Genomic DNA, 115343 nt, shown 5'->3' on the forward strand with positions numbered 1-115343 from the left:
ACCGTTTGCCGGACAGTCCCGGACGACGAGGCCAGACCGTTTGGTTGCTTCAAAAGCGGCGCTTGCCGCGGCGGAATCCTTCAGCTCAATGATGTGCACGCTGCCGGTCGGCGTCTGGTCGTCGCGAAACGTCGGTCCTCGCGCAATGAGCTGCGCAGCGAACCGGTCCATGTAGGACCAGTGCGCCTCGCTCAAGTTATCGCGCAGAACCGCGGAGCCGACCCGATCGCGGTGATAACAGAAGAACTGCATCTCGGCATGATCGCCTACTCGAGCAAGTGGGCTGGGCACCACGCTCCGGCGCGGCAGCCGTGGCACCGCTCGTGCCCTTCGCGATCTGCAATACGTGCCCCGCTAGCCGACCCCTTACCGGGCCGAACGCACACTGTTCGCATCATTGTCGTGCGCTTCGCGCCGACAGCGTCGGTCGGACGCTTGCGCGCCGACAGCGGCAAATGAGTGCATTTCAAGTCGAATCTGTCCGTCCCGATTGAGGATCGCTGACCGGTCGTCGTTCGACCTACGGCCCGTCCGCACATCCGGCCGGATTGACGCGCGCCGGCTAGGAGCTGGGAGCAGCGTCACCCTGACGCTGGTGCTCGGGACGAGGTCAGTCAGCTGAGAGCAATTCGGTCAATGCCAACAAATTCTCGGATGAGAGGTCGAAGCGATCGTCGTCCGATGGCCGATCCGCGCCTGGTCGGGCGATGTACGCGGTGCGGAATCCATGTTGCGCAGCGGCTCGCAGGTCCCATGGGTGGGCTGCGACGAAAAGCGTACTTGCCGGATTGATGCCGAGGGTGTCGATTGTGTACTGGTACGCAGCAGGGGCCGGTTTGAACGTCTGTGCAGACCCTGTGGACAACGCGATGTCCCAGCTGATCGAGTTGGCGTTTGCGAGCCACATAAGGGAGTCCAGGTCGCCGTTGCTCACGCCGGCGAGGAGTCGGTGGTGCCGAAGCATTGCAGTGCCGTCTGCCACGTCCGGCCACGCCGTGTAGGCACGATCCAAGAACGACACCAGGTTCGAGGCTTCCACCGACATGGTCCCGCCCAAGCTCGTGACCGCATCTCGCGCAGCACCGCTGACCAATTCGCTGTGCGGCTCCCAAGGGCTGGCGCCGTCGATGACAGCGTTCATGCGTTGCTCAAGAAATGTCACCCAGAGCTGGTGCAGGTCGTTCGGCATGTCCAGACCTGCCTGCGCCGCAACCTTTTCAGCGACGCTCGCCCATGCTGTGTCCTCGTCAACGAGGGTGCCAATCACGTCGAAAATGATCGCCTCGATCTGTTCTGGGACGAACGGAGCGTTCTGCATGGCTTCCATTTAGGCACACGTGCCGCAACGGCGCTACTCGTACGCGACGACGGCCCCGGATGCTTACGGCATGGCGCGAGCCGGTGGGGTGGATCGGACAAGCGTCTTCGCATCAATGCTCCCGCCATTGCCTGTGTATCTGGTGTCCGCGGACCCGTGGCGGGAGGTGACTTTGGTGGAGTTACGCCAAGGTCGGCCTCAACCTCCGCCAGGAAAGTACCGGAAGCAAAGTGGACGGAAGTGTTGGCGCAGTGCAGGGCTTCAGCACTCCAGTGCGATCACTTCAATCAACACGCTGGGCTCCCCCCGTCTCCGTGCGCGGATCGCGCCCTGGCACGCGTGCCAGGTGTTGCTCTATGGAGGACACTCTTGAGAAAGAGGGAAAGGTCGGTCATGAGTCGCAGCCAGTCGTCCGCCGTGCCCGGTGTCGAGCATCACACGACGAGCGTCGCCGGCACCGAACTGCACTACGTCACCGCCGGCACCGCCGGTGAGCCAGTCCTGCTCGTCCACGGCTTCCCGGAGACCTGGTGGACGTTCCACAAACTCATCCCCCTCCTGGCGCGCGACCACCGTGTCGTTGCAGTCGACCTGCCCGGTGTCGGCGACTCCGCCGCTGATGGCTCCGACTTCGGGAGCGTGCTAGCTGCCACTGCTCTACACGAACTCATCGAGCACCTCGGTTGGGGACCAGTCCACCTCACTGGACAAGACATCGCCGGCAACACCATCTTTCGGCTCGCCGCCACCTACCCTGACGACGTCCGCAGCCTGACCGCCATCGAGACAGGCCTGAGCGGTTTCGGTTGGGAGCGCTTCGCCGACGTCGCCCACGGCGGCGCCTGGCACGTCGGCGCGCTGGCCACTCCCGGCATAGCCGAGTTTGTCTTCACTGGCCGGGCCCGCGACTACTTCGCCCAGTACTGGTACCCCCACCTCACATGGGTGCCCGGTGCAGTCACCGATACGGACCTCGATGAGTTCGCGCGCACCTACGAGCGTCCCAACGGCTGGCGCGGCATGCACGGGCTCTATGCCGCCGCACTTGCCGAAGGCGATGACATCAAGGCATTGGCCGACGCCAAGACCCTTGCAGCCCCCGTCCTCGCGGTTGGCGCGATGAGCCATCCCTCCACCGCCGAGACCATGCGCCAAGTCGCAGCGAACGACGTGACCGTCGTTCACCTCGAGTCTGTCGGGCACCACCCCGCCCTCGAAGCCCCCGACCAGCTCGCCAACGCCCTCAGCGAGTTCATCGCCAGCATCAGGCCCTGATGAATACTCCACCCGATGTGCTCCCACCTGCCACTCCTCCAGGGCTGGGGTGCCAGCCAGGAAGCCGGCACAGGTAGATAGCGGATCGGGTTCGGTAAGGCAACGGTCACCGGTGGGCGACCCGGCTGCGGGCGCTTCCCAGGCCTGCGCCGCGGTCGCCTCTGCAGGTCCGCTGAGATGATCACGAGTGCCCGCATGGGATCGCTGATCGGGGCATTGGACATCTCTACCCCCAACGCCGTCGCAGTTGACCGGCAGTGGTCTGCCTAAGGTCGGGCCTGGTCGGGAATGGTCCCGGCGAGTGTCTGCACATCTGCAGATAAGGACACGCCATCGACGGGTCATCGGGCCCGGTGGCTAACGTCAACCGCATGGGCGACCAGCACGACGAGAAGCCAGATGAGGACGAGCCGGAGCGGGGTGGCTCCGATGAGGACGTCGACGCCTCGCCCGAAGAAGAAACTGACTCCCCGGTTTCCCCGGGCGAACTGGGGCTCGCACTTCCGCTGATCGACCCCGAAATATTCAGGATCGTCGCGACGCTTCCGCCCCTAATCGACCCCGCCATCTTCGGCGCCATCGATCAGCTGCGGTTTCAGTCCACCGAGATCGCCGCGGCCGTGGCACCTGTCACCGAGAGTCTGAACCTGCACCTTGCGGAGTCGATCACGCGGGCGTGGCCCAAGATCGATCTGACTCCCCTGCTTCCGGCCTTCGATGTCACGACGTTCTTGCCCAAGCTCGACCTCGCAGCCTTGATGCCGGACTTTCGGGCGCTGTTGGAGGACCTCCGACGTCACGAACCACCGAATTGGCCCCCGGGCGTCGACTTCGACCGGGTCGTCGAGGTAATCCGCGACGATGGCCTGCCGCTGGTCTGGGTGCCGCGGGCCGAACTCGTCAAGGAGGTAATCGACGCCGAGGACAGGGCGGCACGGGTCGCGGTGCTGCTAGCTCACGTCACCGAGCTTGTGCACGACTGCCGAACTGTCCTGCCGGGGGTTACCTACGCAGGGCTATCAGGCCAGCGAAAGCTCGCCGCACGCTGTGTGGAGGCCCTGGAACAGGGACATCACGAGGCCGCCCAGGCGCTGGCGGTAGCCGTCATCGAGACGGCTGTCTCCCGTACCTTGGGCGGCAACTATGCACAGGTGAAGCAGCAGGTGCTGTTTGACCCGGACCTTGTGCCATACACCGAACTGCGGCTGCGGGCGGCCCTCGCCCCGATCCATCGGTTCTACACCGACTGGAGCCCCAAGTCGCCGCATCCGGCACCCGAGGCGGTCAGCCGCCACGTCAGCGTCCACCACGCTGACCCCAGCCACTACACCGAGGCCAACTCCCTCATAGCCGTCCTGCTCGCCTGTTCGGTCCTTCGCGCTCTTCAAGAGTTGCAACAGCTGGTCGAAGCCTCAGGACCGGACCAAGAGACAGCCTGACGATGACCCGCGTGCCGACGTGTCGTCATCGGAAGCACAGCAGATCCATGTCCTCGTTTACCGGCGCCCTGGTGCTCCGGTAAACGACTTTGGAAGGCGACCCGCAGGTGATCGGCGCGCGGAGCGTGCCACAACCGGATGCCGTGCCGCGCTGCTCCATTACATCCCCCTGTCTGTCGTGGGCTTGGCGACATCGTCAACGCCATCAGAATTGTCATTGCGCCAGCACAACGCGGACACCAGATATGCCATGAACAGCAGCAGGAACACGGTGCCGAATATGCCTATCCAATCCGGCCCGCCGGTGATCACCAGTGCCCACTGCCCAGCTCCCACCAGCCCGTACAGCCCCCCGAATATCCAGGACTGCCTCCGCGTCCGGGTGAAGCCCCACCGTCCCCCAGGTCTACCCATTCGCAGATCTTGACACCGTCTTAGTCCACGTAGGACAAGTAGGGCCAAGCGACCGGCGCCCCGTTTGCCGAACCATCGCCGGCGACCAAACGAGCGCTGGGCCTGGCCGGAGGCGTCTGGATCCGACGCGTCCGGATCGGTGTCCTCTACGGGACACCCGTTGGCCGCCCGGCAGCCAATCGCCGACTGGTAACGGGCTCGTGAGGTTGGTTCAGCAAGTTCACAGCGTAGTCACCTAGACACAGCGGGTGATCTATTTCGAATCTCTGAAAAGTACCGGCGGCCACTCTGGCCCTATCCCAATCATCGCAACTGTGGGCATCATCATCATGGTCGTCATAATTGGATATAGAAAGTTCAAGTGACTTAACTGGTCAAACGCACGACTGCGGTCATAGATGCAGGATCACGATGATAGAACCGGAGCCAGCAGCAGTGCTCGAACCAGAGCACCGCAGATCTGCCCTGCCGCTCGCCCCACCGGCGATCACCAACGCCCGCTGCTCAGCTCCCACCAGCCCTGTAGCGCCCCCGAAGATCCAGGACTGCCTCCCGCGTACGAGTGATGCCCCACCGTCCCCCAGGTTTACCCATCCGCAGATCCCGACACCGTCCAAGATCACGTCCAACAACTATGGGCCGAGCGAGCGGCGTCCCGTTTGCCGAACGGGATACGGCGAAGGCGCAGGTCACCGCACTGGTCCCGGCGCAGTCGTCCCGCAGCACCCGTCCGCATGGACATTCCGGGAAAGGAACCCTCAACGACACCCCGCCCGATCTGCGAAGGGCATTACCTGACGTGCCGTTCTGCGACACGGGCAAGCCACGACTCCCGGGCTGAGCGCACGATCGCAGTGCGCTGCTGCCAGATCCCCGCTCAGATGTGGATCGCCGGGTCCGCCCATACGTCGTACGCATCGTCGCCCGTGTGCACGAACCGCACCTTGGCTGGGATGCCGGTCGCGACCGCCCGCGGCGGTACGTCCTTGACCACCACGGCGTTCGCGCCGATCTGCGCCTCGGGGCCGACCCGGATGGGTCCGAGCACCCGCGCGCCCGCGCCGATGGTGACGCGGTCGCCGACGGTCGGGTGACGCTTGACGCGATTGAGCGAGCGTCCGCCGAGAGTGACGCCGTGATAGAGCAGCACGTCGTCACCGACCTCGGCGGTCTCCCCGATCACCACACCCATCCCGTGATCGATGAAGAGGCGCTTGCCGATGGTGGCGCCGGGGTGGATCTCCACCCCGGTCGCCGCCCGCGCGGCCTGTGAGACCAATCGCGCCGGCAGACGCCAGCGTCCCCCTCTGGACCACATCCGGTGCGCCGCACGATGCATCCAGACCGCCTGCAGACCCGGGGACGTGAGCACCATCTCCACCCGTGAGGTGGCCGCCGGGTCCCGCGCGATCGCCGCGTCCACGTCCTGCAGGAACGCTGCGTACGTGCTGCGCAACCCGCGGGACAACTGGCCGTCGGTGAGGGTGGGCACGGTCAGTCGACCAAGCCCTCGAAGAGGATGGTCGACAGGTAGCGCTCGCCGAAGCTGGGGATGATGACCACGATGGTCTTGCCGGCGTTCTCAGGCCGTGCGGCCACCTGCGCGGCGGCGGCCAGCGCGGTGCCGGAGGACAGGCCGACGAGCAGCCCCTCCTCGCGGGCGGCCTTGCGGGCCCACTCCACCGAGGTCGCGGCGTTGATGTCGATGACCTCGTCGTAGATCTCGCGGTCGAGGATCTCGGGCACGAAGTTGGCGCCGAGTCCCTGGATCTTGTGCGGGCCGGGCTGTCCGCCGTTGAGGATCGGGGACTCCTCCGGCTCCACGGCGATCATCTGCACGCTGGGCTTGCGCTCCTTCAGCACCTGGCCGACGCCGGTGATGGTGCCGCCGGTGCCGATGCCGGCGACCACGATGTCGACCTTGCCGTCGGTGTCGCGCCAAATCTCCTCGGCCGTCGTACGACGGTGCACCTCGGGGTTGGCCTCGTTGGCGAACTGGCGGGCCAGGATGCCGCCTCGTTCGTGCGCGATCTCCTCGGAGCGGGCGACCGCGCCCTTCATGCCCTCGGAAGCGGGCGTGAGGACGAGCTCGGCGCCGAAGCCGCGCAGCAGTGCGCGCCGCTCCTTGCTCATGCTCTCGGGCATCGCCAGCACGACCTTGTACCCCTTGGCGGCACCGACCATCGCGAGGGCGATCCCGGTGTTGCCGGAGGTGGCCTCGACGATCGTGCCGCCCGGCTTCAGCTGCCCGCTGTCCTCGGCCGCCTTGATGATGGCCGCACCGATGCGGTCCTTCACCGACGCGCCGGGGTTGTTGAACTCCAGCTTCGCCGCGACGACGGTGCCGCTGTCGGCCGTGTCGATGATCCGGTTGATCCGGACCAGCGGCGTGTTGCCGATCGCCTGGGTGACGTCGTCGAGAATGGGCATGCGATCCGCCTTCGATTCGTGGCCCCATGACGGGGCATTCGGGCTTGCTGTTGCGGCAACCGCCGCGTGGTTATGCCTATTCCAACAGGCCGTTATCACCCTCGCAAGCTGGGGGCTCGCGCGACCCGCCCACTCACGCCTCGGCACGGGCGAGACCCGGCTACCGGCGTACCGCCGAGTAGAGCGTCAGTAGGATCGCGAGCATGTCAGCACTGCAGATCGTCGCCGGCGTGATCGTGATCGCCATCTCGCTGGTGGGGCTGGTGCTGCTGGTGCGCGCCGTACGCCGGATGCTCGGGACGTTCCGGGTCGGACGGCCCGCCGCGCGAGCCGACCGGCCGGGTGCGCGCACCGTGACGCTGCTGCGCGAGTTCCTCGGGCACACCCGGATGTCGCGGCTGCCCGTGGTCGCCGCGGCCCACTGGTTCACGATGATCTCCTTCGGCCTGCTCTTCTTCACGCTGCTCACGGCGTACGGCCAGATCTTCGACCCGACCTGGACGATCCCACTGCTTGGCCACTTCTTCCTCTACGAGTGGCTCGCCGAGTTCTTCTCCTGGGGCGGCCTGATCGGCATCAGCTACCTGATCTGGAACCGCCGCAAGCTGCACCCGGCGCGGGCCACCGGTCGCGACGGGCGTTGGTCGCGATTCTTCGGGTCGACGTTCTGGCAGGCCTACTACGTCGAACTGACCATCCTCGGCGTCGTGCTGTGCGTGCTGGCGCTGCGCGGGCTGGAGTACAAGGTCGATGCCGGCGCCAGCGCGTTCCACTACCCCCTGTCGTTCTTCATCGGCGACGCGTTCGGCGGCCTGCCGCACCACACGATCAAGGCGCTGATCGTCGTGATCGCCACCATCAAGATCGTCATCTCGATGGCCTGGATGATCACCATCTCGCTGAACACCACGATGGGTGTCGCGTGGCACCGCTTCCTGGCGTTCTTCAACATCTGGTTCAAGCGCGAAGCCACCGGCCGCACCGCGCTGGCCCAGCTGCAGCCGCTCACCGTCGACGGCGAGCCGGTCACCATGGAGTCCCTCGAGGAGCTCGACGAGGACGCCGTGCTCGGCGTCGGCAAGATCGAGGACTTCACCTGGAAGGGCCTGCTCGACTTCTCCACCTGCACCGAGTGCGGCCGCTGCCAGAGCCAGTGCCCCGCCTGGAACACCGAGAAGCCGCTGTCGCCCAAGCTGCTGATGATGACGCTGCGCGACCACTCGGCCGCGAAGGCGCCGTACCTGCTGGCCGCGGAGTCGGCGCGTGCCGACCTCCCCGAGGCGACCACCGCGCTCGCCGATCTGCCGCTCATCGGCGACACCGGGTACGACGTCGCGAACCCGCTCACGGCGTACAACCCGCACGGGCCCGACGCCGTCATCGACCAGGACGTGCTGTGGTCCTGCACCACCTGTGGTGCCTGCGTGGAGCAGTGCCCGGTCGACATCGAGCACGTCGATCACATCGTCGACATGCGCCGCAACCAGGTGCTGATCGAGTCGGCGTTCCCCAACGAGCTGTCGGGGTTGTTCAAGAACCTGGAGAACAAGGCCAACCCGTGGGGCATGTCGGCCCGGGCGCGGTTGGACTGGACCAAGGGCCTGCCCTTCGAGGTCAAGGTTTTCGGCCAGGACGTCGAGTCGCTCTCCGAGGTCGACTACCTCTTCTGGGTCGGATGCGCGGGCGCTTACGAGGATCGTGCGAAGAAGACGACCCGCGCGGTGGCGGAGCTGCTCGACACGGCGGGCGTCTCGTTCGCGGTCCTCGGTGACGGCGAGTCGTGCACCGGCGATCCGGCACGCCGCGCGGGCAACGAGATGCTCTTCCAGGCACTGGCCAGTCAGAACGTCGAGGTGCTGAACGAGGCGGGCGCGACCAAGATCGTGGTCACCTGTGCGCACTGCTTCAACACGCTGAAGAACGAGTACCCGCAGGTGGGGGGCGACTACGAGGTCGTGCACCACACCCAGCTGCTGAACCGGCTGGTGCGTGACAAACAGCTGGTGCCGGTGGCGCGCCCTGACCAAGCCGACACCTCCGGCGTGGCATCGACGGCGTCCACGGTCACCTACCACGACCCGTGCTACCTCGGCCGGCACAACAACGTGTACGCCGCGCCGCGAGAGCTGATCGGTGCGCTGCCCGGCGTCGAGCTCAAGGAGATGGAGCGCTCGGGCATGACGTCCTTCTGCTGCGGCGCCGGTGGCGCCCGCATGTGGATGGAGGAGAAGCTCGGCACCCGCATCAACCTCAACCGCACCAAGGAGGCCGTCGCGACCGGCGCCGACCGGATCGCCATCGGCTGCCCGTTCTGCCGGGTGATGATGACCGATGGCCTCACCGCCGAGCAGTCCAACGGCGACGCGCGCGAAGAGGTGGAGGTCGTCGACGTGGCGAACATGCTGCTGGCGGCGGTTCGTCGCGGCGACGATGGTCGCGAGGAGCGCCCGCAGCGCAGCGAGGACGCACCGCAGCCGGCCTGAGCGATGCCCGAGTGGCGTAGAAAACCGTCGAGTGGCGCACTTACAGGTGTGCCACTCGACGGTTTTTTATGCCACTCGGCGGAGCCGTCATGCACATCCCCCGCGTGGCAGATCGGTCGTCCACACCCGCGGCGTTCGTGACCGCGCGGACCGGCGGTCCGGGCGATGCTTCCGGCCATGTCATCGGATCCGGAGCAGATCAGGGCTGCCGCCCGCATCGTGAGCGGCCTGGCCGCGCGTGCCCGGACGGCGGCCGTCACGGTGACCGGCGCGGGCCGAGCACGGTGGGAGAGCTTGGGTGCCCAGCGCTTCCGGGCGCAACTGGAAAGGCAGCACGGCGCGTTCCAGCGGTGCGCGGGCGCACTCGAGGAGCTGAGCACACTCCTCCTCAGGCACGCCCGTCACGTCGAAGCGCACGAGGCCGCGCTCGCGAAAGCGGCTCTCGCCGTGGTCGATTCGGCCCACAATGTCGCCGACGACGCCCGTACGGCCGTGCACGACGTCGCCCGCGTCGGCAAGGACGTGTCCCACCTGTGGGATGACACGGGCGGCTCGGTGTCTGGCGTGAGGCCACCGTGGTGAGCGTCGACGCCGTCGAACTGACCGCGAGGGGTGAGGACGCCCCCCGGGTCATCGGGTTCCTCGCAGCCGGGGTCCCGCAGGTGCGGGTGGTGGCAGCGACGCAGACCCGGGTGGTGAGCATGAACGCGACGTACGACGGCGACGAATTCGTCATGGCGGGCGGCACCATCGGGGGCGACACGGTCACCGCGATGACCGGGCCGGCGTGGCAACTACCGCAGGAACTCGCCAGGTTGCTGGCGGTGCTCGGCGAGGCGAGCTCGGTGCCGGCGGTGCCCCGGTTCGCGACACGATCGGTGGCGGTGCCGGACGCCTTGGTGCTCGCCGAGGACATCCGCGCAGGAGGGATCGACGATCTGCTGACGGCGTTGCGGGTGGCGCACCTCGATCGTGTCCCCGCCTGGCTGAGCGACCTGGCACACGGAGTGTCCGCCGCCTTCCTGGTGCTGGTGAGCGACGAGCGCAGCACCCGCCTGGGCACCCACCTGGTCGGCCTGCCGAGCGGCTGGGGACACCTGCAGGGCACGGACGACGAGCTGTCGATGCGGCCGGTCGATCTGTCCGAGATCAGGGCCGAGCTCGCGGAGATCTGCCTGACAGCTGCCGCGCTCGTGAAGCCGGAGCGCTCATGACCACGTCCGAGGACGGGGCATACCGGTCCAGCGGCGGAGCGGCGTCCATGCAGGCCCACTACGACGACATGCTGACGAGCGCCCGACTGCTCGACGCCGCCGGCGACACCGCACGGTCCCTCTCGAGCGACCTGACCATGGCGATCGCCCGTCTGCCGGTCGCGGGAGCACTGCTGTCGCCGGGCACGGCTGTCGGGATCGGCGAACGGACGGTCGCGCTGACCATCGGATCGCAGGGGCTCTTCGTGCTCTGCGCCGATCTGGAGGTGATGGCCCGCGGTGTCCGGCTGGCCGTGCACTACTACCGGACGCGTGACATCGCTGTGGCCGATGCTCTCACCGCCTACCGCTTCGGAGTCGCCGTCCCGCACGTCATGTACGACGTCGGCGTCGCGGCCGGTGCCGCGACGGCACTGACCTACTGCGACTACTCCCTGGCGGTGCTGCGTGATCCCGCACACCCGCGCATCCACACGGTGACGGCGTACGAGCGGCACTTCACTGTCGCGATCTCACGGATCGTCTACGACGACCCCTCGCTGACCGACGACACGGTCCGGTCGGCCCGCATCGTGGCGTACTTGCTGCGCGACGGAGGCGGCGGATTCGACGGACAGGTCGCCGCCATCCTGGGAGTGGCCACCGCCCATGGATATCTGCTCGACACCAAGAAGCTGACGGTGACACCGGCGGGCACTCACACGATCACCGGCCCCAGGGCCAGGGGAGACATCTCCACCCTGCTGCGCGACGAGGCCCGGACCGAGCGAGCCGGAAACGCCCGGCGCTCGCGTCTCAGCGTGCACCGCCGGATCGACGCGGGGGGTCGCGGGCACTGGGTGGTCGACATCCCGGGCACCGAGGACTGGGGCGCGAAGATGCCGTCGAACCCGTCGGACGCCTCAGCGAACGTGCGGAGCATCGCCGGCGCCCCCAGCACGCTCTACCCGGCGATCAGCAGCGCCGTCGCAGCCGCGATGAAGGCGCAGGGCGTCCCGCCCGGCACCGAACCGGTCATGCTGGTCGGCCACAGTCAGGGCGGTATCGTGGCCGCCCGGCTCGCGCAGAACCCGCAGTTCCGCACCCGGTTCCGGGTCACGCACCTCTTGACCGTGGCGGCGCCGGAGTCGCGGATCGCCGTTCCGACGTCGGTGCAGGCACTGTCCATCGAGCACACGGCCGACGTCGTGCCCCGGTTGGACGCGGCCGGGGAACCGGACGCCGTCAACCGCACGCGGATCCGGATCGACCCGAGGTCGCTCATGCGCCCGGGGGACCACGACCCCCTCGATCAGCACTACACCGTTCTGTACGCCGCGAGCGCGCGCCGCTACCTCGGCCGCGACAGCGCCGACCCGTTGGTCAGGAGGTGGTACGCGGGCACCGAGGGGTTCATGGACGGCACGGACACCCGCTACGACTACGACCTGAGCCGCTGAGGCATGCCGCACCGTCACCAGGTCATACGCCGGCCGGCTGCCCCTCCTGCTCGACCGCCGCACCCTCGAACTGGGACATGTAGAGCCGGTAGTACGCGCCCCGCGCCTGCATCAGCTCGTCGTGACTGCCCTGCTCGACGATGCTTCCGTGCTCCATCACCAGGATGGTGTCCGCGTCGCGGATCGTCGAAAGACGATGCGCGATCACGAAACTCGTGCGGTCCGAACGCAGTGCGGCCATCGCCTGCTGCAGCAGCACCTCGGTGCGGGTGTCCACCGACGACGTCGCCTCGTCCAGGATCAGCAGCGCCGGGTCGGCGAGGAACGCGCGGGCGATGGTGATGAGCTGCCGCTCGCCGGAGGAGAGGTTCGAGGCCTCCTCGTCGATGACGGTGTCGTACCCGTCGGGCAGCGCCCGGGCGAAGCGGTCCACGAAAGTCGCCTGCGCGGCGGCGAGGATCTGCTCATCGGTCGCCCCGAGCCGCCCGTAGGCGATGTTCTCCCAGATCGTGCCGTGGAAGAGCCAGGTGTCCTGCAGCACCATGCCGATCCGGGAGCGCAGCTCCGCTCGTGGGACCGTTGCGATGTCGGCCCCGTCCAGCAGGATCCGTCCGGACGTCAGCTCGTAGAAACGCATGACGAGGTTGACCAGAGTGGTCTTTCCCGCGCCGGTCGGGCCGACGATCGCGACGGTGCTTCCCGGCTCGACCCGCAGGGACAGGTGCTCGATGAGGGGGCGTGCGGGCTCGTACCCGAACGACATGTCCTCGAACTCGACCCGGCCCTGGGTGATGCCCAGGGCAACCGACCCGTCGTCGGTCTCCTCCGGCGCGTCCAACACCTCGAACACCCGCTCCGCACTGGCGACCCCGGACTGCATCAGGTTGACCATCGAGGCCAGCTGCGTGAGCGGCTGGGTGAACTGGCGGGTGTACTGCACGAACGCGGTGACCTCGCCGAGCGTCATCGTGCCGGAGGCGACCCGCAACCCACCGAGCACGCACACCACGACGTACTGCAGGTTGCCGACGAACATCATGATCGGCATGACCAGGCTGCTGACGAACTGCGCGCGCTGGCTCACCCGCATGAGCTCGGCGTTCTTCTCCTCGAACCGCTCCCGCACCTGCGGGGTCCGGCCGAACACCTTCACCAGCTCGTGGCCGCTGTAGGTCTCCTCGATCTGCCCGTTGAGCTCGCCGGTGTTGCGCCACTGCGCCACGAAGAATCGTTGCGAGCGCTTCATCACCTGCCGGGTCACCAGCAGCACCAACGGGATGGCGATCATCGCGATGAGCGTGAGCCACCAGGAGATGGTCAGCATCATCACGATGACCCCGATGACCGTGAGTCCGTTCACGAGCAGCTGGCTCAGACTCTGCTGCATGGACTGACCGATGTTGTCGATGTCGTTGGTCACCCGCGACAGCAGCTCGCCGCGCGGCTGCCCGTCCAGATAGTGCAGCGGCACCCGTCCGACCTTGTCCTCGACGTCGCTGCGCAGGCGGTTCATCGTCACCTGGATGACCCGGTTCAGCAGGCGCGCTTGGATCAGCTGGGTCCCGGCCGAGACCAAGTAACAGCCGAGCACCACGAGCAGGATCCGCAGGACGTGTCCGAAGTCGATGCCGACGCCGGGGATCAGGTCGAGCCGCTGGATCATGTCCGCGTACGTCGTCTGGCCCCGAGCGCGCAGCCCTGCCACCACCGCCGCCTTGCTGGATCCCGCGGGCAGCCGGTGGGCGATGGCACCGGAGTTGATCGCGTCGACGGCCTGGCCGAGGATCCGCGGACCAATCACGCTGAGGAAGACGGTGCAGACGGTCAGGACCAGGACCACGGACATGCTGCGCCGCTGCGGTCGCAGCAACCCCAGCAGGCGGCGCCCCGACCCGGAGAAGTCCTGGGTCTTCTCGCCGGCGCCCACGCCCATCATGGGTCCCCCGGGTCGGCGCATCGGCGAACGTGCCGGTTGCCCGCTCATGCCGCCTGCCCCGCGTCGGCCCGCTGCGATTCGACGATCTCCTGGTAGGTCGGGCATGTCTCGGCGAGTTCCTCGTGGGTGCCGATGCCGACCACCTCCCCGGCGTCCAGCACGACGATCTGGTCGGCGCCTGCGATGGTCGAGATCCGCTGCGCCACGATGAAGACCGTGGCGTCCCGCACATGCGGCTCGAGAGCCGTCCGGAGCCGACGATCGGTCGCCAGGTCCAGGGCGGAGAACGCGTCGTCGAACAGGTAGATCCGCGGTTGCGCGACCAGGGCCCGCGCGATGCACACCCGTTGACGCTGTCCGCCGGACAGGTTCGTCCCGCCCTGGTTGACCGGCGCCTGCAGACCTCCGTCCAGGGCGGCTACGAAGTCGGTGCCCTGGGAGATGGCCAACGCGTCCCAGAGTTGTTCGTCCGTCGCATCGGGGTTGCCGTAGCGCAGATTCGAGGCCACCGTGCCGCTGAAGAGGTAGGGCCGCTGCGGCACGATGCCCAGGTGCCCCCACAGCAGGTCGGGGTCCATGTCGCGGACGTCGACACCGTCGATGCTGACCGTGCCGTGGGTGGCGTCGAAGAGCCGTGCGACCAGCGAGATCAGGGTCGACTTGCCCGACCCGGTCGACCCGATCACCGCCACGGTCTCACCGGGGTGCGCGACGAGGTCGACGCCCTGCAGCACCGGCTTGTCGGCCCCGGGGTACTGCATGGCCACGTCGTCGAAGCGCACCACCCCGCGCACCTGGTCGGGATTCACGACCGTCTCCGGCGGGCGCACCGATGGCTCGGTCTGCAGAACCTCCTCGATGCGCTCGGAAGCGACCGCGGCGCGCGGGACCATCATCACCATGAAGGTCGCCATCATCACCGACATGAGGATCTGGATCAGATAGGTCATGTACGCGGTCAGCGACCCGATCTGGATCGACCCCGACTCGATCTGGTGACCGCCGAACCACCACACCCCGACGGTGGACACGTTCATCACGAGGAAGACGGTCGGGAAGAGCGCCGACATCAGGCGGCCGACCTTGATCGAGGCCTGGGTGAGGTCGTCGTTCGCGGCGGCGAAACGCTGCCGCTCGTACGGCTCACGCACGAACGCGCGGATGACCCGCACTCCCGAGAGGTGCTCGCGCATCACCCGATTGACCGCGTCGACGCGCTTCTGCATCAGCCGGAAGCCGGGGATCATCCGCCGCACTATCAGCCCGACCGCGACACCGAGGACGAGCATGGCGACCACCATCAGGGGCGCCAGCGGTGCGTCCTCCCGCAGCGCCATGAAGATGCCGCCGACCATCATGATCGGGGCCGAGACCATCAGCGTGCATCCCATCAGCACCACCAGTTGCACCTGCTGCACGTCGTTGGTGTTGCGGGTGATGAGCGTGGGCGCCCCGAACTGGTTGACCTCGCGTGCGGAGAACCGCGAGACCTGGGCGAAGACCGCGCCTCGTACGTCGCGGCCGAAGGACATCGCGATCATCGACCCGAAGAACGCCGAGGTGACGGCGGCACCGACCTGGACGATGGTGACGAGCAGCATCCAACCCCCGAGATGCCAGATGTACGACGTGTCGCCGCGCGCGACGCCCTTGTCCAGGATGTCGGCGTTCAGGCCCGGCAGATAGAGCTGGCAGACCACGCTCGCCAGTTGCGCGGCGACGAGTGCGACGAGCAGCCCGAGCAGCGGTCGCAGATGACGGCGGACGAGGCGCAGCAGCATGTTCACTCCTTCGTTCGGGAGGCGACGTGCGGTCGGGAGGCGACGTGGTCGTGGTGCGCACCGCACTCGGCGCGATCGGTGCGCCGCAGCGCCCCGTAGAGCAGGACGTCGACGGTCTGTTCCGCGGTGAGCACCCGGCCGTGGGCGATGTCGCGGTGACTTCCCGCGAACGCGAGCAACCGCAGGATATGACCGAACTCCTCGACCGGCATGGCCAATTCCGCCTGGTGCGGATCCAGCAGGGCGCGTAACGCGTTCACCGTGTCGATGCGGATCTGGTGCGCCGAGGTGCCGACCACCTCGGCGGGCGGGCCACTCAGACCGAGCGCGTGCATGACGGTGAACGTGCTGGTGAGGCGTTCTTGCAGCACCTGGACGATCTCGATCAGGATCGGACGCAGCGGCTGGCGCGGATCGATCGCCGACAGCTTCCCGAAGAGCGCTGCGGGATCGAACGTGCGCTGCAGGACGGCGGCACGCAGTTCGTCCTTGGTGTCGAAAACCCGGAAGATCGTGCCTTCGGCGACCTGTGCCGCATGCGCGACCTGGCGGGTCGTCGGCATCGCTCCGTGCTCGTGGATCGCCGCGATCGTCGCGACGACGATGGCGTCACGGCGCGCGTCGGCGCTCATGGCGGGTGCCCGACGGGCACGGGGGGTCTCGGTCACCCGGCGACCGTAACATGAGTGAGCGCTCACTCAGTGAGGCGTCGTCACCGTTCTCGCCAGGGATTGCGTCAGGAAGGTCCCCGCCATCGAGTGGATCCGGCCCGCCCGCCACAGCAGCGGATGCGATCCGGCGACCGACTCGAATCGTGCGTCTCCGCCGAGACTGCGGATGCGGCGCACGAGATCCTCGGATGCATCGGCATCGGTCACCGTGTCGACCTTCCCGTGCACGACCAGCGTGGGTGTGCCGAGGAAGTCGTGGGCGTCGTACGCGTCGGACATCCACGGGGCGAGCGCGACCAGGCCGCGGACCTCCGGACGGTGCGCCAGCGCGTACGCCGTCCGCCCACCCAGAGAGTGCCCCAGCAGACCGATCGGCAGGCCCGGGTAGGTCGCCGCCACCCGGTCCAGCGCCCACTGGGCATCGAGCACGGGCGACTCTCCGGCGCCGTTCCATCCTCGAACGGCGTTGCGCAGCAACACCACAGCCAGCCGGCCGCGGCTGCGGGCGGTGATCGAGCGAGCGGCGAGCACCAGCCGCAGGTAGCCGGGATCGAACGACGGCGTGGCGACCGTGCTGCGCGGTGCGCCCCCGTGCAAGGCGAGCACCACGCCACGGGCTCGCCGTCCCGCGGGCAGGATCAGGTGCGGCTGCGCGCCGTCGTGCTCGGGTCCGACCTCGGTCCGTGCCACCTAGACCTGCGTGCGGTGGAAGTTGCTGAAGGAGCGGCTGGCGGTGGGGCCCCGCTGGCCCTGGTAGTGCGATCCGTACTTCGCACTGCCGTAAGGGTTCTCGGCCGGCGACGACAGCTGGAAGAAGCACAGCTGACCGATCTTCATACCCGGCCACAGCTTGATCGGCAGGGTGGCGACGTTCGACAGCTCCAGGGTCACGTGACCGTTGAAGCCGGGGTCGACGAAACCGGCCGTCGCGTGCGTCAGCAGGCCGAGCCGTCCGAGGCTCGACTTGCCCTCCACCCGGGCGGCGACGTCATCGGGCAGGGTGACCCGCTCGTAGGTCGACCCGAGCACGAACTCGCCGGGGTGCAGCACGAACGGCTCGCCGGCCTCGACCTCGACGAGCCGGGTCAGGTCCTCCTGGTCGGCGGCCGGATCGATGAACGGGTACTTGTGGTTGTCGAAGAGCCGGAAGAAGCGATCCATCCGGATGTCGATGCTGGACGGCTGGATCATCGCGGCGTCGTACGGGTCGAGCTGGACCCGTCCCGCGTCGATCTGGGCGCGGATGTCGCGGTCTGAAAGGAGCACGGGCTGAGGCTACCGGTGAGCGCCGCCCAGAGATCGCTACGCGGTCAGCGGGCCGTGGCCAGCGTCGCGAAGACCGCGACTCCCACCCGGTTACGGACCCCGAGCTTGAGCTGGGCGCTGGCGAGGTGACTCTTGACGGTTGCCTCGCTCAGGTACATCTCACGAGCGATCTCGGCGTTGCTGAGCTCGCGGGCGACGGCCCGAGCCACCTCGACCTCCCGCTCGGTCAGCAGGCCGAACGCGGTGTGGGCGACTTCGCGATCCCGCGCCGCCGGCGCCGACAGCTCACCGAACACCGCGCGGACGCTGGCGGCCGACAGCGCGCCTCTGCCGGCGTCGACGTCGCGCACGGCCGTGACGATCTGCGTCGGCGACGCGGTCTTCAGCAGGAACCCCGCCGCACCCGCACGCACCGAGCGCACCACCACGTCGTCCAGGTCGAAGGTGGTGAGCATGATGACGGACGGCGGCGACGGCAGCTGCTGGATCGCCCCGCAGGCGCTGATCCCGTCCAGGCGCGGCATCCGGACATCGAGCATGACCAGATCGGGCGAGGTCCGCGCGATGGCCGGTACGGCCTGGTCCCCGTCGTGCACCGCGCCGACGACGTCGATGTCGCCCGCCATCTCCAGGATCATCTGCAGGCCCTGGCAGACGAGCGGGTCGTCGTCGACGAGCAGCACGCGCACGTGCCGACCCGATGCCGTCGGCGGCGTGTACGCCGTATCCGGGCCCACCGGTGTCACGGTCGACGCTCCGGGTAGGGACCTGGTGCGATCGCAACTTCGGGGGACCGGTTGTCGGCCCAGGTCCACGGGAGCAGCAGCGCGACCCGGAACGCGCCCTGCGGATCGATGAACGCGCGGAACTGACCGCCGCACTGCTCGACCCGCTCGCGGATGCCGGTCAGTCCGTTGCCGACGACGAGAGCGCGCGGCGGGTGCTGCCGGCACCAGTTCGTGGTGACGACCTCGACGCCGATCTGGGGTCCACCGCGAACCTCCAGCCGGACGGGAGTGCCGGGGGCGTGCCGGCGAGCGTTGGTCAACAGTTCCTGCACGATGCGGTACGCGCTGTGGCTGATGCGCGGGTCGAGGGTCGCCGCCTGATCCACGAAGATCGAGGACAGCACCGGATTGCCGGCATCGAGCGACTCGGTCACCAGGGTCGGCAGATCCGCGACGGTGCGCACCTGTCGCGTGACATCGGGGGCGTCGGGTGTCCGCAGCACGGCGAGCAGCGAGCGCAGGTCGGCCATCGACTGCTGGGCACCGTCGCGCACGAGCGCCGCGCTCTGTGCCATCCGCGGATCGCCGCCGGCGGACACCTCGAGCGCACCGGCGTGCAGGGAGAGCAACGACAGCCGGTGGCCCAGCACGTCGTGCACCTCACGCGCGATCCGTTCGCGCTCGGCCTGGCGGGCGACCTCCGTGCCGAGGATGTCCAGCTTCAGCTGCGAGGCGTTGCCGGTCTCGGTGGCCGCGTCGAGTTGTCGACGTGCAGTGATGCCGACGGCGGTGGCGACCGAGGCGGCCACCAGCACCAACGCGATGAGAACCACGAGCCACCAGGGGATCTCGTGATCCGGACTATAGGTGAAGATGGTCCGCCAGAACGACTGGACCGGATACCGACCTCGCGTGTCGCGCGCGACCCAGACCACCACGGCTGCGCCCACCGCGAGCGCGGTGACCGGCACGCGCCAGTCGCGCACCAGCACGAGGACCGAGACCAGACCGACCAGCGGCAGGAAGCCGTCGAGCGGGAGCACGATCGTCGCTGCGCACGCGACGAGCGTCAGCGGGACCGGCCACCGGCGGCGCCATACGAACAACACCATCAGCGCCAGATCGACCAGGAACGCGATCGCCTCGACGTTGCTCATCGGGGGCGTGAGCCCCTGCTGGGTGATGCCGGTACGGCGCGCACCGGTCGCCGACACGGAGAGCACGCCGCTGATCAGTGCGGTGATCATCACCAGCGTGGTGCGCAGGGTGCTCCACCGCAGCCGGGCGCGCCACCACGACATGGTCCCCCCGGATGCGATCACCCGCTCAATGTAGAGCGCAGGACCGACACCCGGAGCCAGCCGATCGGACAGCTTCTCGGGCGGCCGGATCATCCGATCGGCCAGCGCAGACGGACCGGTCGGGCGATGTGTGCCGGCCCCCGCCGGCAGTGGACTGGCGTCATCCAGTCACCGACTCCACAGGGGAAACCACATGTCGCAGAACTACCCGCCGCCGCACGACGACCGTTCGGGCGCAGGCTCATCGGGCTACTCCGGCCAGGGAGGACAGGGAGGACAGGGCGGCCCTCCCGGAGGCTGGAACCCTCCCGCGCCGCCGCCGCCCCCGCCCGCGAAGCGCAACTGGTTCGTGCGGCACAAGGTGCTGACCGTCATCGGCGCGGTCGTCGTGGTCGGGGTCATCGCCACTGCTGCGAAGGGCGGCGGGTCGACCTCGGCATCGGGTCCCTCGGCGAGCGACACCGCCCCCGCGTCGGTCGGCACCTCGGCGCCCACCAGCGCCGGCTCGGCGTCGAGATCCAGCACGCCGACGGCGAAGAAGACCACGAAGAGCGCGACCAAGAAGTCACCGGGCCTGAACACCCCGGTCAAGGACGGCATGCTGCAGTTCGTGGTGACCAAGGTGCGCACCGGGGTCCCCAGCGTGGGCGACCAGTACCTGGGGCAGAAGGCGCAGGGCAAGTTCGTGCTGGTCTCCGTCACGATCACCAACCAGGGCAAGGACTCCCAGACCCTGTCCGACTCCGACCAGAAGGTGAAGGACTCCCAGGGCCGCACGTTCAGCGCCGACAGCACTGCCGACGCCTACATCACCGGCAACCAGGTGCTCTTCTCGGAGATCAACCCGGGCAACAGCACGCACGGGGTCTTCGCCTTCGACATGCCCGTGGGTGCCACGCCGGTGTCGATCGAGCTGCACGACACGTCGTTCTTCTCCGACGGCGCGACCGTCTCGCTGCGGTGAGGCGCGTGCAGAAGGTGCGAACGGGCCGCCGCGAGGCGGTCCAGGGGGTGTTCGCGGGAGGGCCCTGAACGGGCCGGTGGCCGCCGACGTGTATCGTCTGGGGCCGCGCGAGTGTAGTTCAATGGTAGAACATCAGCTTCCCAAGCTGAATACGCGAGTTCGATTCTCGTCACTCGCTCCATACGTCGAAAAGGCCCGCCCGAGAACGCATCTCGGGCGGGCCTTCGTCGTCCTCAGCTCTGGTGGGTGCCCATCACGATCGCGCGCGCGAGGGTCTTGAACGCCAGGTTGAACGACACGACAGCCGGGGACACCGAGTCGTCCACGCCGAGACTCTCCTCGCCCACGGCATGCACGACGAAGTAGTACCGGTGCGGCACATCCCCCTGGGGCGGGGCGGCGCCGGTGAAGGCCAGGGTCCCGCCGTCGTTGCGGACGTGGAACGACGCGCCGGGGGTCGACCCGCCCTCGGCGCCGGCACCGGCGTCCAGGGACGTCACGGACGCGGGGATGTCGACCAGCACCCAGTGCCAGAAACCGGACGGGGTGGGCGCATCCGGGTCGAAGCAGGTGACCACGAACGACTTGGTGCCCTCGGGCGCGCCGGACCAGGACAGCTGCGGCGAGCTGTCGCCGGCGGCCGCGACCTGATCGGACTTCAGCGACTGACCGTCGGTGACGTCGTCGCTGGTGACGGTGAACGACGCCACCGACGGGAGCAGTTCGTACGGGTTGGGGGACGCGGGACGTTCGAGACTCGGCATACCCGCGACAGTAGCGAGTCAGTGAGCGTGCGTCCTGCCCTCCTGCGGGTCACCGGTCTCCCGGCAGCTGGCGCACACCCCGAGCAGCGCGGCGTGATTCGGTGAGATCTCGAAACCCATTGCGCTGAGCGCCTTCTCACGCACCGGATCGAGCCAGGACGCCGGCATGTCGAAGAACCGCAGACACCTCGTGCACTGCAGATGGGCATGACCGTGTTGTCCGGGCTGCCCAGACCGGCCGTGCTCGCCCGTGCCGTGCATCGACGGCTCCAGATGGTAGATCGTCGGGCCGCCCGGCACGTGCGTGTGCGCGACGACCCCGAGCGTAACCAGCGACTGCAGCGACCGGTAGACCGTGGCACGGTGCACCCCCGGTTCACGGGCGTCGACGCGGGCCGCCACCGTCTCGGCATCGAGATGGTCCCGGCTCTCGTCGAGCACCTCGAGCACCGCGCGACGAGCGGGCGTGACGCGCTCCCCCGCCGTTCGCAGTTGCTCCAGAGCGCCTGCCACCGAAGCGGATTCGCGCATCACGTCGGCGCCCGGTCCATCAAGGTCCCCATGGCCGCACGCAGTTTGGAGGCGATGCTCGCCTGGTGCACCCCGCGCTCCTCCAGGTACGCCGTGACGTCGTCGAGGAAGTCGGTGCCGCCGTGCACGAGCTCGACCTCCATCTCGTGCCACTCCCGGTCCAGGCCTGCGTCGATGAGGTTGTGGGTCGTGACGTAGTCGTCGCAGGTCGTCGCGAGATGCACTCCGCCGGCTCGAAGGTCCCACTCGGTACGCCGGGTCTCGACCACGCACACCGGGTGCGCCGCGCGCTCCCCCAGCACATCGGTCAGGTGCGCCGCGAACGCGTCGGGCACCGTCTCCTCGCCCTCGGTGGCGTCCAGCGGCAGCCAGATCTCCTCGCGGGCATCCTCGCTGCGCGGCAGCTTCAGGTGCCACCCGGCATCGGTGCCGCCCACCCGGCGACGCATGGTGATCCCGCGCGATGCGAGCGCGACGTCGTCGGTGTCGAAATAGGTTGCGACGAGGTGGAACCGGCGTTCCCCGGCGACGACACTGACGCCTGGCCAGTCGGCGGGATCGGGCGGCAGGGTCGCGTTCGCCAGGGAGAACTTGCGCTCGATCTCCAGGTGCGTCGTGGGCCGGGCATCCACCGCGGTACGCAGCCAGTCGGCGTACTCCCGCTCGACGTGCTCCAGCGGCGTCGCGACGATCTCCGGTACGTCGTACGAGTGCAGCTCCCGCACCCGCGCCGCCAACGCGTCGAACGCGGCTGCGGTCGTCTTGATGACCAGCAGCACCTCGGTCGCATGTCGCACCTGCCCGTCCCAGCGAAAGGTCGAGCGCACCCCCGGCACCTGCTGCACGCAGGCGGCGAGACGTTCGCCCACCAGGGCGTCGGCGACGAGGGCGGCCTCGGCCTCGTCGGCGACCGCTGTCTGCACCTGCACGAACGGCGACGTCACCTCGTCATCCTCGCGCATCCTCCTGAGGTGCAGGGCAGTGCACGTCCCGATAGGACGGCATGTCCGCGACGGTGTCCGCGGCGAGCACGGCGTGGCCGACCGCCCGGGTCACGCAGTCGGCGGCCCCTTCGAGCAGCTGGTGGAGAGCCGATGCGTCCGGTGCAGCGCGCTCACCGGACGCGAGCGCGAAGATCGAGTCGCCGTCGAGCATCGTGTGCACCGGTCGCACTGCCCGCGCGAGGCCGTCGTGCCCGATGCCGGCGAGCTTCTGGCACTGGGCCTTGGTCAGCGTGACGTCGGTCGCGATCACGGCCAGGGTGGTCGCTCGGCCGGGCCGCACGTCGTCCGCCACGGGCCATCCGGGCGCGTCGTCGGACCCTGGGTCGCTCGGCGCCGGATGTGGTCGGAGACCGTCGAACTCACCGGGCAGGCCGAAGCGGGCGGCGTACAGCTCGCCCGTCGCCTGATCGACGGCGGAGCCGAACGCGTTGGCCACCACGAGCGCTGCCACGACACCTCCGCCGGGGAGCAGTTGACTGGCCGAGCCGATCCCGCCCTTGAGCCCGCCGACCCGGGCTCCGGTACCGGCCCCCATGCCCCCCGAGGTCGGGCCGTCCCGATCGGCCAGAGCGTCGGCGTACGCCGCCCGCCCGAACCCGGCGTCGGGACGCGCCCGGTAGTCACCGCCGCGCAGCAGGTCGAAGACCACGGCCGCCGGCACGATGGGCACCACCTGGCCGGGCTCGCCGATCCGGAAGCCGACACCGTCCTCGGCGAGCGCGTCCATCACCCCGGTGGCCGCCGCCAGCCCGAAGGCCGAGCCACCGGAGAACACGACGGCGTGCACCCGCTCGATCACGTTGCGGGGGTCGAGCAGGTCGGTCTCGCGCGTGCCGGGCGCGCCGCCGCGGACGTCGACGCCGCCGGTCGCCCCGCCCGGTGGGGCGAGGACGCACGTCGTCCCGGTCAGCCATCCGTCGCCCACCCGCTGGTGGTGGCCCACCCGGACCCCGCGCACGTCGCCGATCGAGTTCGTCGGGCCGGATGTGAGCGTCATCTCGGCATCGTCGCACGCGCCGTGGACACGGCCCTGACCTGCATCGATGTCAGGGAGCTTGCGCGGGCCTACTCGCGGGTAGCACAATATGTTACTGACGAGTAAACCCCCGAGCGCCACCATCCGAGGAGCCGGCCGATGAGCCACTACAAGAGCAACGTGCGAGACCTGGAGTTCAACCTCTTCGAGGTGTTCGGCCGGGGTGAGGTGCTCGGCTCGGGCCCCTACGAGGACGTCGACACCGATACCGCCAAGGCGATGCTGCAGGAGATGGCCACGCTCGCCGAGGGCGATCTCGCCGCGTCGCTGGTGGACAGCGACCGCAATCCGCCGGTGTTCGACCCCGAGACCAACACGGTGAAGATCCCCGAGAGCTTCAAGAGGAGCTACGCCGCCTACCAGGCGTCCGGGTTCTGGGGCGTCGACGTGCCGGCCGAGTTGGGCGGCACCGTCGTACCCCCGTCCCTCAAGTGGGCGCTCGGCGAGCTCGTCCTCGGCGCCAACCCGGCGGTCTTCATGTACGCCGCGGGCTACTCCTTCGCCAAGATCCTCTACCTGCTCGGCAACGAGGACCAGAAGAAGCTGGCCGAGCACCTCGTCGAAAAGCATTGGGGCGGCACCATGGTGCTGACCGAGCCGGACGCCGGCTCCGATGTAGGCGCCGGCCGCACCAAGGCGGTCCAGCAGCCCGACGGCACCTGGCACGTGACCGGCGTGAAGCGCTTCATCACCTCTGCCGAGCACGACATGTCCGAGAACATCGTGCACTTCGTGCTCGCCCGCCCCGAGGGCGCCGGCGCGGGCACCAAGGGCCTGTCGCTCTTCGTGGTGCCCAAGTACCACGTCGACCTCGCCACCGGTGAGCTCGGCGAGCGCAACGGCGCCTACGTGACCAACGTGGAGCACAAGATGGGCATCAAGGTCTCCACCACCTGCGAGGTCACCTTCGGCGACAAGGAGCCGGCCGTCGGCACCCTGCTCGGCGACGTGCACAACGGCATCGCGCAGATGTTCCGCGTCATCGAGCACGCGCGGATGCTGGTCGGCACCAAGGCGATCGCCACGCTGTCCACCGGATACCTGAACGCGCTGGAGTACGCCAAGGCGCGGGTCCAGGGCGCCGACATGACCGACGGTGGCAAGGACGCACCGCGCGTCACGATCACCCACCACCCCGACGTACGCCGCTCGCTGATGCTGCAGAAGTCCTACGCCGAGGGCCTGCGCGCCCTGGTCGTCTTCGCGGCGACCCAGCAGGACATCGTCGACCAGGAGATGCTGCGCACCGGCTCCGAGGAGTTCGACGAGAGCTCACCGGCCATCATGGCCAGCAAGCTCAACGACCTGCTGCTGCCGATCGTGAAGGGTGTCGGCTCCGAGCGCGCGTGGACATTGCTCGGCACCGAGTCGCTGCAGACGTTCGGCGGATCCGGCTTCCTGCAGGAGTACCCGATCGAGCAGTACGTGCGCGACGCGAAGATCGACACCCTCTACGAGGGCACCACCGCGATCCAGGGCTTGGACTTCTTCTTCCGCAAGATCGTGAAGGACCAGTTCGTCGCCCTCGGTGCGCTGGCCGAACAGATCCTGCAGACCGTCAAGGGCGGCGCCGGCGACGACACCCTGAGCCGCGAGCGGGAGTTGCTGGGCCAGGCCGTGGAGCACGTGCAGGCCATGGTCGAGAACATGGGCATGACCGCGATGAAGACGCTCGAGGGTGAGCCGGAGGCCGCGTACAAGGTCGGCCAGAACACCACCCGCCTGCTGCTCGCCGCGGGTGACCTGACGATCGCCTGGCTGCTCGTGCGGCAGGCCGAGGTCGCGCAGGCACGGCTGGACGCGGGTGACGCCGGCAGGGACGAGGCGTTCTACCAGGGCAAGGTCGCGGCGGCGCACTTCTTCACCACGACGGTGCTGCCCCGGCTCGCCTCCGACCGCGCCATCGTCGAGGCCACCGACAACGCGCTGATGGAGCTGCCCGAAGCCGCGTTCTGATCGACCCGTCGAGCGGAGGGGTCCGGCGTCGGGCGGAGGGGTCATGTCCCCTCCGTTCGGTGCCGGACCCCTCCGCTCGTTGACGGGAGGTACGTTCGGTGACGGGACCATCGGACTGTCACCAGGAGACTCCATGCGTATCGCGTTGTTCGCCACCTGCCTGGTGGACGGACTCTTCCCCGAGGTGGGCAAGGCGACGGTGAGCGTCCTGCGCAGGCTCGGGCATGAGGTGGTCCTCCCGCTCGAGCAGACGTGCTGCGGGCAGATGCACGTCAACACCGGCTACCCGCGCGAGGCGCTGCCGATGGTCCGTCGGTACGCCGACACCTTCGAGCCGTACGACGTGATCGTGACGCCGAGCGGCAGTTGCGCGGGCGCCATACGTCACCAGCACGTCCAGGTAGCAAGGAAATTCGGTGATGACGCACTGGTGCAGCGGGTCGAGGCCGTTGCGTCTCGCAGCTACGAGCTGTCCGAGCTGCTGGTTGACGTCCTCGGGGTGACCGACGTGGGAGCGAGCTACCCGCACCGCGTGACCTACCACCCGACGTGCCACTCGCTGCGGGTGCTGCGCGTGGGCGACCGGCCGCTGCGACTGCTGCGCGCCGTCGACGGGATCGATCTGGTGGAGCTGCCGCAGGCGGAGACCTGTTGCGGCTTCGGTGGCACCTTCGCGTTGAAGAACTCCGACACGTCGACCGCGATGCTCGCCGACAAGATGCGCGCCATCCAGTCGACCGGCGCGCAGATGTGCGCCGCGAGCGACGCGTCCTGCCTCATGCACATCGGGGGCGGCATGGCGCGCCTCAACGTCGGCACCGAGACCGTCCACCTGGCACAGATCCTGGCTTCGACGAAGGATGCGCGATGACGACGTTCCTCGGTATGCCGACCGCCTCACCGACCACCCACCTGCGCACCGGGGAGTCCTTTCCTGACGCCGCGCGCACCGGCCTGGCCGACAGCCAGCAACGGCACAACCTGCAGGTCGCGACGACCACGATCCGCGACAAGCGCGCGCGTGTCGTGGCCGAACTCGACGACTGGGAGCAGCTGCGCGCTGCGGGCGCCGCAATCAAGGACGCCACTCTCGCCGAGCTGCCCGACCATCTGGAGCGTTTCGAGGCCGCCGTCACCGCACGCGGCGGCACCGTGCACTGGGCACGGGACGGCGACGAGGCCAACGCCATCGTGACCCGACTGATCCAGGCCACCGGTGAGACCGACGTGGTCAAGGTGAAGTCGATGGCCACCGAGGAGATCGGCCTCAACGAGGCGTTGGCGGACGCGGGCATCACCGCCACCGAGACCGACCTCGCCGAGCTCATCGTGCAGCTCGGCAACGACCGGCCCAGTCACATCCTGGTGCCCGCGATCCATCGCAACCGCAGCGAGATCCGCGAGATCTTCCGTGACCACATGGAGGACGTGGATCCCGGTCTGACGAACGATCCGGAAGAGCTGGCGGGGGCCGCCCGCCTGCACCTGCGGCGCAGGTTCCTGTCGGCGAAGGTCGCGGTCAGCGGCGCGAACTTCGGGGTCGCCGAGAGCGGCACGCTGTGCGTCGTGGAGTCCGAGGGGAACGGGCGGATGTGCCTGACCCTGCCGCGGACGCTGATCACCGTGATGGGCATCGAGAAGCTGGTGCCGACGTGGCGCGACCTCGAGGTCTTCCTGCAGCTGCTCCCCCGATCCTCGACCGGTGAGCGGATGAACCCGTACACCTCGATGTGGACCGGCGCGACCGAGGGCCAGGACTTCCACGTCGTCCTGCTCGACAACGGGCGCACCGCGACGCTGGCCGACCCGAACGGCCGGTCGGCCCTGCGCTGCATCCGCTGCTCGGCCTGCCTCAACGTCTGCCCGGTCTACGAGCGCGCCGGCGGGCACGCGTACGGATCGGTCTATCCCGGCCCGATCGGCGCGGTGCTCTCGCCCCAGCTGACGGGGGTGAAGGACAACCCGTCGCTGCCGTTCGCGTCCTCGCTGTGCGGTGCGTGTTACGACGTGTGCCCGGTGGCCATCGATATCCCGACGATGCTGGTGCACCTGCGCGCCGAGGTCGTCGCGGCCAAGCGCGAGGAGCACCGGGTGCCCACGGCCGAGGCGGCCTCGATGACCGCTGCGGCCTGGACGATGAGCTCGCGCCGACGGTGGACGGCCGCGCTGCGCAGCCTCTCGCTGGGCCGGGTCGCGCGGCGGATGCCGGCGCTGCCGCCGCCACTGTCGTCGTGGGCGCGCTCGCGCGACCTGCCGGACATGCCGCGTGAGACGTTGCGCGACTGGTGGGTGCGGGAGGGTGGTGACGCGGCGCCGGACTCGGCTGCCACGCCCACGCCACCTTCGCCGTCCTCGGCGCCCTCGGCGCCCTCGGCGCCCTCGTCGTCGGCGTCCTCGGCGTCCGAGGAGGACGGACGATGAACGCGCGCGAGGAGATCCTGCACCGGGTGCGCACGGCGCTGGCGGACCGGCCCGCTCCGCCGCCGGTCGTCCGCGACTATCACCAGGCCGGGTCCCGGTCGGTGGACGTCGATGTCTTCGCCGAGCGGGTCGCCGACTACCGCGCGACGGTCCACCGGTGTGGCGCGTCCGCCGTCCGGGAACGCGTCTCGCAGATCCTGCAGGAGCGATCGATCGACGAGATCGTCGTACCAGTGGGATTCCCGGCGGACTGGACGCCGACGGTGCGGATCACGCACGAACCGGTGAGTGTCGAGCAGCTGGACCGTGTTTCGGCGGTCCTCACCACCTGCAGCCTCGGCATCGAGCAGACCGGGACGATCGTGCTGGACGCCGGGCCGGGGCAGGGCCCGCGCGTACTGACCCTGGTGCCCGACTACCACCTGGTCGTGGTCCGGGAGGAGCAGGTGGTGGCAGCTGTGCCGGATGCCGTCGCCGATCTCGACCCGACCCGTCCGCTGACCTGGATCAGCGGACCGAGCGCCACCAGCGACATCGAGTTGCGGCGGGTCGAAGGCGTGCACGGACCGCGCACCCTCGACGTCCTGCTCGTCGCGCCGTGACCCTCCCGCACGCCCGCTGACGGCCCCTGTCTCTTTCCGTCGAGCGGAGGGGTCCGCGCTCGACGGAGGGGTCGTAACCACTCCACTCGGCGGCGGACCCCTCCGCTCAATGGGGAGGCGCGCGTCAGACGCCGCGCAGGTCGAGGTGCAACTCGGTCGGCGCGCCCGCCTCGAGCACCACTGGGATGCCCCAATCCTGTTGATAGAGATGGCAGGCGGCGTACTCCGGCACCTCGCCGGTCTCCGGGTCGCCGTCGCACGCGGCCGCGCGCACGGAGATGTGCAGCGTGCCGTCACCGACCGCCGGGTCGAGCTGCAGGGTGCGGGTCAGTCCAGTCGAGGTGCCGTCGCCGTCGCGGATCAGAGCACCCGGGGTGGCCATCACCATCAGCTGGGTGGGGTCGCCGTAGCGATAGTCGAGCTTCTGACCGGTCGGCGGCTCGAACGCGATGTGCAGCTCCACCGCGCCGGGGGCCAGCGGTGTCACCGGACGCTGGGTCTGGTGCGCGATACCCGCGACCCGCTGCGCCTGCGCTGGTACGGCGACGCGGGTGACCTGGTGTGCCGCTGACTCGACGACGAGCAATCGCACTGTGTCGCCGTCTGATTCGACGACGACATCGCTGGGCTCTGCCAGGTCGGTGGCGAGCGTCGAGACCTCGTTTTCCACGGGGTCGTACCGCCGGATCGCTCCGTTGTACGTGTCGGCGATCGCGACGCTGCCGTCCGGCAGCTCGGTGACACCCAAAGGGTGCTGCAGCAGCGCGTCCGCGGCCGGGCCGTCGACGTGGCCGAAGTCGAAGAGGCCCTGCCCGATGTGGGTCGCGACCTCGAAGCCACTGTCCTGCAACGTGATCGAGCGCAATGCCGACGACTCGGAGTCCGCGACCCAGACCCGCGAGCCGTCGGCGGAGGTGGCGAGCCCGGAGGGCTGCGCGAACCACGCGTCGTGCGCCGCGCCGTCGCGGATGCCCTCCGCGCTCGTGCCGCCGAGCACCGCGACCGTGTTGTCGCCCGGATCGACGGCCAGGTGCAGCGCCCACAGCTGGTGGACGCCGGCCATCGCGATCACCGCGCGGTCGATCCACCAGGTGATATCCCACGGCGTCGACAGATCCTGGCGCAGCGCCAGACCGCTGCCCGACCGCTCGCGCAGCTGCTCACCGGTGCCGGCAACGACCTGGATCTGCCCGTCGGACAACCGGATCGAGGCGATCTGGTGGTGCACGCTGTCGGCGACCAGCACGTCGTACCCCACCCGCGCGGCGACCTCGGGCGGCAGCACGCAGATGCCCTGCGGCTCCTCGAAGACGCCCGGTCCGCCGTACCTCGCGCGTTCGGTGGTCAGGTCCGGCTCCAGATGCACGACCTGGTGGTGGGCTGTGTCCGAGAGCAGGTAGCTGCCGTCGGGGACCGCGGCGAGCTTGCCGGGGAAGCGCAGGGCGGTCTGCGGCTGGGGCGGCGCGACGTACGGCGAATCCCCGCGCCGAAGCGTGCCTTTCGCCTCGTGCTCCGCCACGAGCTCGCGCACGAGTACGCCGAGCCCATGGGCGTGACCTTCGCCGGACAGCTGGGCCACGATGTATCCCTCGGGGTCGATCACCACCAGCGTCGGCCAGGCACGCGCGGCGTACGCCTGCCAGGTGGTCAGCTCCGGGTCGTCGAGGACCGGGTGCCCCACGGCGTACCGCTCGACCGCCGCCTCGACCGCGGCCGGTTCACCCTCGTGCTCGAACTTCGGCGAGTGCACCCCCAGCAGCACCAGCTCATCGGCGAACTCCTGCTCCAGCGGCCGCAACTCGTCCAGCACGTGCAGACAGTTGACGCAGCAGAAGGTCCAGAAGTCCAGGACCACGATCTTGCCGCGCAGGCTTTTCACACTCAGGTCGGCGCCGCCGGTGTTCAGCCACCGTCGCCCCGCCAACTCCGGCGCGCGCACCCGCACCTTCGCCCTGACTGACCCGTCCACCGTCTCGCTCACGCAGAAGCCAACGACACCACCCGTGCGGTCATTCCACGAGCGGTCCCGGCAACCTGGTGGGGGTTTTGCGTCTGCGGCCAGTGCTGCAGCCCTGGCCACAGACGCAAAACCCCCACCCCGACCCGGCTGTCCACATCCCCACCCACTCTCCACACCCGGCCCGCGGCGACCTGACGCCCATCGGCGCGGCCACGACGATCGCTCGATGGACACCATCACCACCCCGTACCAGGCCTTTCCCGTCGCGATGAGCTATCCCCTGCGGATCCGCGTCCGGCAGCAGGGATACGCGTTCACCCGCCGCGATGCCCTGGAGTTCGGCGCCTCGGACGAGCAGCTCCGGGCGTGGTGTCACGCAGAGGACGTGCTCAGCGGCGCGCAGGGCAGTTACTTCCTGCCGCCCGGCGACATCGACACGACCACCAGCGCCGCCGAGACCCAGCGGCGCCGCATCCGCGCTCTGCTCCTGGTGCTGGGCGACGGGTACGTCGTCACGCACCAGTCGTCCCTCCTCGCCTGGGATCTGCCCATCGACCCGTCCTGCAACCCCACGGAGATCCACCTGGGCCACCGGGAGGGTCATCGATGGTCGCGCCGGCCCGGGGTTCGGCTGCACAGAGTGCCGGCGCCGATCCCGATCACCACCGCGTCCGGCATACCGACGGTCGCTGCGGCGTACGCGATCGTCCAGGTGGGTGCCGGGGTCGGAGTGGAAGCAGCGGTGGTCCCTGCGGATGCCGCGCTGCGCAACTACCTCGCCTCACCCACCGACCTGGCCGAGGCGGTCGAACGGTCGCGCGGGACGCCCGGCTGCACGCGACTGGCGACCCTGCTCGACCTCGTCGATCCCCGCTCCGAGTCCCCCGGTGAGAGCAGACTGCGACTGCTCCTGCGTGCAGCCGGCGTGCCGGTCACTCCGCAGGTCGTCATCCGCGACGACGCCGGACACTTCGTCGCCCGCGTCGACCTGCTCGTCGACGGCACGCGCACGATCGTGGAGTTCGACGGGCTGCTGAAGTACCGCGGCGCGGGTAACAGCGAGGCCCTCGTCAACGAGAAGCGGCGCGAACTGGCGCTCCAGCGGCTCGGTTACCGGGTCGTGCGCGTCGTGTGGGACGACCTGACCGATCCGGACCGGGTGCTGTCGTTGCTCAGGCCGCCCTCACTGCAGACCGGGCCGTGACACCGCCACCACGACGCTGCTGGTTTGCGTTTGCGACCGGTGCTGCAGCCCTGGCCGCAAACGCAAACCAGCAGTGCCGTCCCCGTCAGTGCCCGTCAGTGCCCATCAGTGCGGGTCCGCTCGCCCGCTCAGAGGCGGCGGTCGGCCAGGACCGGGAACGTCTCGCGTACGTCCCGCACAGCCGTCGGGTCGATCTCGACCGACAGCACCTCCTGCTCCTCGCCCGCCTCGGCGAGCAGCTCACCACCCGGCGCGATAACGGCGGAGTGACCGCCCATCTGCGTCCGTGCGTGGGTGCCGGCGGTGTTGCAGGCCAGCACGAAGCACTGGTTCTCGACCGCGCGTGCCCGCAGCAGCAGCCGCCATGCGTCGACGCGCGCCATCGGCCACGCGGCCGGCACGACGAACGCCTCGGCGCCGCGGTCCAGCAGGGCGCGGTACATCTCCGGAAAACGGATGTCGTAACAGGTTGACAGGCCCACCGCGAGGGACGACGTGCCCGCCGGTACGTCGACCCGCACCAGTTCCGTCCCCGCATCCATCAGCTTGGGCTCGCCGCCCGCGAAACCGAACCGGTGGATCTTGCGGTACGTCGTCACGAGGGTCCCGCTCGCGTCGTAGACGAGCGAGGTGTTCCACAGGTCGTGGCCCTCCTCACCGGTCTCGCCCGATGCGGGCCGCTCCACGATCGATCCCCCGTGGAGGAAGACCCCCGCATCGCGGGCCGCCGCGGACAACGCGGCGCCGATCGGTCCGGTCACGTCCTGAGCGCGTGAGCTCCACTCCCGGTAGGAGAAGCCCCCCGCTCCCCACAGCTCCGGCAGCACCACCAGGTCGTGCCCGGCCTGGGCCCGGACCAGCGCAGCAACGCGCTCGACGCGTGCGTCGAGGGTCTCGGCGTCGTCGTACGCGAGCTGGATCAAAGCGACCCGCATCAGACCTGCTTCCCGCGGCCGGAACGCGCCGCCAGATAGTCGTTGTACGCGCGCAGCTCCGCGTCGCCGTCCCGGTCGGCCTGCCGCGCCTGCCGTTCGCCCTCGGCCGTGTCCTTGCGATACCACTCGCCCGCGATCAGCATGGCCAGCAGGAATGTCGGCACCTCACCGGCGCCCCACGCGATGGTCCCGCCACGCTGCTGGTCGGTGATCGGACTTGACACGTAGGACAGGTGCAGCAACTGGAAGAAGTCGCCGCCCAACAGATCGCTGCCGGTCATCAGGGCCACCCCGAAGAAGGCGTGGAAGGTGATGGCGATCAGCAGGATTCCCAGCCGGATCGGGGGTGCCCAACGGCGCGGGCCCGGATCGATGCCCACCAGCGCCCAGGCGTAGAGGTACCCCGACGCCATGAAGTGCACCATCATCAGCAGGTGCCCGGTATGCGTGGTGAGCGCCAGGTGGAAGAGCGGCGAGTAGTAGAAGACGATGAGCGACACGAAGACGAACGCCGCCGCCACCGCCGGGTTCGCGACCACGGCCACCGCGCGTGAGTGGACGACCGAGAGGATGACCTCTCGTGGCCCGAGGGTGAGGTCGTGCCGCTTGGGCAGTGCCCGCAGCGCGAGCGTGACCACACCGCCGCGCACCAGCAGGATCGGCACCAGCATCGACACCGTCATGTGCTCGAGCATGTGCACGGAGAACATCACCCGGCCGTAGACCGCCGGGGCGCCGTCGACCATGTAGAGGAAGATCAGCCAGCCGAGGCACCAGGAGATGGTGCGCAGCATGGGCCACCGGTCGCCGCGCCGAGCCAGGCGGATCACCCACGCCAGATAGACGGCCACGGCGACCACCGAGACAGCGCTGAGCAGCCATTCGACCCGCCACATCGTGAACCAGGTGACGGCATGCGGCGCCGCCGGTGCGACGTACCCGGTGAGGCTGTACGCCGTGTCGACCGCGCCGTGGTCCTGCGCGACGGGCGGCGCCGATCGCGCCAGAGCCACACCGACCGCGACGGCGGCACCCATCACCAGGGACTCGACACCGGCCAACCGCGCGAACAGCGCCCGACCCGGTGCCGCGGCACCGTCGAGGTGACCGATCACCCGCTGCCGGTGCAGCGCACCGAACGTCCCGAGCGCGAGCAGCAGCACAACCTTGACCAGCACCAGGACGCCGTACCGGGAAGCCAGACCGGAGAAGGAGCCGACCCGGATCACGGCGTTCAGCACCCCGGAGACGGCCACCGCGCCGAAACACCACAGCGCGACCGTGGAGTAGCGACGCACGACGTCGGCGGTGCCCTTGCCGAAGCGCCCCCACATCAGCAGCAGCGCGAGCAGCCCGCCCACCCACACCGTCACGGCGAGCAGGTGCACCAGGAGGGAGTCGACCGACGCCTCGTGGTCGTCCGAGCCGGCAGCATGCCCGATCAGTGCTAGCGGATAGAGCGCCACGAGCGAGACGCCGAAGAGCCACGCCATCCCGCGAGCGCCCGGTCCGGTGAACGCGAGCAGCGCGACGGCCGCCGCGATCAGCGCAGTGATGGCCGGTGCGCGCAGGATCTCCAGCTGCCAGATCGACGCCCACGCCTCGGAGGCGAAACCGGCAGACCCGAGGTGGGTGCCGGAGACGTCGGCGAAGTTCAGGACGACGCTCACGGCGCCGACGAGCGCCCACCCGGTGGCCGACCACGCGGCGTACCGGGCGAGCGACTCCCGCCGCCGGGAAGTCGCACCCTCGGGCACCAGGAATCCGCCGAGCAGCAGCGCACCGACGGTGAGCGCCGCGGTCAGATCCCGCAGCACGTTGAGGACCGGGATGCCCCAGCGGACCACGGCGCCGGGGTCGCCGAGGTCGAGCGGAGCCGCTGCGTGGGAGAAGATCACGGCGAGCACGACCACGACGAGTGCGACGGACGGCACGCCCCACACCCACTGCGACCGGCGCCCCCGTGCGGGAGCCGCCGCGGTCGCGGTGCTCGTGCCGGTGTCGCTCGCCATGGGTCCAGGGTAGGCAGGGATGCCGCTACGCCGTCCGGCGCACCGCTCGCCGGGCCAGTAGGTTGGGCGCATGCAGACCCATCCCCAGCCGCCGGTGGAACTACACGAGTTGGTCGATGCGTTCGCCGCCACCGGTCAGTCGATCCTCGATCTGGGGCTGACCTGCCACCCCGAGGACTTCGACAAGCCGACCGAGCTGCCCGGGTGGAGCGTCAAGGACGTCTTCGCGCACGTCGCCGGCACCGAGCACCTGATGAACGGCGGCCAGGACCGCGAGGTCGAGGTCCCCGACTACGACTGGGTCCGCACCGACGCCGGCCGGTTCATGGAACGCGCCGTCGAGGTGCGCCGCAGTCGGTCGGGCGGGGAGATCGTCAACGAGTGGCGGGATCTGCTGCCCAAGCGCGTCGAGTCGTACCGCGACCCGACGCTGACACCCGAGACCGTGGTGCAGGGTCCGTTCGGTCCGATGGAGCTCACCGCCATGCTCCACTCTCGGCTCATCGACCTCTGGTGCCACGAGCAGGACCTGCGGGAGGCGCTGCACTCGATCGGCAACCTGGACTCCGCGGGCGCCGCCGCCTTCACGAGCGACGTGCTCGCCGCGTTCCCCGCGCGCGCCGCGCGGCGCGCGAACCTCGAGGTCGGCAGCGTCGTGATCATCGAGTGCACCGGCCCCGTCATGGCCCGACAGGGCATTCGCATCGTGGAAGGGTCCGACGGTCGGCCGTACGCCGAATCGCTCTTCTCCGGCACCGCCCACGTCGACAAGGTCGACGACGAGACGGGCGAGATCATCCCGCTGCCCCTGGGGAAAATCACGACGATCCGGCTCAGCACCGAGTCGCTCACCCGTCGGGGCTCCGGGCGGATCTCGACGGCAGACCTGCGCTACAGCGTCGAGGGCGACGAGGCCGCAGCGGCTCGCGTGCTCGACGTCCTCACCATCACTCCATAGGAAACATTCACAGCCGATTTGATCGTCTGTGAATGTTTCCATATAGTTGCATGGCGCAAGCAACTATGGAGGCGGTATGGCGGTCAGTCTGGGCATGGCATCGAAGGTCGGTGAGGACCTCGTGCACCTGATGAAGGCGATGAGCGCCCTCAAGCACCACGTGCCGCGGCTGCACCCCGACGTCGAGACGTCCGCCTACCCGGTGCTCTTCGCCGTGTCGACGGGACCGCTGCGGGTGTCGGCGATCGCCGAGCGCATCCACTCCGACGTCTCGACCGTCAGCCGGCAGGTCAGCCATCTGGTGCAGGTCCGGATTCTGGAGAAGGTGTCCGACCCGGCGGACGGGCGCGCGCAGAACATCGCGCTGGCGCCCGACGGCAAGCAGCTCCTGGAGGACATCCACGAGAGCAGGGGAGAGATGTTCGCCACCTTGATGTCGAGCTGGACCACGGACGAGGCCCAGGACTTCGACCATTCGCTGCGGCGCCTGAACGACGACCTCACTCGCACATTCGCCGCCCGTTCCACATCCGGTCCCACGGACCGGTCCGACGCATCCACCACCACAACCACCGGAAAGGAGTCGATGTGACTGCTCAGACCAGTGCGGCCAACCCGCCCGCAGCCTCCAGCGGCCAGTACTCCCACGCGCAGATCCTGCGCATCCTCGGCGGACTCATGCTCGGCATGTTCCTGGCCGCACTCGACCAGACCATCGTCAGCACCGCGATCCGCACCATCGGCGACGACCTGCACGGCCTGTCCGTGCAGGCCTGGGTCACCACGGCGTACCTGATCACCTCGACGATCACCACGCCGATCTACGGCAAGCTCGGCGACATGTACGGCCGCAAGAAGCTGTTCATGTTCGCGATCACCGTCTTCGTGATCGGTTCCGCCGCCTGCTCGTTCGCCACCTCCATGTACATGCTGGCCGCGTTCCGCGCGTTCCAGGGTCTGGGCGCCGGTGGTCTGTTCACCCTCGTGCTGGCGATCATCGGCGACCTCGTGCCGCCGCGTGAGCGCGCCAAGTACACGGGTTACTTCATGGCGACCTTCGCCACCTCCAGCGTCCTCGGCCCGGTCATCGGCGGCCTCTTCGCCGAGACCTCCTCGATCCTGTTCATCTCCGGCTGGCGCTGGGTGTTCCTGGTCAACGTGCCGATCGGCATCGCCGCGCTCTTCGTCGTGTGGCGCACGCTGCACCTGGACCACGTCCAGCGCAAGGCACGCATCGACTGGTGGGGCGCCGTCGCGCTGGTCATCGGCCTGGTCCCCACGCTCACGGTCGCCGAGCAGGGCCGCACCTGGGGCTGGACCTCGGGTCGCTCCATCACGGCGTATGTCATCGCCGTCATCGGCGTGGCGATGTTCATCCTCGTCGAGCGCGCGATGGCCGACGACGCGCTGATCCCGCTGCGCATCTTCAAGCTGCGTGCGGCATCGGTCACGATCGTCGCCAGCATCATCGTCGGCATGGGCATGTTCGGCGGCATCACCGTGCTGCCGCTTTACTTCCAGATCGTGCACGGCGCATCGCCGATGACGTCCGGATTCCTGATGCTGCCGATGGTCGCGGGCCTGATGATCGCCGGCATCATCTCCGGACAGGTCACCTCCCGTACCGGTCGCATCCGCGAGTTCCCGATCTTCGGTACGGCGATCGGGACCGTGGGCCTGCTCCTGCTCTTCCTCTTCGTCAACGCTGACACCCCGGTCTGGGAGGTCATGGCCTTCATGTTCATCTTCGGCTACGGCCTGGGTAACTGCATGCAGCCGCTGACGATCATCGTGCAGAACGCCGTGCCTCCGAAGGAGATCGGCGTCGCCACCTCCTCGGCGACGTTCTTCCGCCAGATGGGCGGCACGCTCGGCGTGGCGATCTTCCTGTCGATCCTCTTCAGCACGGTCGGCGACAAGATCACCTCGGCGATCCAGGCGGCACCCCCCGCCGTGCAGGGTCAGATCGCCCAGAATCGCAGCGTCGTCGCGCAGATCCAGAACGACTCCTCGGTCATCAACAAACTGCCCGTGGACGCGCGTCACCCGTTCAAGGTCGGCTTCGCGGACTCGATCCACATCATCTTCATCGTGGCGGCCGCGGTCATGTTGGTCGGCTTCCTGGTCCTGCTGCTGATGCCGAAGGTGGAGTTGCGCGGTCAGTCGGCTGCCGACGCCGCCAAGGCGGAGGCTGCGGCGCCGGCGGGCGGGACGTCTGCGGCGTACGACGTGGACCCGTCCGTGACCGACCTGGTCGGTCCCCCGGCCCACGGAGCGACCGAGGACGAGGCGCCGCGGCACCGGGCGTCGGACGACGCCTTCGCGACGGTGCCGGCTCACCCGGCCGACGAGGCGCCGAAGCACGCAGCCGCCGGCGGCGACTACCACCCGAGGCACGTGCAGGACTGATCCGGTCCGGCATCCTCACCGAGTGCGCGTTTCGCAGGCCCACGGCCTCGCGAAACGCGCACTCGGCGTTCGGGGGCCGGATGCGGTGAGGGACGATGTGCCCGTGGACGAACTGGTGACGCGGCTGACCGCGAGCGGCATCGAGGCGCACGCGGACCCCCTCACCCGCTCCCTCTACACCAGTGACGCGTCCCTCTACCGGATCGCGCCGGCGGCAGTAGCCTTCCCACGGTCGAGCGAGCAGGTCGAGCAGGCGTACGCCGTGGCGCGCGACCTCGGCGTACCGCTCACCACCCGCGGCGCCGGCACCTCGATCGCCGGCAACTCGATCGGCGCGGGTCTGGTGCTGGACTTCTCCCGGCACCTGGACCAGGTGCTGCACATCGACCCCGAGGCCCGCACGGCCGTCGTACAGCCCGGTGTCGTGCAGGCCCGCCTGCAGTCGGCCGCCTCGCCGCACGGACTGCGGTTCGGGCCCGACCCCTCCACATCCACCCGCTGCACGATCGGCGGCATGCTCGGCAACAATGCGTGCGGTTCGCGCACCCTGGGCTACGGACGCACTGTCGACAACGTCGTTGCCCTGAAAGGATTCTGGGGCACCGGGGACCGCTTCGACCTCACCTCTGGGACGCGCTCGACCGGGCCGGTCGCGCAGCAGCTGACCGGGCTCGGGGCCGAGAACCTGGAGCTCATCCGTACGTCGTTCGCGCGATTCGGACGCCAGGTTTCCGGCTACTCCATGGAGCACCTGCTGCCCGAGCGGAACGTCGACCTCGCGCGCTTCCTGGTGGGATCCGAGGGCACCCTGTCGGTGCTCACCGAGGCCACCGTGCGACTGGTGCGCGACCCGGCGGTGCGGGTGATGATCGTGCTCGGCTATCCCGACATCACCCTGGCCGGCGATGCCACCCCGGCCGTGCTGACCCATCAGCCGACAGCCTGCGAAGGGTTCGACCAACGGCTGCTCGACGTGCTGCACAGCCGTGGCGGCACCTCCCCGCCGCTTCCGCCGGGGCCAGCGTGGCTGTTCACCGAGGTGTCCGGTGAGGACCGGGGCGAGGTGCTCGCCCGGGCCGAGGCCATGGTCGACGATGCCGGTCTCGGCGCGCACTCCAGCCTGATCGTCACCGACGCCGCACAGGCCGCGGCGCTCTGGCGGATCCGGGCGGACGGCGCCGGGCTCGCGGGTCGCTCCCCCGCGGGGAAGCCGGCCTGGCCCGGCTGGGAGGACGCCGCCGTACCCCCGACGTCGCTCGGCGCCTACCTGCGCGACTTCGACGAGCTCGTGGTCGCCCACGGCCTCAGCAGCGCGCCGTACGGTCACTTCGGCGACGGATGCATGCACGTGCGCCTCGACGTCCCGCTGGACGCGCCCGACGGCCCGACCCAGCTGAGGGAGTTCGTGGTGGATGCCGCGAAACTCGTTGCGACGTACGGCGGTTCGCTCTCCGGCGAGCACGGCGACGGGCGCGCGCGCAGTGAGCTGCTGCCGCTGATGTACTCCCCCGAGGTCATCGACCTCTTCGCCGCGGCCAAGCACGCGTGCGACCCGGACAACTTGCTCAACCCCGGCGTGCTGGTCGACCCCGCGCCACTGGACGCGGACCTGCGCTTCCCGGCCCGCCGGACCCCCACGCCGCTGGCGTTCTCCTGGACCGCCGACGGTGGCGACTTCAGCCAGGCCGTGCACCGCTGCACCGGGGTCGGCAAGTGTCGCGCGGACAACACTGCGAGCGGCGGGGTGATGTGCCCGTCCTACCTCGCCACCCGCGAGGAGAAGGACTCCACCCGCGGCCGCGCGAGGGTGCTGCAGGAGATGCTCAACGGCTCCGTCGTCACCGGCGGCTGGCGCGCGCCCGAGGTGCACGACGCGCTCGACCTGTGCCTGTCCTGCAAGGGCTGCGCCTCGGACTGCCCGACCGGCATCGACATGGCGTCGTACAAGGCCGAGGTCTTGCACCAGTCGTACAAAGGGCGGCTGCGGCCGATAGCGCACTACGTCCTGGGGCAATTGCCGCGCTGGGTGCGCGCCGGTGCGCGAGCACCCAAGGTCGCGAACGCCCTTCTGCGCGCTGGCGATCGGATGCCCTTCGCGAAGTCCGCGGTGGGCGTCGACGCCCGACGCAGCATCCCGCAGGTCGCCGCCGACCCCTTCCGCAGTTGGGCCCGCGAGCACGGTCTGCACCCGTACGACGCCGCGCGCGCCACGGGCGACGAGGTCGTCCTGCTGGTCGACACCTTCACCGACAACTTCTCACCGGCCGTCGGCGCCGCCATGGTCGCGGTCCTACGAGATGCCGGCTTCACCCCGGTGCTGCCGACCACCGCGGGCTGCTGCGGTCTCACGTGGATCTCCACGGGCCAGCTCGACGGCGCCCGGCGACAGCTGGAACGCACCCTCGCGGGGCTGGCGCCCGCCGCCAACGCCGGAGTGCCGATCGTCGGCATCGAGCCGTCCTGCACTGCGGTACTGCGGCACGACGCGGCCGAGCTGGTGCCCACCGACGACGCCCGCGCGGTGCGTGACGCGACGGTCACGCTGGCCGAGCTGCTCGCGCGTACGCCGGGCTGGTCACCGCCCTCCCTCGACGGCGTGCGGATCATCGCCCAGCCGCACTGCCACCACCACGCGGTGATGAGCTGGGCGGCCGACGCCGCGCTCTTGGAACGGGCCGGCGCGCAGGTGCAGCGACTGGGCGGCTGTTGCGGACTGGCCGGCAACTTCGGTGTTGAGAAGGGCCACTACGACGTGTCGGTGGCGATCGCCGAACAGCAACTGCTGCCCGCCGTACGCGCTGCGCGGCCCGGCGACGTCGTGCTGGCCGACGGCTTCTCGTGCCGGACCCAGCTCGATGACCTGCTCGGCGCGCTGCCGGGCGGCGAGTCGCGCGGGATGCACCTGGCGCAGTTGCTCGCCGCCAAGTTGTAGGAACGTACGCGCTCTATAGCGCGCGCACCTTCCTACAACTGCCGACGTTGGGAGCACGTGCGTGCTCCATCGGGCGCGCTCGTACTCCCAACTCCGTCGTCAGCCCCAGACGAGGGCCCGGGACGGGTCCTGCAACAGGGCCGCGACGTCGGCGAGGAAACGCGAGCCGAGATCCCCGTCGACCATCCGGTGGTCGAAGGAGAGCGACAGCTGGGTGACGTGCCGCGGCACGATCGTCTCGGTGCCGTCGGCGTCGGCGACCACCCACGGCATCCGGCGCACGGCGCCGAAGCACAGGATCGCCGCCTCGCCGGGGTTGATGATCGGCGTGCCGGTGTCGACGCCGAAGACCCCGACGTTGGTGATGGTGATCGTGCCGCCGGACATGTCGCCCGGAGGGGTACGACCCTCGCGAGCCGTCGACGTCAACGCACCGAGCGCCTCGGCGAGCTCGCGCATCGACATCGCGTCGGCGTCCTTGATGTTCGGCACCACGAGCCCCCGCGGGGTCGCGGCGGCGATCCCGAGGTTGACGTAACGCTTCTGGACGATCTCGGCGGAACCGTCCGCCTGCTGCGCCCACGAGGCGTTGATGCCCGGATTGCGTTTCACTGCAACGCAGAGCGCCCTCGCGAGCACGGTCAGCGGGGTGACCTTCAAGCCCGCAAACTCGCGATCCGAGCGCAACCGGTCGACCAGCTCCATGGTGGCGCTCACGTCGATCGTGACGAACTCGGTGACGTGCGGCGCGGTGAACGCCGAGGCCACCATCGCGTCGGCGGTGAACTTACGCACTCCCTTCACGGGGATGCGCGTCTCACGCTCCTGTGCATCCGCGCGCACGGCGGCGGGCGCCGAATCAGCGCTCGGCACAGTGCCGTTCGCCAAGTAACACTCGACGTCGGCGCGCGACACGATGCCCGACTCGGCCGACGGCGCGACGCTCGACAGGTCCACGCCGTGGTCCTTGGCGAACTTGCGCACCGGCGGTTTCGCCAGCACCTTGCCACCGGTCGCGGCCGCTGGGGTCGTCGCGCGCTCCATAGAGCGCGCCGCGACCTCAGCCACCGCAGGAGCGGGCGGCGCGGGAGCGGGTGCGGCGGCCACGGGGGCCGGCGGCGCCGGTGCAGCTGCCGGTACGGCGGTAGCCCCCTTGCGGGCCCGCCGCGCGGTGGGCGCCGGAGCGGCGCCGTACCCGACCAGGTGCGGGGTGCGCTCCTCGGGCTCCTCGGCTGACGGCGTCGTCACCTCGGACGGATCGCTGCTCGCGGCACCGGCCACCTCCACGGCGATGATCGGGCTACCGACCTCGACGGTCGCGCCCTCCTCGACCAGCAGCTGAGTGACCTTGCCGGCCCACGGGATCGGCAACTCCACCAACGATTTCGCGGTCTCGATCTCTACGACGATGTCGTTGGTCGAGACCTCGTCGCCGACCTGCACCTTCCAGGTGACGATGTCGGCCTCGACCAGTCCCTCACCCGGGTCGGGGAGGTTGAACGTCTGCACAGCCACGAAGGCCCCTTCCAGCGGATCAGTAAGCGAGCGAGCGGTCGACGGCGTCGAGGATGCGATCGAGTCCCGGCAGGAACTCCTCCTCGAACCGGCTCGGCGGGTAGGGGATGTTGTACCCGCCGACCCGCAGCACGGGCGCCTCCAGGTGGTGGAAGCACTCCTGCTGGATGTGCGCTGCGATCTCCGAGCCCATCCCCAGGAACGTGCTGGCCTCGTGCACCACGATCGCCCGGCCGGTGCCCTGCACGACGCGGTCGATGGTCTCGGTGTCGAGCGGCGACAGCGATCGCAGGTCGACCACCTGCAGCGAGATGCCTTCCTGCGCAGCGGCATCCGCTGCCTGCAGGCACGTCTTCACCGTCGGCCCGTACGCCAGCAAGGTCACCTGGGTGCCCTCGTGGACGACCCGCGCGTCGTGCAGCCCGAGGATCGATCCGGCCTGCGGGTCCAGGTCGACCTCGGCGCGCTCGTGGTAGCGGCGCTTGGGCTCGTAGAACATCACCGGGTCGTCACTGGAGATGGCCTGCTGGATCATCCAGTACGCATCCGCCGGGTCCGAGCACGCGACGACCCGCAGCCCCGCGGTGTGCGCGAAGTAGGCCTCGTTGGACTCGCTGTGATGCTCGACCGCGCCGATCCCGCCGCCGAACGGCACCCGGATGACGATGGGCAGCCGCAGCGCACCGCGCGAGCGGGCGTGCATCTTGGCCAGCTGACTGACGATCTGGTCGAATGCCGGGTAGATGAAGCCGTCGAACTGGATCTCGACGACCGGCCGATAGCCGCGCATGGCCAGTCCGATCGCCGTACCGACGATCCCGGACTCGGCGAGCGGGGTGTCGACGACCCGGTCCTCGCCGAAGTCCTTCTGCAGGCCCTCGGTGATGCGGAAGACGCCGCCGAGCTTGCCGACATCCTCGCCCATCAGCAGCACCTTGGGGTCGGCTTCCATGGCGGCCCGCAACCCTGCGTTGATGCCTTTGGCCAGGGTCATCTTCTGCGCGGCCATCAGCGTGCCTCCTGCGTCTCGAAACCGGCCTGGTACTCCATGAACTGCGCCTTCTCCCGCTCCACGACCGGATGCGGATCGACGTAGATCTCGTCGAACATCCGCTCCTGGCTCGGCTCGGGCATGTTCTGGCAGGCGGTCCGCACGCGGACGGCGAGCTCGTCGGCCTCGCGGTCGACCGACTCGTAGAACGCGTCGTCGGCGTAGCCCTTCTGGCTGAGGAAGCCGCGCATCCGCTTGATCGGGTCCTTCTCGCGCCAGATGTCGACCTCGGCGGCCGAGCGGTACTTGGTCGGGTCGTCGGAGGTGGTGTGCGCGCCGAGGCGGTAGGTGAACGCCTCGATGAGCGTCGGGCCCTGCCCGGCGCGGGCGTTATCGAGCGCGGCCTTCGTCACGGCGTACACCGCGAGGACGTCGTTGCCGTCGACCCGGATGCCGGGGAAGCCGAAGCCCTGCGCGCGCTGGTACGGCGGCACGCGGAACTGCTTGTAGTTCGGCTCGGAGATGGCCCATTGGTTGTTCTGCACGAAGATCACGAGCGGCGCGTTCGCGACGCCCGCGAAGACCAGGGACTCGTTGAAGTCGCCCTGTGCGGTGCCACCGTCCCCGGTGAACGCCATCACTGCGGCGTCGCGGTCCTCGTCACCGGTGCCGACGACCCCGTCGCGCTGCATGCCCATGGCGTAACCGGTCGCGTGCAGCATCTGGTTGCCGATGACGATCGTGTAGAGGTGGTAGTTGAGCTCCGACGGCGACCAGCCGCCGTTGTCCACCCCGCGGAAGAGCGCGAGCAATTGCTCCGGCTCGATCCCGCGGCACCAGGCGACCCCGTGCTCGCGGTAGCCCGGGAATGCGAAGTCCTGCGCGCGCATCGCGCGGCCGGCACCGACCTGGGCGGCCTCCTGGCCGAGCAACGAGGGCCACAGGCCGAGTTCACCCTGGCGCTGCAGTGCGTGGCCCTCGGCGTCGAGGCGTCGTACGAGCACCAGGTCGCGGTACATCGAGCGGCCGTCCTCCGGCGTCAGCGCCTCGACGATCTCTGCGTACGGGGTGTTGGCGGCCGTCCGCTCGAGACGGGTGCCCTCCCCGTCGACGAACTGGACCATGTCGGGTCCGCCGTCGGTGATGTCCTGCTGCGCCTGTGGCACCACGGTCTCGTGGTGCACGGCGACGTCACGGATCTCGGTCACGCTCGCTCCTCTTCGCTCCGGCACGGTGGTGTCGGTGGTCGGTCGGCTCGTCACCACCGTCCAGGGTCACCGGCCGGTGATGACGGCGCCACGCCGTTGTGGCGCCGGTCACAGGTGGAAGGCTACCCCCGGGTTCAGCCCATCACCGCCACGGGCCAGGGGTCACCGCAACCGACGGTTGAAGACCAACCCGAGCACCGCGCCCAGGCCCGCCGCAGCGACCGGGACGACGTACCCGGCGTGCCCGCCCACACCCTGCACCACGATCCCGCCGAGGGCGGATCCGGCCGCGATGCCGATGACCAGCGCGGTGAAGATCATCCCCATCGACTCGGTCACCTGGTTGCCCGGCACCAGGGATCCCGCCAGTTTCATCGTCACGATGAGGGTGGGTGCGGTGGCGAAACCGGCCAGTGTCAGCACCAGCGCCAGCAGCGGGATGCTGTCGACGAGGAGCACGGGGGCCTCCAGCACGCACATCGCCAGGGCGCCGATCCACAGCGCACGATGCGCGGGTACGGCGTCCTCGCGGGCCCCGTAGACGACGCCCGCGACCGCCGAGGCGAGCGCGTAGACCGCGAGGATCAGCCCGGACGCGCCCTTGTGGCCCAGCTCCGCTGCGGTGGCGATCGTCACGATCTCGTTGGAGCCGAAGATGGCGCCGAGCATGAAGGACACCGCGCACACCACCAGCACACCGGGGTTGCGCAGCACCGACGTGGTGCTCTTGTGGGTGACGCGGTCGACCGGGGGCTCGGTGTCGGTGCGGGCCAGGAAGACCAGCGCTCCGACCAGGAACAACGTCGCGGCCGCGATGTAGCCGGCCTCGGGGAGGACCGTCGTCGCGAGCACGACGGCGAGCGCCGGGCCGCCGACGAACGCCAGCTCGTCGATGACCTGCTCCAGGGACATCGCGGTGTGCAGCATCCCGGGCCGGTCCTCGAGCAGGTGCGACCAGCGTGCCCTGCTGAGGGTGCCTGTGGTCCCGACGACGGCGGACATCGCGTAGGTGACGAAGAGCGTCCACGACGGTGCACCGAGGATCGATACCGCGACCACGCCGACCGACCAGAGCGTCGACCACACCACCAGCGGCAGCGTCACCCGCCGCTGGCCGTAGCGGTCCACCAGACGACCGATGACCGCCGCGGTGATCGCGAGGACCACCAACGCACCGGCCGAGACCGCACCCGCCAGCGAATAGGACCCGGTCCGCGCGGAGACCATCGCGACGACGGCGACGCCGAACATCGCGCCGCCCAGTCGTTCGATCGCGGAGCCGAAGAGAAACTGCCGCGCGCCGGTCACCCGCAGCACGGCGGCGTACCCATGAGGCACAGCCATCGTCCCGCCCTCCTCGAGTGGCATACCTATGTTTCGAATGCACCCCTTACAGGTGCGCCACTCGGCACATTCCTATGCCACTCGGCGGGCGGGTTCAGCGGTTGCGGAACGCCGCAGCGACCTCGATGAGCCGGTCGTTCGCACCGCGCTCGGCGATGGTGGCGCGTACCCCGTCGCCGGCGAACGGCCGCACGGTCAGCCCCGCCTCGTCCGCCGTGGCGGCGAAGTCGAGGGCGTCGTCGCCGAGCGGCAGCCACACGAAGTTCGCCTGCGAGTCCGGGATCGTCCAGCCCTGCTGCGCGAGTGCGGCGCCGACCCGGTCGCGTTCGGCGACTAGGTCGTCGACCCGTTCCTGCAGCTCGTGGCGTACGTCGAGACTCGCGATCGCGGCGCGCTGGGCGATGTCGCTGACGCCGAACGGCGTGGCGGCCTTGCGCAGCGCCTCCGCCACCCGGGGTTGCGCCACGGCGTACCCGACCCGCAGTCCCGCGAGGCCGTAGGCCTTGGAGAAGGTACGCAGCACCGCCACGTTGGAGTGCCGAGCGAGGACATCCAGCCCACGCACCGCCGACTCGTCGCGGCCGAACTCCAGGTAGGCCTCGTCGACGACGACCAGGACGTCACGCGGCACCCGCGCCAGGAACTCCTCCAGCTCCGCGGCGCCGACCGACGGACCGGTGGGGTTGTTGGGAGTGCACACCAGCACCAGCCGGGTGCGATCGGTGATCGCGTCGGCCATCGCGGTCAGGTCGTGCCGGGCGTCGGCGTCGAGCGGCACCTGCACCGACACGGCGCCCGCGAGCGCGACCACGATCGGGTACGCCTCGAAGCTGCGCCAGGCGTAGACGACCTCGTCACCCGGGTCGCAGGTGATCTGCAGCAGCTGAGCGAGCACCCCGACACTGCCGGTGCCCGTGGCGATCTGGTCGGCCGAGACGTCCAGTTCCTGCGCGAGCCGGTCGGTCAGCGCGGTGACCGCCATGTCCGGATAGCGGTTCATCTGCGTCGCCGCGTCCTGCACGACCTTCAGTACGGACGGCAGCGGCGGGTAGGGGTTCTCGTTCGAGCTGATCTTGTACGACGTCACGTCGGTCCGCGCGGCCGCGGGCTTCCCGGGCCGGTACGCCGGGACCGCGTCGAGCGCTCGCCGCAGGGCGACGGTGTCGGATACGCGGTCCTGCGGGGCGGTCACTGGCGCGGCCGCTGCAGGCCGGAGTCGAGCTGGGACAGCAGCTCGCGTCCCTGCTCGGCGAACTTGTGCTCGACCAGCACCTCGTAGCGGGTCGCGACGATGGTGCTGACGGAGGTGAAGTCGCGCCGACCCTGCGACATCGCGTAACCGACCGCGGCGTACACCAGACCGAAGAACGCACCGAAGAGGATGCCGCCGATGATCACGCCGAGCTTGTTGCTGCCGGCGTCGAAGAGGGACAGCAGCAGTCCGAAGAGCAAACCGATCCAGGCGCCGGAGGCGAGACCGCTCGCGATGACCCGTCCCCAGGTGAGGCGGGCGGTCACGCGCTCGACCTGCTTGAGGTCGGTGCCGACGATCATGCAGTTCTCGACGGGGAACTCCCGGTCGGACAGGAAGTCGACCGCGCGCTGGGCGCCGAGGTAGTCGTCGTACACCCCGAGCGACTGCGGGTACTCCAGGGCCAGCAGCGACGCACGGGCTGCCTGCATCGGGTTCTGATTGCTCATGTGGTCAGTCTCTCATCGCGTCCCGCGCCTGCCCACCCACATTCGGCCCGCGATGACGGCGCTCACCAGGACGGGTCGTGGGCGTTCTCCAGGTAGACCGCGCCGGTGCCGTCGTCGATGGCGCGGACGGCCCGCTCGATGAGTCGCGCGGTGTAGTCGGCGGTGTGCGCGCCGGCGTCGGCGACGGCCCGCCAGTGCACCGCCTTGATCTCCCGTGGCTGCAACGTCGTGGGCTCCGACGGCACGTGCACGTCGAAGACGAAGAGCGTCGCGTCGTCCCACCCGCGCCACGGCGGCAACCAGGTCACCGCGGCGAGTGAACGCACGGTGCCCTCCAGCGACAGCTCCTCGCGGACCTCGCGCACCACGGCCGTCGCCGGTGACTCCGACGGGTCCACGACGCCGCCGGGCAGATCCCAGAAGCGCTTGTACGTCGGCTGGCACAGCAGCACCTCGCCCGCGTCGTTGCGGATCAGGGCCTGCGCGATCGCGCGCTTCGTCGGCAGCGTGGTGTTGAGCACCCGCGCGAAGGACCCCCACTCGGTGACGCTGGGGTCGGTCGCCAGCCGCGCGAAGATCACCTGGTCCACGCGGCCCTCGACGGAGGTGCCGGCCGCGCGCGCCGTCCCCTCCTTCAGCATCCCCGCGCGCGCCGCGATCCGGCCCGAGCCGATGTCCTGCGCGGCGAGCCGGGTCTCGATCCGTACCACGCCGAGGTCCTCGAAGGCGTGCCGCAGGAAGACCTGCACCGCATGCGCACCCAGCAGCTGCGCGTCGGACTTGAAAAGCTGCCAGGACAACTCGGCGGTGTCGGCGCCCGTGGAGCGCAGCAGCATGCCGCCGACGACGCTGCCGTCGTCCTCGATCAGCACGCTGTTCAGCGAGCGGTCGTCGTCGTACCCCGCCTGCCACCGGGTGAGCGCCTCGGTCGCACCCGAGTCCGCGCTGCCGGTGGCCGAATCCGCTGCGAACCAGCCCGAGTTCAGCGCGCCCTTGCGCAGCCCGGGCAGGTCGGCACTGGTCCACGGACGCAGCACCAGGGATCCGTCGCGCAGCGTCGGCTGAGGTGGGGGTGTCGGCATGGCAGCACTCTACGGCGGGCGTCCTACCCCGGATCTGGTAGTCGGGCGACCCGGCCGAGGTACGACGAAGCCCCCACTCGACCTACGGGTGGGGGCCTCGCATGAGACCGGAGCCTCAGGTGTGGTGCGTCAGCCGGTGACGGGCAGCGTGGTCGTGGTGGCCGTCGGGGTCGGCGGCTGAGTGGCCGTCGAGGTGGAGGTCGACGTCGGGGTCGAGGTGCCCGTCGAGGTCGACGTGGAGGTGGACGTCCCCGTCGACGTGGTGGTGGGCGACGTCGAGGTGCTCGTCGAGGTAGACGTGCTGGTCGACGTGGAGGTCGAGGTGCTCGTCGACGTGGTGGTCGCAGCGGCGCAACCACTCACCCCGCCGATCTCGACATACTGCCCCGGCTGGTTGGGGCTGTAGTAGGCACCGACGGTGATGCTGCCAGCAGTGGCGAGGAAGGTGACCGTGCCGACCGCGTTCGGGTTGCCGATGAACTTGGCCGCCGAGACGGTGGTCTTGGTGGTGTACGTCCCCTTCGCGCCACCGCCCGTGACAACGACGGCCGGCTTCCCGTTGGAGCACCCTGTCGCCACGCCGATGACGGACTTGCTCAGCAACGGGGACTGGTACGCGACGACGGAGATGCCTTTCTGCTCCTTCGCCGATGCGACGAACTGCCCGTCGGGGTCGGTGATATTGCCGAACGCGAAACCATGGGACGCGGTGTCGGTGGCGTACGCCACGCCGTACACCGTCGCCGTTGCGGCGGAGCTGGTCGCGCTCGTCATGATCAGACCTGCCGCAGCCGTGATGCCGACGGCGGCTGATGCTCCAAAGAGCGCGGTGTTGCGCTTCATCGAGTTTCCCTTCTCGGTGCCGGATGTGGTGCTGAGTCTTAAGAGGCTGTGATGTCCACTGGAGTCCCCGTAGGCAACTTAGCGAAGATTGCGAGCGCAGCGGCTGGAACGCGGACGCAACCATGAGAGATTTTCCCCTCCCGACCGGATGCGGTCGGCCAGCCGTGCACGGCGACGGTCCCCGGGCCGCCTCCGAAGGTGTCCAACGAGTCCGAGTGGGCCCCCAGCGCGTAGATGACCGGGGAGAAGGTCTCGCTCGGATCCACGAAGCCGGCCAGCAGGAACGTCTGGCCCACGGGCGTCGGCGTGGCGTCCTTCCCGTGGCCTACGACCCACTCCCCCATCTGCGCGGCACCCTTCGTGACCGTCATCCGTCCTGCGGCCAGCGAGATGTGCACTCGCCAGTCGGTCTGCGCCGTGCGCATCCCGGCTGCCGGGATCCAGGCGAGGGAGCCGTTCGGGCGCGACGGGAGCCGCACCTGGTACCACCCGGAGCGCCGGTCGACGATCGGCAGCCAGGTGTCCAGGCCGAGCTGGGTCGCGGGTATGACGACCATCGGCTTGCCGCCGGGGGCGTCGAATCCGGCCTGGGCGCGCGCGATCCGGACGACGTTCCCGTCGCTGGTGGCACCGGCGGAACTGGGCAGTCCGCGGACCGTGGTGAAGGTGGTGGACCGCGGCAGCGAGTCCAGCTGCGCGACGCTGACCGGCGGCACCCGCACGGTCGTGGACGAGCTGGAAGAGGTGGACGGGACGCCGGAGCTCACGGATCCCGAGGCTGAGCCGGTGACGGACCCCGTCGACGCCCCGACATCGGACCCGGCACCGCCGTGCAGGACATGCACCCCGAGGACGATGAGACCGAGCACCAGGAACCCTGCGATCACCCCCGCGACGCGCACACCCATGCGCTGCGCCATCCCGCTGTTGCGGCCGCCCCTGCCTGCCATGAACCCCTCACAACGCCGCCGTCGCGTGAGCACGCGCCGCCGGGAGATCGTAACCCTCCAAGCCCTTCTCGAGCGGTCTGCGTTACCGGGTCGTCACCGAACGGATCTGGGCCGACGTCACGAGGAAGACGGTCGCGCTGCAGGTGCTCATCGCACCCTTCACCGGGTGACCCACGATCGTGACGGTCGCGCTCTGCGCGGGGCCGGGTGACGAGCTGAGCGCCGTACGACGCCCGAACGAGTGCGCGATCGCGACGAGCTTGGCGGGCAGACCCGGGCCGGTGAGCGCGTACTTCTTCCCGTCGGTCGCCACGAAGCCCACGCACGTCAGTCCGTCACCGCTGACGGTGCCCTGGAGGGTGACGTCGCCGGGAGAGGTCGAGAGCGACGGTGACGGCGGCCGGACGCTCGCGCTGGGCGAGGCGGCGACGCTCGAGGTCGCGGTCGACGTCGGGTCGCTCGACGTCGCCGCACCCCCGCTAGACGCCGAGCCACAGCCCGCCAGCAGGAGGACGCCGAGCGCACCCAGTCCGATCGCGCTCGTGATGGGTTGCGCCATCGCGGTCATCCCGCGGTGATCGAGTGGATGGTCGCCGCGGTGACCACGAAGGTGGTGCCCCCGCACTGGCTCATCAGGCCGGAGACGGTGTGGCCGACGAGGGTGACCTTCGCGATCTGCGCCGGCGACGGTTGTGCGGTGATCGCACTGCGCGAGCCACCCGAGTGCGCCACGACGTACAGCTTCCCCGGCACCGCACCGCTGATGACGTATTGGTGACCGTCCGCGCTGTGGAAACGCACGCAGGGCAGCCGTTCACCGCGGACCGTTCCGCTGAGAGTGACGTTCTTCGCGGAGGACGATCCACCGGCCGAGCTCGATGGGGCGGTGCTCGACGGGGCGGTGCTCGAAGACGACGGTGGGGACGACGCCGATGTCGTGGAACCACCTGGGGACGTCGCTGATCCACAGCCGGCCAGCACGGCGGCGGCGAGCGCCACGGTGCCGAGCGACGACAGCACACGGAACGAACTCATGATGCTCCTTCGTGGACGGCCCATCCGTGACCTGCCGGTCATCGCCGGCCGCCCTCATCCTTACGACGACCTGCGCCGCCGTCGGGTTGGGTGGGGACGCGGAAAGGGCCCGCGAGCTGTTGCTCGCGGGCCCCTCCCAGATGGATCAGTGGGTCACTTGAAGGCCTTGATGAAGTTCAGGCCGTTCAACTCACCGACGCCGGTGACGTTGTCCCAACCCTTGGCGGTCACCAGGTTCTCCTGACGATTGAAGGAGTTGATCGGGTGACCGTCGAGGCTCACGATGACGCCCGCCGGGTACTTGGTGCTGGGGACGAAGGCACCGGCGGTGTTGACACCGTTGAGGTCCCGCAGCGCCGAGGTGCCGAGCAGGGCGTAGAGACGCGGCGCGGCGTTGCCGATCGAGACCTTGTTGTAGGCCTTGGCGAGTGCGACCGTCGCGGCCACCATCGGCGAGCCGAGGCTGGTGCCGCCGTACGTGTCGTACTCCTGCGTGCCCGTGGACAGGATCGGCACGCCACCCGGCGTGTACTGGTAGGCCGTGTCGCGCACGGTGAAACCGGTGTACGGGTTGGAGAGGCCGGCGACGTCGGGCACGGCGCGCATCGTGGACGAGGTCGTGACCTTGCCCTTCTGCCACGTCGGGATCTTCGACACCTGGCTGACACCGCCACCGGCACCGTCGACCGGGAACGCGATACGCGTCTTGGCCGTCGAGCTCAGGCTCTTCTGCTGGTAGTAGGCGTCCTCCCAGCCGACGTCGGCGACCAGGGAACCGGCCGCGGACAGACCGACCGAGGAGCCACCGACCGCGGTCGTGTAGCTGCTGGAAGCCGGGTAGCCGATGTGCGGCTTGTTGTCCGGGTTGCCACCCGTGCCCAGGTCGTTTCCGGCGGCGTCGGAGTTGTCGCCGCTGTCACCGCTGGAGGCGAAGGTGCTGATGCCGGTCAGGCTGGCCTGCTGCAGCGGGCGGTCCCAGGCGGCCTTGCCGGCGGCGGTCAGGCCCTGGTCGTAGGCCTCACCGAACGACATCGAGATGGTCGAGACCTTGTGCTCGTTGACCATCTTCGACAGCTCGGCGGTCAGGTCCGCGTCCTGGCAGCTCTTGGCGCCGTAGTAGAAGATCGGCGACTTCGGCGAGACCGAGTGCGACGACTGCACGTCGATCGACTGCTCGGCACCCGAACCGTACGGGTCACAGCCGGGCTGGGTGGCCTCGATCTGAGCGTTCGTGGCCGCCGGGTAGGCGGTGTAGTTCGTGAGCAGCGGGTACTTCGCCGCCGCCATGTAGGTGTTGGTCTCGGCCTTCATGTTGGGGTCGTTGCCCCACAGCAGCAGACCGATGGCCGGGGCGTTCGTCTGCGCGGCGGCCACGCCCTGGATCTTGGCCAGGTCCTGAGGCACGTAGCCGCAGATCAGGTTGGACTCCTTGCCGTAGACCTTCGCCGACGGCTGCAGGTGGTCGCCCCAGTGCGGAGCACACTTGGCGCTGCCGTCCGAGGCGGCCGCCGAGATGCGGCCGCGCGGGGCGCCCGACACCTTGCTGGTGGGAGTGCGGCTGATGGTCTGACGCGAGGACCCGGCCTGGTGGGCGTTGTAGACCTTGGCCTTGCGCACGGTGCTCAGACCGGCGATGCCGCTCAGCCCGACCGAGCGGTCGACGACGGGGGTGCCGATCGCGGCGACGCCGGAGGCGCCGTCGGCGGATGCCCGACGGACCGTGACGCCGAACGCGCTGTTCACGTGCGTTGCGGTGGTGTGGACCATCACCTGGCCGCCCGCGACGTCGACCTGGTCGACGGTCATGCCGTGCGACTTGGCGAACGACGTCACGCGAGCGAGCTGCGCCGCGCTCGGCGCGAACAACGCGCGGTAGCGAGCGGTGCTGACCACTGTGCCGGCGGCGGTCATCCGGGCCATCAGGGCCGCATTGCGCTGCGGCACCTGGAGCGTCAGCGACATCGGGGTCGACGCGGGGGCGTTCGCACCGATGCGAAGACCGCTCGTGGACACCGAAGAGTTGGAGAGCGTGGTCCTGGCTCCATTGGGGGTGGCGGCCAGAGCTGCCGCGGCGGGCACCACGGAGGCCGTCGTGAGGACTGCGGTGACCGCGGCCAGACTGCGACGTTTCATTTGCCTGTCACTTCTCCTAATCGGGACTGTTATGACGGAAAGCAGCGAACTCGTGTGGCCGATTACCCAGGCCTGCCAGACCCCTACCCCTCACTCGCGGCTGCGCGAGTCACACAATAACCACGAAGGACGGCCTGCGGTGGGCCTCGTGGCCAACCCATCCGAGAACGTTCATCCGCTCGTTTTCGACGCTCTACTTGAACGCGGTGATGAAGTTCATCCCGTTCGGTTCGCCGACCCCGGTCACCGTGTCCCAGCCCGCTTTGCTGACCAGGTTCTGCGGCTTCCCGTCCAGAACCACCAGTTCCTTGCCGTAGGTGGGGGATTCGTAGTAGACCCCAGCGGCGCCCGGTGTCTTGACGTCCAGCAGCGCGGAGGTGCCGAGCATCGCGTACAGCCGCGGTGTCGCCAGACCGACCGACACGTTGTTGTACGCCTTGGCAAGCGCCACCATGGCCGCGACGATCGGCGTCGCAAGGCTCGTGCCGCCGTACGTGTCGTACTCCTCGACCCCCGCGCCGGTCGGCACGCCGTTCGCGTTCTCGGCGTAATAGGTGTCGCGGATCTGATAGCCGGTGTACGGGTCGGCGAGCGCCGCCACGTCCGGGACGACGCGGTGGGTCGTGGATCCGGAGACCACGCCCTGCTGCCAGGTCGGGATCGCCGACACCGAGCTCACGCCCCCGCCCGCGCCGTAGATGTCGTGGTTCGGGACGACCGCGGTGGGTACCACGGTCGGGCTCGGCTGCGCGAGGAACTGGTCCTCCCACCCGGCGGTCACCGCGCGAGTGCCGTTCTTGTAGTAGCCGATCGAGGTGCCGCCGACTGCCGTCGTGTAGGCGCTGCTCGCCGGGTAACCGACGTGGGGCGCGGCATCCGTGGTCTGCGTCGAGTTGTCGCCGTCGTCACCGCTGGCCGCGAAGGTGCTGATACCGGTCAACGACGCCTGCTGCAGTGCTCGGTCGTACGCCGCCCGGTCGGCCGGCATCAGGCTGCCGGCGTCGTCCTGGTAACCGCCGAAAGACATCGAGATGGTGGAGACCTTGTGCTGGTCGACCATCAGCTGCAGCTCGGTCGCCAGATCGGTGTCGTAGCAGCTCCTCGCGCCGTAGTAGTAGATCGGCGAGTTCGGCGAGATCGCATGCGAGGACTGCACATCCAGCGCGGTCTCACCGCCGGCGTTGTAGGGATCGCAGTCGGAGTGCCGGGCCTGCACCTGGGCGTTGGTCGCCGCGGCGTTGGCGATGTAGGTCTTCAGCTGCGGATAGCCGTACGCGCTCATGTACCGGTTGGTCTGGGCGAGCATCGCCGGTTCGTTGCCCCACAGCAGCAGCCCGATCGCCGGTGCCTTCGACTGCGCGGCCTGCACGCCGTACATCGCGGACAGGTCCGCGGGCAGGTAGCCGCACAGGTAGTTGGACTCGAGGGCGAACTTCTGACCCGAGGCGCTCGGGTAGAGGTGGTCGCCCCAGTACGCCGCGCACGCCTTGGAGCCGTCGGAGACGGCCTTCGGCGCGACCCGCCCGGTCGTGGTCGTGGTGGCGGCCGACCTGGCGTGGGCGGGGAGCTTGATGTGCGTCGTGTGGGCCCGACCGAGGGCGTTCAGGCCGGCGATCCCGCTGAGTCCCAACGAGTTCGGCACCGTCGGGTTGGTGGTGACCGCCAGCCCGTGTCGACTGCCGAGGGACGCGGTGTGCACCCGCACGCCGAACGCCGAGTCGACCCGGCCGACGCTCGCCTCGACGCTGATCTGCCCGGAGTTGCGGCTGACCGAGGTGACGGTGAACCCGCGGCCGGTCGCCCATGACCGCACCTTGGCGAGCGCGGCGGTGGACGGCGCGACGAGCGCGGCGTACTGCGCCGGGCTGAGGACGGTGCCGCGCGCGATGAGCCGGTCGACCTGCGCCTGGTTGCGCAGGGGTAGCTGCAGGGTGAGCGACATCGGCGTCGCTGCGGCCGCGGGGCTGCCGAAATGCACCCGGGCACCGGAGTCATCGCTGATCACGCCGGAGTTCGCCAACACCGTGCGGCCGGCGGCGGGGGCGGCCGCGGCGGTCACCCCCGGTGTGAGGGCTACCGCGGTGACGAACGCTGTGGCGGCGGCGAGATGCACACGATTCACGGCGGGACTGCCCTTCACAAGGGATGCGGGGAGTGACGGGCAACCCTGGGAATGAAGGGTGCTCGCACGGCCCGACCTTAGTTGGAACAACCCCTCGAAAGCGGATGGGAACCCACCCCGATCCTGCGGTGACAGTGAGGCTCTGGGAGAGCGGACGCTTCCCCGGGCTCACGCTGACGGCCCCGGTACGTGGTAAATCGGCGCTGCGGTCACTTTCTTGCCGCGGGTGCCGGATCGCAGGCGGCTTGGGAGGGCGGACGCTTCCCCGGCTCACGCTGCCGCCAGGAGTGCGTGGGAAATCGGCGCTGCGGTCACTTACCCACCCCGTGCACGACGGACCAGGTCGGGAATCGGCGCTGCGGTCACTTACCCACCCCGTGTACGGCGAACCCGGTCGGGAATCGGCGCTGCGGTCACTTACCCACGACCGGGAGTCGAGGGAACGGATCACCCATCAGGCGACCGGTCCGCCAAGGTGCGACGCCGGGCGGAGCGGCTCGCGCTCAACGGCAGCATGACCCACAACCCGACGAAGCTGAGCACGGCCACAGCGGCGGCGACGAGGCCGGCGGCTTGGCCCACGAGCAGGCTGAAGACGAGGAGCACGACCAGCACGATCGTCGCCGCGAGCGCCGCCAGTCCGGCCTTCGCCAGTCGACTCGCGAGGGTGACCAGGACGTCCTTCTCGTGACGACGGAACAGCAGTCGGTGCGAGCTGACCGGCGCGATCAGGAGGATGGTGGCGCTCACCGCGCAGACGACGGCTGCGGCGTACTCGCCGCGCTCGAGGCGGTCGAGTTCGCCGAACCGCTGCTGGAACGGCAACGTCAGCAGGAACCCGGCCAGGATCTGGACGCCGGTCTGGGTGACCCGCAGCTCCTGCAGCAACTCCTCCCAGTTGCGGTCCATCCGCTCGGTGGGGGTCTCACCTCGGTCGGGTGACACGTGATCGGTCATGGCCCAGTCTGTCCCCGCCGCCGGACGCAGCGGGGCGAAGCGGGAGAGCGAGCAACGCCGTGCCGAGGGCCAGGACCGCCGCCACCACCAGCGAGACCCGCAGGCCGCGCACGACCGAGTGCGCGGCGAACGCGCCGAACAGAGCCACCCCGATGACACTGCCGGCCTGTCGTGCGGTGTTGAGGGCGCCCGAGGCGATCCCCGAGCGAGTGCGGTCCACCGAACCGAGCAGTGCCGACGTCATCGCGGGCACGATCAGGCCGAGCGATGCGCCGAGCAGCGTGAGTTGCACGACCACCGCCGCGTACGGCGTGCCGCTGCCGGCGAAGAGCAGCGCCGCGAGTGCTGCCGCGAAGACGAGCGCAGAGACGGCGATGACTCGGCGAGTGCCGAATCTGGCGACAAGGCGGCCGGCGCCGACGTTGGCGAAGAGCACCACCACCGTCGTGGGAGCGAATGCCAACCCGGTGGCCAGCGGGGAGTATCCGCGGGCGGTCTGGAAGTAGAGGCCGAGCACGAAGATCAACCCGTAGAACGCGATGTTGATGATCAACCCGATCGCGGTCGTGGCCGCGAACGTCGGCGAGCGGAACAATCCGAGCGGCAAGAGCGGTGCCTCGCGCCGGCGTTCGACGTGCACGAAGCCGATCGAGGCCACGATCGCGACGGCGAGACCGGTCAGCACCAGCGGGTCGGCGAAGCCGCGCGACCCGCCCTCCACGACCGCAGCCGCGAGCGCCCCCAGCGTGACCACTCCCAGCAGTTGACCGGGAGGATCGACGGCGACGTGCGAGGAGCGCGACGTCTCGGTGGCGTAGCGCGCGATGAGCACCGCACCCAGCACCCCGAGCGGCAGGTTGATCAGGAAGATCCGCCGCCAGCTCGACAGCGCGATCAGCGCACCACCGAGCAGCGGTCCACCCGAGAGCCCCACGCTGGCGCCGGCCGCCCAGAGCCCGACCGCGCGCGCCCGGCCTGCGTCGTCGGGATACGCGTGGTTGAGCACGGTCAGCGAACACGGCACCAGGGCGGCCGCGCCGATGCCCTGCACGGCGCGGAACGCGATGAGCCAGCCGAGGTTCGGCGCCAACCCGCAGGCAATGGATGCCACTGTGAACAGGACGAATCCGGCGATGAGCAGTCGCTTGGCGCCGATCCGGTCGGCGAGCGAGCCCGCGGTCAGGATGAGTGCTGCGAACGTCACGGTGTAGGCGTCGACCACCCACTGCGCCGCGCCGATGCTGCCGCCGAGGTCGCCGCGGATCGAGGAGACCGCCACGTTGACCACGGTGACGTCCAACTGCACGGCGCCGTACCCGAGGCTCGTCCCGGCCAAGGCCAGCGCGGCGGATCCGGCGCGACGGTGCGATTCGGTCATGGCCCGACGCTAGGTGCGGGTTGCTTCGATCGCCGTCGAAGCGTTACGGACCTACCGTGAAGGTATGAGCGAGCTCGGCGACGTGGATCTGTCCGCGGTCGGTGCCGTCCTGGCCGACCCCGGACGCTGCCGGATGTTGCTGGCGCTGGACGACGGCCGGTCACTGCCGGCGTCCAGGCTGGCCGACGAGGCGGGTATCAGCCCGGCGACCGCGAGCAGTCACCTGCGCCGGCTGGTCGACGCGGGGATGCTCGTGGTCGAGCCGCACGGCAGGTACCGCTACTACCGACTCGCCGGCCCCGAGGTCGGGCGGCTCATCGAGACGTTGCAGCCGTTCGCGCCGCGCCGACCCGTCCGGTCGCTGCGACAGGGGACCCGAGCGGCCCAACTGCGTACGGCGCGCACCTGTTACGACCATCTGGCCGGTCGACTGGGCGTCGCGCTGATGACCTCGATGGTGGAGCGGGACCACCTCACCGGCGGCGACGGACAGCGCACCGCGGTCGAGGCTCCGCAGGGAGCCGGGCGCGAGGTCGACTACGAACTGACCGACTCCGGGCGCGCGTTCCTCGACGACTTCGACGTCACACTCGCACCCCGGCGCCGGACCGTCCGCTACTGCATCGACTGGACCGAGCAGCAACACCACCTCGGTGGGGCACTCGGGCGCGGGCTGTTCGATCAGATGCTCGCCCTGGACTGGGTACGGCGCGCGCCCGCACATCGCGCCGTCGAGGTCACCCGCTCCGGACGAGAGGGACTCGCCGCCACCTTCGGCATCGACGCACTTTGAGGTTGCGTCTCAGTGGGGATGAGCCGAGAGTGGCCGCTCGGATCTCACTCCGAGCCACTGCTCGGCGCCGTACTCATCGAATCGGCAGACCTCGACGAACCCCAGCTTCAGCGCGACACGCATCGAGCGGGCATTGGCGGTCTGGATGCACAGCACGACGGGTTCATCGGGGAGCTCGCCGTCGAACCAGTCCAGAGCCGCCGAGGATGCCTCGGCGGCATATCCGTGCCCCCACGCATGCGGCAAAAGCATGTAGCCGAGTTCCGCTTCCGAGCCTCGTCCTGGCAGATGCCCGGGACGATCCCCATCGCGTCGTTCGAACTCGATGAGACCGATCATCGCTCCTGCCAAGTCGATGACGAAGAGGCCCGGCCGCCGCCGGGGCCCGTCTGGCATCGCACGCTCGAACTCGTCACGCGGTCGAGGTCCGCCGAGGTAGCGGTTCGCCTCGGACGACGTGAACAGCTCGAGGAAGGCTGCGCGGTCGCCCGCCTCGGGTTCGCGGAGCAGGAGCCGCTCGGTTCTGATCGGCGAGGGTGGCCACTGCACGGGGCCCAGAGCTGCCATGCGGAGAAACTACCCACGGTCGCGCTGCCGACAAATCGACGACGCTCTCAGGGGTGCTGTTTCTGCTGCGCCCAGCGTTCACCCGACGGCCGTTGCGACGGCTTGCAGGATGCGCTGCGATGATCGCGCCGTGCCAGACGCGGACGGGGGACCGATTCATCACGTCCGCAGGGCATCGGGCTTCGCGTCCGGTGTCGTCGCGCTCGCTGCGAGCTGGGCCGTCGCGGCGCGGTACGGCGTCTCCTCGACCGACATCGTGCGCTATCTCCTGGCCACGCTCTGGTCGGTCCTCCTGCCGGGCGCGCTGGTCCACCGGGCACTGCGGGGCCGATCGCGCGACCTGCTGAGCGAGGTCACCTGGGCGTTCGTCGTCGGCCTGGTCCTGCAACTGGCGGCATGGGCGATCTTCGTGAGCCTCGGCATCGGCGGCTGGCTCGCGGCGTACCCGGTGGTCGTGCTCGCGGTCTTCGGCGCCGCTCCCTCGCTGCGGGTGCACCTGCGGCCAGGCCGGTACGACGGCCACACACCGACGCCGATCGCGTGGGGACTGACGGCGGCGTACGGGGCCTCGATCGGGCTGCTCGCGTACGGCACGTTCCGCGTCAGCCCGTTGCCGCCGAGCAGCCGCCTCTGGTACCAGGACCTCTACTGGCACGCCGCCATCAGCGCCGATGCCCGGCACTCGGTGCCGCCGGTCGTGCCGCAACTGGGCGACCAGACCCTCAAGTACCACTGGTTCTCCAACGCGCACATGGCCGCCGACTCACTGGTGTCCGGGGTCGACGTGCTGACGGTCACCGCCCGGCTCTGGTACCTGCCGGTGTACGCGGCGCTCACCGCCACGACCTACCTGTTGGCCGCCCACCTGACCCGGCGCGCCTGGGCGGGGCTCCTCGCGGCCGTGCTCATCCTCGTGCCGCCGGGCTTCCTTCTCGTGCAGTGGCTGCCCGGGTTGGCGCAGGACTCCTACATCCCGCTGTCCCCCTCGCAGATGTTCTCCCTGCCGATCATCGCGCTCACCGTCTGGCTGCTGATCGACGTCAGTCGGGCGCGCGCGACTACAGGTAACTGGACGCTGTTCGTGCTGATGGCGATCGGGCTCTCCGGAGCGAAGTCGTCCTCACTGCCGACGGTGCTGGGGGGCGCCGGGCTGGCGCTGCTCCTCTCCCTCGTACGCCGCACCGGGCGGGTGGCGGCTGCCTGCGCCACCCTGGCGGTGGCCGTGGTGATCGCCGTCAGCTCCCGCTTCGTGGCAGGCGGCACCAGTGGCTCGAGCTTCCGCCCGGACGCGACGGTGCGCTCCCTCGCGGCCTTCCACGAGTTCGCCGCGCACTCGCACCTGCAGCACCGCGCCCTGGCGGTGCTGTTGCTCCTGTTGATCCTGCTGCAGGTCGGCTACGGGCTGATCGGGCTCTTCCTCTTGCGCGCGCCGCACTCCGGCGACCCCGCCGTGTGGATCCTGCTCGGCGTCGAGATCTCCGCGCAGCTGGCGCTCTTCGTCATCGACCACCCGCAGGGGTCGCAGCTGTACTTCGTGCGCGGCACCGACCCGTTGTGGACCGTCTTCGGCGTCTGGGGATTCGCGGCCCTGGTGGCGCGTGCCCGACCCGCCGCCCGCTGGCGGATCGTCACGGCCGTGGTCGGCTTCGGAGTGCTCGGCACGGTGCTCGTCGAGGTGTGCCGGGCGCTGGGCGGACCGAGTCGCCCCACTGCCTCGGCCGTGCGGACCCTGGCCGTCGTGGTGCTCGTCGCGCTCGCGGTGCTGGCGATCACGTTGGTGCTGTGGATGATCCGCGGTCACTCGTCGTTGCGACGGGTGCTGCTGGCGGGAGTCGCGGGCGGTGTGCTGCTCGCGTCGGTGCTGCCGACGTTCCTCACCATGAGTCACTACGCGCAGTCCACCCGCGCCCGCAACCCGCCGTACGAGGGCCAACTCACCACGGCACAGGTGGCCGGCGCGCGGTGGCTGGCTGCGCATTCGCCGCAGGACGACCTCATCGCCACGAACGTCTACTGCGTCGGCACCCGGACCGTGCCGCACTGCGACGACCGCGCGTACTGGGTGCAGGGCTTGACCGAGCGCAACAGCTACCTCGGCGGGTGGGCGTACGAGGACCAGAACCAGGCCGACGTGCTCCACGACCCGCATGCGGCGTACCGACGGAGCTTCTGGGACCCGGCACGCCTGCGACTCAACGCCGCCGCATTCAGCTCACCGACGCCCGCCGTGCTGGACGCGCTCCACCGCAAGGGGGTGCGCTACCTGTACGCCGACGCCGCAGCCAGCCGCGTCTCGCCGCGGCTGCGGACCCTGACCGACCTGGTGTGGAGCAGCGGCCAGGTGCAGGTCTATCGGTTGCGCACACCCGCCTGATCGAACGGTCGGTCAGGGCTGCCGCGTGCCGTGCACCTGCAGCGCGCGGCGCGCATAGACCCGAGGTGCGATACGCGGGATGACCACCCGCGGCACTGTCGGCGCCGCCTTCAACATGTCGCGCAACACCGCCGGATCGCCCTCGTAGGCGAACATTCCGAAGACCAGCGGCAGCGTCGACTTGGGCAGCCCCGCCGCCCCCGCCTCGCCGATCGCGGCCCACTCGGCCTCGGTGAGCACACCGGCGGCGAGCGGGAGGACCGTGCGCTCCTCCAACTCCAGGTGCTCCTTCAACAGGTCGTACAACGTGCGCAACCGGCCGGCCAGTTCGTCCCGGTGAGTCGATGCGGCATCCCTGCGCCAGGCGGCGCGAGCGGCGGCGACGTCCGCCAGTGCCGCGTCGAGGCGCACGTGCTGACCCTCCACCTCGTCGATGAGGACGGTCGCCTGCGCGGGCACCCGTTCGCGCATCCGTGGCCAGAGCAACGCGTCCTCACCCTCGTGGTGGTGGTGCAGCATGTCGCAGAGCAGCCCGAGGTGCCGGTCGATGACCGCCGCGCGCTTGACCGCGCCCGGCTCGACCCGGGCGACCGCCTCCGGCAGCAGCCGGAACTCGCGCAGCATGGCGGTGTGCACGACGATCATGTCGCGCACGTCGACCAGTGGCGCCTCGGCGCCCTCGGCGACCGGCTGCTCGGCGGCGGTCTCGTCGGATCGGCAGACCCAGGCGGCCCGCTCGGCGTTCCACCAGCATCGGGTGGTGTGGCTGTGGGTGTCGGTGTTCATGCATCCAGCATCGAGATCCGTTCTCGCCGGGACCATCCCAGAAATGTGGGGACTTTCGCGGCATCGCCTCCGCCTCATCGAGGGGTGGGCCACCATGGACGGGTGACCACGCCGCGGCACCGTTCGCTGGCGGACGAGCTGTCCGTCGGCGCCCGCGGCGATGCCGACCTGACCGCGCTGGCAGCGCGGGTGTGCGCCGCCGTACGTCGCCACGTGCCGTTCGAGTTCGGCTGTCTGGCGACCACGGACCCGGCGACCGGTCTGATCAGCTGGACCTACAAGACGCGTCCCTTGGAGATCGGTGACGAGGAGTTCGCCGCGGCTGAGTACGGCGGCCCGGACATCAATCAGTTCAGTGAGATCGCCACGCGACACGACCAGGTCGGGGTACTCTCCATCGACACCGCGGGCGCTCCGCGAGATTGCCGCCGTTTTCGCGAATTCCTCGCCCCGCGTTTTGGATTCACCGATGAGCTGCGCGTCACATTCCGCGCGCAGGGGCTCGTCTGGGGTGCCCTCGCGATCTACCGCGGGCCCGGTGAACCGCCGTTCAGCGCCGCCGAGGCACGCGTGGTGTCGGCCGTGCACGTCCAGATCGCCGACCTGATCCGAGATGCGGCGTTCGGTTCGCGGCGTCCCGGCTCGGACCCGGTGAGCGGACCGTCGGTGATCATCGTCGACCGCCAGGACCGGGTCGCGAGCATCACGGCTGCGGCGACCGCACGGATCGAGGACCTCGGCGGGTGGGACCACGGCTCGCTGCCCGCGACGGTGCTGGCCGCGACGGCAGCTGCCCGCAGCACACCCGAGCTGGCGATGACCCGGGCCGCCGGGTGCTCGGGCACCTGGCTCACTGTGCGTGCCACGACGTTCGCCGCGACATCCGCGCACGAGGGCCCTGCGCCACGCGACGACGTGGTCGTCACCATCGAGAGTGCCACCCCGGCCGAGATCTGCGCGATGACGCTGGCCGCGCGCGGTCTCAGCCCGCGCGAGCAGGACGTGGCCGGGATGGTGCTGCAGGGGGCGGCCACGCAGGCCATCGCCGCCGCACTGCACCTGTCGCCGCACACCGTGCAGGACCACCTGAAATCGATCTTCGCCAAACTCGGCGTGAACAGTCGCCGGGAGATGGTCAGCCGCCTCGTACTTCATTGATCACTTGGTCCCTTCGGCGAGAACTCTTCCACTTCTTTGAAAGCGCCCTCCGTGAGGCCGGAAACACGCCACGCGGTCTTCGAATAAGGCAAGAAAATGGGGTGTGGATAGTACTACTGTAATGCGAACGGGTGTACTATATGGAGATGAGGCAGCCTCCCGAGACCACCGCATTTCCCGACCGGGATGTGTCGCAGGAATGCGATCCTCAGAGTTCTCTTCATATGCCTTCGCCGGCGGCAGATATCGATGTCACTGAGGCATTGCAACAATGCAGAAGTCTGCTCGCCGCTGCGTATTCCCAGGCGAAGAAGGACCGCCACCGACTCGGCCTCAGTGAGCTCGAGTCGCAGGCTGCCGAGTGTGCTGCGATCGTCAACGCGGCGACCGCAGTGCAGACCATTCGCGTCGCCCAGTACGCCGCGACCGAGCGGGCGAGCGACGCCGACGGTACGGACGTCGAGATCGACCGCGGCATCGGCCATGTCGAGGAATTCGCCGACACCGATCTCGCACCTGCCATGTGCTGGAGCGAACGGCAGGCCACCGCTCGGATCGCCGAGGCGGTCGACGCGGTCACCATCGCGCCCGCGCTGTTGGACCTCATGGGTGCGGGAGTCATCGACTCCTGGCGGTTGCGCCGAATCACCGAGGTCCTGGCCTACGCACCGCACGACATCGCGGGCGATGTCGTGGACACCCTCATCGCCCGCGGCGTCACCGGATGGACTCCGACGCAGGTCAGCCGGCGCACCCGCACCCTGCTGACGCGTCTGGACCCGATTGCCGCAGAGACCCAGCACAGCGCCGCCGCTCGTGATGCGGTGGGAGTGTTCGTATCCCCCTCCGCGCACAGCGGATACACCGATTGGCGGGCAACGCTGCCCACGGACCGCTCGAGCGCCGCGTACGCCGCGCTCGACGCACTGGCGCGGGAGTTGCACGCCGAGACCACCACCGGCAAGACGCTCGCCCAATGCCGTGCCGACGCCCTCACCGACCTCATCCTCGCCAACGCGCACATCGAGACCACCGTCGTCTTCCACGTGCCGGTCGACCGCGCATCGAAGACTCAGAGTCAGTCCGCGATCGGCGATGTTGCCGTTGCCGGCGTCGGGTCGATCAGTGGCGACACGATTCGGCGCCTGACGGCACAGCTGGGCACCCGCGTCGCTCGGGTGCTGACCGACCCGACCGCCGGCACCCACCTGGACACCACCACGCGCGCCTACTCCCCCACGATCGCGATCCGCAGGTTCGTCGAGACCAGGGATGAGCACTGCCGATTCCCCGGCTGCACCGCACCACCGAAGGACTGCGACGCCGACCACGTCATCCCCTGGCCGCGTGGGGAGACCACTCCCGCGAATCTACAATTGCTGTGCCGCCATCACCATCGAGCAAAGCATGAAACGGGCTGGCGGGTACGAATGAGCGACAACGGTGAATGCACCTGGACCAGCCCCACCGGGCGTATCTACGAAACTCGACCCGAGGCAATGATCGCGGCACGAGCGTCACGAATGATTGCCTGACCTACACCCTTCGAGAAATCAAGACGATCGTCGACTTTGACGTCGGCGTGCCAGGAACTCCATCGCGAGCGTCCACAGAATGCTCGAAATGACAGCAGCGACAATCGCCTGGGCAATCGGCTGGTGAAATATCCCGATATCGATCGCCAGCAAGATCGTCGCAAATAGCAGGCCGGACAGTACTTCGTGCCCCCGACCCTGGACAGGCATTCGCCAGTACGGCGATCACCGCCATGCTGTCGTCGCCGCGGGATCAGTGCAGGATCGGGCGGATCGTGCCGAGTTGGTCGAGGAAGACGTCGACCGCGATCGCGTCGTAACCACCCCGGCCGCGCTTGGGCGGATAGAAGCGCACCGTCTCGATCCTGGGCAGCTCCTCACCCTTCGCCATGGCGAGCAGCACCTGGTCGAGGAACGCGTCGACCTCACCCTCGTCGTACGCGCGGGACCCGGTGCGCCGGGCGAAGCAGATCTCCCTCACCCAGTCCTGCTGTTTGACGGTCCACTCCCGGCGGCCGCTACGGCCGTCCGCAGCGGCCGGCTGGGACGGGTTGGGCGGCGGCGAGGCCAGATCGAAGTCGTGCTGCCACGCCGCGACGTGTGCGAGCAGCGCATCGACCGCCTCGGGGGTGTAACCCTCGCGCAACCGCGCCCGGCGCAGGGCGAGCGTGGACACCTGCGGCACCTGCCGCTGCTGGCGCATCAGGATCGCGATACGGGCCAGCTGCCGGTCGACGTCCTCGACGCTGTAGCCGCCCCGTTGGCGTGGCAACCGCGCGGCGCGCACGGTGTCCACGTGCGTGGACGTCCACGGTGTGCTCATGCTCCCCACTCCACTGCTGCTGTGCTCCTCAGGACCCACCGACACCCTCGCATGCTGCCCGTAGGATCGCCTTCCATGCGCGTTCTCGTTTCCGGCGGCGCGGGTTACATCGGCTCACACACCGCCATCAATCTGCTCGCCCACGGCCATGATGTCGTGCTCGCCGACGATTTTGCCAACAGCAAACCGTCAGCCGTCGACCGGCTCGAGCAGGTGAGCGGCAAGCACGTCCCCCTGCACGCGATCGATCTGTGCGACGCCGACAAGACCGACCAGATCTTCGCCGAGCAGCCGATCGACGCCGTCATCCACTTCGCCGGCCTCAAAGCCGTCGGCGAGAGCGTCGGCAAGCCCCTGGAGTACTACCGCAACAACCTCGACAGCACCTTCTCGCTGCTCAGCGCCATGCGCCGCCACGGTGTGCACAGGTTCGTCTTCTCGTCCTCCGCGACGGTGTACGGCGACCACGCGCCCGTCCCGTACAACGAGGAGTACCAGCCCCTCTCGGCCGCGTCGCCCTACGGCCGCACGAAGGTGATGATCGAGCAGATCCTCACCGACACCGCTGCGGCCACCCCGGACCTGTCGGTCGCGCTGCTGCGTTACTTCAACCCGGTCGGCGCGCACCCGTCCGGCCGGATGGGCGAGGACCCGTCCGGAATCCCGAACAACCTGATGCCCTTCATCGCCCAGGTGGCGGTGGGACGGCGCGAGAAGCTCAGCATCTACGGCGGCGACTACCCCACCGCCGACGGCACCTGCGAGCGGGACTACATCCACGTCGAGGACCTCGCCGCCGGGCACGTCGCCGCGCTCGAACACCTCGATTCGATGGCCGAACCGGTCCGCGCGTTCAATCTCGGCACCGGCACGGGCACCTCGGTGCTGCAGTTGCTGCACGCCTTCGAGCGGGCCGTCGGCCACGAACTCCCCCACGAGATCGTCGACCGCCGCCCGGGTGACCTTCCCGCGTACTGGGCCGACCCCACCCGGGCGCACGAGGAGCTGGGGTGGACCGCCCACCGGTCCATCGACGACATGTGCGCCGACACGTGGCGCTGGCAGTCCCAGAACCCGCAGGGTTACCCGGCGAGCTGATCCGCCCGACACACAGGGTCGTCGCGCGCTATCTAGGGCGCGCCGCGACTCCCGCTGGCGGCAGCCGGCTACATCTGCTCCGGCGCGGTGATGCCGAGCAGTCCCAGTCCGTCGACCAGCACCGCACGGGTCAGATGGCACAGCGCGAGGCGCGACTCGCGCACCTCGTCGTCCTCGGCCTTCACCACCGGGCACTGCTCGTAGAACGTCGAGAAGGTCTGGGCGAGATCGGACAGATAGGTGCACAGTCGGTGCGGCTCCAGGGTCTCGCCGACCTGCGCCACGACGGCACCGAAGTCGAGCAGCCGCAGAGCCAGGGTGCGCTCCGCCGGCTCACGGAGCACGATGGGTCCGACCGGCTCCACCACCCCGGCGCGAGCCAGGATCGAGCGGATCCGGGCCGTCGCGTACTGCAGGTACGGGCCCGTGTCGCCGGTCAGCGCGACCATCCGGTCCAGGTCGAACGTGTAGCCGCTGTCGTGCGCGACCGACAGGTCGGCGTACTTCAGCGCCGCGACGCCGACCTGGTGGGAGATGACATCGCGCGTCTGAGCGTCGAGCTCCGGGCGGGAATCGGCAATCACCTCAGCCGACTTCGCGAACGCCGCGTCGACGAGACTCTGCAGCGCCACCAGATCGCCTGAGCGGGTGCGCAGGATCTTGCCGTCCGTGCCGACGACATTGCCGATCTGCACGTGGATCGGCTCGGTGCCCTCGATCCATCCCGCGAGCCGCGCTGTCTCCCAGACCATCTGGAAGTGCAGGTGCTGCGGCGCCCCGACGACGTACAGCGCCCGGTCGGCGTGCAGATCGAGTGAACGGTGCCGGATGGTGGCCAGATCCGTGGCGGGGTAGCCGTATCCGCCGTCGGACTTGCGCACGATCAACGGCAGCGGCTTGTCATCGCGGCCGACGTACCCGTCGAGGAAGACGCACAGAGCGCCCTCGCTCATGACCGCGAGGCCCTTCTCCTGCAGCGCGTCGCAGATCCCGGGCAGTTCGTCGTTGTACGACGATTCGCCCGCGATGTCGTCGTCGGTCAGCGTGATGTCGAGCTCGCCGTAGACCCGGTTGAGGTAGACCCGCGACAGCTCGAGGATCTCGCGCCACAGCCGCAGGGTGTCCTCCTCGCCGGCCTGCAGCAGGGTCACCCTGCGGCGCGACCGCGCGTCGAAATCGCCCGCGCTGCCTGCAGGTTCGGCCTTCTCGGCCGTCGTGAACTTGCCCCGCGCCGCACGGTAGAACGCGTTCGGGTCGCTCTGCAGCAGGCGAGCGCCGTCACTGTCCTCCCCCACGTCGAGCAGGTGCTCGATGAGCATCCCGAACGGCGTACCCCAGTCGCCGAGGTGGTTCTGGCGGATCACATCGTGGCCGAGGTACTCCAGGGTGCGCACCAGGGAGTCGCCGACGACGGCGCTGCGCAGGTGGGCGACGTGCATCTCCTTGGCCGCGTTGACCGAGGAGTAGTCGACGACGACGGTCTGCCGCGGCGGTCGTACGACGCCGAAGTGGTCGTCCTCCCGCAGCGCCGTGGCTGCCCGAGCGATCCACGCCGAGGAGAAGGTGACGTTGAGGAACCCGGGGCCGGCGATCTCCACCTGCTCGACGAGGTCCCCTCGGTCCAGGTGCTCCACGATCGCCTGCGCGACCTCGCGCGGCGGGCGGCCCAGCCGCTTGCCGGCCGCCATGGCGGCGTTGACCTGCACGTCGGCACTGGTCTGACGCTTGTTGGCCGGGCGGATCACCGGGTCCGCGGCGGCCCAGTCGGCACCGAACGCGGCAGCCATCGCCTGCTGGACGCGCGGGGTGAGGGCGGCAATCGGGTCAGCCATGGTCGCAAGGATAGGGAACCCGCACGTTGGTCATTCCGGACGGTGTTGCTCCAGCCAGGCCCGCCGTCGCGCCGCGGACGCGCGCGACAGCCAGGCGTCGGCGACGATCTCGGTCAGCTCCTCCAGCTCGACCTCGCCGATGCGGCTCGCGCGCACCAGCACCGAGGCGTGACCGTCGAAGTGCGGTGTCGTGAAGAACGGCGAGCGCGCGTCCTGCACCAGGGCCTGCTTGTCCTGCTCGTCGGCGACTCGCAGCATGACCACGTCGGTGTACCGCTCCCCGGTGTCCGGATCCACCGCGTCCGGCCGCGGATTGCGGAAGAGGACGAACGTCCTGCCACCGACCTGGTAGACGGGGTTGTCCTTGCTGCCCGACTTCTGCTCGGCGTACGGCATCCCTGCTGCGAGACGATGGACGTCCGCGACCGTCGCCGACCTGCTCATCGTGGAAGGCTAGTCGCGCGACGGCGCCGTAGCGGGGGGTCACAGGCAACTTTCAGGCTGCCCCGGCTACCGTCCGCCGCCGTACGCCGAATGCCACCCCGACGAGAGCCGAGCCCTTGAATCACCTCAGTTACCTGCAGGCCGTCGTCATGGGTCTGCTCCAAGGCGTGACCGAGTTGTTCCCGGTCTCGAGCCTCGGGCACTCCCTGCTGGTCCCGGCGTGGATCGGCGGGTCCTGGTCGAACCTGGTGACCCAGCAGGGCTCGAAGAGCGCGACACCGTTCCTGGCGTTCATCGTCGCGCTGCACGTGGCGACCGCGTTCGCGCTGATCGCCTTCCAGTGGCGCGACTGGCTGCAGGTGGTCGGCGGGGTGGGCGACCTGGCCCGCGACCGCGGCATGCGTACGCCGCGCGCCCGGCTGCTCGTCCTGCTGGTTGCGGCGACCATCCCGATCGGCATCATCGGGCTGGTCCTCGACAAGCCGCTGCGGCACCTCTTCTCCCACCCGCTGGCCGCTGCGATCTTCCTGACCGTCAACGGACTCGTGCTGCTGGCCGTGGAGCTGCTCACCCGGCGCGCCCGGCGCACCCCGGAGCGCTCGCACGCTGCCGGTGACGGTGGCGCCGAGCTGGACTTCTCGCACACCGGCTTCGGCGAGGCAATCGCCATCGGCACCAGCCAGGCGCTGGCCCTGCTCCCCGGCATCTCCCGGTCGGGCGTGACGATCTCCGCCGGCCTGCTGCGCGGCTGGAGTCACGAGCGCGCCGTGCACTTCGCGTTCCTGCTCGCCACCCCGATCATCCTGGCCGCGGGCGTCCTGAAGATCCCGGAGCTCTTCGGCCCCGAGGGCGACGGCATCCGCGGGCAGGTCCTCGTGGGCTTCGTGGTCGCCTTCATCGCGGCGTACGCCGCAGCTCGCTGGCTCACCCGGTTCCTGCGCACCCGCACGCTCTACCCGTTCGTGATCTACTGCCTGATCGCCGGTGTCGTCAGCATCATCCGCTTCGCCTGAGGAAGATTTTCGGGACGGCGAACGAGCCGTGCAGAGTCCGCGATTCGCGGCTCGGCGCGCCTCTCGGCGTCGAAGACCAGCCCGCGCTGGCGCGCACCACCCCTTCGGGCGGTCACACTAGGGGTATGGCTTCCTCTGGAAACAATCGGCCGCGTCACGCCAACAGCCCCTTCGCGGCTCACGTAGAGCCCGACGTCGAGGACTTCGCACTCGCCGACCGGGTCTGCCACGACACCTTCGGAATGGGTCGCGTGGTCGGCGTCGACAAGAGCGGTCTGACCGTCGACTTCGGCAGCTCGACGCGCCGCATCGAGACCCCCTTCCGCAAGATGACCAAGCTCTAGAGCACGAGCGGGTGACGCACCCGAGCCTCGGCTACGACAACCGGACCGGGCGCAGGCCCGGACGGGTCGTACGCACGATGAGCGCGCTCGTTCCCGGCGTGCGGCGGGTCTGGCGACAGGCGGCGCCGTACGCGGACGCCTGGCACGGTCGGAACCTCGAGACCATCGACCGACCAGGTCGCCGCTGGATCGTGCTGGGCGACTCGATGTCGCAGGGCATCGGCGCCTCCTCGTACGACGCGGGGTGGGTCGGGCAGCTCGCGGCACGCGTGGCGGCCGACGGCTACGACCTGCAGATCGTCAACCTGTCGGCGACGGGTGCCTGCGTGGCCGACGTGCTGGCCCAGCAGCTCCCCGCGCTGGAGCGGCTCGGCGTACGACCGGACGATCTCGTCACCGTCATGGTGGGTTCGAACGACCTCTTCGGAGGGCGCGCGCGACGCGCGGGCCTCCCCGGCGCGTACGCGCGGATGGTCGATGCCGTGCCGGCGGGTTCGCTCGTCGCCACCCTCCCCCAGCCCAGCGGCCCCGCGCGCGCCGCGAACGTCTTCGTCGAAGCAGCCGACGCGTCCGGCCGGATCGTGATGGTCGACCTACGGGTCACCGGCCCCTCGTCGTGGCGCGGCCGACTCGCGGCGGACTACTTCCACCCCAACGATGCCGGGTACGCCGCGATCGCCGAAGCGTTCGAACCCACCGTCCGCCGGGTGCTCGCCCTACCCGTCGAGGGGTAGCGAACCCACCGAGGGGTGGAGATATATCGCCACCCCTCGTTGATTGCTCCACCCCCCGATGGCTAGGCGTTGGTCAGCCGGGCGAGCAGGTACGGCGCCGTGGCGCTGCCGGCCGCTCGGGCGACCGTCTCCGGAGTGCCCGTCGCGACCACGCGGCCGCCCTCGTCGCCACCACCCGGCCCGAGATCGATCACCCAGTCCGCGCTGACGATCGTGTCGAGGTCGTGCTCGACCAGCACCACGGTGTTTCCGGCGTCGACCAGCCGGTGCAACTGCCGCACCAGCAACGCGATGTCGGCGGGGTGCAACCCCGCGGTGGGCTCGTCGAGCAGGTAGAGCGCATGCCCGCGCCGGGCGCGCTGCAGCTCGGTCGCCAGCTTGATCCGCTGGGCCTCCCCACCGCTCAGCTCGGTCGCCGGCTGTCCCAGCCGCAGATAGCCCAGCCCTACCTCTCGCAACGTGGTCAGGCTGCGGGCCGCGGCAGGGACGTCGGCCAGGAAGTCGGCCGCCTCCTCGACCGACAGCGCGAGCACGTCGGCGACATTCTTGCCGCGGTACTCGATCTCCAGGGTCTCGGCGTTGTAGCGCGCCCCGTGGCAGGTGGGGCACGGCGCGTATGTGCCCGGCAGGAAGAGCAGCTCGACGGACACGAACCCCTCGCCCTGGCAGGTCTCGCACCGCCCTTCCGCGACGTTGAAGGAGAACCGACCCGCGCCGTACCCGCGCTCGCGGGCCTCCGGGGTCGCGGCGTACAGCTTGCGCACCGCGTCGAACAACCCTGTGTACGTCGCGAGGTTGGAGCGGGGCGTGCGCCCGATCGGGCGTTGATCGACCCGCACGAGCCGATCGAAGGACTCCAGGCCCGTCGCGTCGTCGACATCCACCTCGAACGCCGTGTCTTCCTCGGACCCCTCCGCTCCGTCGCTCGCCTGCCCCAGATGCTGGCGCACTAGCTCCGACAGCACCTGGGTGACCAGCGTCGACTTGCCCGATCCGGACACCCCGGTGACAGCCGTGAGCACGCACAGCGGCACGTCGACGCTCAGGTCGTCGAGGTTGTGCCGGCTGATGCCCCGCAGATGCAGCCACCCGTGCGGCGAGCGCCCGGGGCGCTCCAGCGGCTCCGCGCGACCGAAGAGATAGTCACCGGTGACCGACTCCTCGACCTGCTCCAGACCGTCGACCGGGCCGGAGTAGAGCACCTGGCCCCCGTGCTCACCGGCACCCGGGCCGATGTCGACGATCCAGTCGGCGCGGCGTACGACGTCCAGGTCGTGCTCGACGACGAAGAGGGAGTTGCCCGAGCTCTTCAGCCGGTCCAGCACGTCCAACAGCGGAGCGGCGTCGGCGGGGTGCAGTCCGGCGGACGGTTCGTCGAGGACGTAGACGACCCCGAAGAGCCCAGACCGCAGCTGCGTGGCGATCCGCAGCCGCTGCGCCTCGCCGGACGACAGGGTCGTGGAGCTGCGCCCGAGCGCGAGATAGCCCAACCCCAGGTCGAGCAGCACCTGAACGCGGCTCACGAGATCCCCGGCGATGCGGACAGCGACCTCGGTCGCCTCGCCCGAGTCGGCGTACGACGTCGCGGCACCGGCCTCGGTGAGCTCGGCGACCGGCCGCAGCAATGCCGCCAGCTCGACGAACGACAGCGCGTTGATCTGCCCGATGTTCAGCCCGCGGACGGTGACGGCCAGCGATTCGGGCTCCAGCCCAGTGCCCCCGCACGCGGCACAGGCGTCGCTGCGGACGAAGCGCATGGCCTTGTCGCGCATCATCTGACTCTTGGTGTCAGCCAGCGTGTGTCGCACGTACTTGCGAGCACTCCAGAAGGTGCCGTAGTAGTCGCGACCGGTGGAGTCGTCGACCTCCCCGCGGCGGTCGATGAGCACCCGCGGCTGCTCGTCGGTGTAGAGCAGCCAGTCCCGATCCTTACGAGCCAGATCGCGCCATGGCATCTCGACGTCGATACCGACGGTCTTGGTGATCCGCAGCAGGTTCTTGCCCTGCCAGGCCCCCGGCCACGCGGCGATCGCACCGTCGCGGATGCTCAGCGACCGGTCGGGCACGAGGAGATCCTCGGCGACATCGTGCACCTCGCCCAGCCCGTGGCACACGGGGCAGGCACCGGCAGCAGTGTTCGGCGAGAACGCCTCAGCCCCCAGCCGTTTCGCGCCCTCTGGGTAGGTGCCGGCGCGGGAGTAGAGCATCCGCAGCAGGTTCGACAGCGTGGTCAGCGTGCCGACCGTCGAGCGCGAGCTCGGGGCACCGCGTCGCTGCTGCAGCGCGACCGCAGGTGGCAGGCCGGTGATCTCCTCCACGTGCGGTGCGCCCACCTGTTGCAGGAGACGGCGGGCGTACGGCGCCACCGACTCGAAATAGCGCCGCTGCGCCTCGGCGTACAACGTGCCGAAGGCCAGCGAGGACTTACCGGAACCGGAGACGCCGGTGAACGCGACCATCGCGTCACGCGGCAGGTCGACGTCGATGTGCTTCAGGTTGTGCTCGCTGGCTCCGCGGACGTGCACGAAGTGGTCGCTCAGGTCATCGGGCACGTCTCCATCTAACAGACGGCGGCGCGCCGCGTGGTCAGCGCACCCAGCGTTAGACACTCACCCGGTTGTTACGACGTCGCAACCAACCACGGGAGCTTGCCGCACCGCGATGGACTCCCCGGGGGCGGGGGATCTCAGCTGAGGTGCAGGGCGTCAATCCGAGCACTGCGTGCTTCCAGGAAGGCAATACTTAGTCGCCTATATTCCACATAGGTGCTGAGGTCTTGTGGAATCGCAGGCGTGGTGAAGTCTTCGAATGGTGTGAAGAAACTGACGAAGTAGTCGTCGTTCACCATGTCTTGCAGCAGCCAGAAGTCTACGTATCCCCGGAAATCCCTGAAGGCCGCGAAGAAGTCGCCATATCGGCCGAGAACCTGCGCCAGGGGACTGGGTTGGCCCAGGTAGTGGCGCCGGATGCATTCAAGCGTCAGGTCCATCCGGTCACCGATCGCGCTGCGCATGCATCCGCGAGTTTGGTTGATGGTCCATTTCCCATCGACTCGGATTGCGGGCCAAAGGATCAGCCCACCGATGGTGTAGCCGATCGTGTTGAAGTGATCATGCTCGGCTTGAGGCAGCTGCTCGATGACAGGGCGAGGGACACCGTAACGGGTGTACGCCGGGACAAAAGCGTCGCTGGAGAGGACGAAATCACCGAGCTCCGAAGAGTGTGTGAAGTAGTACGGAGGCGATGTGTCGTCGTGAGGTCGAACTGAACTCCGCTAGGAAGCGCCTTGCTCCACAGAAGCTGGTGGTAACGGCACAGCGTCGGACTCCAGGTATCAGGGTCTCTGCCTTGGGCATCGGCGCGGACATCGAACGCGGTGTCGATAAGTCGCGCCGCTGGCCCAGCCGATCCGTCGTTCATGACAGCGACCGTAGCGATTATCGGCCACTTCACAGCCGAAGTGGGGCCGCGCAGGGCACCGGCACGACCTCATCTCACCGCCCTCGGCGCATCCCCAGCCTTCGACCGGACGCCGCCCACGCAGGATCGAGCGGTGCCGCGCCGCGGCACCTAGCGTGGTGGTCATGGTGCACCCATCCCGCCGGTCCCGGCCGCGCGCGTGAGCGAAGACTCCGGCGGTTCCGAGAGCATCACCCCGGCCAAGGGGTCGCGCGACGAGCCGGCGCTGGAGGAGGCTTACGAACGACTGGTCTACGAAGGGCATGAGCGACTCGATCGGCCACTGCTCCCGCTGCTCTCGACCGGCTTCCTGGGCGGCGTCGACGTCGGGGTGGGCGTCCTCATCTATCTGGTGGTGGACGCCAAGACGGGCAACGCTCTTCTCGCATCGTTGACGTTCACCATCGGCTTCGTGGCCCTGCTGCTGGCCAACAGCGAGCTCTTCACCGAGAACTTCCTGGTGCCCGTGATCGCCGTGGTCGCCAAGGTGGGCACCCTCTCGCAACTGATCAGGCTGTGGATCGTCACGCTGGCCGCCAACCTGGTCGCGGGCTTCGCGATGGCGGGGATGATCGTGGTGGCCCTGCCCGACGTACGGGACGCCGCCATCACGGCGGGCTCCCACTACGCCCACCTCGGCGTCTCGTTCCGTTCGTTCTTCCTCGCGGTGCTCGCCGGCGCGGTCATCACGCTCCTGACCCGAATGCAGCACGCGACGGAGAACCTCGGTGTCCGTGCTGTGGCCGCGGTGATGATGTCGTTCGTGCTCGTCGGAGCCCAGCTCTTCCACTCCGTGCTGGACTCGATCCTGATGTTCGCCGGGCTGTTGACCGGTCGGGCCGACTACGGATATCTCAACTGGTTGGGAGCGCTCGGCTGGTCCGCGTTCGGCAACCTGGTCGGGGGTCTGGTGCTCGTCACCGGCCTACGCCTGCTGCGTACGTCGCACCGCATCGCCGAGAGCCGCGACGAGGGCCAGACCGGCTGAGCCTCAGAGTCGTGCGGCGCGGACCGGCTCGCTCGCGCCGGTCCGCGCGTCAGTGCTGCATGAAGTCGGCGATGACACGACCCAGCTGCGGTCCAGCGTCCTCCTGCAGGAAGTGCCCGGCGTTCTCGATGGTGGGGTGGCGCAGGTCCCGGGCGCCGGGGACGTGCCGCCGCAGGATCGGGGCCATCGCACCGGTGATGGGGTCGGAGTCGCTGAACGGCAGGAGGAACGGCACCTCGCTCACTGAAAGCTGCTGCCACGCAGCGCGATTCGCCTCACTGGCCGGGTCATCGGGGCGGGTCGGCACCAGCGACGGCATGACCCGGGGGCCCGCCTTCGAGCGTTCGTCGGGGAACGGCGCGTCGTACGCCGCGCGCACCTCGTCGGCCATCGGCCGCGCGCAGCCACTCGCTACCAGTCGACCGACATCGAGCACCTCGGCCTTCTCGACCGCCCGCCGGAACTGCCACCACACGGGTGGCATGTCGACGTCGCCGGTCGGCAACCCCGTATTGGCCGCCACCACCCGCGCGAAGCGGTCGGGGTGCTCGGCGACCAGCCGCAGCCCGAGCAGGCCGCCCCAGTCCTGCCCCACCAGGGTCACGTCGCGCACGTCGAGGTGGTCGAACAGCAACTCCCGCGTCCATTCGAGCAGTCGCGCGTATGAGTAGTCGGATCCGTGGACCGGCTTGTCAGAGCGGCCGAAACCGATCAGGTCCGGTGCCACGCACCGGATTCCGCGGTCGACGAGCACCCGCATCACGTGCCGGTAGAGGAAGGACCACGACGGCTCACCGTGCAGCAGCACCGCCACCGGCCCGTCGACCGGCCCCGCGTCGACATACGCCATCCGCAGCGTGCCGCCGTCGGGGTCGGCGACCTGCGCGTACGACGGCTTCCACGGGAAGTCCGGCAGCAGCGCGAAAGCATCGTCCGGGGTTCGAAAGACCTCCACGCCGGTCAGCCTCTCAGCCGCGACGCTCGACGATGGCTTGACCGAGCAGGGTGCCCGAGAGCCATGCCGCTTCGACCCTGGGCTTCTCCGACCAGGAGTCACCGCAGAAGCCGACGCCGTCGTCCCCGAGGTGGAAGGCGTCCTCGTGGGTTTCGGTGGGGTGGGCGAACAACCATCGCTGCACCCGCGACCAGGTCGGCCGGTCGCGGATACCGAGCAGATCGGTGAGCGCCTCCAGCATCGCCGGCTCGGCGCCCTCCGGGTCCGCGAGATGCTGCTGCGCGAGCTCTTCGGTCGCGTGGGCCACCAGCACCGGTGCACCGTCGCCACGACGAGCGCCGTCGTCCGCGACCCAGGTCAGGCTGGCATCACCGTTGACGAAGGCGCCGTCGAATCCCTCGTGCCACGAACGCCGTTCCCACCCTGCGAGCAACGCCAGCGTCGGTGCGTACTCGCCACTGAGCTGCGACCGTGAGGTGATCGACGGGTCCAGGAGCCTGTGCGCCTGCGGGTCCGGCATCGCCAGCACGACCGTGTCGGCGGGCCGGCCGTCCACCGCGAGCGTGCCGGTGTGCTCGTCACGGGTCACCGCCTGCACGTCGCTCTGCTCCGTGGGCACGCCCTCGGCCAGGTCCTCGACGAGGCAGCGCAGCCCACGCGGGGACGCCCAGCGCATCGAGCCCTCCTTCGGCTCGCCGCGCTCACCGTCGTCGTACACCTCGAAGGTGTCGGTCCACTCCCGGGCGAGGCCACGCGCCTTCCATTCGCCGACGACTGCGGCGAACCGATCATCGCTGACGGTGAAGTACGACGCGCCGGTGTCGACCGGGTGTCCGTCGACGGTCCGTACGGCCATCCGCCCGCCGAGGCGTCGGCCACGGTCGAGCAACCGCACATCGACACCGCCCTCGGTCAGCGCGCGGGCGCACGCGACCCCTGAGATGCCTCCACCGACGACGATCACGGGATCCATGCACCCCATCCTGCCGCCGACCAATGCGCGGTCGCGGTCGGTCAGCTCACCTGTGCGGCCGTGACCGTGCCGTCCTGGACGTGCCAGCGCTGATCGAGCCGGACGTTGTCCAGCATCCGCCGGTCGTGCGAGACGAGCAGCAGTGCCCCGTCGTAGGACTCGAGGGCCTGCTCGAGCTGCTCGATGGCCGGCAGGTCGAGGTGATTGGTGGGCTCGTCCAGCACGAGGAGATTGACGCCGCGGGCCTGCAGCAGCGCCATGGCCGCGCGAGTGCGCTCACCGGGTGAGAGCCGGTTGACCAGACTGGTGACCTGGTCGGCCTTGAGGCCGAACTTGGCGAGCAGGGTGCGGACGTCGGCTGGCGCCATCTGGGGCATCGCGGCCTCGAACGCATCGCCCAAGGACTGGTCCTCGGCCAGCCCGGTGCGGGCCTGGTCGATCTCACCGACCGCGACCGAGGCGCCGAGGCCGGCCCGTCCGGTCGTGGGGGCAAGCCGTCCGAGAAGCAGCCGCAGCAGCGTGGACTTGCCCGCGCCGTTGGGACCGGTGACCCCGATCCGGTCACCGGCGCTGATCTGGAGTGTCACCGGCCCGAGGGTGAAGTTGCCGAGAGTCGCGGTGGCTTGGTCCAGCGTCGCGACGACGGAGCTGGACCGTGGAGCGCCGGCGATCGTGAACTGCAGCGCCCACTCCTTCCGCGGTTCCGCCACCTCCTCCAGACGCGCGATGCGCGACTCCATCTGGCGGACCTTCTGGCCCTGCTTCTCCGAGGACTCGGTCTGCGCCTTGCGGCGGATCTTGTCGTTGTCCGGCGACTTCTTGATGGCGTTGCGGACACCTTGGGAGCTCCACTCACGCTGGGTGCGCGCCCGGCTGACGAGGTCGGCCTTCTTGTCGGCGAACTCCTCGTACGCCTCGCGGGCGTGACGGCGCGCGATCGCCCGCTCCTCCAGGAAGGCGTCGTACCCGCCGTCGTACACCGCGACCTGACGTTGGGCCAGGTCGAGCTCGACCACGCGGGTCACCACTCGGGAGAGGAACTCGCGGTCGTGGGAGACGAGCACGACCCCGGAGCGCAACTCCCGGACGAACCCCTCGAGTCGATCCAGCCCGGCCAGGTCGAGATCGTTCGTGGGCTCGTCGAGCATCACCAGGTCGAACCGGCTGAGCATCAACGAGGCCAACGCCGCTCGGGCGGCCTGCCCGCCCGAGAGGGAGGTCATCAGCGCGTCCGGCCCCACGTCGAGACCGAGGTCGGCGAGCACCGCGGGGAGCCGTTCGTCCAGGTCCGGCGCCCCGCTGGCCATCCAGCGGTCGAAGCTCTCCGCGTACGCGTCGTCGACCGCCCGGGACGCGGGCCCTTCGGCGAGCGCGGTGGCGGCACGCTCCATCGCCGTCGTCGCGGCCTCGGCGCCCGTACGGCGTGCCACGAACCGGCCGATGGTCTCGCCCTCGATCCGTTCGTGCTCCTGGGGGAGCCAGCCCACGAAGGCGTCGCTCGTCGAGGTGGACACCGTGCCGTCGAGTGGCTCCAGGTCACCGGCGAGGATCCGCAACAGGGTGGTCTTGCCGGCGCCGTTGGCACCGACCACGCCGACCACGTCCCCGGGCGCGACGGTGAGGTCCAGCGCGCTGAACAGGGTGCGGTGAGCGTGCCCGCCGGCGAGGTTCTTCGTCACAAGGCTCGCGCTCACCCGGTGATCGTAGTTGCGCCCGACCGACGCCCGACGAGCCCGATCTCTGGTCTCCGGCACACGCACGGCGGTAGCGTTCCCGGATGGTGCTGCGAGGACGACTCCTGGTCATGCTGTCCGCGATCCTGACGGTCCTCGGGCTCGTCGTCGCCACTCCGGCGCACGCGGCGGTGCCCGACCACGGGCGCCAAGGGCCGCCGTCGTGGCATCTGCTCTCCACCGGATCCACGAGCCACTTCCGCGGCCTGGCCGCGGTCAGCCGCCACGTCGCCTGGCTGGGCGGGTACGACGGCACGGTGCTGCGGACCGTGGACGGCGGCCGCACCTGGGAGAACCGGTCACCGGCGGGCGCGTCCACGCTGCAGTTCCGCGACATCTCGGCCACCGACGCGGACCACGCCGTCGCCATGGCGGCCGGCACCGGCACCGACTCGCGGCTGTACGCGACCTCGGACGGCGGCCGCACCTGGCAGCTGACCTACACGAACACCGATCCGGCCGCGTTCTTCGACTGCATGTCCTTCTCCGACCGGCAGCACGGGCTGGTGCTCAGCGACCCGGTCGACGGGCGCTTCCGCATCCTGTCCACCCGCGACGGCGGCCGCAGCTGGAGCGTGCTGCCGAACTCCGGCATGCCGCTGGCGCAGACGGGCGAGGCCGGGTTCGCCGCGAGTGGTGAGTGCCTGACGACCCTCGGTCGCGACGCGTGGTTCGGCTCCGGCGGCGGCGCGGTCTCGCGGATCTACCACTCCCGCGACGGAGGCCTCACCTGGACGGCGCAGTCCACCCCGATCGTCAGCTCCGCCAGCGCGGGCGTCTTCGGCCTCGCGTTCCGTACGCCGTGGCTGGGCGTCGCCGTGGGTGGCGACTTCACCCAGCCAGCCGCGAACACCAACGTGGCGGCGTACTCCTGGTTCGGGTCGCCGTGGGTCAGTGCTGCACAGCAGCCCTCCGGTTACCGGTCGGGTGTGACGTTCGTGCCGCACACGTTCGCGACGGCGATCTCGGTGGGGCTGACCGGATCGGACGTCTCCTACGACGCCGGCCGCGACTGGCACACCTTCGACACCGGGCAGTTCGACACGGTCAGCTGCGCGCACGACGGGGCGTGCTGGGCCAGCGGCGACCTCGGCCGCGTGGCGGTGCTGCGGCGCTGACCGGTCACTGAGCCACCCGGTCGCCCAACGGCGCGGGACGAGGCGCGCGCGCCGGTCGTACGAGGGCCGATCCGGCCAGAGCGAGAGCCGCGACGGCCAGCAGGGCGGCGCCGGCGACCAGGCCGTGCTGGATGCCGGTGGTGTACGCCGTGAGCGCGGCAACACGCACCTGCGGCACCGGCGCGTGGGTGCCGGCCGCCGCGGAGTCGAGCACCAGGTGACGCACCTGCGGCGGGATCATCCGCAGATCGAGGTGGTCGCGGTAGGCGGAGGTCGCCACGCTCGACAGCGCCGCGATGCCGATGGCACCGCCGAGCTCGCGGGCCAGGTCGTTAACGGCGGAGGCGACTCCCTGCTGAGCCTTCGGTAGCGCGGTGGTGATGGCGGTGGTGGCGGCCGGCATCGCGAGCCCTCCCCCGACACCCAGCACGAACAGCCCGATCGCGACGACCCAGTACGACGTGCCGCCGTCCGCGCTGGACAGCCACCAGAGCGCGACCGCCATCGTGCCCAGCCCGAGAGCACTCTGTGCCCACTGGCCGAGGCGCCCCTCGAGGCGCGGCGCGAGTCCCCGCGCGGCGGGCATGAGCCCGAGCGGCAACGGCAGCATCGCGCACGCCGCTTCGAGCGGACTGTCGCCGCGCACCAGCTGCAGGTACTGCAGGAAGAGCAGGATGAAACCGAAGAAGCCGAAGAACATGGCGGCCAGCGACAGCGATCCCGAGGAGAAGCCGACGTTGCGGAAATGCTGCAGCGCGAGCAGCGGTCGGGACGCGCGCGATTCCCAGATCAGGAAGAGCGCGCCGACGAGCACGGAGGCGCCGACGATGGCGAGCGTGGACGCCGAGGTCCAGCCCTGGGTGGGCGCCTCGACGATCGCGTAGACCAAGAGGACGAGGCCGCTTACCGACAACAGGGCCCCGACCGGGTCGTTCGACGCCTCGTCCGGCGCGGCCGACTCAGGGACGGCGAGGACGACGCCGATCAGGGCGACCACCGCCATCACGGCACTGGCCACGAAGACGGCGTGCCACTGCCACTGCCACTGCCGCAGCACCAGTCCGGCGATGAACAACCCGAGGACCGCGCCCGCGGCCGCGACGCCGGCCCACGTGGCCACGGCCACCTCGCGACGTTCCTTGGGAAACGACGCGGTGATCGTGGACAGCGTCGCCGGCATCACCAGCGCTGCTGCGACGCCCATCGCGGCCCGCACGACGATGAGGGTCGTGGTGTCGTCCCGGACCAGCGGCACCAGACCGGCGACGGCGAAGATGGCCAGCCCGACCATCAGCGTCCGGCGGCGGCCGAACCGGTCGCCGAGCGCGCCGGCGGGCAGCAGGAGCGAGGCGAACGCCAGCGCGTACGCGTCGACGATCCACGTCAGTTGCGTCTCCGACGCGTGCGTGTCGACCGCGATCGACGGCAGCGCGGAGAGCAGCGACGACACGGCCGAAACGACGGTCGCTAAGGCCAGCAGGATGACCGGCAGGGTGGCTCTGCCCTGGTGGTGAGGGGTTGTGGGGGTGGGGTGTGACATGGCGGGTCCTGTCCGAGGTGCGGGTGTGTGCGACGCGTTGCACTCTCCGACCCGGCGGCGCAGGATGTCACGGGTGGTGAATAAATCTGCTGGCCGACCACGCGGTGGCAGCGATGCCCGGGAGCGCATCCTCGCTGCAGCTCGGATGCGGTTCGAGCAGGACGGGTACGCCGCGGTCTCGGTGCGCTCGATCGCCCGAGAGGCGGGTGTCGACCACTCCCTGGTGAATTACCACTTCGGGAGCAAGGAAGCGCTCTTCGGCCACGTGCTGGCGATCGGGCTGACCCCCGGCGAGGTGATGGACCGGGTCTTCGCGGCCGGCGACGATCACCTCGCGGAGCGGTTGGTGGCGACGGCCGTGACGGTGTGGGATCAGCCGGTCTTCAGCGGTCCGCTGCTCGGCGTGCTGCGCTCGGCTGACGGTGACGCCGGTCTGCGGCAGACGCTCGCCACCTTCATCAGCACCGAGGTGCACGGCCGGCTGCGCGAGCACATCGGCGGGCCGGACGCGTCGGCGCACACCACCGCCGTGGTCACCGTGATGGCCGGGCTGATCTTTTCCCGGTACGTGCTCGCTGCCGAACCGATGGCGTCGATGAGCCGCGAGAAGATCGTCGCGACTCTGGCCCCCATGCTGGCCCCGCACCTGGGTCGACGGTCATCGAGTCGGTAAGGGACACGGCAGCCGACTTGTGGGAACGTGCGCGCGCTATAGAGCGCGCGAGTTCTTACAACGCGCTACGCCGGCCGGCCACGTCGATACGGGGTCAGAACGAGCGCTCTCTACTGTGACCTGATGAAGACAGCCTCGGAGGGGAACGACGACCGGGTCACCGGGTCCGCGCTCGAGCGCTGGGGAGCGCTGGCACTTCTCGTCCGGCCGGCGTACATCGGCACCGAGTTCGTGGTCGCTGCGGCGACGAAGGGCGGCTACAGCTTCCTGGCTGACTCGGTCAGCCGGCTCGGTGAGATCGGGTGCTCGCCGGCGTACTGCTCACCGCGTCACGAGGTGATGAACGGCTCCTTCATGACGTTCGGGGCGCTGCTGGCCGGCGGCGCGGCCCTGCTGTCACGGCCGCTGGGGCCGTGGGCCGCCGGGCTGCTCGTGGTCTCCGGGTTGAGCTCGGTCGCCACCGGCCTCGCGCCGCTGGACCAGGACGGCACCCTGCACGCGATCGCCGCGACGCCGCTCTTCGTCGCCCAGCCGATCGCGCTGATCGTCCTCGGAGTCCGGGTGCGCGACGAGCAGCCGCGCTTCGGCCGAGCGCTCATCGCAACGGGTGCCGTCACCGCTGCCGCGGCCGTCGCATTCGTCACCACCGGAGACAGCCCGGTGTCAGGTGGACTCGAACGCCTTGCGCTCTGGCCGGTGCTGCTCGGCACGGCGGCCTTCGCATGGACGCGGCTCTCGCGTCGCGGCCGATAGAGGCTCGCCCCAAGCGGCACCGTCCGTGCTCAGCTGCGTCGGCATGATGGTGGCATGACCACGCGCCGCGGGCTCTTCGTCGCCCCGTTCGATGCCCTGGCCGACCCGCGGGTGGTCGGCGACCTGGCCGCCAGCGCCGAGGCCGCCGGGTGGGACGGCTTCTTCCTCTGGGACCACCTGCAGTACGGCGATCGTGTCGACGCGATCGCCGACGTGTGGACCTGCTGCGCGGCGGTGGCGATGCGGACCGAGCGGCTGCTGTTCGGCCCGATGGTGACCCCGCTGGCGCGGCGTCGGCCGCAGGTCCTCGCTCGGCAGGCAGCCAGCTTGGCGGTGCTCTCGGAGGGCAGATTCGTCCTCGGCCTGGGGCTGGGGGACGACGGGTTGGGCGAGTTCAGCGCGTTCGGCGACGAAACGGATCCCAAGGTGCGCGGCCGGATGCTCGACGAGGGGCTGGAGGTCCTGACCGCGCTGCTGACCGGCGAGCCGGTCGATCACGAGGGGACTCACTACACGGCCCACGACGCCCGCTTCCGACCCGCTGCGAACGTGCCGGTCTGGCTGGCGGGCCGGTTCGGCAACCGGGCACCGATGCGCCGGGCCGCCCGATATGACGGCTTCTTCGTCATCGGGTTGGACGGGCCACCGGACCTTGATGAGGTCACCGCTGGTCTCGCCACGCACGACTCGGCCCCCGGATTCGACGTGGTGCTCGACCTCCAGCCCGAGCAGGACCCAGCTCCGTGGCTCGACCGCGGCGCGTCCTGGGTACTTACCCGAATCGGGCCATTCGACCTCGATCTCGCCGAGGTCCGGAGAATCGTCGAAGCGGGTCCCTGAACCAACCGTCACAGGCCGAGTCCGCCGGTGACACTCGTGAGCCCAGGGGACCCCGGAGCTCCCGACTCATCAGCAGACCCGGATGCGGCGGAGTGGGGCACTCGCGGCGACGTCACCGGTGTCGTGAGCCGGGCCACCACGACGCCGTATCGGCTGCCGGCGCCCGCACCCACTACCGTCGACGGGTGAGCGATGCAGCAGACGAGGCCCCAGCGGCGCGTGAGATGCCGACCTTCGCCGAGCTCGGGTTGCCCGAGAAGGTGCAGGCCGTGCTCCGCGAGGTGGGTTACGAGACCCCGTCGGCGGTGCAGGCCGCGACCATCCCACCGCTGCTCGAGGGCCGTGACGTCGTCGGCGTCGCGCAGACCGGCACCGGCAAGACGGCGGCGTTCGCGCTGCCGATCCTGTCCCGCCTGGACCTGACGCAGAAGACGCCGCAGGCGCTCGTGCTCGCCCCGACGCGCGAGCTCGCACTGCAGGTGTGCGAAGCCTTCGAGAAGTACGCCGGCCACCTCAAGGGCGTCAAGGTCCTGCCCGTCTACGGCGGCCAGGGGTACGGCGTACAGCTCTCCGCGCTGCGCCGCGGCGTCCATGTGGTCGTCGGCACCCCCGGCCGGATCATGGACCACCTCGACAAGGGCACGCTCGACCTGACCGAGCTGCGCTTCCTGGTCCTCGACGAGGCCGACGAGATGCTCAAGATGGGCTTCGCCGAGGACGTCGAGACGATCCTGGCCGACACCCCCAGTGACAAGAACGTCGCGCTGTTCTCGGCCACCATGCCGGCTCAGATCCGCCGACTGTCGAAGAAGTACCTCAACGACCCCGTCGAGATCACCGTCAAGGGCAAGACGTCAACGGCGGCCAACATCACCCAGCGCTACCTCACGGTCAGCTATCCGCAGAAGGTCGACGCTCTGACCCGGATCCTCGAGGTCGAGAACTTCGAGGGCATGATCGTGTTCGTCCGCACCAAGAACGAGACCGAGACCCTGGCCGAGAAGCTGCGGGCCCGGGGATTCTCGGCTACGGCCATCAACGGCGACGTGGCCCAGAACGTCCGAGAGCGGACCGTGAACCAACTCAAGTCCGGCGCCCTCGACATCCTGGTGGCCACCGACGTCGCGGCCCGCGGCCTCGACGTGGACCGGATCAGCCACGTCATCAACTACGACATCCCGACCGATATCGAGTCCTACGTGCACCGCATCGGCCGCACCGGCCGGGCCGGGCGCAACGGCGACGCGATCTCGTTCATCACCCCGCGGGAGAGGTACCTGCTCAAGCACATCGAGAAGGTGACTCGCCAGCCGCTGACCCCGATGAGCTGGCCCAGCGTGGAAGACGTCAACTCCACGCGCCTGGCCCGGTTCGACGACCAGATCAGCGAGGCGCTGCAGGCAAGGGACCGGATCGAGGGCTTTCGAGACATCGTGGCCCACTACGTCCGCGAGCACGACGTGCCCGAAGTCGACGTCGCCGCCGCGCTGGCCGTGGTGGCCCAGGGCGAGGAGCCGCTGCTGCTCGACCCGGTCGCCGAGAAGTCGCGGCACACCGAGCGACCGGCCCGTGGCGAGCGGCCCGAGCGCGGCGCCGGCACCAAGCCCGGCCGGAGAGATCGCGCCGAGCACGGCGACCGGCCCGAGCGCGGCGCCAAGCACGAACGGCGGGACCGGCCCGGCCACGTGACGTTCGCGAGCTACCGGATCAACGTCGGCAAGCGGCACAAGGTGGAGCCGCGCCAGATCGTCGGCGCCATCGCCAACGAGGGCGGCCTGAGCCACAGCGACTTCGGCAACATCGCGATCCGGCCCGACTTCTCGCTCGTCGAGCTGCCGGCCGACCTGGCCCCCGAGGTCTGGGACAAGCTGCGCACCACCCGCATCTCGGGCCGGCTGATCGACCTGACCAAGGACGAGGGCCCGCAGGGGTCCGCGGAGTTCTCGCGAGGCCGGCCGGCCCGCAAGCCCCGCCACAAGGGCTGACCGGGTCGGCTGCACCGGCGCATCGGCCCCAACAGGGTCAGTGTGCGGGACCGGCTGACCTCAGCAGCTTCGCTCAGCGCATCAGGACCGTTCCGGCAAATGCGTCGCCGGCCACGGTTGGACGTCGCATCTGCGCCCCTTCGCTGCCGTATGACGCACGCCGTCGAACAACCCGACACGTTTCTTTCGCGACGTGCCTCGTTGATGCGTCCGTCTACAGTGAGGTGGTGTTTGAACGCTCGGCCCTAGAAGGCCTCAAGCAGTTCGAGCGCCGCGAGGGGCTTGATCCCGCCGGATGGCAGATAACCGGCAGATACCGCAATCCGTGGGGTCGTGTACCCATGACTGCGGGCGGGAAGTCCCTGGGTGGCGGCTCGCGCGAGTACATGGATCGGCTCCTTGCGACGCAACGACAGCCGGACCCAATGAGCCGTCGGCACCACTACGTTCCGAGGACCTACTTGAAGCGGTGGTCGTTCGACAACCGGCGGGTGTGGAGCTTGGACACAGTCGCTGGGCGCTTACGGCCTCTGTCGGTTAACGACGTGTGTGTGGAAGAGAACTTCTACCGCGTCATCGGTCCGGACGGGGAGGCGCACAACCGGGTGGAGGCAATGTTCGGGATTGTCGACACCGAGTTGCATCGTATACAGGCTCTATTCGACAGTCTCGACGACCCGGAAGAGCTCGAGTTTGACGACCTTATTGGCTTGGGGGTCACTGTTGCGGTCCAGCGAATAAGGACCGCACAACAGCGTCGTCTTCGATTGCAGCAGGACGCGTGGATGGTGGCACAGGACCCGGAACGATTCAGGTCCATATCCGATCCATTGAATCCACTCCGTGTCGCGAGTATCCACACCGAACTACTCTTCACGAGCATGTGGGAGGCGGCTGACGTCATGACCACACGCTCGATCGAGGTGTGGGATGACCCCCGCGGCCGGTTCTGGACCTGCGATGCCCAAGTTCTGGTGCCGTTCCAAAAGAACACGAGACCGAACCTAGCGTCGGCCCGGCACATCCTGTGGCCAATCAGTCCGCGCAGAGTCGTCGCCCTGACTAACGTGCCGTCGGGCGAGAAGGCCGTCATTCATCCTGCGACGGCCAAGGAGCGTGGCCTAGTGCGGGAGGCGGTCGAGCAGGGTCGCGAGCGATGGATTTTCGCGTCAGCTGATCAGTCTGGTCACCTTCCGCGGAGGAAGAGGTTCCGTCGACGGACCCAGATCCGGTTGCGGTGTTCCCATTGGACGCCACAGGGTCGCCTTGTAGACCCGCCGGGGTGTTGCGTCGAGCAGGCTGAGGGTTTCAGCGCCGGCCCGGATGTCGCTCTGTGCAACCAAGGCTTGCATGTCGACGCACCGTCTATGTGGGATTACGGCTGAGGGTGTGCTTGGTGTCGGCTAGCTGGTGCGGGTCCGACTGCCGCCTGGATGTGGCTGTCAACGTCACACCGAGCGTAACGCGGCGGAATGGGGCACCTCCTGTGGTCGAGCGATCACCGGTGACCGCAGCCGACCTGCGTGGCCAACGGAGCCGACAATTGTCGGTAGCGTGCGGCAGGATCACTGCGTGACCGACGAGCCGCAACCAAGAGTGCCCCCAGTGCTTCCCACGTTGGCATCAGCTGGCTACGAGCGCCGCCGCCATGGCGCCCTTCGCGTCGCGCTCTGGGACACCGACTACCTACTGAATCAGGTGCGGGCCAGCACGGCGCCCCTTACATCGGTCCGTGCAGGGTTCTCAGGTGTTCAGCTTAGGCAATACGCATCGCATCATGTTCTGACCGAGCTCTATCGTGACGACGGTCACGGCCATCCGACTAAGTGGCACAAGTTGAGCGAACAGCATGAAGCGAGCAGCGCACCGGCACCGCCCGACATCTTTCGCGCTGCCTTCGAGACAAAGTTCTTGCCAGGGATCAGCTTCGTCGAGATGGGCGATCTGTTCGCCGACCACCCGCTGGCTCTCGCCGTTGGTGCTGTACGCAACGGCAAGGGCGCCAGTGACATCCCAACGGCTCAACTGGCCGTGCTCCTGTCGCGGCTGCGGCCGGTCGCGTACTCCCACGACGAACACCTGTACAAGTCGAGGGTCGCTCCGCGCCCAGCAAACCTGCGGTCGGTCCAAAACGCTGAGCACTATGTCGCACAAGGCGAGCACGTACAGCTCGGAGCCGCCGGCTTGAGCGCCGCTGCCATCGCTGGCATCGACTTCCTTGCGCGAGCCGTGGGGAGCAGACTCGGCTCGCCAGACTGGCTAGCTCGACTGCTCTACCTCGGGGTGGGCACCGCAGCACTCTCGAGTCGGACGCGACGCGAAGCCGTCGGCCAACTGCTGTTGCCCATCGGGGAGTTCGTTCTTGAACAAGTCGAGCGGGGCCATGAGGCGCTCGCTCACCTTGATGAGCACGCCGTCGATGTCGCCCCAAGTGACGCCGTCGAAGCGCGGATCGCGGAGGTGATGGTTCTGCGAACATCAGAGGGCCCGCTCCTTGCTCGCGAAATTCAAGACGCCGTCGCGAGCTGTGATTCGGACCTGGACACCATCCCCTCGCTACATGAGTTGCGGGTGGTCCTCGAACGCTCCCAGTGCTTCATCGAGGGACCGCGATGGAGATACTCCCTCGGCCGCCGCTAGGAGGGCTTCTGACGCGACGCGGACGGTACGGGGCGGAAGGAAGTGCGCTGCCCGCGATATCAGCCGGCACCTTTGCGATTGCGGGCGAGCCGTTCATTTACTCTCACATCATCGATTCGTGCGAGCACCTTAAGGAGGCAGGGATGACGGGCGTTGGCTTCATTCGGGCGTATGGCCTTCATTGGGCCTGGGACGAGGTTCATCACAGGGAGCTATGGGGCAAGCGGGGCCGCAGCATCGCGACGCATCGGTTGACAAACTTCTGGGAGCAGACTGGCATATATGTGTTGCATGATCCCTGGGGTGCATACTATGTGGGCCAGGTGGCCGAGCAAATGATTGGTGAGCGTCTGACTCAACATTCCAGGCCCAAACTCAGCAGCGGGAAGGATAATCCTCACTATAAGAAGTGGACTCACTTCTCATGGTTTGGATTCCATGCCCTGTTGCTGCCGAGGCAACCAACTGGGATCACGCTCGTTAAGGAAAAGCGACCCGAGGCGCTACTCGCGAACATCGGGAACACGATCAACGACGTGGAAGCCCTTCTCATGATGACGCTCGGCACCACGCGCGTTGGCAACAAGCACTCGGAGAAGTTCACAAGTGCGGAGCAGTGGGATCAGGTGACCCTGCATGAACTCCCGGCAGCTATGGAGTTGGCTAAGAGGCAGGCCGTGGAAGTTAAATCCGGGGTGCGACGATGGCCCGCAGCGTCGTCGGGACCACTGTGATGGCTCTTCTCGGACTCAGCCGAGGTCCTTAGTTCGATACGGGCGCGTGTTCGACCTGTCCCGCAGGCGGCGAAAGGACGCACCACGACTCGTCGGTCCAGAGATGGTGAAGCAGGCGTCAACACATCCAGTCAACGATTTCCCTGGGATTGAGCTACCGGCATTCGCCGCACACGCCGTTCTCAAGCTCGGGTGCTTGGAGGAAGCACTTGATACATGTGCCTTGGGCTCGGTCGCGTCGTGGGCAGTCGCACTCTTCGCACTTCGGGCAATACTGGCGCCCGCACGTGGTGCAGGGCCATCCGAATGCCCGACCGACGTATCCGCAGTGACAGCGGATTCCGAGGCGAGGTGCCTTTGACATCGCGGGTGGGGCATGACCTCCGTGGAAGACTTCCACTCCCCAGAGGTCAGTGGTGCTGAAGATTGCGTATAGCCGCTTCTCGGTAGCGGTGGCGCTCACGTAGTACTCCTGTATGCGCATCCATTGGTCGGCCCAGAACGTCTTTCGCGTCGCCGTTTCACCTGGTCGGAGCATCAGCAACGGATGGTTAACTGGAACTTCGGTGTTGCGCCAGGGGTAGACAGTTAGGTCGTCGCCACGCAGGGCTGAGTGAACGACCCGGCCGATGGCGCGATCAATGATGACGACCGCCCCTGAAGACAGGCGGTTCGACAGGGCGATCGCGCATGCCGGGCCACTAGCGACCGACCGGGCAACAAGCGCCTTTAGGTCTTCGCCCGTGATGGGGCCGGTGCCGACGACGTCATCAACCATGCGCTCGGGAATGGCGAGATCAGCGGCGATCTCCTCACAGAGGCGCTCCACCTCCGAGTCCGGGTTGTCACGATCGGCCAGCCAGTTGAGCGCATCCTCGTCGCGTTCGACGAGAATGTGTCCAACCTCGTGAAGGAGTGTGAAGTTCTCTTTTTTCGAGCCAGGGGTCGGCGAGTACATGACTGTGCTGTGCTCTGCGAAGGACAGCCCGTCGCATAAGCCGCCCGCGCCTCGCTGAGAGGTGAGCGTCGGTTCCGCAACCACGGTGTAGCCCAGGCTCTTGATGCCAGTGATGGGGTGGCTGGCAATGGCGGCACGTTGTCTCGGCTTGATGGCCTCGACGAGGCGGCGTGCGTGGTCGCGACGAGTGCTCACGCCGGGTCCTGGAAATTGGGCAGGTTTTTGAGGTGCTGAAGGATCGCCAGGAGTGTCTGGGGTGTCGCGGATGTGGCGTTGCGTTTGCCAGCGGTGGCAAGCAGTCGTTTTGAATGTTCAGCGAGTCGTTCGACGGGCACGTTACTTTCCCGGGACCATTCATCCAGGAACGCGGCGATGATCGCGTCGTCGAAGAGGACGTCGAGGGTATGAGCCGGCCGCGTGATGGCCGTCAACATCGAGTCAGCGTCGGCGCTGAGGATTTCGGCGACAGCGTTGATGATTGCTGGTGGCGGATTGAGCTTGTCGCGTTCCCATGAGAAGACAGTGTTCGTGGTCACGTTCCAGCCTCGTTTGTTAAGGCGCTGTGCCAGGTCGCCGACAGTGAGGCCTACTGACTTTCGGATGGCGGCGAGCTGGCGGCCGTTGATGAGAACTGCCGGATCTTCCACGAGGCCAAGCATCTGGGCGATCGGGTCATCTATTCGAACTGGTGCCGGTCCGCTTTGGTCCCTCTCGGCGTCGAGCTCGGCGAGTGCTCCTGGAAGTCCAGGTGCCCACTCTGCGATGGCGGCGATCAAGTCACGTTCGTCGTCCGTGAGGTCGGCGGACGTCCGGTGCCCGGCCACTGTGTCGATCAGTGCTTCGACGAACGGGTCTGTCGCGGGCGACGTCTTCTCGTTGTTCGGGTCATTCATCCTTCGTCACCTCCTCATGACACTTCTTGATGATGGTTCTGAGCTGGTCGCCGACTCCCTGACCGGTGACGCCGAGCTCTTCGCCGATCTGCTTGTTCGTCTCTCCGTTCAAGACGTGCCGGACGATCATGACCTGCCGTTCGGTCAGGTTCTCGACAGCTGTGTTCAGTTTCTCCTGCCGCCGACGCGCGAGGTCCTCGGCCGCGACATAATCCCCGAGCGGGTCGTGATCGATAACGCGAGGTTCTTCGGGGTCACCGGGAGGGAATCGCTCCCGCGTCTTCTTCTCGCTGCGCACCAGGTCGATGCACCGGTTCAGGATCGCCCTGCGGAGGTAGGCGGGCCAGCCCTCGCCCCGGTCGGTGACCTTCCGCTCCTGGACCAGCTCGAGGAGATGGGCGAACAGCACGCCCATCGCCTCGTCGGCTAGGTCGGGCCGCTTGCCGTCGAAGAATCGGTTCGCAACCCTGCGCAGCCACTCGTGGTGCTGCTGGTACTGGGCGGCGATGTCGGACGGGGTGCAGACGCGCGCATCCTCACCTGGGTCATCCAGGTCGTCGGCCACCGCGTCGGTCATCCTTCAAGTATCGGCGATGCCCCCGACAGCACGGGTGAGTTATCGGCTCTGTCTACAGAGGAATCCGCCGCACGACCCACCTCAGTCGCCGGGGGGTCGCCGTACATCCTCCGATACCAGCGTCGGCGTACGCCGGAGTGGCAGATGCAGGTGCCGGTGCTGTCGGCGTGCGGTCGGCGCACGATGCCGGCCGGCAGGCCTGCGACGTCGAGGTCGACCCGTCGGTCAACAGTGGGAAGGCCGAGCATGTGCTTCACCAGCTCGGCGGCGATCAGGGTACCGGCGAACCAGGACACCTGTGGCGACGCCACCGCGACGACGTCGCTGTCACCGCTTGCCGCATCGGCACCGGCGTCGCCGCCCTGGGGACGCATCTCGGCTTCGGCGTATGCCTGACGGATCAGGTCGCTGAGCGGGGCGCTGACCAGAGCATCACGTCGCGGCGCGGGCACGCGGCCCGCCGTGATCGCCATGTCGACGTCGGAGGCCTCCAAGACGGCTCCGTCCTGGAGCAGAGCGAGCACCCGCGGGATCGGGATGCCAGTGACCTGGGAGTACACGCCGGCTTGAGTGAGTGGCGGTTCAGCACGGACGAAGTCGCAGAACGGGCAGGCGAACCCGTCGGCGAACCGCTCCCACTGCACGTGAAGTTCGGTCCCAGACACCCCGGCAGACAAGGTCGCCTTGCTGAGCACGTCGGCGACGTCGAGCCGCCCGCTAAGAGTGTCGACGCTCGAGATCACGACGCCATGCCAACCGGGTTCCTTCTTGTTGGTATTCCAGGTGGAGACGTCCGTGTCGTGAGCCTCGGCGGTAAGCCCGAGCTGCAGGAGGCGCTTGACCATCTCCGTGGACTTCTTGCCGGTCTCGCCTCCCAACAGGGCCGGGTAACGGTACGGGTTCCGGTCGGGGTCGAACACGTCCTTGTCGACCGCGGTCACCTCCAGTGCTGCGGCCAACGCCCCAGCTACCGCCGATCCGTTCAGCATCGGCGACGATGCCGTTGCGAGCAGGGCCACCGCGCTGGTGCCGACCGATCCGACGCCGAGGAACCCGATCCGCGCAACGTCGAACCCCGCGGTTGGGTGAGTGACCGGGAGGTCGGGGTCGTCGACTAGGCACAGACGGTGGTCGATCAGGTTGGTTTCAACCGACCCACTCACCTCCACGCCCGGGAAGCCCAGGTCGGCAAGGACCTTGATGAGGACCTGGCTGACCGCCAGGCACCCTGCGGCATGAAGCCCGAAGCCGTGGATGGCGCCGATCTCCAAAACGACTGGGTAGTCGGCGAGAACGACGTTCCAGTCACCGCCGCCGACGTAGACATCGCAGACGGGCTGGACGACGCCGAAACCGACCGAGATCTGTCGGGTGGCGGGCAGATCGGTGACGGGGCGCACCGGCGTCAGCCTGTGTAACAGGTCAGCCCACGATGCCGCCTGCCACCAGTTATTCGGCAGGCGACCGTCGCCAGACGAATCGACGACGACGACGCGCGGCACCAGCCGGGCAATCATGGTCACGAACGCCGCGACAGCGACGCGCGCAGCATCATTGGCGTCCGCTGCCACGGCCACGCACACTTCGGTCTCATCGAGACGGTGCAGAACCTGGATAGCCGACTCCTGCGGACCGCCGACGGTCTGGCTTCCGAGGAGCCGCAGCCGCGGGTCCTCGACCCAGGAGTTCACGACGGCTCCTCAGCGACGATCCAGCGGTCGCGATCCGGTCCAGCCATCAGCTCTTTCCAGGACCCGTCGCAGAATTGGTAGACGGCGCATGCGTCCAGGCCGCGCCGCAGGCCCAGCCCGAAGAACGGAACGACGATCGAGATGCCGCCCTGAAACGAGATGACCGGGTTAACGTCGTCGGCGGCAGAGTGGAACGCATCGCCGGGGTGGCTGTGGATGCGCGCCACGTACAAGTCGTCGGGGCCCACCGCGAGGGCGAGGTCCATCTGACCTCCCCGGGGAACCTCTACGTTGACGTTTCCGTGGGCGTCGCGGTGCGCGTTCTGCCGTGGGACGACGAGCTCAAGGCCGGTGCCCTTTTTGATCATGGCGGTGCCTTCGAGGCCGAAGGTGCCGCGGTGCTCGAAGAAGGTGCGCGCGTCCTGGAGGACGTTCGAGGTCAGCACCAATGGTGCCTCTTGGGTCGGCGGCGTCGTTGAAGGTGGCGGAGACCTGTGGTGGTTACGCATGGATGCCTGCCTTCCGGAGCAGGGATTCGATCAAGGAGTCGAGCCGCATGCTGAAGCGGTGGGAGTCCCAGCGCTCGGTGAAGTGGCTCTCGTGGGCGTAGTAGCCGCGCGTGCCGCTGACGCACACGAACGGAACGCCAAGGCTGGGATGTATCCCGAGCGGGAAGCCAGGAATCCACCGCTCCAACGCCAGAATCTGGCCACCGTCGTCGACCAGTGTCGCGTCGAACGGTTCGGAGTCGTAGCGTGCGCCGTCCAGCAGCAGGTTCCATTCGCCGTCGTCACGGGTCAGGGTCATCAAGATGTTCGACCCGTCCCGGTGGAGATCGCCGGCCAGGTCGCCTAGCTTCAAGCGGGCCCGGCCGACCTCCGCGTTGAGGAGGTCGGCCAGGACAGCCGGGTGGAGAGCCACAGCCTGCTACTTGATGAGGGTGATGCCGGCGCCGTCGACCTGGGGCTTGCGGTTGACCAGCACCAGGACGTCGCCCTCGACGATGCCGAGGTCGCCGAAGGTCGCCGACGGGTCGAGTTCGTTGTTGGAGAACCGCGGCAGGCTCAGCGAGTAGTCGCCGACGGTCAGCCAGCCCTTGGCGATGAACCGCTTCACCTCCTTGTCGGTGGCCTCGCCGACGGTGTCGGACGGCTTGACCGTCACCTTGTCGCTGTGGCCCGCCAAGGACCGACAGATGACCTTGAATGGGTGGTCGGTGTGATCCGGCTTGGACGTCGTGTCGCTCTCGGAGTGAGTGCTCACTGTGGGCTCCTTTCTGTTTGTGCCCGCTTTGCCTGATAGACGTCGTCGCGAGGGTCCGTGAAAGCCTCCTGCCGGAAGATTTTTCGCGACATGCTCGTTCCCGCGTGTTTTGGGCGATCGCGGTCGGAGAGGCCGAGAGAGGCGTGACCCGCGCACCGGGCACAGTCGAACGCATAGTCCCGCAGGACAGTGCGGTGAACGACCGGTCGGGACCCTATGGCCGCCCTCCAGCTGTGCTGCGAGCCCTAAAGATCCCGATGAACGTCAATCTGGGCGACAGGACGTGGTGGCCCGCGCGTGCTGACAAGGCAGAAGGGCGCAGGCTTCAGCCTCCGGAGAGCGTCTCGTGCGTGGGGCAGCTTCCGTGGCGCCGCGCCAGGTGCTAAGAACGATCGCACGGAAGCGAGGCGGTCGGCCGCGTCCCCTTAAGGGGGCGTTCGGGCACGTACCGCAGACAACAGTCAGACACCGCACAACGCGAAGCTCGAGGTGCAGACCGAGAACCGGCAGCTTGTATTCGATGTCGACGGGGCGCCTGCGTATCAGTCCACTAGCTCGTCTGAGGACAACGACGGATGACACTGTCGTCTCGGGATACCTGAGATTCACACGGAACTGAGGGGCCCCTCCCTAGCAAAGGGTGACCGTCACCGGCGACCTATCGCCGTTCCCAGATTTGCTTCACCAGGTCATATGACGCTGCAGCCAAAACGCCCGCACCGACTGCCGCCGCCGCCCTCTCCAGTGCTTCCTCCAACCGGCCGTCCTGGCCGTCGGTGCGCCTCTTCAACTGGCTAGCCCAGAACAGGGGGTCATCCCGGCCCTGGCTCCAGCGTTCCTGAGCCGAGGCAACCTCGGCCAACGTCAAAGTCGATTCAGCACTGTCTATTCTGGACGCGGTGAGGGACAGCCAATCCGGCTCACCATGATGACAAAGGAAGCTGACCAGATCCGTCCCACCCGAGTGACGCCATGCGCGCGCAGCCGGTAGGCCCTCGCGCTCAAGGGCGTTGGCGTGCTTGCGGTACACCTCGTGCTCCACCTCAAAAAACTTCTCGGGTTGGTAGTACCTACGCCAGCGCAGGGGTGCACCAATCTGTCGTCGCGGCATAGACGGCACCCCTATGAAAAACAGATCCCAGCGGGTGTTCGTGCTCGCGTTGAGGTAGGCCTCCGAGCCCGTAAGCTCGGTCCATATCTGAGCCTGTGGGGGAGCGAACAGTAGCGAGACCAGACGCTCCCCGAGTGGGACAGTGGCGTCAGTTGCGGCAGTAGCACGCGCTAGGACCTGATCCAGATTAAGCGCCGGAAGCATTAGGACATGGTGTCAGCGCATTGCCCGACACCACCAGCGATTCAGCGAATTGGGTCACTCGCTGGCGGGGATCCTACGTGGACGCACCGGCGGTCGTGGCTCCTGGATCTTTTTGCACGTCGTGCGGTGAGTCTGAGGCCTGTCTCAGTCGCTCCCGTGATTCGTATGCTTCGGCGCCAATGCTAAAGGAATCGCTACTCGTGACGAGGCGGGTTCGCTTGCGTGCCGCTGCGACGCGTGCGCGCCGTGCTGCGGGGCCGGGCATCGCCTCGACGTTACGGTCACGCCGGTCTTTGCGGCATGGTTTGCTCATCGCTGACTCTTTCTTGCCTGATGAGCTGTTGGTCTGTTCAGCACGAGCGGTCAATCTGGGCGGTAGGACGCACGTAGCTCACGAAAGTCCTGCAAGCATCTCGAACGGAGCCCACGGCCACGAGCTCCTGACGGGCCGCCGCCGCGCCAGAACCGGCGACGACAACCGGAGGTTAGCGACAGGCCACTGCGTGTTCGCGGTTCAGCCGGACGCTCGGCCGGGCAGGGGCGCGCCAGCAAGGAACGCGTTGTACTCATCGCGCACGTCGGGGTCGACTGGGGGCTGCTGCGCGGAGTACCGGCCGTCGGTGCGATCCCGCTTCGGGCCGGAGATCCAGAAGCCCTCACCGCTATCCACGTCGTAGAAGTTCGAGTCGAAGTTCGCTCGGTAGGTGCCGGTCACGCGCTTCAGCGTCCGACCGTGGACGTACGCGGTCCGCCACGTCCGGGTGAAGCGGACCCGGGTGATCCAGGCGGGGCCACCGTCGGTGTCGTAGGCGCTCTTCAGCTGCACGTGCATGATCCGGTCGGCCATCCGCCGACCGTACGGCCGACTTGGGCACACAAGCATCCGGTTTTCGCCGCCGTGGCCCGGCTCTGAGCACCGAGGCAAACTACGGTGTGCGTAGTACTACGTTGAGTAGTACTGTGGGAAGCAGCCACAGACCGCACGCCGAGAGGGAACCCCCGTGAGCAACCTGGACCTCGCCAGATGGCAGTTCGCGATCACGACCGTCTACCACTTCCTCTTCGTCCCGATCACGATCGGCCTGTCGGCGATGGTCGCGGGCTTCGAGACCCAGTGGCTGCGGAGGCGCAACCCGGAGATGCTGCGGCTGGCGAAGTTCTTCGGCAAGCTGCTGCTCATCAACTTCGCGCTCGGACTGGTGACCGGCATCGTGCAGGAGTTCCAGTTCGGGATGAACTGGTCGGCGTACAGCCGCTTCTTCGGTGACATCTTCGGCGCACCGCTGGCGTTCGAGGCGCTGCTCGCGTTCTTCCTCGAGTCCACGTTCCTCGGCGTCTGGATCTTCGGCTGGGGCCGGATCCCGGAGAAGGCGCACGCCGCGTGCATGTGGCTGGTGCACATCGGCACCCTGCTCTCGGCGTACTTCATCCTCGCCGCCAACTCCTTCATGCAGCACCCGGTCGGCTGGAAGTACAACGCCGCCACCGGCCGCGCCGAGCTCACCGACTTCGTTGCCGTGCTGACCAACAAGGTGCAGCTGGTCACCTTCCCGCACGTCGTGGCGAGTGCCTACCTCGTCGGCGGCGGTGTCGTGATGGGCGTCGGGCTGTGGCTGCTGCACAAGCACCGCGGCACGAAGGACTCGCTCATGTACCGCAAGGCTGCCCGGATCGGCGCCGTCGTCACGCTGCTGGCCGGCGCGGGCGTGGCCGTCACCGGCGACACCCAGGGCAAGATCATGACCGAGGTGCAGCCGATGAAGATGGCCGCCGCCGAAGCGCTCTACACCACCCAGGACCACTGCGCCGCGTTCTCCCTCTTCACCATCGGCTCCCTCAACGGGCAGTCGCAGAAGGCCGCCGTCAAGGTGCCCTGCGTGCTGTCCTTCCTCGCCACCGGCAGCTTCGAGGGCAAGGTCGACGGGATCAACGACCTCAAGGCGAGCCTGCCCGCCCAGCTGCAGAAGCAGGCCCGCGCCGAGGGCGTGCCCGCGGCGTACAGCCAGCCCGCCGACGCCGTCTACACGCCCAACATCCCGCTCGCCTACTGGTCCTTCCGGCTCATGATCGGTGTCGGAATGACGTCCACGATCGTCGCGCTCGGCGTCCTGTGGGCCACCCGCAAGGGCCGCACCGCGCTGGCGAAACCGTGGGTCTGGGCGGGCATCGCGGTGCCGTTGCTGCCGGTACTCGGCAACAGCTTCGGCTGGATCTTCACCGAGACCGGTCGCCAGCCGTGGCTGGTGTACGGCGTGATGAGCACCAAGACCGGTGTCTCCGGCAACGGGGCGGGCACCGTGCTGACCTCGATGGTCGTCTTCACCCTCCTGTACGCCGCCCTCGCCGTCGTCGAGGTGCGCCTCTTCCTGGACTACACGCGCCGGGGCGCCGATCCCGCGCCGCCCGAGCTCGACCCGGACGCCGCTTCCGCCGACGAGCACGAGGCGCCCGCACCCGTGTCGTTCGTCTACTGACCACCACGAAAAGGACTGCAGAACAATGACTCTCGAGACGTTCTGGTTCATCCTCATCGCGGTGCTGTGGACCTCCTACCTCATGCTCGAAGGCTTCGACTTCGGCGTCGGGATGCTGCTCGGCATCTTCGGCCGGGACTCGCAGGGCTCGCACGAAGAGCTGAGCGAGGACGGCGCCACCCGCAAACGCGTGCTGCTCAACGCGATCGGCCCGTTCTGGGACGGCAACGAGGTGTGGCTGCTGACCGCCGGCGGCGCGACCTTCGCGGCGTTCCCGGCCTGGTACGCCTCGATGTTCAGCGGTTTCTACCTGGCGTTCCTGCTCGTGCTGGTCGCGCTCATCCTGCGCAATATGGGGCTGGAGTACCGCCACAAACGCCATGGCACAACCTGGCAACGCCGCTGGGACGCGATCATCGTGACCTGCTCGGTGATCGCCCCGCTGCTGGTCGGCACCGCCCTCACCAACCTGGTGCGCGGCGTACCGCTGAACAAGGCGGGCGACTTCACCGGCACGCTGCTCACCCTGCTCAACCCGTGGAGCCTCCTCGGTGGCCTCACCATCCTCGCCCTCAGCCTCACCCACGGCTGCTTCTTCATCGCCCTGAAGACCGACGGACAGGTACGACGCGACGCACGCGCCCTCGGCATGAAGGCCGCAGTGGTCAGCGCCGTCCTCGCCGTCGTCCTGCTCGGCTGGGTCAACGTGCACACCGGCACCACCTGGTCCTGGATCACTGCGGTGGTCGCGGCAGTGGCCCTGCTCGGCGCGCTCGCCGCAAACCTCCGCGGGCGCGAGGGATTCGCGTTCTCCGGCACCATGCTCACAATCGGGATGGCGGTCGCGACCTACTTCCTCGCGCTCTTCCCCGACGTGATGCCGAGCACGACGAACACCGCCTACTCCTTGACCGTCACCAACGCGTCCAGCTCGCACCTGACGCTGCAGATCATGACCGGCGCCGCCGTCGTCATGACGCCCATCGTGATCGGCTACTCGGCCTGGAACTACTGGGTCTTCCGCAAGCGGATCTCGGCCAGCACCCTCCCCACCAAGCACGACCCGCTCGCACCGCTGGCCCCGTCCGAGTCACTGCAGGAGGCGCGTCACTGATGGCCGCGCCGTTCGACCCGCGACTGCTGCGGGAGGTGCCGCAGACCCGGGGTCCAGTCGCCGCCCTCGGCGTGCTCGGCGTCGCGCTGGGCGTCGTCGCGATCGCGCAAGCCGTCGCGGTGGCCCACCTCGTGGTCGCGCTCGTCGAACGCCGCTCGCTCACCGCCTGGGCCGTCACCGTCCTGGCACTGCTTGCGCTGCGCGGACTGCTCAGCGCGGCCAGCGAGATCACCGCAGCGTGGGCCGGCACGCGGGTGGCGGGGCTGCTGCGGCGCCGGGTGCTCGCCGCCTGGCTGCACCGGCCGGTCGACACGTCCCCCGACCCCACCACCATGCTCACCCGCTCCACCCTCGGAGCCGGCAGTGTCGAACCGTACGTCGCGCGCTACCTCCCCGCCCTGGTCAGCGCCGCGGTCGTGCCACCGCTGGCGATCGCCGCGATGGCCTGGGTCGACTGGGTCACCGCCCTCATCGTCGTGCTGACCGTCCCGCTGCTCCCGCTCTTCGCTGCCCTCATCGGGATGCACACGCGCGACGAGACGCAGGCGCGGTGGGCCGAATCGCACCGGTTAGCAGGTCATTTCGTCGACGTGACGCGCGGACTCCCGACCCTGGTCAACTACCAGCGCGCCGACGCGCAGGTCGACGTCGTCGCGGAAGTCGGCGACCGGCACCGTCGGGCGACCGTGCGCACGCTACGTACGGCGTTCCTCAGCTCGGCCGCCCTGGAGCTGCTCGCGACGATCTCGGTCGCCATCGTCGCGGTCTTCGTCGGGCTGCGGCTGACCTACGGCAGCATCTCGCTCACCGTCGCGCTGACGGCGATCCTGCTCGCGCCCGAGGCGTACTGGCCGATCCGCCGGGTCGGCCAGGAGTTCCACTCCGCCGCCGACGGCGCCGAGGCCATCGACGGACTCCTCGACGAGGCGGTGCCCACGGCGCACACCTCGGGTGGCGGACCGGTCCCTCGTGCGGCGATCGCCGACCTGTCCTACCGCTACCCGGGAACGGACACCGACGTGCTCCACGACGTCAGTCTCGACCTGCCAGCGGCAGGGATCATGGCCGTTACCGGACCGTCGGGATGCGGCAAGACGACGCTGCTCGAGCTGCTCGCCGGGCTGCGCACGCCAACCTCCGGCGACGTAGCGGCGCCTGAGTCACATCTGGTCACTCAGCGTCTGTTCGTCACACCGGGGACGTTGCGAGACAACCTCGGTGGCGAGCTCCCGGACGGCGTCGACTGGCTGCCCGCCCCGCTGCGGACACTGCCGGACGGGCTCGACACCGTCCTCGGCGACGACGGCTACGGCCTGTCCGCCGGCCAGCGCGCCCTGCTCGCGCTCACCCGTGCCCGCCTCAGTGACGAGCGGCTGATCCTGCTGGACGAACCCACCGCACACCTGGACGCTGCCGCGGCGTACGACGTGCAGGTCATGATCCGCGACCTGGCAACCACACGAACCGTCGTCCTGGTCACCCACGACCCGGACCTGATGACCGTCGCCGACCGACGCATCGACCTACCCCTCCGGCTCCCCGCCACCGCCCCTCATCGGGGGGTGGAGCAGCCGTCGAAGGGTGGCGATATAGCCCCACCCCCCGGTGATATCCCTACCCCCCGACGGGAAGGGACCGCGCCGGACACCGTCCCGAGTCCTCGCCGAGCGCTCCTGCGACCCACCCCGGGCGTACTGCGCGCCGCAGTCCTCGGCGGGCTCGCCGCCACCTGCGGGGTCGCCCTGACCGCCACGTCCGGCTGGCTCATCGTGCAGGCCAGCACCCGGCCGGTCATCCTCACCCTGCTCACCGCGATCGTCGCCGTCCGTGCGTTCGGCATCGGCCGACCGATCTTCCGGTACGTCGAGCGCATCCGCTCCCACGACGCGGCCCTGCACCTGCTCGCCCACCGGCGCACGGACCTCTACCGCACCCTCATCCCGCTGACCCCGGCTCGGCTGGGCCGGCGGCGCCGCGCGGACCTGCTCGGCGCCCTGGTGCGCGACGTGGACGACGAGGTCGACGTGCAGGTCCGCAGCCTCGTGCCGCTGCTCGCTGCGGCCATGACCTGCCTTGTCGCCGCCATCGCGGCCGCGATCCTCTACCCGCCAGCGGCCCCCGTCGTCGTCGCGATCGCCCTCCTGGCGGCCCTTATCGGTGCGATCGACTGGTCCCTCGAGCGAACCGGCCACCGCGCGAGCCTGGACGCACGGGGCGCGGTGACCTCGAGCGCCGCTGCGATCAGCCTGAACAACTCGGCGCTGCAGGCGATCCGCGGCGACGACACCGAGCTCGCCCGGCTCGATGCCGCTCAGCTCGACCTGGAGCGTGCCGTACGTCGGCAGGCCCGCGGGCGGGCTGCCGGCTTCGGCCTCAGCTTCCTGCTCACCGCGGGCGCCGCGATCGGGATGGCGCTGATGCTGCGCAGCGCCCTTGCGAGCGGCGACATCGGCGCCCCGTTCGCCGCACTGCTGGTGCTCGGCCCTATCGCCCTGACCGACATCCTGGGCTCGATCCCGGACGCCGTCGGCGCGCTGGCCCGCGGCCAGGCAGCCCGCCGCCGGCTCGACGCCCTCACCGGGCAGACGCCCGCCGTCCACGACACCGGCCGCTCCGTCGACATCCCCGCGCCGACCACCCTGCAGCTGTCCGGTATCGCCGCGTCTTGGACGGACGGGCCGGACCAGATCCACGGGATCGACCTCCACGTGAGTCCGGGCGAGCACCTCGCCGTCACCGGACCCAACGGCATCGGCAAGTCGACCGTGCTCGCCGTCCTCGCGCGTCATCTCGACCCGAGCCGCGGCCGGTACGACGTCGCGGGCCACGACGCGCTGGGCTGCCGACCGGACGACGTACGCCGGCACGTGGCCGTCGTCGATGACGAGCCGCATCTCTTCGCCGGCTCGCTGCGCGCCAACCTGCTGCTCGCACACCCGGGCGCGAGCGACGCCCAGGTGGCGAGCGCACTGATCGACGCGGGCCTCGGACGGTGGCTCGCCGGGCTGCCTGCCCGGCTCGACACGCTGCTCGGATCCGATGCCCGAGGGGTGTCCGGCGGCGAGCGCACCCGGATCGCCATAGCGCGCGCGGTGCTCGCGGATCGCCGCGTCATACTTCTGGACGAACCGGTGGCCCACCTCGATCACCCGACCGCGTCCGCGCTGATGCGCGATCTGCACGATGCGACCCGCGACGCCTCGGTGGTCGTGGTCAGTCACCAGCAGATCGGCGTGCAGGGCTGCGACCGCGTGATCGAGCTCGGCCGCGAGAATGTGGAAGACGGAGGTGGGGCGCATGCCCACGAGTGGGCGAGCCGAGCTCGGTGAGCTGGAGGGCGCGGTCATGTCCCGGCTGTGGGACATGCCGACCGGCGGCACGTTGTCGGTCCGCGATGTCTTCGAATCGCTCTCCAGGGAGCGCGAACTGGCCTACACGACAGTGATGACGGTGCTCGACCGGCTCGCCAAGAAGGGGATGGCCGACCGGGTCCGCGACGGGCGCGCCTGGCGGTACGCCGCCGCCGCGACCCGCGAGCAGATGACAGCCCGCGCCCTGCACCAGACACTCGCCGACCTCGACGGTGGCGAGCGGCAGGCGGCGTTCGCGCACTTCCTGGGCGACGCCTCGCACGCCGACCTCGCGGCCCTGCGGGCCGAGCTCGACCGAATCGAGTCGGACGCTTCGCAGGACGACCGGCGCCCCTGACCGCGGCCGCGGCCCTCTTCATCGAGCGGAGGGGTCCGCTGCCCAATGGAGGGGTCATAGCCCCTCCACTTGAGGGTGGACCCCTCCGCTCGACGTGGAGCCGGGGTGAGGTCGGGTCGGCGGTCAGTCGGCCAGGAACGCGCGGACGCGCTGCCCGACCACGTCGTGCCGCCACAGGCCCAGATGGTCGGCCCCCGGCACCGCCACCAGCGTCGCGCCGGGGATCCGCTCGGCGGCCGTCTGCGCCTGGGCGAAGGGGACGTCGACGTCCGCGGTGCCGTGGATCACCAGTGTCGGGGAGCTGATCTGCTCGAACGGGTAGTCGGGCACGTCCTCGAAGAGACGCATGTCGGCGGCGTACCCGGCCTTGCGGAGGTCGAAGCGGATGGCGGCCGCGGCCACTGCTCGGCCGGGGTCCGAGCGCGGCGTCACGAGCAGGTACCCGGCGATGACCGCGTCGACCTGGGACAGCCGCTCCCCCAGCCACTTCCCGACCCGCGTGAGCGGCGGCAGGGCCGCGTACATCTCATGCTCGGTGAAGGTCTGCACCAGCGATTCGATCAACACCAGCCGGGTGCAGCGGGACGCGTGCCGCAGGGCGAACTGCACCGCGGCCGGTCCGCCACCCGACACGGCGATGACGACGGCACGCTCGATCCCGAGCGTGTCGAGCACGTCCGCGAAGAGGTCGGCCTGCTCCTCGGGAGTGGGACCGCTGTCCAGCGGGGTGCGCAGGTAGCCGGGTCGCGACACCGACACCACCCGTCGGTCGTCGAGGCCGAGGCCGGAGGCCGTGACCTGTGCCAGGTCGTAACCGCCTGGCGTGCCGTGGATGACGACGACCGCCGGCTCGTCCGTCATACGTCGGCCGCCCGCCGGCACCCCGGAGTCGAGCACCTCGACGGGTCCACGCGGCAGCGGCAGCACCTGGGCGCCCGCATCCAGTCGGTCCGCGCTAGCCCGCCGCCACCGCTGCAGCCCGACGACTGACGCGAGCAGGCCGACCCCGGCAGAAGCCACGATCGACTCCCCCATCCTCCGCATCGACCTCTCCTTGTGTCCCGACGTACGACGGCACCGGTCCGATGCCGCTCACGCCGACCTCAGATGTTCAGAAGCATCAGCGCTGCCAATGCCAACGGCGCCAACACCGCTGCCATTCCGAGCAGCCCGGCGCACGTGGCGAGGGCGGGGTGGCGCCGCTCTACCGTCAGCTGTTCCAGGCGGATGCGGGCGAAGTCCTCGTGTCCGAGCGTGCCGGTCGGATGCTCGGCCCGTGCGAGGGCGACCAGCGCTCGCGCCACCGGCACCCGGCCCACGGCGCGTTCGGCGCTGCGGTCCGCGAGCAGCTCGATCAGCAGGCGCACGGTCTCCAGGCCGCGGTCGCTGCGCAGCCGCCGCGGCACCGCCGTGTGCCACACCGTGAAGAACTCCAGGACCAGGTCGTGGCGGTGGCGCAGATGCGCCAGTTCGTGGGCGAGGACGGCGCGCAACTCCGCCGGAGGAAGCGCCTCGATGGTGCCGCTGGTGAGCACGACCCGCCGGGAGAGGCCGGGCACGCAGTACGCCGTCGCTGTGGGATGGGAGAGCACGCGCACCTGCGCGGGGAGTCCCGCGGCGTGGACCGGCTCGTCGAGCAGGTCCACCAGCTCGCGGTGTTCGCGGCGTACCTTCCGCAACCGCCGGCCGACCACGTGTGCCCGCGCGAGCAACCGGCCGGCGAGCAGCGCCGACACCAGGGCGGCGATCGCGGCAAGGACGATGTGGTCGCGTGGCGCGGGGAGGCCGTCCCCCACGCGCACGACGTACAGGACGGCCAGCGGTGCCAGCTCCAGACCGGCCACCACCGCGCCGAGCGAGACCCCCTGCCACAGCCAGAGGGCGGGACCGGGCACCCCTCGCAGGGCGGTCCACCGTGGCAACAACCGCGGCGCGGGCCAGGCGAGCACCACCGTCAGCAACAGCAGCCACCCGAGGTACACCCCCGCATTCTCCGTCAGCCTCCCCGGACCCCACCCGCCGACTGCGCACGTCGCGGGCCGAAACGACCCGAGAAGCAGCGCGACATGCGCAGTCGGCGAAATGAGGTGTACGGGTCAGGCTCGGGAGCCCTCCGGCTCGACCTGGTGCGCGGGCTTCCGCTGCTCGTGCGGGGCGCCCGCGCCGGTCAGCTTCTCGCCCTCGACGTCGACCCGCGGCAGGATCTTGTCCAGCCACTTCGGCAGCCACCACGCGCGCTCACCGAGCAGGTAGAGCAGCGCGGGCATGAGCGTCATCCGCACCACGAACGCGTCGAAGAAGACCGCGATCGCGAGCGCGAAACCGATCGACATGATGAACGAGACGCCCTGCAGGATGAACGCCGCGAAGACCGACATCATGATCGCCGCGGCCGCCGCGACCACCCGGGCGCTGTTGCGGAACCCGTCGACCACGGCCTCGCGCGCCGACATGCCGTGCACGTGCGCCTCCCGCATCCGGGTCACCAGGAACACCTGGTAGTCCATCGCGAGCCCGAAGACGATCCCGATCAGGATGATCGGCATGAAACTGACCAGCGGTGCGCCCTCGACGATCCCGAAGCGGCCCTTCTGGAAGACCTCGACGGTCGCCCCGAGGGTGGCGAGGATCGATAGCAGGAAGCCCAGCGTCGCGACGAGCGGCACCAGCACCGAACGGAAGACGACCATCAGCACCAGGAACGCCAGCCCGATCACCACTGCCAGGTAGACCGGCAACGCGCTGGTGAGCCGGTCCGAGACGTCGGTCTGGATGGCCACCAGCCCGGTGACGCCGACCGTCGTACCCGTCGACTTCTCGATGCCGGACTGCCCGTTGCGCAGCGCGTGCAGCAGCGACAGCGTCTTCTCGTCGTCGGCGCCCGACTTGGGCGTGATCAGGATCTGCGCTCCGGTGCCGGGCTTGTTGAGGCCGACGATCTGGGCGTTCGCGACGTCGGGCTTGGTGCCCGCCCAGGTCGCGACCTTCCCGTACGCCGTCGTCCGCGCCTTGGCGCCGCCGGTCACCTTCGTGCCGTCGACCACCACGAGCAGCGGCGCCGCACGACCTGGGCCGAACGCCTCGGACTGCAGGTCGGCGGCCTTGCGCTGGGTGGTCGACTTCGCGGCCGTCGAGTCGCTGGGCAGCGCTAGGTGCAGGCTCTTGGCGGGCACCGCGATGAGGCCGAGCACCACCACGACGAGCGCGACGACGATGGCCGGCTTGCGGCCGATCAGGCGAGCCCACCGGGTGCCGTTGTTGACCGCGTGACCGTCGGCGTCGCGCGGGTCCTCGCGCTTGCGCACCTGCGCGCCGAACGCCTTGGACTTGAACATCCCGAGCACGGCGGGCAGCAGGGTGAGCGCGACCAGCACGGCAAAGAACACGGTCTCGGCCGCGGCCAGACCCATCGCGGTGAGGAACGGGATGCCGACCACCGAGAGCGCGATGAGCGCGATCAGCACGGTCAGACCGGCGAAGACGACCGCCGTACCCGCCTTGCCGACCGCCAACCCGACGGCGTGAGCCCGGTCGTCGGTGGAGCGCAGCTCGGTGCGGTATCTGGACAGGATGAAGAGCGTGTAGTCGATGCCGACGGCGAGGCCGATCATGCTCGACAGGATCGGGGTCGTGGTGCCGACGGTGGTGAACGCCGTGGCGAGTTGCACCCCGATGGTGCCCATCGCGACGCCCACGAACGCCGAGACGATCGGCATACCGGCAGCGATGAGCGAACCGAAGGTGATGACCAGGACGACGGCGGCGAACGCGACGCCGATCAGCTCACTACTGCCGCCCGGGTCGGGGGCGATCTGGATGCCGGCACCGTTGACCTCGGCGGTCAGACCGGACGCGCGGGCCTTCTTCAGGTCGTCCACGACCTTGTTCTGCGTCGCGGGCTTCACGTCCTGCACGGTCTTCACGTCGAACGCGAAGTCGATCGTGCCGATCCGGCCGTCGGGCGACAGCGGCAGCAGGGTGTTCGCGTTGCGCTCGGCGACCGCCTTCGGCGTGCCCTGCTTGGCCGCGGCCGAGGTCGCCGCCTTGAACTGCGCGGCCGACGCGGTCACCGGGTTGACCAGCTTGGTCTTGGGCATCTGCGGGGCCTTCTGCAGATCCGCGATGAGCGCGTTCACCGCGTTGGAGTACTTCGCCTCCTTCAGGGTGTGCCCCTTCGGAGCAGCCACCACCACCGAGACGCCGGCCTCGTTGATCGCGTCACCGGTGCCGGGGAAGAGCTTCTGCTGCATCGACTGCGCCTTGAGCGACGGGATGCCGGGGATGGAGAAGGAGTCGACCAGCGGTTTGTGGATCGCCTGGGACAGCCCGCCGAGCCCGACGAGCAGGACCAGCCACCCGATGATGAAGAACGGCCACTTCCGGTACGCCGTTCGGCCCAGTCGATATAGAGCGGTCGCCATCAGATGCCTCTCGTGGAAAAGATTCTCGGACGCACCAACGACTTTCGCGCCCCTGGCACTCATCATGGGTCGCCGTGCGGCCTGGGCCAACCCGGTAGCGGCCCCCACGGGACAATCGTGACGACTGTCACGCGTTCGGGGTGATGTCCCTACCGGTGCGTACCCGACCGCGCGGCGCGACGGGTCCTCCATGCAGCACAATCGCGTCCATGACCTCGACCTCCACCGCCCCAGAATCCGACGTCAGCAACGCCCCGCTCGACCGTGCCCGCGAGGTCGTCCTCGGCCAGGGCGAGGGCCTCGGCCACGACGACCTCGTCGCGGTGCTCAACACCCCCGACGAGCAGCTTCCCGACCTGCTGGCCCTGGCCCACGAGGTGCGCCTCGCCTACAACGGCGAAGAGGTCGAGGTCGAGGGGATCGTCTCGCTGAAGACCGGCGGATGCCCCGAGGACTGCCACTTCTGCAGCCAGTCCGGTCAGTTCACCTCACCGGTGCGCTCGGTGTGGCTGAACATCCCCGAGCTGGTGCGCGCCGCCGAGCAGACCGCAGCGACCGGCGCCAGCGAGTTCTGCATCGTGGCCGCCGTCCGCGGGCCGGACGCGAAGCTGATGAGCCAGATGCGCGACGGGGTCAAGGCGATCAAGGACGCGGTCGACATCGAGGTGGCCGCCTCGCTCGGCATGCTCGACCAGGAGCAGGTCGACGACCTGGTCGACATGGGCGTGCACCGCTACAACCACAACCTCGAGGCCGCCCGCTCCTACTTCCCCCAGGTCGTCACCACGCACTCGTACGAAGAGCGCTGGGACACCTGCACGATGGTCAAGGCATCCGGCATGGAGCTGTGCTGCGGCGGCCTCGTCGGGATGGGCGAGACCATCGAGCAGCGCGCCGAACTCGCCTCTCAACTGGCCGAACTCGAGCCCCACGAGGTGCCGCTGAACTTCCTCAACCCCCGCCCCGGTACGCCGTTCGGCGACCTGGAGCCGATGGGCTCGGCCGACGCGCTGCGCACCATCGCGGCGTTCCGGTTGGCGCTGCCGCGCACGATCCTGCGGTACGCCGGCGGCCGCGAGCTCACGCTCGGCGACCTCGGCACCCGCGACGGGCTGCTCGGCGGCATCAACGCCGTCATCGTCGGCAACTACCTGACCACCCTGGGCCGCGACCCGCGCGAGGACCTGGCGCTGCTGGACGAGCTGCAGATGCCGATCAAGGCGCTCAACGCGACGCTGTGAACCCTCCCGCCGACGCGGCGTACTGCGGCCTGTGCGGTGAGCCGGTGGCTGACGGCCCGCACCCGGCGTGCGAGCGCGCGCTCGAGCTGGAACCCCCGCGGTTCTGCGCGGTCTGCGCGCGGCGGATGAAGGTGCAGGTGACGCCCACCGGGTGGCGCGCGGAGTGCTCGCGGCACGGCGAACGTGCCGCGCCGGGCTCCGACCTTGCTGGCAATCCTCGCGCAAACCCACGACGATGGGCCGAGCACACGACCCAAGGAGGTTCGCATGTCACAGCCGACGAACGGCGAAGGTAGGTCCGGGGAACAGTCCGGCGGATACCAGCAGGGCGGGAGTCTCGGCCAAGGCTGGGAGCAGGACGAGCAGTCCGACACGCCGTACGACGCGCAGAACACCGGATGGGACGCCACACAGGCGGTCCCGGCGGCCTCCCACGAGGACTCCCCGCACGGTGCGTCGCCCGCCCAGGGCAGCGAAGCCGCGGGCGTCGCCGGTTCCGCCGAGTCCGGCCCCTCGTCGGCCGGTGAGCAGGGGTACGCCGCGCCGGACCAGCACGGCTACAGCCAGCCGAGCGGCCAGGAGCCGACCGGGTACGCGCAGCCGTCCGGCGGCTTTGGCCAGCAGAGTGGCGCCTACGGCCAGCAGGGCCAGTCCGACTCCGGCTACGGCCAACAGGGTGGTGCCTACGGCCAGCATGGCCAGTCCGACTCCGGCTACGGCCAGCAGAGTGGCGCCTACGGCCAGCAGGGCCAGTCCGGTTCGGGCTACGGCCAGCAGTCGCCGTCCGACGCGCAGGGCCAGCAGGGCTGGGGTCAGCAGAGTCAGCAGGGCCAGGGCGCTTACGGGCAGCAGTCGCCGGCATACGGCGCAGGTCAGGCTGGCCAGCAGGGACAGAGCGACCAGGCGGGCCAGTCCGGCACGAAGGGTCGACTCGGCCTGGGCCGCAAGGGCGGCCCGCGCGACCCCAACAGCCCCCAGGGGCAGGTCAGCCAGGTCATGGGCGGTGCCGGTGACGGCATCGGTGCGCTCTTCAGCGACCTGCACTTCAAGAAGTCCCTCACCGAGCGCATTGCGTCGCTGATCTTCCTGGTGACGATCGTCTGGGCGGTGCTGCACTTCCTGGCGAACACGATCTACAACTTCAGCAGCGAGAGCGTCGGCAACGGCATCTCGGTCAAGCACATGGGCACGGGCAACGCGCTGATCCACCTTCTAACCGACCTGGTGGCGCTCGTCCTCACCGTCGGGGTGACCCGGCTGCTGCTCGAGCTCGCGGTGCACGTCTCCCGGATCGCCGGGCGCACCAAGGACTGAGCACTCCAGCACTACCCGCACCACCTCTCCCGTCGAGCGGAGGGGTCCAGGTGCGAGTGGAGGGGTTACGACCCCTCCACTCGGCGCCGGACCCCTCCGCTCGACGTTTCGGTCTACTGAGAGGTACGCGCGCAGATGACCGGTCGCGCGCGCCGGCTGAGAGGATGCCCGGGTGTCCGACCCGTCTGAGCTGCTGTCCTACGACCGTGACCACCTGTGGCACCCGTACTCCTCGGTCACCGAGCCGGCGACGACCCGGCTCGTGGAGTCCGCCCGCGGGATCTGCCTGACGCTGCAGGACCCCGACGGCACCCGCCGCGAGGTCATCGACGGCATGTCGTCGTGGTGGTGCGCGATCCACGGCTACGCCGTCCCCGAGCTCGACGCCGCGGCGCAGCAGCAGCTCGGCCGGATGAGCCACGTGATGTTCGGCGGCCTCACCCACGAACCGGCGATCACGTTGGCGCGCAAGCTGATCGAGCGCGCACCGGCGTTCGACGGACAGTCCCGGCTGGAGCACGTCTTCCTGGCCGACTCCGGCTCCGTCAGCGTCGAGGTCGCGCTCAAGATGGCCTGGCAGGCGCATCTGAGCAGCGGGCGGCCGCGGCGCAAGATGTTCACCATCCGCGGCGGCTACCACGGCGACACGCTCGCCCCGATGAGCGTCTGCGACCCCGTCGGCGGCATGCACCGGCTCTTCACCGGAGTGCTCCCCGAGCAGGTCTTCGCCCCCCTGCCGCCGGCCGGGCTCGATGGTGACGACGCGTCGTACGACGAGTGGGAGAACGCCACCCGGCGGCTCTTCGAGCAGCACGCGCCGGACATCGCCGCGGTGGTGTTGGAGCCGGTGCTGCAGGGCGCCGGCGGGATGCGCATCTACCCACCGCGCGCGGTGCGTTTCCTGGCCGCACTGGCGCGCGAACACGGCGCTCTGGTGATCTTCGATGAGATCGCGACCGGCTTCGGTCGGCTGGGCACGATGTGGGCCGCCGACCAGGTCGAGGTCGTTCCCGACATCATGTGCGTCGGCAAGGCACTCACCGGCGGTTACCTCACCCTCGCCGCCGTCCTGTGCACGGCGGATGTCGCCCGGGCGGTCAGCGGCGGGGAGGCCGGCGCGCTGATGCACGGTCCGACGTTCATGGGCAACCCCTTGGCCTGCGCGATCGCGGCGGCCAGCATGGACCTGGTGACACCCACCCGCATCGGCCGCGCGCGGCAGATCGAAGCGGAGCTGCGCGGGACGCTCGAGCCCGCGCGGGCGCTCGCGAGCGTCCGCGACGTACGCGCCATCGGGGCGGTCGGTGTCATCCAGCTGCACTCCCCCGTCGACACCGAGGCGGTCACGCGGGTCGCGCTGGACCACGGCGTCTGGCTGCGGCCGTTCCGCGACCTGGTCTATGCGATGCCACCCCTCGTGAGCGATGCTGATGCCATCGAAACCGTCGGTGGGGCGATGGTCTCCGCAGTGGAACAGGTGCATGGATGAGCAACTTCGAGCAGTACCTGAAGTCGGCGGCCGCGGAGCGGGATGCGGCCGGTCTGACGCGGCGGGTGGTCGTAGGTGGGGGCCACCAGTCCATCGACCTGGCCGGCAACGACTACCTAGGTCTGCGCCGGGATCCCGCGGTGATCGATGCGGCGGTCGCAGCCCTGGAGTACTTCGGCTCCGGCGCTGGAGCGTCCCGCCTGGTGACCGGCACCTGGCCGATCCACGAGGACCTCGAGGCCGCGCTGGCCGAGCACCTGCAGATGGATTCGGCGTTGGTCTTCTCCACCGGCTACCAGGCCAACCTGGCGGCCATGACCGCGCTGGCCGATGACGACACCCTCATCGTCTCGGATGCGCACAACCACGCCTCGATCATCGACGGTGCGCGCCTGTCCCGGGCGGCGGTCGAGGTGGTCGCGCACGGTGACCTGGCGGCGTACGAACGTGCCCTGCAGGACCGCACGCAGTCCCGTGCCCTGATCGTGGTCGAGTCGATCTACTCGGTCTTCGGCGACACCTCCCCGGTGGCCGCACTGGCCGACCTCGCCACGAGGTACGACGCGCTCCTGGTCGTCGACGAGGCGCACGGCCTCGGTGTGGTCGGCGATCACGGCGAGGGCCTGGTCGCCTCGCTCGGGCTCGCGGGCGCCCCGCACATCGTGGTGACGGTCAGCCTGGCCAAGTCCCTGGCGTCACAGGGTGGCGCGGTGCTGGGCTCGGAACTGGTGCGAAGCCACCTGGTCAACACCGCGCGACCCTTCATCTACGACACCGGGCTGGCTCCGGTATCCGCTGGCGGTGCGCTCGGCGCACTCGATGTGCTGGTGGAGCGGCCCTCCCTGGCCAAGGAGGTCCGGGAGATCGCCGCGGAACTCGCTGCGGCCTGCGATGCACCCACGCCGGCGGGCGCCGTCCTGTCTGTGCCGATGCCTGGACCGCGCGAGGCGCTGGCCGCCGTCGACGTGTGCGCTGCGCACGGTGTCCGCATCGGCTGCTTCCGGCCGCCGTCGACCCCCGACGGCAGTTCGCGACTGCGGCTGACGGCTCACGCCGGACTCTCGGCCAAGGACGTCGAGCACTGCGCGCGCGTGCTGCGCACGGTCACCCGGTGAGCAGCCCCTGCCCGGTCATCTGCGTCAGCGGCACCGATACCGAGATCGGCAAGACCATTGCCACTGCTGCTATCGCGGCGGCCCTCACCGGTCACGGCCAGCGGGTGGTCGCGGTCAAACCGACCCAGACCGGACTCGCCCCCGGCGAGCCCGGTGACGCCGACGAGGTCGCCCGGCTGAGCGGCGTCGACGTCCGCGAGTACGTCCGGCTCCCCGAACCCCTCGCTCCCGACATCGCGGGGCGCCGGGCCGGGGTCGCCCTGCCGACCGTGGCCGAGCACGCCGTGCGGATCGCGGACCTGGCCCGCAGCGGCGACTACGACGTGGTGCTCGTGGAGGGCGCCGGCGGCCTGCTGGTCCGACTGGACGCCGATGGCGGCACGCTCGCCGACCTCGCGACCGCGTTGGGGCGCGACGGGGTGCGCGCGGGGTTCGCCATCGTCGTACGCGCCGGGCTCGGCACCCTCAACCACACGGCGCTGACCCTGGAAGCGCTGAAGGCTCGCGACCTGGATCTCGTGGGCCTGATCGTCGGTTCGCTGCCCGACGCGCCGGACCTGGCCGCCGAGACCAACCTGGACCAGCTGCGGGACCTGGCCGACGGCCGGTGGGTCGGCGCGATCCCGCAGGGAGCCGCGGGGCTGGCGCCGGAGGAGTTCAGCCGCGCGGCCGGCGACTGGGTGGTGCTCTAGCCGGAGCGCACCGGGGCGTCGCCCGGGTGCCCTGCCCACCGACGGGCACGTTTCGGCCCGAGCGGGCCATCACGAGCAGCACCCTGCCACCGACGACCACGTTTCGGCCCGAGCGGGCCATCACGAGCAAATGCTCGTCGTGCGGGTCGCTAGGGTCGGGTTCGTCTCTCCACCACCGGTGGACCCGCCTGCGAAGGAGCACCCCCGATGCCCGTGCGTGACGTCAACTGGCCGGTCGGCAGCCCCTGCTGGGCGGAGTGTGCCTTCGAACCGGAGCACCGCGGGATGCTGCACGCCCGCGACTTCTACGAGAAGCTCTTCGGCTGGCGCACCGATGAGGGCGTCTCGACGAGCGGCGGCGCGGGGAGCGCGGCATACGTCACCTGCTTCAAGGACGAGCGTGCGGCCGCCGGGCTCTCACCCATGCTGGCCGAGGGCGAGCGCCCGTCGTGGCTGACCTATTTCGCCACCGACGACATCGAGAAGGCCGCGCAGACGGTGCAGCGCGCGGGCGGCATCGTGCACATTCCGCCGGCCGACGCTG

99 protein-coding genes, 1 tRNA gene and 1 pseudogene (1 of these 101 running past the window's edge) are annotated in these 115343 nt (G+C 69.3%); 44 read left to right on the forward strand and 57 right to left on the reverse strand.

The window, feature by feature from the left end:
* Window positions 1-252, reverse strand: a 252-nt coding sequence (locus tag J4030_RS06480) for a YciI family protein (RefSeq protein ID WP_243762985.1), incomplete at its 3' end; no start/stop codon positions are given.
* A 358-nt stretch (window positions 253-610) separates the two neighbouring features.
* Entirely contained in the window at window positions 611-1327 is a 717-nt protein-coding gene (locus tag J4030_RS06485) for a haloacid dehalogenase type II (protein WP_208048406.1), read from the reverse strand.
* Between the two features lie 408 nt (window positions 1328-1735).
* On the opposite strand from J4030_RS06485, the gene J4030_RS06490 reads away from it, so the two are divergent.
* Entirely contained in the window at window positions 1736-2593 is an 858-nt protein-coding gene (locus J4030_RS06490) for an alpha/beta hydrolase (protein ID WP_307864594.1), read from the forward strand.
* Window positions 2594-2964: 371 nt separating this feature from the next.
* Window positions 2965-4032 (forward strand): hypothetical protein, encoded by a 1068-nt coding sequence (locus tag J4030_RS06495; RefSeq protein WP_208048408.1) that lies wholly within the window; start codon window positions 2965-2967, stop codon window positions 4030-4032.
* Between the two features lie 1291 nt (window positions 4033-5323).
* Here J4030_RS06495 and epsC read toward each other — a convergent pair.
* Both epsC and cysK read right to left on the reverse strand, forming a co-directional pair.
* Window positions 5324-5914 carry a serine O-acetyltransferase EpsC gene (gene epsC / locus J4030_RS06500; RefSeq protein ID WP_243763001.1) on the reverse strand — a complete coding sequence of 197 codons (591 nt, stop codon included), beginning with the start codon at window positions 5912-5914 and terminating at the stop codon, window positions 5324-5326.
* Between the two features lie 26 nt (window positions 5915-5940).
* Entirely contained in the window at window positions 5941-6876 is a 936-nt protein-coding gene (gene cysK / locus J4030_RS06505; protein ID WP_208048410.1) for a cysteine synthase A, read from the reverse strand.
* A 203-nt stretch (window positions 6877-7079) separates the two neighbouring features.
* Between cysK and J4030_RS06510 the strand changes: the two genes are divergently transcribed.
* The 4 genes from J4030_RS06510 (at window position 7080) to J4030_RS06525 (ending at window position 12012) form a co-directional block, all read left to right on the forward strand.
* On the forward strand, window positions 7080-9359 hold the full coding sequence (locus J4030_RS06510) for a (Fe-S)-binding protein (protein ID WP_208048411.1): 2280 nt from the start codon (window positions 7080-7082) through the stop codon (window positions 9357-9359).
* A 177-nt stretch (window positions 9360-9536) separates the two neighbouring features.
* The gene (locus J4030_RS06515) at window positions 9537-9941 is read left to right on the forward strand and encodes a hypothetical protein (RefSeq protein WP_208048412.1); all 405 of its coding nucleotides are present in this window, start codon (window positions 9537-9539) and stop codon (window positions 9939-9941) included.
* On the forward strand, window positions 9938-10573 hold the full coding sequence (locus J4030_RS06520; RefSeq protein WP_208048413.1) for a hypothetical protein: 636 nt from the start codon (window positions 9938-9940) through the stop codon (window positions 10571-10573). The genes J4030_RS06515 and J4030_RS06520 overlap by 4 nt, the downstream gene beginning before the upstream one ends.
* Window positions 10570-12012: an alpha/beta fold hydrolase gene (locus tag J4030_RS06525; protein WP_208048414.1), complete on the forward strand. Its 1443-nt coding sequence runs from the start codon at window positions 10570-10572 to the stop codon at window positions 12010-12012. The genes J4030_RS06520 and J4030_RS06525 overlap by 4 nt, the downstream gene beginning before the upstream one ends.
* Before the next feature lie 22 nt (window positions 12013-12034).
* Here the strand turns inward: J4030_RS06525 and J4030_RS06530 are convergent, their stop codons facing one another.
* The 7 genes from J4030_RS06530 to J4030_RS06560 are packed head-to-tail and all read right to left on the reverse strand — an operon-like array spanning window position 12035 to window position 19716.
* Window positions 12035-13996, reverse strand: coding sequence for an ABC transporter ATP-binding protein (locus tag J4030_RS06530; protein ID WP_374221980.1), 1962 nt, complete (start codon window positions 13994-13996; stop codon window positions 12035-12037).
* Window positions 13993-15729, reverse strand: coding sequence for an ABC transporter ATP-binding protein (locus J4030_RS06535; RefSeq protein WP_208048415.1), 1737 nt, complete (start codon window positions 15727-15729; stop codon window positions 13993-13995). Before J4030_RS06535 ends, J4030_RS06530 begins: the two co-directional genes overlap by 4 nt.
* 2 nt (window positions 15730-15731) lie before the next feature.
* The gene (locus J4030_RS06540; protein WP_208048416.1) at window positions 15732-16397 is read right to left on the reverse strand and encodes a TetR/AcrR family transcriptional regulator; all 666 of its coding nucleotides are present in this window, start codon (window positions 16395-16397) and stop codon (window positions 15732-15734) included.
* A 30-nt stretch (window positions 16398-16427) separates the two neighbouring features.
* Entirely contained in the window at window positions 16428-17090 is a 663-nt protein-coding gene (locus tag J4030_RS06545; protein ID WP_208048417.1) for a S9 family peptidase, read from the reverse strand.
* Window positions 17091-17666, reverse strand: a complete 576-nt coding sequence (gene dcd / locus J4030_RS06550) for a dCTP deaminase (RefSeq protein ID WP_208048418.1) — start codon at window positions 17664-17666, stop codon at window positions 17091-17093. It abuts the gene before it with no gap.
* A gap of 44 nt (window positions 17667-17710) precedes the next feature.
* The gene (locus J4030_RS06555; protein ID WP_307864595.1) at window positions 17711-18412 is read right to left on the reverse strand and encodes a response regulator transcription factor; all 702 of its coding nucleotides are present in this window, start codon (window positions 18410-18412) and stop codon (window positions 17711-17713) included.
* Window positions 18409-19716: a sensor histidine kinase gene (locus J4030_RS06560; protein ID WP_208048419.1), complete on the reverse strand. Its 1308-nt coding sequence runs from the start codon at window positions 19714-19716 to the stop codon at window positions 18409-18411. Before J4030_RS06560 ends, J4030_RS06555 begins: the two co-directional genes overlap by 4 nt.
* A gap of 172 nt (window positions 19717-19888) precedes the next feature.
* Between J4030_RS06560 and J4030_RS06565 the strand changes: the two genes are divergently transcribed.
* Both J4030_RS06565 and J4030_RS06570 read left to right on the forward strand, forming a co-directional pair.
* Window positions 19889-20659 (forward strand): DUF4352 domain-containing protein, encoded by a 771-nt coding sequence (locus J4030_RS06565; RefSeq protein ID WP_208048420.1) that lies wholly within the window; start codon window positions 19889-19891, stop codon window positions 20657-20659.
* A gap of 107 nt (window positions 20660-20766) precedes the next feature.
* Window positions 20767-20840, forward strand: a tRNA-Gly gene (locus J4030_RS06570).
* Between the two features lie 52 nt (window positions 20841-20892).
* Here J4030_RS06570 and J4030_RS06575 read toward each other — a convergent pair.
* From J4030_RS06575 to J4030_RS06590, 4 genes are read right to left on the reverse strand one after another with little or no spacing between them, the layout of a single operon-like run.
* On the reverse strand, window positions 20893-21423 hold the full coding sequence (locus tag J4030_RS06575) for a YbhB/YbcL family Raf kinase inhibitor-like protein (protein ID WP_208048421.1): 531 nt from the start codon (window positions 21421-21423) through the stop codon (window positions 20893-20895).
* 18 nt (window positions 21424-21441) lie between these two features.
* Window positions 21442-21954: a Fur family transcriptional regulator gene (locus J4030_RS06580; protein WP_208048422.1), complete on the reverse strand. Its 513-nt coding sequence runs from the start codon at window positions 21952-21954 to the stop codon at window positions 21442-21444.
* The gene (gene cutA / locus J4030_RS06585) at window positions 21954-22898 is read right to left on the reverse strand and encodes a divalent cation tolerance protein CutA (RefSeq protein ID WP_307864596.1); all 945 of its coding nucleotides are present in this window, start codon (window positions 22896-22898) and stop codon (window positions 21954-21956) included. The genes J4030_RS06580 and cutA overlap by 1 nt, the downstream gene beginning before the upstream one ends.
* Window positions 22899-22902: 4 nt before the next feature.
* Window positions 22903-23955 (reverse strand): P1 family peptidase, encoded by a 1053-nt coding sequence (locus J4030_RS06590; RefSeq protein WP_208048424.1) that lies wholly within the window; start codon window positions 23953-23955, stop codon window positions 22903-22905.
* Between the two features lie 138 nt (window positions 23956-24093).
* Here J4030_RS06590 and J4030_RS06595 point away from each other — a divergent pair, with 138 nt between their 5' ends.
* From J4030_RS06595 to J4030_RS06610, 4 genes are all read left to right on the forward strand, one after another.
* Window positions 24094-25950, forward strand: coding sequence for an acyl-CoA dehydrogenase (locus tag J4030_RS06595; protein WP_208048425.1), 1857 nt, complete (start codon window positions 24094-24096; stop codon window positions 25948-25950).
* A gap of 133 nt (window positions 25951-26083) precedes the next feature.
* Window positions 26084-26821 carry a (Fe-S)-binding protein gene (locus J4030_RS06600; protein ID WP_208048426.1) on the forward strand — a complete coding sequence of 246 codons (738 nt, stop codon included), beginning with the start codon at window positions 26084-26086 and terminating at the stop codon, window positions 26819-26821.
* A complete protein-coding gene (locus J4030_RS06605; RefSeq protein ID WP_208048427.1) occupies window positions 26818-28371 on the forward strand; it encodes a LutB/LldF family L-lactate oxidation iron-sulfur protein in 1554 nt (517 codons plus the stop codon). Before J4030_RS06600 ends, J4030_RS06605 begins: the two co-directional genes overlap by 4 nt.
* Entirely contained in the window at window positions 28368-28973 is a 606-nt protein-coding gene (locus J4030_RS06610; protein WP_208048428.1) for an LUD domain-containing protein, read from the forward strand. The genes J4030_RS06605 and J4030_RS06610 overlap by 4 nt, the downstream gene beginning before the upstream one ends.
* Window positions 28974-29097: 124 nt before the next feature.
* On the opposite strand, the gene J4030_RS06615 is transcribed toward J4030_RS06610, so the two are convergent.
* The gene (locus J4030_RS06615; protein ID WP_374221983.1) at window positions 29098-30942 is read right to left on the reverse strand and encodes an NHL domain-containing thioredoxin family protein; all 1845 of its coding nucleotides are present in this window, start codon (window positions 30940-30942) and stop codon (window positions 29098-29100) included.
* Between the two features lie 217 nt (window positions 30943-31159).
* Here J4030_RS06615 and J4030_RS06620 point away from each other — a divergent pair, with 217 nt between their 5' ends.
* Window positions 31160-32137, forward strand: coding sequence for a hypothetical protein (locus J4030_RS06620; RefSeq protein WP_208048430.1), 978 nt, complete (start codon window positions 31160-31162; stop codon window positions 32135-32137).
* A 128-nt stretch (window positions 32138-32265) separates the two neighbouring features.
* On the opposite strand, the gene J4030_RS06625 is transcribed toward J4030_RS06620, so the two are convergent.
* Together J4030_RS06625 and J4030_RS06630 are read right to left on the reverse strand one after the other, a co-directional pair.
* Window positions 32266-33072 (reverse strand): carbon-nitrogen family hydrolase, encoded by an 807-nt coding sequence (locus J4030_RS06625; protein ID WP_208048431.1) that lies wholly within the window; start codon window positions 33070-33072, stop codon window positions 32266-32268.
* Complete coding sequence (locus tag J4030_RS06630) at window positions 33072-35084, reverse strand: cytochrome c oxidase assembly protein (protein WP_208048432.1); 2013 nt, start codon at window positions 35082-35084, stop codon at window positions 33072-33074. Before J4030_RS06630 ends, J4030_RS06625 begins: the two co-directional genes overlap by 1 nt.
* A 70-nt stretch (window positions 35085-35154) precedes the next feature.
* On the opposite strand from J4030_RS06630, the gene J4030_RS06635 reads away from it, so the two are divergent.
* The 4 genes from J4030_RS06635 (at window position 35155) to J4030_RS06650 (ending at window position 41383) form a co-directional block, all read left to right on the forward strand.
* Window positions 35155-36042: a maleylpyruvate isomerase family mycothiol-dependent enzyme gene (locus J4030_RS06635; RefSeq protein WP_208048433.1), complete on the forward strand. Its 888-nt coding sequence runs from the start codon at window positions 35155-35157 to the stop codon at window positions 36040-36042.
* A 76-nt stretch (window positions 36043-36118) separates the two neighbouring features.
* The gene (locus J4030_RS06640) at window positions 36119-36634 is read left to right on the forward strand and encodes a MarR family winged helix-turn-helix transcriptional regulator (protein ID WP_208048434.1); all 516 of its coding nucleotides are present in this window, start codon (window positions 36119-36121) and stop codon (window positions 36632-36634) included.
* The gene (locus tag J4030_RS06645) at window positions 36631-38451 is read left to right on the forward strand and encodes an MDR family MFS transporter (RefSeq protein ID WP_208048435.1); all 1821 of its coding nucleotides are present in this window, start codon (window positions 36631-36633) and stop codon (window positions 38449-38451) included. Before J4030_RS06640 ends, J4030_RS06645 begins: the two co-directional genes overlap by 4 nt.
* Window positions 38452-38554: 103 nt before the next feature.
* Window positions 38555-41383 (forward strand): FAD-binding and (Fe-S)-binding domain-containing protein, encoded by a 2829-nt coding sequence (locus J4030_RS06650; RefSeq protein ID WP_307864598.1) that lies wholly within the window; start codon window positions 38555-38557, stop codon window positions 41381-41383.
* Between the two features lie 99 nt (window positions 41384-41482).
* Here the strand turns inward: J4030_RS06650 and J4030_RS06655 are convergent, their stop codons facing one another.
* The 15 genes from J4030_RS06655 to J4030_RS06725 form a co-directional block, all read right to left on the reverse strand.
* The gene (locus J4030_RS06655) at window positions 41483-42898 is read right to left on the reverse strand and encodes a dihydrolipoamide acetyltransferase family protein (protein WP_208048436.1); all 1416 of its coding nucleotides are present in this window, start codon (window positions 42896-42898) and stop codon (window positions 41483-41485) included.
* A 19-nt stretch (window positions 42899-42917) separates the two neighbouring features.
* Window positions 42918-43907, reverse strand: coding sequence for an alpha-ketoacid dehydrogenase subunit beta (locus J4030_RS06660; protein ID WP_208048437.1), 990 nt, complete (start codon window positions 43905-43907; stop codon window positions 42918-42920).
* Window positions 43907-45088: a pyruvate dehydrogenase (acetyl-transferring) E1 component subunit alpha gene (pdhA, locus tag J4030_RS06665; RefSeq protein ID WP_307864612.1), complete on the reverse strand. Its 1182-nt coding sequence runs from the start codon at window positions 45086-45088 to the stop codon at window positions 43907-43909. Before pdhA ends, J4030_RS06660 begins: the two co-directional genes overlap by 1 nt.
* 171 nt (window positions 45089-45259) lie before the next feature.
* Window positions 45260-46441: an MFS transporter gene (locus J4030_RS06670; protein WP_208048438.1), complete on the reverse strand. Its 1182-nt coding sequence runs from the start codon at window positions 46439-46441 to the stop codon at window positions 45260-45262.
* Between the two features lie 94 nt (window positions 46442-46535).
* The gene (hisC, locus tag J4030_RS06675; protein ID WP_208048439.1) at window positions 46536-47633 is read right to left on the reverse strand and encodes a histidinol-phosphate transaminase; all 1098 of its coding nucleotides are present in this window, start codon (window positions 47631-47633) and stop codon (window positions 46536-46538) included.
* Window positions 47630-48142 carry a general stress protein gene (locus J4030_RS06680; RefSeq protein WP_208048440.1) on the reverse strand — a complete coding sequence of 171 codons (513 nt, stop codon included), beginning with the start codon at window positions 48140-48142 and terminating at the stop codon, window positions 47630-47632. Before J4030_RS06680 ends, hisC begins: the two co-directional genes overlap by 4 nt.
* A gap of 62 nt (window positions 48143-48204) precedes the next feature.
* Window positions 48205-49224, reverse strand: coding sequence for a GNAT family N-acetyltransferase (locus J4030_RS06685; protein WP_208048441.1), 1020 nt, complete (start codon window positions 49222-49224; stop codon window positions 48205-48207).
* Window positions 49225-49353: 129 nt separating this feature from the next.
* On the reverse strand, window positions 49354-50067 hold the full coding sequence (locus J4030_RS06690) for a hypothetical protein (RefSeq protein WP_208048442.1): 714 nt from the start codon (window positions 50065-50067) through the stop codon (window positions 49354-49356).
* Window positions 50068-50105: 38 nt separating this feature from the next.
* On the reverse strand, window positions 50106-51017 hold the full coding sequence (locus J4030_RS06695) for a L,D-transpeptidase (RefSeq protein ID WP_208048443.1): 912 nt from the start codon (window positions 51015-51017) through the stop codon (window positions 50106-50108).
* 82 nt (window positions 51018-51099) lie between these two features.
* On the reverse strand, window positions 51100-51576 hold the full coding sequence (locus J4030_RS06700) for a hypothetical protein (RefSeq protein ID WP_208048444.1): 477 nt from the start codon (window positions 51574-51576) through the stop codon (window positions 51100-51102).
* 5 nt (window positions 51577-51581) lie between these two features.
* A complete protein-coding gene (locus J4030_RS06705; protein ID WP_208048445.1) occupies window positions 51582-52052 on the reverse strand; it encodes a hypothetical protein in 471 nt (156 codons plus the stop codon).
* Window positions 52053-52205: 153 nt separating this feature from the next.
* Window positions 52206-54185 carry a protease pro-enzyme activation domain-containing protein gene (locus J4030_RS06710; protein WP_208048446.1) on the reverse strand — a complete coding sequence of 660 codons (1980 nt, stop codon included), beginning with the start codon at window positions 54183-54185 and terminating at the stop codon, window positions 52206-52208.
* Window positions 54186-54378: 193 nt separating this feature from the next.
* The gene (locus J4030_RS06715) at window positions 54379-56307 is read right to left on the reverse strand and encodes a protease pro-enzyme activation domain-containing protein (RefSeq protein WP_208048447.1); all 1929 of its coding nucleotides are present in this window, start codon (window positions 56305-56307) and stop codon (window positions 54379-54381) included.
* A 447-nt stretch (window positions 56308-56754) separates the two neighbouring features.
* A complete protein-coding gene (locus tag J4030_RS06720) occupies window positions 56755-57264 on the reverse strand; it encodes a DUF6328 family protein (protein WP_208048448.1) in 510 nt (169 codons plus the stop codon).
* On the reverse strand, window positions 57233-58642 hold the full coding sequence (locus J4030_RS06725) for an MFS transporter (protein WP_208048449.1): 1410 nt from the start codon (window positions 58640-58642) through the stop codon (window positions 57233-57235). The genes J4030_RS06720 and J4030_RS06725 overlap by 32 nt, the downstream gene beginning before the upstream one ends.
* A 64-nt stretch (window positions 58643-58706) precedes the next feature.
* Between J4030_RS06725 and J4030_RS06730 the strand changes: the two genes are divergently transcribed.
* A complete protein-coding gene (locus J4030_RS06730) occupies window positions 58707-59435 on the forward strand; it encodes a helix-turn-helix transcriptional regulator (RefSeq protein ID WP_208048450.1) in 729 nt (242 codons plus the stop codon).
* Between the two features lie 9 nt (window positions 59436-59444).
* Here J4030_RS06730 and J4030_RS06735 read toward each other — a convergent pair whose 3' ends face one another.
* Entirely contained in the window at window positions 59445-60002 is a 558-nt protein-coding gene (locus tag J4030_RS06735; protein ID WP_208048451.1) for a GNAT family N-acetyltransferase, read from the reverse strand.
* 130 nt (window positions 60003-60132) lie between these two features.
* Between J4030_RS06735 and J4030_RS06740 the strand changes: the two genes are divergently transcribed.
* Window positions 60133-62376, forward strand: a complete 2244-nt coding sequence (locus J4030_RS06740; RefSeq protein ID WP_208048452.1) for a hypothetical protein — start codon at window positions 60133-60135, stop codon at window positions 62374-62376.
* 12 nt (window positions 62377-62388) lie between these two features.
* On the opposite strand, the gene J4030_RS06745 is transcribed toward J4030_RS06740, so the two are convergent.
* A complete protein-coding gene (locus J4030_RS06745; RefSeq protein ID WP_208048453.1) occupies window positions 62389-63162 on the reverse strand; it encodes a hemerythrin domain-containing protein in 774 nt (257 codons plus the stop codon).
* A gap of 102 nt (window positions 63163-63264) precedes the next feature.
* Between J4030_RS06745 and J4030_RS18460 the strand changes: the two genes are divergently transcribed.
* Entirely contained in the window at window positions 63265-64320 is a 1056-nt protein-coding gene (locus J4030_RS18460) for a helix-turn-helix transcriptional regulator (protein WP_208048454.1), read from the forward strand.
* Window positions 64321-64544: 224 nt separating this feature from the next.
* Window positions 64545-65855, forward strand: a complete 1311-nt coding sequence (locus J4030_RS06755; RefSeq protein WP_208048455.1) for an HNH endonuclease signature motif containing protein — start codon at window positions 64545-64547, stop codon at window positions 65853-65855.
* Between the two features lie 253 nt (window positions 65856-66108).
* On the opposite strand, the gene J4030_RS06760 is transcribed toward J4030_RS06755, so the two are convergent.
* Window positions 66109-66678 carry a DivIVA domain-containing protein gene (locus J4030_RS06760; protein ID WP_208048456.1) on the reverse strand — a complete coding sequence of 190 codons (570 nt, stop codon included), beginning with the start codon at window positions 66676-66678 and terminating at the stop codon, window positions 66109-66111.
* Between the two features lie 75 nt (window positions 66679-66753).
* On the opposite strand from J4030_RS06760, the gene galE reads away from it, so the two are divergent.
* A complete protein-coding gene (gene galE, locus J4030_RS06765) occupies window positions 66754-67776 on the forward strand; it encodes a UDP-glucose 4-epimerase GalE (RefSeq protein ID WP_208048457.1) in 1023 nt (340 codons plus the stop codon).
* 68 nt (window positions 67777-67844) lie between these two features.
* Here galE and argS read toward each other — a convergent pair whose 3' ends face one another.
* Both argS and J4030_RS06775 read right to left on the reverse strand, forming a co-directional pair.
* Complete coding sequence (gene argS / locus J4030_RS06770) at window positions 67845-69608, reverse strand: arginine--tRNA ligase (RefSeq protein WP_208048458.1); 1764 nt, start codon at window positions 69606-69608, stop codon at window positions 67845-67847.
* 30 nt (window positions 69609-69638) lie between these two features.
* Window positions 69639-70052: an MmcQ/YjbR family DNA-binding protein gene (locus J4030_RS06775; protein ID WP_208048459.1), complete on the reverse strand. Its 414-nt coding sequence runs from the start codon at window positions 70050-70052 to the stop codon at window positions 69639-69641.
* 116 nt (window positions 70053-70168) lie between these two features.
* On the opposite strand from J4030_RS06775, the gene J4030_RS06780 reads away from it, so the two are divergent.
* From J4030_RS06780 to J4030_RS06790, 3 genes are all read left to right on the forward strand, one after another.
* On the forward strand, window positions 70169-71065 hold the full coding sequence (locus J4030_RS06780) for an undecaprenyl-diphosphate phosphatase (RefSeq protein WP_208048460.1): 897 nt from the start codon (window positions 70169-70171) through the stop codon (window positions 71063-71065).
* A gap of 125 nt (window positions 71066-71190) precedes the next feature.
* A complete protein-coding gene (locus J4030_RS06785; RefSeq protein WP_208048723.1) occupies window positions 71191-71409 on the forward strand; it encodes a hypothetical protein in 219 nt (72 codons plus the stop codon).
* Between the two features lie 11 nt (window positions 71410-71420).
* Window positions 71421-72143, forward strand: a complete 723-nt coding sequence (locus J4030_RS06790) for an SGNH/GDSL hydrolase family protein (protein ID WP_208048461.1) — start codon at window positions 71421-71423, stop codon at window positions 72141-72143.
* 62 nt (window positions 72144-72205) lie between these two features.
* Here J4030_RS06790 and uvrA read toward each other — a convergent pair whose 3' ends face one another.
* From uvrA to J4030_RS18655, 3 genes and pseudogenes are all read right to left on the reverse strand, one after another.
* On the reverse strand, window positions 72206-74695 hold the full coding sequence (gene uvrA / locus J4030_RS06795; RefSeq protein ID WP_208048462.1) for an excinuclease ABC subunit UvrA: 2490 nt from the start codon (window positions 74693-74695) through the stop codon (window positions 72206-72208).
* Between the two features lie 134 nt (window positions 74696-74829).
* A pseudogene (locus tag J4030_RS17870) lies at window positions 74830-75294 on the reverse strand (hypothetical protein); the annotation flags it as partial.
* Complete coding sequence (locus J4030_RS18655) at window positions 75216-75563, reverse strand: hypothetical protein (RefSeq protein ID WP_374221981.1); 348 nt, start codon at window positions 75561-75563, stop codon at window positions 75216-75218. The gene J4030_RS18655 and the pseudogene J4030_RS17870, both read right to left, overlap by 79 nt.
* Window positions 75564-75762: 199 nt before the next feature.
* On the opposite strand from J4030_RS18655, the gene J4030_RS06805 reads away from it, so the two are divergent.
* Window positions 75763-76590: a formate/nitrite transporter family protein gene (locus J4030_RS06805; protein WP_208048463.1), complete on the forward strand. Its 828-nt coding sequence runs from the start codon at window positions 75763-75765 to the stop codon at window positions 76588-76590.
* Between the two features lie 49 nt (window positions 76591-76639).
* Here the strand turns inward: J4030_RS06805 and J4030_RS06810 are convergent, their stop codons facing one another.
* From J4030_RS06810 to J4030_RS06820, 3 genes are read right to left on the reverse strand one after another with little or no spacing between them, the layout of a single operon-like run.
* A complete protein-coding gene (locus J4030_RS06810; protein ID WP_307864599.1) occupies window positions 76640-77545 on the reverse strand; it encodes a haloalkane dehalogenase in 906 nt (301 codons plus the stop codon).
* Window positions 77546-77558: 13 nt separating this feature from the next.
* A complete protein-coding gene (locus tag J4030_RS06815) occupies window positions 77559-78518 on the reverse strand; it encodes an NAD(P)/FAD-dependent oxidoreductase (RefSeq protein ID WP_243762987.1) in 960 nt (319 codons plus the stop codon).
* 41 nt (window positions 78519-78559) lie between these two features.
* Window positions 78560-80212, reverse strand: a complete 1653-nt coding sequence (locus tag J4030_RS06820) for an ABC-F family ATP-binding cassette domain-containing protein (protein ID WP_208048465.1) — start codon at window positions 80210-80212, stop codon at window positions 78560-78562.
* Between the two features lie 83 nt (window positions 80213-80295).
* Between J4030_RS06820 and J4030_RS06825 the strand changes: the two genes are divergently transcribed.
* The gene (locus tag J4030_RS06825; RefSeq protein ID WP_208048466.1) at window positions 80296-81369 is read left to right on the forward strand and encodes a YCF48-related protein; all 1074 of its coding nucleotides are present in this window, start codon (window positions 80296-80298) and stop codon (window positions 81367-81369) included.
* 4 nt (window positions 81370-81373) lie between these two features.
* Here the strand turns inward: J4030_RS06825 and J4030_RS06830 are convergent, their stop codons facing one another.
* Entirely contained in the window at window positions 81374-82909 is a 1536-nt protein-coding gene (locus J4030_RS06830) for an MFS transporter (RefSeq protein WP_208048467.1), read from the reverse strand.
* Window positions 82910-82982: 73 nt separating this feature from the next.
* Here J4030_RS06830 and J4030_RS06835 point away from each other — a divergent pair, with 73 nt between their 5' ends.
* From J4030_RS06835 to J4030_RS06865, 7 genes are all read left to right on the forward strand, one after another.
* A complete protein-coding gene (locus J4030_RS06835) occupies window positions 82983-83582 on the forward strand; it encodes a TetR/AcrR family transcriptional regulator (RefSeq protein ID WP_208048468.1) in 600 nt (199 codons plus the stop codon).
* Window positions 83583-83705: 123 nt separating this feature from the next.
* A complete protein-coding gene (locus J4030_RS06840) occupies window positions 83706-84335 on the forward strand; it encodes a DUF998 domain-containing protein (RefSeq protein ID WP_208048469.1) in 630 nt (209 codons plus the stop codon).
* A gap of 54 nt (window positions 84336-84389) precedes the next feature.
* Complete coding sequence (locus tag J4030_RS06845) at window positions 84390-85175, forward strand: LLM class flavin-dependent oxidoreductase (protein WP_208048470.1); 786 nt, start codon at window positions 84390-84392, stop codon at window positions 85173-85175.
* A gap of 224 nt (window positions 85176-85399) precedes the next feature.
* Window positions 85400-87160: a DEAD/DEAH box helicase gene (locus J4030_RS06850; protein ID WP_208048703.1), complete on the forward strand. Its 1761-nt coding sequence runs from the start codon at window positions 85400-85402 to the stop codon at window positions 87158-87160.
* 227 nt (window positions 87161-87387) lie between these two features.
* A complete protein-coding gene (locus J4030_RS06855; RefSeq protein ID WP_208048471.1) occupies window positions 87388-88545 on the forward strand; it encodes a DUF4238 domain-containing protein in 1158 nt (385 codons plus the stop codon).
* 187 nt (window positions 88546-88732) lie between these two features.
* Window positions 88733-89800, forward strand: coding sequence for a hypothetical protein (locus tag J4030_RS06860; protein ID WP_208048472.1), 1068 nt, complete (start codon window positions 88733-88735; stop codon window positions 89798-89800).
* A gap of 143 nt (window positions 89801-89943) precedes the next feature.
* Complete coding sequence (locus J4030_RS06865; RefSeq protein ID WP_208048473.1) at window positions 89944-90534, forward strand: hypothetical protein; 591 nt, start codon at window positions 89944-89946, stop codon at window positions 90532-90534.
* 154 nt (window positions 90535-90688) lie between these two features.
* Here the strand turns inward: J4030_RS06865 and J4030_RS06870 are convergent, their stop codons facing one another.
* The 9 genes from J4030_RS06870 to J4030_RS06910 all read right to left on the reverse strand — a co-directional run bounded on the left by J4030_RS06870 (window position 90689) and on the right by J4030_RS06910 (window position 98078).
* Entirely contained in the window at window positions 90689-91687 is a 999-nt protein-coding gene (locus tag J4030_RS06870) for an ImmA/IrrE family metallo-endopeptidase (protein ID WP_208048474.1), read from the reverse strand.
* A complete protein-coding gene (locus J4030_RS06875; protein ID WP_208048475.1) occupies window positions 91684-92385 on the reverse strand; it encodes a helix-turn-helix domain-containing protein in 702 nt (233 codons plus the stop codon). Before J4030_RS06875 ends, J4030_RS06870 begins: the two co-directional genes overlap by 4 nt.
* Window positions 92378-92962, reverse strand: a complete 585-nt coding sequence (locus J4030_RS06880; RefSeq protein ID WP_208048476.1) for a sigma-70 family RNA polymerase sigma factor — start codon at window positions 92960-92962, stop codon at window positions 92378-92380. The genes J4030_RS06875 and J4030_RS06880 overlap by 8 nt, the downstream gene beginning before the upstream one ends.
* A complete protein-coding gene (locus J4030_RS06885; protein WP_208048477.1) occupies window positions 92959-94653 on the reverse strand; it encodes a hypothetical protein in 1695 nt (564 codons plus the stop codon). Before J4030_RS06885 ends, J4030_RS06880 begins: the two co-directional genes overlap by 4 nt.
* A complete protein-coding gene (locus tag J4030_RS06890; RefSeq protein ID WP_208048478.1) occupies window positions 94650-95099 on the reverse strand; it encodes a hypothetical protein in 450 nt (149 codons plus the stop codon). The genes J4030_RS06885 and J4030_RS06890 overlap by 4 nt, the downstream gene beginning before the upstream one ends.
* Window positions 95100-95154: 55 nt before the next feature.
* Window positions 95155-95574: a hypothetical protein gene (locus J4030_RS06895; protein WP_208048479.1), complete on the reverse strand. Its 420-nt coding sequence runs from the start codon at window positions 95572-95574 to the stop codon at window positions 95155-95157.
* A gap of 6 nt (window positions 95575-95580) precedes the next feature.
* Window positions 95581-95916, reverse strand: a complete 336-nt coding sequence (locus J4030_RS06900; RefSeq protein ID WP_208048480.1) for a hypothetical protein — start codon at window positions 95914-95916, stop codon at window positions 95581-95583.
* A gap of 658 nt (window positions 95917-96574) precedes the next feature.
* Window positions 96575-97027, reverse strand: a complete 453-nt coding sequence (locus J4030_RS06905; RefSeq protein WP_208048481.1) for a hypothetical protein — start codon at window positions 97025-97027, stop codon at window positions 96575-96577.
* Window positions 97028-97745: 718 nt separating this feature from the next.
* Complete coding sequence (locus J4030_RS06910) at window positions 97746-98078, reverse strand: hypothetical protein (RefSeq protein WP_243762988.1); 333 nt, start codon at window positions 98076-98078, stop codon at window positions 97746-97748.
* Window positions 98079-98232: 154 nt separating this feature from the next.
* On the opposite strand from J4030_RS06910, the gene J4030_RS06915 reads away from it, so the two are divergent.
* From J4030_RS06915 to J4030_RS06935, 4 genes are read left to right on the forward strand one after another with little or no spacing between them, the layout of a single operon-like run.
* On the forward strand, window positions 98233-99705 hold the full coding sequence (locus tag J4030_RS06915; RefSeq protein WP_208048482.1) for a cytochrome ubiquinol oxidase subunit I: 1473 nt from the start codon (window positions 98233-98235) through the stop codon (window positions 99703-99705).
* A gap of 25 nt (window positions 99706-99730) precedes the next feature.
* The gene (gene cydB / locus J4030_RS06920; protein ID WP_208048483.1) at window positions 99731-100819 is read left to right on the forward strand and encodes a cytochrome d ubiquinol oxidase subunit II; all 1089 of its coding nucleotides are present in this window, start codon (window positions 99731-99733) and stop codon (window positions 100817-100819) included.
* A complete protein-coding gene (gene cydC / locus J4030_RS17875; protein ID WP_243762989.1) occupies window positions 100819-104148 on the forward strand; it encodes a thiol reductant ABC exporter subunit CydC in 3330 nt (1109 codons plus the stop codon). Before cydB ends, cydC begins: the two co-directional genes overlap by 1 nt.
* On the forward strand, window positions 104117-104527 hold the full coding sequence (locus J4030_RS06935; protein WP_208048484.1) for a BlaI/MecI/CopY family transcriptional regulator: 411 nt from the start codon (window positions 104117-104119) through the stop codon (window positions 104525-104527). Before cydC ends, J4030_RS06935 begins: the two co-directional genes overlap by 32 nt.
* A 123-nt stretch (window positions 104528-104650) precedes the next feature.
* On the opposite strand, the gene J4030_RS06940 is transcribed toward J4030_RS06935, so the two are convergent.
* The 3 genes from J4030_RS06940 to J4030_RS06950 all read right to left on the reverse strand — a co-directional run bounded on the left by J4030_RS06940 (window position 104651) and on the right by J4030_RS06950 (window position 108948).
* Complete coding sequence (locus J4030_RS06940) at window positions 104651-105571, reverse strand: alpha/beta fold hydrolase (protein ID WP_208048485.1); 921 nt, start codon at window positions 105569-105571, stop codon at window positions 104651-104653.
* Window positions 105572-105630: 59 nt separating this feature from the next.
* Window positions 105631-106509: a M56 family metallopeptidase gene (locus tag J4030_RS06945; protein ID WP_208048486.1), complete on the reverse strand. Its 879-nt coding sequence runs from the start codon at window positions 106507-106509 to the stop codon at window positions 105631-105633.
* A gap of 114 nt (window positions 106510-106623) precedes the next feature.
* The gene (locus J4030_RS06950; RefSeq protein WP_208048487.1) at window positions 106624-108948 is read right to left on the reverse strand and encodes an MMPL family transporter; all 2325 of its coding nucleotides are present in this window, start codon (window positions 108946-108948) and stop codon (window positions 106624-106626) included.
* A 209-nt stretch (window positions 108949-109157) separates the two neighbouring features.
* Between J4030_RS06950 and bioB the strand changes: the two genes are divergently transcribed.
* The 6 genes from bioB to J4030_RS06980 all read left to right on the forward strand — a co-directional run.
* Entirely contained in the window at window positions 109158-110189 is a 1032-nt protein-coding gene (gene bioB, locus J4030_RS06955) for a biotin synthase BioB (RefSeq protein WP_208048488.1), read from the forward strand.
* Window positions 110190-110456: 267 nt separating this feature from the next.
* Complete coding sequence (locus J4030_RS06960; RefSeq protein ID WP_208048489.1) at window positions 110457-111503, forward strand: DUF4282 domain-containing protein; 1047 nt, start codon at window positions 110457-110459, stop codon at window positions 111501-111503.
* 172 nt (window positions 111504-111675) lie between these two features.
* Window positions 111676-112992 carry an adenosylmethionine--8-amino-7-oxononanoate transaminase gene (locus J4030_RS06965; RefSeq protein ID WP_208048490.1) on the forward strand — a complete coding sequence of 439 codons (1317 nt, stop codon included), beginning with the start codon at window positions 111676-111678 and terminating at the stop codon, window positions 112990-112992.
* Window positions 112989-114107, forward strand: a complete 1119-nt coding sequence (locus J4030_RS06970; RefSeq protein WP_208048491.1) for an 8-amino-7-oxononanoate synthase — start codon at window positions 112989-112991, stop codon at window positions 114105-114107. Before J4030_RS06965 ends, J4030_RS06970 begins: the two co-directional genes overlap by 4 nt.
* Complete coding sequence (bioD, locus tag J4030_RS06975; RefSeq protein WP_208048492.1) at window positions 114104-114799, forward strand: dethiobiotin synthase; 696 nt, start codon at window positions 114104-114106, stop codon at window positions 114797-114799. Before J4030_RS06970 ends, bioD begins: the two co-directional genes overlap by 4 nt.
* A 207-nt stretch (window positions 114800-115006) precedes the next feature.
* A protein-coding gene (locus tag J4030_RS06980; protein WP_208048493.1) for a VOC family protein crosses the window boundary here: on the forward strand, window positions 115007-115343 show its 5' portion. The gene runs 449 nt beyond the window's last position; the window shows 337 of its 786 coding nt (coding positions 1-337); it begins with the start codon at window positions 115007-115009; the stop codon falls past the right edge of the window.

Origin of the sequence: Allobranchiibius sp. CTAmp26, assembly GCF_017565405.1 — a bacterium.
Taxonomy (GTDB): Bacteria; Actinomycetota; Actinomycetes; order Actinomycetales; family Dermatophilaceae; genus Allobranchiibius.

Coding starts and splice junctions, on each gene's coding strand:
- J4030_RS06485 (WP_208048406.1), bottom strand. CDS start 1,327: ATGGAAGCCATGCAGAACGCTCCGTTCGTCCCAGAACAGATCGAGGCG.
- J4030_RS06495 (WP_208048408.1), top strand. CDS start 2,965: ATGGGCGACCAGCACGACGAGAAGCCAGATGAGGACGAGCCGGAGCGG.
- cysK (WP_208048410.1), bottom strand. CDS start 6,876: ATGCCCATTCTCGACGACGTCACCCAGGCGATCGGCAACACGCCGCTG.
- J4030_RS06510 (WP_208048411.1), top strand. CDS start 7,080: ATGTCAGCACTGCAGATCGTCGCCGGCGTGATCGTGATCGCCATCTCG.
- J4030_RS06515 (WP_208048412.1), top strand. CDS start 9,537: ATGTCATCGGATCCGGAGCAGATCAGGGCTGCCGCCCGCATCGTGAGC.
- J4030_RS06525 (WP_208048414.1), top strand. CDS start 10,570: ATGACCACGTCCGAGGACGGGGCATACCGGTCCAGCGGCGGAGCGGCG.
- J4030_RS06530 (WP_374221980.1), bottom strand. CDS start 13,996: ATGAGCGGGCAACCGGCACGTTCGCCGATGCGCCGACCCGGGGGACCC.
- J4030_RS06535 (WP_208048415.1), bottom strand. CDS start 15,729: ATGCTGCTGCGCCTCGTCCGCCGTCATCTGCGACCGCTGCTCGGGCTG.
- J4030_RS06565 (WP_208048420.1), top strand. CDS start 19,889: ATGTCGCAGAACTACCCGCCGCCGCACGACGACCGTTCGGGCGCAGGC.
- J4030_RS06575 (WP_208048421.1), bottom strand. CDS start 21,423: ATGCCGAGTCTCGAACGTCCCGCGTCCCCCAACCCGTACGAACTGCTC.
- J4030_RS06580 (WP_208048422.1), bottom strand. CDS start 21,954: ATGCGCGAATCCGCTTCGGTGGCAGGCGCTCTGGAGCAACTGCGAACG.
- J4030_RS06590 (WP_208048424.1), bottom strand. CDS start 23,955: ATGACGCTCACATCCGGCCCGACGAACTCGATCGGCGACGTGCGCGGG.
- J4030_RS06595 (WP_208048425.1), top strand. CDS start 24,094: ATGAGCCACTACAAGAGCAACGTGCGAGACCTGGAGTTCAACCTCTTC.
- J4030_RS06600 (WP_208048426.1), top strand. CDS start 26,084: ATGCGTATCGCGTTGTTCGCCACCTGCCTGGTGGACGGACTCTTCCCC.
- J4030_RS06605 (WP_208048427.1), top strand. CDS start 26,818: ATGACGACGTTCCTCGGTATGCCGACCGCCTCACCGACCACCCACCTG.
- J4030_RS06610 (WP_208048428.1), top strand. CDS start 28,368: ATGAACGCGCGCGAGGAGATCCTGCACCGGGTGCGCACGGCGCTGGCG.
- J4030_RS06620 (WP_208048430.1), top strand. CDS start 31,160: ATGGACACCATCACCACCCCGTACCAGGCCTTTCCCGTCGCGATGAGC.
- J4030_RS06625 (WP_208048431.1), bottom strand. CDS start 33,072: ATGCGGGTCGCTTTGATCCAGCTCGCGTACGACGACGCCGAGACCCTC.
- J4030_RS06630 (WP_208048432.1), bottom strand. CDS start 35,084: ATGGCGAGCGACACCGGCACGAGCACCGCGACCGCGGCGGCTCCCGCA.
- J4030_RS06635 (WP_208048433.1), top strand. CDS start 35,155: ATGCAGACCCATCCCCAGCCGCCGGTGGAACTACACGAGTTGGTCGAT.
- J4030_RS06640 (WP_208048434.1), top strand. CDS start 36,119: ATGGCGGTCAGTCTGGGCATGGCATCGAAGGTCGGTGAGGACCTCGTG.
- J4030_RS06660 (WP_208048437.1), bottom strand. CDS start 43,907: ATGGCCGCGCAGAAGATGACCCTGGCCAAAGGCATCAACGCAGGGTTG.
- J4030_RS06670 (WP_208048438.1), bottom strand. CDS start 46,441: ATGGCTGTGCCTCATGGGTACGCCGCCGTGCTGCGGGTGACCGGCGCG.
- J4030_RS06680 (WP_208048440.1), bottom strand. CDS start 48,142: ATGAGCAATCAGAACCCGATGCAGGCAGCCCGTGCGTCGCTGCTGGCC.
- J4030_RS06685 (WP_208048441.1), bottom strand. CDS start 49,224: ATGCCGACACCCCCACCTCAGCCGACGCTGCGCGACGGATCCCTGGTG.
- J4030_RS06690 (WP_208048442.1), bottom strand. CDS start 50,067: ATGAAGCGCAACACCGCGCTCTTTGGAGCATCAGCCGCCGTCGGCATC.
- J4030_RS06695 (WP_208048443.1), bottom strand. CDS start 51,017: ATGGCAGGCAGGGGCGGCCGCAACAGCGGGATGGCGCAGCGCATGGGT.
- J4030_RS06700 (WP_208048444.1), bottom strand. CDS start 51,576: ATGGCGCAACCCATCACGAGCGCGATCGGACTGGGTGCGCTCGGCGTC.
- J4030_RS06705 (WP_208048445.1), bottom strand. CDS start 52,052: ATGAGTTCGTTCCGTGTGCTGTCGTCGCTCGGCACCGTGGCGCTCGCC.
- J4030_RS06710 (WP_208048446.1), bottom strand. CDS start 54,185: ATGAAACGTCGCAGTCTGGCCGCGGTCACCGCAGTCCTCACGACGGCC.
- J4030_RS06720 (WP_208048448.1), bottom strand. CDS start 57,264: ATGACCGATCACGTGTCACCCGACCGAGGTGAGACCCCCACCGAGCGG.
- J4030_RS06725 (WP_208048449.1), bottom strand. CDS start 58,642: ATGACCGAATCGCACCGTCGCGCCGGATCCGCCGCGCTGGCCTTGGCC.
- J4030_RS06730 (WP_208048450.1), top strand. CDS start 58,707: ATGAGCGAGCTCGGCGACGTGGATCTGTCCGCGGTCGGTGCCGTCCTG.
- J4030_RS06735 (WP_208048451.1), bottom strand. CDS start 60,002: ATGGCAGCTCTGGGCCCCGTGCAGTGGCCACCCTCGCCGATCAGAACC.
- J4030_RS06745 (WP_208048453.1), bottom strand. CDS start 63,162: ATGAACACCGACACCCACAGCCACACCACCCGATGCTGGTGGAACGCC.
- J4030_RS06755 (WP_208048455.1), top strand. CDS start 64,545: ATGCCTTCGCCGGCGGCAGATATCGATGTCACTGAGGCATTGCAACAA.
- J4030_RS06760 (WP_208048456.1), bottom strand. CDS start 66,678: ATGAGCACACCGTGGACGTCCACGCACGTGGACACCGTGCGCGCCGCG.
- galE (WP_208048457.1), top strand. CDS start 66,754: ATGCGCGTTCTCGTTTCCGGCGGCGCGGGTTACATCGGCTCACACACC.
- argS (WP_208048458.1), bottom strand. CDS start 69,608: ATGGCTGACCCGATTGCCGCCCTCACCCCGCGCGTCCAGCAGGCGATG.
- J4030_RS06775 (WP_208048459.1), bottom strand. CDS start 70,052: ATGAGCAGGTCGGCGACGGTCGCGGACGTCCATCGTCTCGCAGCAGGG.
- J4030_RS06785 (WP_208048723.1), top strand. CDS start 71,191: ATGGCTTCCTCTGGAAACAATCGGCCGCGTCACGCCAACAGCCCCTTC.
- J4030_RS18655 (WP_374221981.1), bottom strand. CDS start 75,563: ATGAACGACGGATCGGCTGGGCCAGCGGCGCGACTTATCGACACCGCG.
- J4030_RS06815 (WP_243762987.1), bottom strand. CDS start 78,518: ATGGATCCCGTGATCGTCGTCGGTGGAGGCATCTCAGGGGTCGCGTGC.
- J4030_RS06825 (WP_208048466.1), top strand. CDS start 80,296: ATGGTGCTGCGAGGACGACTCCTGGTCATGCTGTCCGCGATCCTGACG.
- J4030_RS06830 (WP_208048467.1), bottom strand. CDS start 82,909: ATGTCACACCCCACCCCCACAACCCCTCACCACCAGGGCAGAGCCACC.
- J4030_RS06840 (WP_208048469.1), top strand. CDS start 83,706: ATGAAGACAGCCTCGGAGGGGAACGACGACCGGGTCACCGGGTCCGCG.
- J4030_RS06845 (WP_208048470.1), top strand. CDS start 84,390: ATGACCACGCGCCGCGGGCTCTTCGTCGCCCCGTTCGATGCCCTGGCC.
- J4030_RS06850 (WP_208048703.1), top strand. CDS start 85,400: ATGCCGACCTTCGCCGAGCTCGGGTTGCCCGAGAAGGTGCAGGCCGTG.
- J4030_RS06865 (WP_208048473.1), top strand. CDS start 89,944: ATGACGGGCGTTGGCTTCATTCGGGCGTATGGCCTTCATTGGGCCTGG.
- J4030_RS06875 (WP_208048475.1), bottom strand. CDS start 92,385: ATGAATGACCCGAACAACGAGAAGACGTCGCCCGCGACAGACCCGTTC.
- J4030_RS06880 (WP_208048476.1), bottom strand. CDS start 92,962: ATGACCGACGCGGTGGCCGACGACCTGGATGACCCAGGTGAGGATGCG.
- J4030_RS06905 (WP_208048481.1), bottom strand. CDS start 97,027: ATGCCGCGACGACAGATTGGTGCACCCCTGCGCTGGCGTAGGTACTAC.
- J4030_RS06910 (WP_243762988.1), bottom strand. CDS start 98,078: ATGGCCGACCGGATCATGCACGTGCAGCTGAAGAGCGCCTACGACACC.
- cydB (WP_208048483.1), top strand. CDS start 99,731: ATGACTCTCGAGACGTTCTGGTTCATCCTCATCGCGGTGCTGTGGACC.
- cydC (WP_243762989.1), top strand. CDS start 100,819: ATGGCCGCGCCGTTCGACCCGCGACTGCTGCGGGAGGTGCCGCAGACC.
- J4030_RS06935 (WP_208048484.1), top strand. CDS start 104,117: ATGCCCACGAGTGGGCGAGCCGAGCTCGGTGAGCTGGAGGGCGCGGTC.
- J4030_RS06940 (WP_208048485.1), bottom strand. CDS start 105,571: ATGCGGAGGATGGGGGAGTCGATCGTGGCTTCTGCCGGGGTCGGCCTG.
- J4030_RS06950 (WP_208048487.1), bottom strand. CDS start 108,948: ATGGCGACCGCTCTATATCGACTGGGCCGAACGGCGTACCGGAAGTGG.
- bioB (WP_208048488.1), top strand. CDS start 109,158: ATGACCTCGACCTCCACCGCCCCAGAATCCGACGTCAGCAACGCCCCG.
- J4030_RS06960 (WP_208048489.1), top strand. CDS start 110,457: ATGTCACAGCCGACGAACGGCGAAGGTAGGTCCGGGGAACAGTCCGGC.
- J4030_RS06970 (WP_208048491.1), top strand. CDS start 112,989: ATGAGCAACTTCGAGCAGTACCTGAAGTCGGCGGCCGCGGAGCGGGAT.